Source organism: Aporhodopirellula aestuarii (assembly GCF_023701485.1).
Classification (GTDB): domain Bacteria; phylum Planctomycetota; class Planctomycetia; order Pirellulales; family Pirellulaceae; genus Rhodopirellula; species Rhodopirellula aestuarii.
Window position 1 is genome coordinate 1 of record NZ_JAMQBK010000021.1, and the last position, 115,343, is coordinate 115,343.

Genomic DNA, 115,343 nt, shown 5'->3' on the forward strand with positions numbered 1-115,343 from the left:
TGTGTAGATACCAATGCCCATGGGGAGGGTGAAATCTTGTGGATTTGATTTTAACGCATCTTACGAGCCGAACAAACGGCTTCTGAATTGGGGGCCTATCAACTCTGGTGCAGAACAGAGTTCGCAATGTTCTCGCGCGACGGGAAAGACCAATTCAACTTCACCCTCCCTCTGGGAGGGTCGAGCGAAGCGAGGGGAGGGGTCGGCTATCGCTTCCGATCCTCTTCGGTTTTCATTTCTTGTCTCGAATGCTTCGTGTACCGCTTCCTGTCTTCGATTTTCAACCGTCGAGAGCTTTTCGGATTTCCGACTGAAGTGCTGATCGGCTGGGGTACTTGCTCAAGATCTCTTCGGCCTTGGCCCGTGTGAAAACAGGTCCGAGTGCCTCTTGAAGAAGTTTTAAATCGTCAGCGGCTCGTTTGTACGAAACGCGTCGTTTCTCTTCGATCGCCTTGTCAATGCGGCGGAGAATCGGATTGGGGTCTCTCGCGATGGATTGAATTTGCCTTTCGTGCAACACGTGGGCTAATCGTTCGAGATTGGCTTCGTGCTGAGCCTGTTTTGCCTCGATTGCTTCGCTTCGTCGCCTTCTAACTTCATCGGCCTGTCGTCGCATTTCCAACAGACTCCTGCGGCTCTGCTGGGGAGCACTATGCGAGAACAATTCGGCCGCGATCTCTCGGAGCAGCCGTTGTGGTTCCTGACTCGGATTGCACAAAACTCGTTGGAGTGTTGACTTCATTTGCTCGCGATCTTGGCTTTGCAGCCATTCATCGATTCGTTTTGAATCGAGCGTTTGGTCCTGCGAGTCAGCCGAAGCCTCTGCAGCCACATCGAGTAGATCACTATCCACTTCGAGGTAGCCGCACAGTCGATCGAGGCCGGGATGGGATTGTTTTAGTCCAGCCGGAACGGGCGGCTCCAAATATTCATCTTCGTCAGCATCGGGATCAAACCAAATGCAGAGAGCCAAGTAGGCCACATACAACGGTCGCATGTCACCGCGATTGATCATTTCCCACAGTGGAACGAAATCGGACGCCAGCGTTTCAGGATTCCAAATCTCGTCGTACGTATCGCTTTCCCCTTCCGGTGAAATTATCAGGATGCCGCCGCTACCCTGCTCATCCGGTAGCCAGCAGATTTGCTCTTCGTAGCTGTACTGATCGACTAGGTCCGCATACTCAAACCCGTCACGAAACCGAAAATAGAGATTTCGGATGCCGAAGTTTGAATAGTGCACATGAAGGTCGTACCCTCGACGGAGCATCTCCTCGGGGTCGCCGCGAAAATTGCCAAAGGTGTATTCGTTGGTAAACCGCCACTCGTCAATCTCCGCTCGCGAAGACTGCGTGTGCATGAACCCGATGGCTTCTTGATCGAGCGGTGACTCGATCGCCCTGAATTCGATCCATTGATATTCTGACATCGGATGCCTGATCCTCCTTTTCTGTAATTTTCAGGTGGTGGTTTTCGGGGAGTGGACGAGGCAGCGATTCCCAACGCCACACCCTCCACGCAAGGACTCGTTCTCTGGTACACAACGGGCTAAAAGAGTATCACATTCGCGAAACAGCATTGTTTGATTTGGCTCCCCGGAGGTGAAGGGGCCAAGCAAAAATCTGACCGAGGTCTGGGATCAACCAATTATTTGATCCATGATGATGCGTCCGCGACATCCCCTTTGCCTCCCGACGCGCAAAAGCTCTTTTGGAGCCTTTGTCACAGGACACGTAGACCAGCAAAAATCTCCCATGCCCAAGCAAAAACGCAAACTGACGGCTGCAGAAAGGCGAGCCAAGAAAGAACGTCGAAAGAAATACGAACGGGTATTTATCAACGGCAAACAGGTCTATATCAAACGCCCCCCGACCATTGATGGTCTCTCCGTCGAGGAATATATTGCCCGCAACGCCGACCCCATCTGGTTGCACCAAAACGGAATGTGGGAATACATCGAGCCGGAACCGAACTTGTTTCCTGATGAGAACGATGTGAACGCGGCATTCGACGCTGCCTGGCAACAGGACAAGACCGAAGAGGGCTGAATGAAGCTAGGGGGAATCCCTCATGGAAAAGGTTCGTTGGGTTTGTGGTGGATCGCGGGGGACATTGATTGTTTCCGTGCTCATCTTAGCGGAACGGCGCAAGCCGCCCGGTCCCGTGTTACCGGACGGCTTGCGCCGTTCCGCTACTTTTAGAATCCCGCAGTCATTAAATCGACGCTCCCAGCGATCCCCCACATTCACAACCGCGATGTTGAGGTCCGCTCACCCGATCGAGTATGTCAGATGGTCCCAGACGTTTGGGTGGCGAACGGTTACCTTGTAATGCTTGATCGTTCCAAGCGTCAGCCAAATCTGCCCGTGAAAGCCGAACGCAAACGACAGGGATTCGTCGGCGAGAACTGGCATGCGAGTTGCGTTGTGCAAGCTGTGAATTGCCCGCAGACGGAGTGTTTTCTTCTTGATGGGTTACCTATCCCGACCGTTCACGACGGAGAGATGTTCGATGGACGCCGCTTTAATCGCATTGACCGACCGAGGGGCTCGCTTCACGTTCCTCGGCGAACCTTTTCGCAGTCGTCAGAAGATCCCGAACGAGGACATCGTGGATGTCAACTTCAACAACGTGGAGATAGCCGACGCTGACGTCGAAGCGTTGCTGGCGCTTCCGAATCTCGACGGGATCAGCTTTTGGAAGACCGGCGTTTCCGATCGCGCAATTGAGCTGATTGCAAAACTCCCTCAACTCACTCGACTCAATCTGTGTGGGACGCGGGTGACAGATGCATCGGTTTCCACCCTCGTCAACATGTCTCTGAACTACATCGACGTCGCGGATACACAGCTCACACCGCAGGGAGTCGAAACGCTTCGTGCGGGACTTCCCAGTGCAGAGATCCTCTCTTAGCAGCCGGTTGTCTGTCAGTGTTGCTTGCGATAATCCTTGAGGCATGTCCAATCTGCGGTAAATACATCGCTTTCGATCGCACTGTAGAAGTACGTACGCCGTTCTTCATGGCCCTGGGATATCTCAGCCGGCATGTGACACGGCAGTCTCTCCATTTGGCTGTGCCGACAATGACTTTCGTCGCCGCTCCGCGAGAGGTCTCTTGGGATCTCTAGGGTAGTATGCTATCCGATTGTGGCCGGAACGCTCCGCAGTCCGACTCTGGCCAAGAGAAGCTCGTGGCTCTGTAGGATGCTGATCTGAAGGTTGTGATCGTGTAGATTGCTTTCGGACGAATATGGTCGTCGGTTCCCGCGTCGCGTTCGAGCAGTCTTAAATGCGATAGGTGGTGCGAATCAGTCGTAGTGGCTTCTAGCCGCCATCGTTTGTGCATGGGCGGCTGGAAGCCACCACGACTCGATAAATGCAACAGCTATTGACGGGAACTTGCGATGCAAAACTGTTTTTATGGATTTCGTAAACCTCCACTGGTGTTTGTGATATCCAATCGGTAGTTCACCGCCGCCAACCTTTTCCGAGGTAAGACACCTTTGGGTAAAATCGAAATTGTGGAGGGCGACCTTCTCGATCAAGACGTCGACGCAATCGTTAACGCTTGGAACCGAAACATCATCCCGTGGTGGCTGTTGCTTCCACAGGGAGTCTCGGGCGCGATCAAGCGGCGAGGTGGATATGCTCCGTTTCGCGAGCTTGCCAAGCACGGAGCAATTCCGCTTGGCGGTGCGGTGATGACCAGTGCAGGCAATCTGCCATTCAAAGCCATCGTCCATGTGGCAGGCATCAACATGTGGTGGCGGGCAAGCGAGCGGTCGATTCGTGAATCGTGCCGCAACGCGTTGGCATTGGCTGAGGAGAAGGGATTTCAGTCGATTGCGTTGCCACTGATTGGTGCGGGCACCGGTGGCGGATCGACCGGCCGCGTTCTTGACATAATGAGGGATGAACTCGCGACGGTTAGCTTCGGAGGACGAATCGTCATCGTTCAATTCAAGAAAGGCTGAACGCACAGGTTTCATTTTGATGCAGATCAAGGTTCAAGTCGACGATGTACCAGAAGTGGCCGCTGATGTGTTGATCAACGCTACATGTCACGTATTTGGAACATTGAAAGTTTTAGTGCACTTGTTAGCGGAACGGCGCAAGCCGTCCGGTAACGCGGGACCGGACATCTTGCGCCGTTCCGCTATATTTGAAATCCCGCAGTAATCTAATCGACGTCCCTCGTGCGTTTTAAACTTGGTTTTCTAAAAAAACGAATGTCCTCTTTTCGGTTCGCGATCGTCTAAGCTTTCTTGATGAGGATGTTTGCGGTTTGTTCAAGCGGCACGCCGGTCCGCGTTGCGGTGGTTGCTGTACAAAGGATTGAAAATTGAGAATTGACAATTCGGAAATGCAAATTGCAATTCGGTTCACACGCTCTCAATTTTCAATTTTCATTTGTCATTTGTCAATTTAACTTTTTCAAGTCTCCTGACTTCAATAGCCTGCTATCTTCTCCGTCCCGGCCGGTTCAGCGTTTCGAGCTGTCCCCAGTATCCTCCGATGATGTGCGGATACTCGCCCGGCGTGACGTGATAGTGCGGTCCACGATCGGCGTCTTCGTGAAGATTGAAGTCGTTGAGTGGATTCTTGGTGTCGTCCTTGGCAAGCAGTCCCTTTGACTCGTAAGGCCCGTAGACAGGAAAGCCATCGAAGGCGAATCCGATGACGCTGGAATGTGCTTGGCCCTCGTCGCTCCACGGTGTTTTGACGCACACGGGGTACTTGTGATAGTGATATTGCTGTTGCGGACTTGGGTGTCCGCAACACCGATCTAATCGCCACACGGCATCAGTTTCAAAGATGTGGTCGAACGGGTTGAAGAAGATCACACCGTTGGTCGCCACCCCAATCGCGCCCATCGGCAGGGCTTGGTTGGAATTCTTTTCGTCCATCGCGATTGCGCCGGGATCACGTTTGGGCTCTAGCGGGATATACCACGTATTCGCCTGTTCCTTGATGTACGACGGATTGCTGTCGAGCATCCGCCAGCGATCGGGGAAGGTTGCGGTCGGGTGATTGGGTAAATTGCGACTCCGCATCACGAGATGTTTGTCGGTGAACGTGATGACGACGGCGTAGGGTTTGTACTGGTCTTTTTCGACGGAATTGCCATCGAAGTCCAGATAGCCAGCACGCAGCCATGAACTCATGTTGCCGGCAAACGGTGCTTCAAACCGATCCGTCTTGTAAAGCAATTGATCGGAGTTCGTATAGTCGAACTGTTTTGGAAGCGTTCGCAGGCCATCTTTCGGGTTGAAGTACCAGCGTCCACCGAGAGTAATCAGCTTCGATTCATCTGGTTGTGGGAAGTGTTGGATGGACGGTTTGGCTGGTTGGAAGTTAGCGGGTGCGTCGATGGGTTTGATGTCCATCGAATTGACCCAAAACTCCGATTTCGCTCCTTGGGCTTTCCCGTTGGCAAAACCGACACTCAGCTTCACGGTATCGACTTCCGCGAATGGCGTGCGAAAATCCATCGCGTAGGTTCGCCAAGTCGCGTGGCCGAGGCTCTCGTTGGTGTCTTGATCAAAGAAGTCTTTTCGCTCCTGAAGGACCTGTGAGTAAATTCGTTCTTTGATGAGGTCGAGTGAATCCGTGCCGCCCCTTTGAAAGAACTCAACTTTCAAATACAGATCGTCTTGATCGACGGCGAAGTTGTCTTGTGCGAGGCCGGAGATGTAGAACCGATACCATCGCTGTTGAGGGGAGACTGCGGTGCTAATGAGCGAAGCTTCGCCGGCGAACGTACCGTTGCTGTCGGCGTCTTCACCCGAAAGCAATCGCACACCGCGTCCGTTGGATTCAGTTCGCGGATCGCCGAGCACACCGTATTTCGCATCACCTCTGAGCGTGGCCATCGCAAGCGACTCACCCTCTTGCAAGTCAGCTTCCACGCTTTGGCGAGCGTAGCTACCGTCGCCAGACGGTGGGACGGGGCCATCGGTTTGGACGACGACTTGGTACTGCGCCAGTTTGGACCGCAACTGCGAGACGACATTGGCCTTCGAATCTGCCAGGTTTTTTTCCTCAGCGACATCCGACTGAAGGTTGTAGAGTTCCGTTTTTCCGTCGGCGAATTGGATCAATTTCCAATCGTCGCGAACGATGGCATGATCGTTCTCGGCAATCACGATGGTTCGCGGGGTTTCCTTGCCAGCTACCAACTGTGACCAGAGGCTCACTCCGTCGAGTGGCTTGGCCGATGAGATCGAAACTCCGGTGGCCTCCGCGAGCGTGGGGAACAGATCATGAATCGCACTGAGTTGTTGATTTTCGGTTCCGGCTTTTATCAAGCCAGGAGCGCGGATGACGCAGGGGACGTGAATGCCGCCCTCGTAGACCTCCCGCTTCTGCCCACGAAACGGTTCGTTGGTTCCGGTTCGCACTGCACCGTTATCTGAAGTAAACACAACGATGGTATCGTTTTGTAGTTTTTGTTGATCGATCTCGGTCAGAATGCGACCGATTCCTTGGTCCATCGAGTCGATCATCGCGGCATAAGTCGCTGCACGCTCATTCAATCGACCGCGGTATTTGGCGATCAGTGTCTCGGGTGCCTGGAACGGTGAGTGCGGCGCATTGAACGAAACGACCATGCAGAACGGTTTGCGTTTGTCGCGAGCATGGATCTGTCGTACGGCTTCGTTGGCTAACAAGTCCGTCGAATACCCATCTTCGTTGAGTGTTCGACCGTTGCGCTGCCAATCGACCTGGCCGCGTAGTCCGGTATGCTTGAAATAGTCCACCGAAGCATCCATGAACCCATAAAACTGATCGAAGCCGCGGCGGGTCGGGTGGGCTTCGGCATTGGTAATTTGTCCGAGATGCCATTTGCCAATCAGGCTGGTTTGATAGCCAGCCATTTGAAACGCTTCCGGAAGCAACTGTTCGCTGGTCGGCAAGCCTTCGTCGCGGGGGCGAACGGGACCAGCAATGCCGTAGCGCTGAGGAAAGCGACCGGTCAGCATGGCGGCACGCGCTGGACTGCAGGCGGGGTAGGCGTAGAAGCGATTCAGCCGGACGCCGTCGGCTGCCAGGCGGTCGATGTTTGGCGTTTGAGCACTTCCGCCGTGAAAGCCGATGTCGCCCCATCCAAGATCATCAGCAAGCAAGATGACAATGTTCTTGTGAGCATGAGCGTGTGCGATTGAGGGCACTATCAAAACGGTAGCAGCCAGCAGCACGAGCGAATAACAGACGAGTCGGCTAGGTCGATAGTTCGGTAGCGGCATGACGGGATTTCCGATGCGGGTGTGTGAGACAAAGCGGAGCGTGGTTTTGGAAACCCGGCGCACTTAAATGATCTACAGGGCGTTTCTCTAAAGCATCGATGTTTTTGCTGTGGCCAACGTCGTCAGGCGGTGGACCACGTTCTGGGGGACGTTGATTGTTTTAGTGCCTTCTTTAGCGGAACGGCGCAAGCCGTCCGGTTCCGAGTCACCGGACGGCTCGCGCCGTTCCGCTACTATTGAAATCCTTCAGTAATACAATCGACGTCGCGGCGAACGTAGATACCTTTCAAAACGATTTCGAAGCGAGACGTAGGCCGTTACTGAAAACGACGTGGACGGCCGCTCGCGGGGAGGGTGTGTTGCTCGATCGGTGGTCCGTTCTCGCGCACGGTCACTTCGCCTCCTCGTACCGGGCGGACCAGGTTGTAGATCCCGATCACATCGCCTTGCGGGCCACGACCATGCGGGAAGCGAGACGGATCGCCGGCCTTCAGATCGCTACGTTGTGCACCGGCACCGTGAACGTCCAACAGGCTCATTCCGCCACGTGGGTCCCGCATCCATCCTTGAGACCGGCCAAACGAAAGGTAAACCGCAGAATCGCCACGTCCCAATCGCTTGTGTGTCGTTCCGGTCCAGTATGAACCGAAGTCCGGATTCCCGGCAGGGTTTGCCTGAGGTGTGCAGATGAAGAGCTCCGCGATTGCGGCCGACTGAGTCGTGTCTGGCGAACGGGTGTAGTCGACGATGCTCTGCAACTCCTTGGCGTTGGGCAAACGCCAGTCGCTATGACCGGCGAATTCGAGGCTCTCAGCCCAAGCAAGAGCCTGCTGCCAATTCAGTTTTCCGTCATGATGATCGCCTGCCTTGAGCGTTCCGCTGTCGCCCTGTAGCCAAGTCAGCCCTGTCGCCTGATCGGTTACCGTGCCGTCGCCATTATCATGAAAGTCGTTGGTCCCGTAGTCCGGATTTCCGCGAACATAGAACACGACATAAGTCTTTTCACCGCGTCGTGGATTGGAGCCGATCGGATAGCCTTTGATGCGTCCATCGGCGAAGTTCACGCCGAACATGGTCGGGCTTCCATGCATTGTCGTGCTCACGTACTTGGTTGACGTCGCACACTGGCAATCAATGATTCGCTCACCTGTGGATGGATCGCCATAAGCAAAGTCGAAATAGTTGGTGTCGATGAACGGATGAAGGCCTGCGGCGGATCGGGCTTGCGGGTCGATATCTTCGCCGCTGAAGTCAATCAGCGAGTACAGTTCCTTGATGCTCGGCAAACGCCAATCATCGAAGCCGCCGACACGGCAAGCTGCGGCACCTGCGACCGCTTGGTTGAAAGTGACTTTCTTCCCGGGGGTCTTCTGCCACATCAGACCCGAGACGAGGTCAGAAATGGTGCCATCGCCGTTGTCTCGGTATGTCGGCTGATTGCCTTCGTAGTGTGCGTCTTGCCCAAACAGCGGTTGGCCTGTCTTGGGGAATATGATTTCGCGAGAGTTGCCGTAACATCGTCGCTGAGCGGTGTCCACGATCGAGTAAGTAGCGGAGGGGAAGGCTGCTTGGCCCTTGCGACTTGGCAAATCTTCCGCCACCACACCAGCTTTCAGTGTGAGGAAGACTGCGCAAAACATGGATGCGGAACAGAACGTAAGACTCGGTTTCATCGAGATCAGCCTTGGATACAATGGAGTTCGCAATCACCTCACGATTAGAAACCCCAGCGATTGCAGTCATCTACAAGCACAGCCAAACTTTTTTGTGAATACCGACATCGGAGAGATCGAGCGGCAGCTTAAACAGGGTGATTTATCGCTGTTTGCCCAGGCGTTTTCTCGCCATCTCCCCCGATTGTGGCAGATCGTCCATTTCCGGCTGAGTGATCAAATTCGAGCACGTGTTGATGCTGATGATGTATTGCAGGAAGTCTACTTGGATGCGGAAAAACGCCTGAGCCACTACGTCGAGGGGAATTTTCCGTCGCTGTTTCTCTGGCTAAGGCTGGTTACCGGGCAAACGCTTAGCCGGGTTCATCGGCGGCATCTGACCACTGAATCTCGTTCGACGTTGCGTGAATCTAGCCCGAATGGCGAAAATCCGTGGGGCAACACGTCGCTGTGTCTTTCGCAGCGTTTCATTGCTCATCTGACTTCGCCCAGCCAAGCAGCGGTAAAGACTGAGTTGATTGCGGAGGTGCGATCGGCACTGAGTGAGATGAGTGACATGGACCGCGAAGTGGTCGCGCTGCGTCACTTTGAAGAACTGACCAACCAGGAAGTCGCCATGGAACTTGGCATCACGCCAAAAGCCGCCAGCATTCGGTATGTGAGAGCGTTGGAGCGGTTGCGGTCGGTGCTGGAGAAACTGTGAGTGTTGGTTCCGCGGACGAAGGATGAGGCGGAAGATTGAGAAGGTTAAATTGACAATTGAAAAATGCAAATTGATCAGTGGCAAGATCGTTCGCAATCATTTTTCACTGTCCAGTTGTCAATTTACAAGTTTTAATCTGTGTCCATGTTTTTCATGAATCTTGCTGAGTTTCCGGTAGATGTTCCCTCACGGTGGGGTTTTAGGCAGTGAACCTTCCTCACTGAAACTTCCACGGGACTCATCATGAAGCGTCTGTCGTTGCTCACTGTATTTTGTGCGTTGGCTCTGTTACTAAGCGAATCAATTGTCAATGCGCAACCTCCGGGCGGTCGCCCCGGCCAAGGAGGCGGACGGCAAGGAGGCGGATCTGGCGGTGAACGAGGTCCTGGCGGTAGACAAGGGATGGGGGGCGCTGGCGTTCAACAAACACCCCCGCTGCTTCGCATCTTTGATGCAAACGGTGATGGGGAACTTTCGTCGAATGAAATCGACACTGCGGCAGTTGCATTGCGAAAGCTCGATCAAAACCGCGATGGAAAACTAACAGCCGAAGAATTGCGCCCCGCTGGTCCCGGGGGACAGCAGGGCCGGCAAGGTGGGGCCGGAATGCAAGGAGGCCCAGGTCAGCGTGGCGGGCGTCAAGGAACGGGCGGTCGACCTTCTGGTGGTGGAACCCAGGAAGGAGGACGCCCCGGTGGTGGTGGCGGTGGAGGGGGTGATCGAGGCGGCGATCCTGCCCAGGCCGATGCCGCCTTTGCGAAAGACATGATGTCGTTTGACGAAAACAGGGACGGGGCACTTGGTGAAGCCGAATTGCCCGAACACATGCACAAAGCATTTGCAATCGCCGACGCCAACAAAGACGGCTTGTTGGACGAAGAAGAGCGACTTGTGTTGGCGTCGCAGTTTCGGCGTAACAAATTGAATCCGACTGGCGACGCTCCCGTGAACACGCCAACTCAAGGCCGACGCCCGTGATCGAGAAGCTCGACTCCGCATTCGCAGACACGCAAAGACTCAACCTCACACAAACTACGAGATTATCGATGAAACTTTCCAACCTTCCAATCCTGTACCGCTTCGCGGCCTTGATAGTCATGGTGCTGATGAGCGGCACGTTGCAGGCACAATCTCCACGGGGCCAACGGCAAGACGGCCAAGGGTTCGGGCAAGGCCCACGCAGCGGTGGTCAGCGTGGTGCTGGGCAAGGTCGTCCGGGTCAGGGCCGTGCGGGGCAGGGGCGTGGACAAGGCGGGGGCCAGCGTGGTGGTCAAGCGTCACAGGGCGGCCGGCCTCGCGATCGCGTTCGTCCGCGTGACACTCAATTCAACGAGAGGTTTCCTCTCGGTGCCGAACTGCCTGAGGATCTTCAAGTCTACGATGTCGATCGGGAATTGGTGCCCGTGAACAGCATCTTCCAGTCGAAGTACACGGTCATCGTCGGTGGCTGTTTGACATGTCCCGAATTCCGAAATTCGTACCCTGAGATCGAGGCGGTTGCTCGCGACTTCAAGGATCGAGACGTTGACTTCTACTTCCTGTACCAATCGTTGACGCATCCTGAGAATTGGGGATTCGTGCAGCCGTCTTCGATCGAGGATCGATTTGCTCAGGTCGACCATGCGAAGGAGCTCTTGCAAACCCAAATTCCGTGGTTGACGGATCCGATTGACAACCAGTTAAAGACCTATTTCCTCCTGACTCCGAATTCTCAGTTCGTGTTTGATCAAGCGGGCAAAGTGGTTCATCGTAATTCATGGGGACACGGCGCAAACCTTCGCGAGTCGCTGGAGACTTTGGTCGGCAAGCCGGAAACACTGACCACGGTCGAAGACTTGAACCTTCCTCGTTTCGAACGTCACCTCACGCCCAAGAGTGAAATGCTCGTGGAACGAGTCAGCGTGGAAGGGAAAGCTGTCCCGTTGCGGGTCGAGTCAGGTGGAGAAAGCAATCCTGTGTCTGCCTTGCTGTCAAGCGATTTCAATCAGTCCAACCGTTATGTCAAGCTTCGGCCCGAGGCAGACCAACAATTGATCGAAACCGGAACGGGGACGCTGTACCTTGGCTTTCGCCAAGACCCGGTGTTGGGAGCCAGTTGGAATAACCTCGCCAGTCCACCGGAGTACAAGATCGTTGCCGAAGGTGCAACGGTCTCACCCGCAATGGGGCAATCAACGCGTTTGGAAGTCGAATCCGACAATGAGCCACGCGAGTTCTTAATCGAAGTGAAGAACTGGGACGCCGATAAACCGATTGCGGTAAAAATTCAGTACTTTGCGTGCAACAAGGAAAAGGGTTGGTGCAAGTCGGTACAACAGGAATTCACGGTCTGGTTAGACGAAGATAAATCGGCGGGGATGGTGAATGGACGCAGTCACTTTCCGGGTGGTGGGAGGAGGCGGAATTGAAGGGAAGGTATTGAAAAAGTTAAATTGACAACTGAAAAAGGTCAATTTGAACAAGTTCGTCTTCAACCCTTCCGTAGATTCGATTTCGCTGTGAGCACTGATTTGCCAATGATGTTGCATAGTTGATTCGCTTCGTCGAGCAGATCAGACATTCGTTTGTTTGGTAGCAATTCAGATTTAAGTATCATTTTGATCCATGTGCGGGACTCGCGAAGTTCTTTCAACGCAATTCCCAGTTTATGAATGAAATCCTTTTTGCTTTCAGCGGCACATGCCTCGGCGTAATTGGGAGCGGGCGATGTTCCGCTGCGCACAAGCTGACCAGCAATGTGTCTTCCGAGCCTAGAGTCAGGCAATGCGTCTACCACCTTTCCGACACGGCACGCAAAATCCAGCAGACGATCTTCCAATTCATCTCCACGTTTATCCACAGAATCACCTTTCCCTCAATTTCAAAGTGTCAATCGTCAATCTAACCTTTTCAATTGCCAGCGACATTAACTCCCTCGATCTGGACGACACGTCAAGCTCATCTCCACGCTTATCCACGACATTGCCTTTTCCCCAATTTCAAATTTCCAATTGTCAATTTAACTTTCTCAATCTCTATCCCGTATGAACTCTCTCGACATGGACGACATGTCAAGTTCATCTCCACGCTTATCCAAGACATTGCCTTTCACTCAATTTCAAATTTCCAATTGTCAATTTAGCTTTTTCAATTTTTGTCGCGTATGAACTCTCTCGACCTCGACGACACCTATTCAACGGTCGATATCCTCGCTAGCGATTTCGTGGCACGCTATCGCAATGGCGATCGACCAACGGTAGAGGAATACGCGAATCGCCATCCCGAATTGAGCGAGCCGATCCGTCGCGTCTTTCCGTTGGTACTTTCGGTGGAAAAGGTCAAGATCGACCAGCAATCCGAAAGCGATGGAAGTGCAACGCTTGCGGGGCGAGTATTGGAACGACTCGGTGATTTTCGACTCGTGCGAGAAATCGGGCGAGGTGGAATGGGAATCGTGTACGAAGCCGAACAGGAGTCGCTTGGACGACGTGTCGCGATCAAGGTTCTGCCAAAACAATCTTTGCTGAACGACGATGCGTTACAAAGTTTCAGACGCGAAGCCAGCACGGCGGCGGCGATGCATCATTCCAATATCGTGCCAATCTTCGGGACAGGCCAGTGCGAGGGAACGCATTTTCTGGTGATGCAACTCATTCGAGGCGAGTCGCTGGATAAACGCGTCACCACAGAGCAACCGTCGTTCGATTGTCGCACGGCAGCTGAAATCGCCGCCCAGATTTCAGACGGACTTGCTTATGCTCATGGTAACGGCGTACTTCATCGCGACGTGAAACCGGCCAATATCCTTATTGATGAAGATGGCGTCGCGCAACTAACCGACTTCGGACTTGCGCGGAACACGCGAGATGATCCGACCATGACGCAAGCTCTCAGCGGAAGTCCTCGCTATATGGCGCCGGAGCGTTTTCAAGGACAATCGGATGAGCGGTCAGACGTTTACGGGGTTGGTTTGACACTCTATGAAATGCTGGCAGGCACTCCTGCTTTTAAAGGCCTGACGCCGCATCAATTGCCGGAGGCCGTGAAGCTTCATCTCATCAAGCCACTGACCGAGTTTCGCAGCGACATTCCCACCGACTTGCAAACGATTGTTGCCAAAGCGATCAATCCTGAGCCGGCACATCGGTATCAATCCGCGACCGATCTGCGAGATGATCTGAATCGTTTCTTAAAAGACGAGCCGATCCTCGCTCGACGCACAACGACATTGCAGAGACTTGTTCGCTGGTGTCGTCGCAACCCGAAACTCGCTACCGTCACCGGCATTGCAATCGTGTCGATGCTGGCCGCGACCGTCGCGTCGTCGGTCGGGTTTGCGATGACATCGGCTGCCAACAAGCGGTCCAGTGAGGCACTCGCGCAATCCGAACAAACCGTCGATCTCGCACTTCATTCGCTCGATGGTGTCGTGGACGTCATTTCTATCCCCGCATCGGCGATGGGGGACATGGATATGGGAGAAATGGATTCGGGACAATTTCTGCTAAACCCATCCCCCCACGCGGCAAAGGTTCTTGAGAATATCCAACCACTGTACGAACGGCTTGCTAACCAGTCTCCCACTCGGCCTGACATTCTTCGGCAAATGATCGAAGCGAGCCTTCGGCTTTCCCTGATTCAACAACAACTCGGACAGATCGACGCTGCGATCGGCACGCTCAACCAAAGCGTTGAACTCTTGGAGACACGCGGTAACCTAGCCGGTTTGCCAATTAATGAGAAACGAATTCTCGATGCGCGTTTGCATAACGAGCTCGGAAAAGTTTACGCACTGAACTTGGACTATGCGAAATCGGATGAAGCTTTCGAAATGGCTATCCAGTCCGGTGAAGCTGTCACCGATCCCGACGATCGGCTGAAACTGCAGTTAGCGTATGCTTTGGTTGCACTCGGTGATCCGCCCGCCCAGCGGCGCAGGGACCAAGCCGAAATGCCGGGTGAATCCCGAACCGCTCGTGAGCGTCTATCGGCAGCCCGGGCGATTCTAAGCGAATTGAATCCCGCAGCGCATGATGCAAGTGAGGTGTCCGTGCTGCGAGCGCGGATTCATCTTGCCGATTCACGTCGAGCAAAGCGGCCAGCGGTTCGACAGTCTGAGTTTTTGTCAGCCATCGAAATCCTGCGTGAACGATTGACTCAAACACCGGACGATTCCCGTGTTCGATTTGCCTTGGTCGAAGTACTCGCCAGCGTGAATCTGCGAAGACAATTCGGGTCGGAACGATTGACCGACGAAGCGGAAAAACGCCTTCACGAAGCGCTCGCCGAATTGCAACCGCTCCGGTCGATCAATCCCAAGACACAACTGTTCGCAGTCTCCGAAGTTCATATCCTGCACAAACTATCGAACCTCGCTCGTTCGAACGGAGACTTCGCCCTGGCACTAGATCGCCTCGAAAAGGCAATTGCCATCCAGTCGTCTTTGGTCGATGCATCGCCCGACAGCATGCCCCACCGATGCTGGCGAGCGTTGCTATACCGAAGTCTCGCCGAAGTTCACCGACGCCAAGGCGACGACGACGCCGAGCGGGAAGCAATCACGGCTGCTGTTGCCGACTTAGACGCGATCTCCCCCGAGTCACGGGAACATCCGTTTGCAGTTCAGACTCAACAGATCATCCAAAAACTCGCCGCTGACGCAGCCTCTGAACCTGACGCTTTGTAGTGAAAGGATGATTGCAACGGCTCTGGATCTGCCAACGGTTTCGTCGATCTCGATGGCGCGACATTGGCCCGGTCGCGGTCGTCCGAATCGCGGCGCCGTCAAACTAGTATGTCGTCTAAGCTAAGATCTTGGATTACTCGAACCGAAGGTCTCGCGACCAATGCCATCTACTTTGTTAGCGGTGCGGCGCAATCCGTTCGGTTATACGCCAATTTTGAATGCTGACGAAGCATTAGAATCGCAGCGACGATTGGATGTATGTGAATTCACCGTTATTGCCACTCGCTCCGTTGGGGGCAATTCCAGCGGGGCCACCTTGGATGACGGGGCTGTCAAAGTAGTCGCCTGCCCACAGGTAGCTGTATCCGACCAGGAAGTGTGCGCGCGGCGAGATGCTCCAACGCAACTGCAAATCCAGCTCGTGGCCAATCTCGTTGCCCGCGGCCCCGGTGGGATCCTGGAACGACGCCGCTCCGCCGTTGGTGTACAGCGCGTCTCGGCTGTCGGCGAGCCAGAAGTTGTGGAAATGAATGCGGCATTCCAAGTCGTCACTAACCGCGAGCGACGTTTGCAAATTCAAGTCCTGAATATTTTGACGACCGGTCAGGTCGGCTAGCCCCAGGTAAAAGTGTCCTCGAGGCTCAAGTTGGTAGAACGTACCGTGAACATCGTCGGTCAAATCGCCGTCGCCTGATGCCCAGTCGTAGTACAGCCAAGTGGTCGGTTTGAATGGCAATTTTTCAAAGGTGTGCCCGAGTCCGACGGTTGCGAAGCCGGCCGATTGACGGGAAGTCGAAAAACTTCCGAATTGGTAGCCACCTTCGAGTTCAAACCGTATCTCGCCTTCGTTGCGAATAACGCGACCGCCGATGGTGTGGACATCGAAACCGCCTGGAACACCGGCAAAGGTTTGCACCAGATCATCATCTTCGGTCATCCCAAAGTAATAAAGGTCGTGTCTCGCCGCGTCGGTTTTGGCTGTACCGAAGACCCCGTAGAACTGTCGGCTTTGGTCCGGATTGTCAAAGTTGTGATCGTCGGGCCGATGCTGTCTCGGATCGATCGGCCGCACCCAGAAGGCGTCGACCTGTGCCGAATCGGACTTCCACCAACTCCGCACGCCGTCGTGGGTCAGTGGCGTGTTTCGCCACGGACGGCTGGCGACGAGACGTTGCGATCCATAGTACATTTCTTGGCGTCCGAAGCGCAGCCACCATTCTTGATCGTCGCCACGGCTCAACAGTAACGCATCAACGGCGAGCATCTGCATATCGAAACGATTGACTTCGCTGCCACGTGGGGGCAGATCTTCGCCGTCGCTGGTCGCATCAATCGCCTGCCCAAAAACACGCAGATTGTCACCGATATGGACGTCCGCGAACAAGAGTGTCTGCGAAAGCAAGAATTCATCGCTGGCGCCCGTTAATCGGCGACCGCCGCGGAGATTATTTTCGTTGTGATACCGAGAACGGAATCGACCGCCTAAGTCGATCGTGATGTCGCTGCAGGGACGAAGTCGCTTCAGTTGCTCGCCCAGGAAGTGTCCTTGGTACTCCGGATCGTCAAGGTAGCTGAAATCGTTATTGATGAAGCTTTGTTTGTAGGCGGCTCTGGCGACCGCGGCATCGTCGGCACGCGTTGGTGAGCTCACCAACGTTGTGATGGTGATCGCGAAGAACAACGCACGGAATTGGGGATATGGATTGGCACTCATATCGCCAGAGATCGGAGCGCCACCAGCCTTAACGACAAGGAAAACACGCGTTTGGGGGCCCTGACGATCCGTTCGACGAGGCGGTTGAATTACAATCGGAGTAATCAAAATCATTTAACGGCGGGATTTTCCTTAGGGTATACGACCATGCGTATCGTCCATCAATTGCTGATTGCAACGATTTTGCCGACGATTTTGATTTGGTTGGTGGGAATCTACGCGACCAGTGTCAGCGAAACCAACTTGCGCCGCGCCATCGAAGCCAACTCGGTCACCCGAGCTCAAGAGGTCATGGACGAGGTCGATTGGATCATTCAAACCCGCGCCACGACATGGCAGGCGTATTTGCAAACCGACTTGGTACGCGACGCGTTGCGGCAATCCAATCAAGAGATGGTGCAGATAGATGATCCGGCGAGTTTGATTGAGCAACGTGATCAGCAGTGGCGGTCCACGCCGGCCAACGAAACGATCCCGTTGATGCAGCAGGTCATGAGCAATGATCTGGCCCGCGATTTCAATGTTTGGCTGCGGCAATTGGAAAAATCAGCAGGGCATGCTGTTTTCGGCGAGGTGTTCATCACCAACCGCTTTGGTGCGAACGTTGCCCAAACCAACCGTACCTCGGACTACCGCCAAGACGACGAATCATGGTGGCAACAGGCGTTGGAGAACGGATTGCATATTGAAGACGTCAGTTTCGACGACAGCGCGGGCATCTATTCGATCGACATCTGTCTGAAGGCGGTCGACGAGGACGGAGAATTCCTGGGCGTGATGAAGGCCGTGTTGAATATTCAGGAACTGATTGACATTGTCGACAAGTACAAGCGAAACAGCCAAACCGACGGCTTTCTGTTGCTCTTCGATCGAGATCACAACGTGATTCGCGAAGCGGGGGAAGAATCAACAGGACTCCGAGACGGCAGTGAGTACTTTCGAGACGTTGACTTTGATAAAAACGAGAACGCGTTTGTTGCCAATCTCACCAATGTTCGAGATGGTGAAGAGTTGTTAGGCGCGTTCGCGGTGTCACGTGGACACGGTGACTTTGCGGGGATGGGGTGGATCGTTCTAGAAGCGAGAAAAACATCGGTGGTTTTCGCGCCGATCAATCGACTGCGCAACCAGATTATCTTGCTGGCGATTGTCGCGACACTGCTCGTCATCGCGGCTGGATGGCTGATTGCCCGTTCGGTAACCCGCCCCATCGATGTCTTACTCCGAGGCGCTCTTCGTATCGGTCAAGGAGAACTCGAATACCGAATTCCTGCTGCCGGTCAGAGTGAAGTCGCCAAGCTAAGCGACGGATTTAACCAGATGGCGTCAAACTTGCAATCGATGGTCGACGATCTGAAGACCAAAGAGGAAAAGCTGACTGAGCAAAACGAGCGATTGGAATCACAACGTTTGACGCTCGCGTCGCAAGAAGAAATGTTGAAGGCACAACACGAGCGGAATACGCTTTTTGAAGCGATCGCGGATACAGTCGGGCGTCTCAACTCAACCAGTGATGACATCCGATCGACGACTTCCAAACAGGCTCGCGGATCGCATGACCAAGCCGCTGCCGTTTCTCAAGTCGCAAGTACGATGAACGAGATAACCAGCATCGCTCATGACACCGCAGGACGAGCCAATGGAATGGTCGAAGAAGCTCAGCATGTCGAAGCGACCGCGGAAACAGGTCGCGAAGCCATGGGGAAATCGATCGAAGCGTTGGAGTCGGTCAGACGGCAAGTTGAAGAAACCGCCACTCATGTGATCTCGCTTGCCGAACGGGCACAGGCGATCGGCGAAATCACCTCGACGGTTGACGACATTGCCGAACAAACCAACGTCCTGGCACTCAACGCCGCTGTGGAAGCCGCACGAACTGGCGAACACGGAAAAGGATTTGCTGTCGTGGCGGCCGAGATCAAACGCCTGGCTCAACAATCGATGCAGTCGACACGCGAGGTGCGTGGCATTCTATCGGAGATTGTTCATGCCATCCGAAAAGCCGTGGAATCGTCTGAGCAAGAAACGGTGGTCGTGAACGAAGCCAGACAGATCGCTCACCAAACCAGCGATCTGGTTCAAACGTTGTTGGAGACGATCTCGGCGTCCGCATTAACCGCAAAGCAGATCGCTTCGGCAGCAACAAGGCAGGCAACCGGTACGGTCGAACTCGATAAAACCATGCAGGACATGGAACGGATGACGTCCGACCATGCAACGGCGCTGCAAGAAATCGAACAATCGGCAATGAACTTGACCGAATTGAGTACGGAACTTGCGGAGCTTACGTCCGAATCCGCCAACGGGAAAGCTTCAACAAACGACGGCGTTTCGCGTTCGCAGGGGTGGGACTAAGGAACTATTTAGCTGCACAGCGACGTTTTTTGGGCAGACGTATTGGAGTCTTCACTTTTTACGTAGCTGAGGCTCTCGGGATGTCGATTGAATTGCCGCGGGATTTTTAATTTAGCGGAACGGCGCGAACTGTCCGGTAACCTGGGACCCGACGACTTGCGCAGTTCCGCTAGAAAGTGCACTAAAACTTTCGACGTCCCGAGCGGCCGGGCTACGTGAAATGTGACGCTGTTCCCGTTAGAACGCCTTCTGAAGTGCTCTTCCTTCGCTCGACCTTTCTTGAGGGAGGATGGCTTCGATTGCAAGATTCAGTTTAAAGACAGTGAAACAATGAGGTGGGTAACCCCGTCAGGGCCAACCCCGTTTGTCAGCTCCAGGTCGAGCATGAACCGGAGGCGTTTTTACATTTCAGCTGCCTCCACTATTTTCACATGAGCGAGATCGTAGTCGCAGTCGTTAATTGCCGCCCCGCTGAAATCCAAGCAGACCGAGTGGTGACAAAATCGCGGCGATTGTGATGCCGAACGCCGCCCCGTAAAGTCCGCCTTTCCACATCCAGTCGATGCTTCCAGGCGGCAGTAACTCAGCCGTTGCGATGGCACCATAACACGCCACCGCCGCTCCTAACCCGCTGGCAAAGATCGAGACGGGCCAGTCGGATTTCCATCGCAACCACGATGCAACCAGTACGCCGACGAACATGCCGATCGCGATACCGGGAACTCCTTTTACCAACGACCAGGAAACCAGCCCGAGCAGTAGTGTCGTGCTCAAACCACAAATGGTCGCGAGAACCGGGCCAAGTGGAACTTGCCAATATGGATTCGTTGATTGGGTCATATGGCTATAGTGCCCAACACTGGCGGAATACTTCGAACATTTTTTTTCAACTATGCGAAAACTCATCGACACGTCCACCGTTGGGATATCACTCGACGAATCGATAGCCGTTTGACGCTAACGACGGTTCCTACATTCGACCAGGAATATCGTTGTACTGCTAATGATTTGTCATAGACAAGTCGGATGGCGCGGCGTTGGCGGTGTGCTTCCTCGCCTTAGACGGTACGGTGGGCTGCCTAACGCGGTAGATGAAAGATCGATTTTAAGTCGCTGACCGGACTTTCAAGCCAGTGAGTTAGCAGACCGCTTTCCGCGTTGGCGAGCATGACCGATGCCATTGCCACGCGCAGCGGCCATGCCGGACCGCCGACCAAAAGCGATGCCGCGGCGATCGCGACGAGCAACCATGCCGTCTTGGCCGATCGCGTGTGATAGCTGGGCAGTTTGCCGAACTTGGCGACCGCATAACACCCAGCGACGATGTAACTGAAAATCGCGAGCACGATCCAGATGACTTCATCGGCAAGTAGCTCGCCGCGCAAGAACACCAACGACAACGCGAGACAACCATACATGATAGCGTCGGAAAAACTGTCCAGTCGTGGTCCGATCTCGGTTCGCTGATCGAGCCATCTGGCCAGTTTGCCGTCGACAAAATCCGAAAGCGTCAACAACAGAAACAGAATCAATGTCTCTCGACCGTACCCGTTCCAAGCCAGCACGACGAGCAGTGGCGACAGCATGCCACGGGCGATGCAAATCATGTTGGGTATCGTCCACTTCATCTCGTCAGCTCCAGTATCAACAAAGTCACAGGGGCGGAAAATGTCAACGAATCAATGCGATCGAGAATGCCACCCTGGCCGGGCAATAATGCACCGCTGTCCTTGACGCCCGCCGCCCTTTTGATGGCAGACATGTTCAGATCGCCGAGAGTTCCCGCCAGAGCAATGGCGAAACCGATCGAGACGGAAGTCGTCATATTAAACGACGTCAACCATGGTCCGAGAAATGCGGCTGTGGCAACCGTTCCGACGACACCGCCGACAAAGCCTTCGACCGTCTTGTTGGGGGAGATCACGGGAGCCAGTTTGGTTTTGCCAATCACTCGCCCAACCCAAGCAGCGAGTATGTCATTCCACTCGGTCAATCCGATAACCATTAAAAACAGACCGGTAAATGTTGCGTCAACCGGGTCGCTAAGCAGCAAACTGCACGCGGGCAAGCTACATGTCAATAACACACCATAGACCACTTGGCTGGCCCGGTGCGTGAAATTTGCCAGTTCGGTTTTTTCAGCAAACAGCACGCACGAGAACAGCACGACGGCGAGAGGTATCGAGGCCAACCAAAGTCCTCCCAAACCTATCGCGAGTCCCGCGTATGAGGCGGTAATGGCGAGGTAGCCGACGGTTTGCAGCAATCCGAAGCCACAGGCAGCACCAGTGCTTCCTCCGGTGTAGCCTTGTGTTTCATCAGATCCTCGACGAAGCCCGTTTTCCTTCAAAGACGCCAACGAAGCGTATTCTCGAAACGCCAGACTACTGACAATCGCAAATAGGACGGACGCGATGACACGACCTCCCATCGCTGCCAATAACACCCAAGCTGCAACGATCCACCACGACAGCAGGCTGGCGATCCGCTTTCGCGAGACCGGCGAGGTACGGTCTTGAAGTGTGCTGAGGCGAACGATGGTTCCGGCGATCAGCAATCCGATCACCGAGTACGCGACTCCGGCGGTAGGCGAAGTCGGACTCATGAGACGCCGCCCTGTTCGCAGTTCTCCTTAGCCGAGTTATCACCAATTAACCGTTTGACCACCAAGGGAATCGCGATGGCTAAGGTGCTGCCGAGAAGCAGTTGCCAACTAACGATGTCCCATAGTTTAATTTCATCGAACCGTTCGAGGCTGGGCAATCGAGAGCCGGCGAGCACGAAAACCATGTTGCTGGGCAACATTCCGAGCAACGTCGTCCAAGCAAACGTGGAGACTCGTACTCGCGTCGCACCGGCCGAATAGTTGATCCCGGTGTAGGGTGCGTGCACCAACCTCAACGTCATCAGGCAAGTCGCTTCGCCGCCGCGTCGCAAGGCCCTGTCAATATTCTCGACGATTCTTGGTGCCCGACGAACGGCCCAGTCTCGAAAGAATCGCCGCACCGTTAACATTGCGAGAACGGCCGCAGTAGCCAGTGAAAAACTCACGATGGCAAGTCCGATCCAAAATCCAAACAGCCATCCAAACACAATCGACTTGCCCGTTGTTCCAGGAATCAACGAAGTCAGTACATAGATAATGACTCCGACGCCAACGCTGACTACCGGGTGGTCCGCAACGACGCTCCGTAGCCATCGCTCGTTTTCGGCGGCGGCGGTGAATTGCATGGACGCCCCGGCGAAGTACCACACGGCGACGACGATCAACACGCCAATCAAGAGGGCTATCCACCGTTTCATGCCGCCAACAACCTTCCACTCTCAAGCGTTTCTTGACACCTGATGCAACGGGCGGCGTGGGGGATCGCACGTAATCGGTTCACGGGAATTGGCTTGCCGCAATCGAGGCAGTCCCCAAAGTGGCCGTCGTGTAATCGCTGCAACGCATCCTCAATCTCGGCCAATTCGCGACTTTCGGATTCGGCTAATTTGCCAACCAATTCGCTGGCGTGAGCTTCGATTCCGCGATCGCCGAAGTCTCCGACGGATTGATCGTGAAGACTTTGTAGTTCGTCCATTTCGACGCGGAGCGATCCGCGGGTCTGCTCACCTCGGCGTTCGAGTTGGCTTGTTAGGGATTGAATAAATTGCACTCTTGTCATCGTATCACCTCGTGAATTTGTGGTGCGATAGAACTGAGCAACCGCTGCGCCAAACCACAACGTCGCGGTAAGACTTGATCCCCCGCCTCGCCAACGTAATTCTTGACGTGTTTTGTCACGTGACAGCATGACGCTTTCGAGACTTCCAGACGCCGGTCGCCTGAGGATGACAGGTCACGTTGACAGCGGCGGGGCGAATGGCGAATTCGGCATGTTCGCTTTGCTGCGACTCACCATCGAGGCTATAGGGTAGACGTGGTGTCGCGGTCACATGCACCGATCGTGTTTTGAATGTTACGATGCGTCTCGGTTCGCTGTTTCGATTAAGCGTGAAATCCACTCCCGCTGCCAACAACTCGCCGACAGGCATGACTGGAATCACGGTCACATTCAACAATCCATCGTTCACGATCGCGTCCGGCGATACGGGAAACCCACCGCCGACGTATCGGCCAGACGTGATCGCCAATCCGAACACATCAAAATTTCCGCCTCGGCCGTCGTCTAGGTTCAATTCGATGGAGTACTGAGGTAGCGACGTCAGGTGCGTGAATGCGGCGACCCAATACGCCATCGCTCCCCAACGCCGTTTGTCTGCCTCGGTCACATCGCCCGAAACCAAACCACCAAATCCAGCGGTGGCCGCGTTGACGATCAGCCGCGATGTTCCATTGAGGACGTCAATCAAATCAACGGGTACGGCATCGGCACTGGTTGCGTACCGGTAGGCTTCGGCCAACGACAAACCATGCAGACCGATCGAGCGAGCAAAATCGTTTCCGGTTCCCCCCGGAATTAACCCCAACTCGAACCTCCCGAGCAGATCCTCCCGTTCGAGTTGAGCGATAACGCTCGACAGGGTCCCGTCGCCGCCATAGATGCACAGGCGAGGTGTATCGAGCGATGAAAGTCGCATGAGCCAGCGACCTTCTGAATCCAGTTTGATCAACTGGTCACCGCTCGCTCTCGCAAGTCGTTCCAGATCGGTACGCTGCATCCCCCACCCAGAGGCGTTCGGATTTGCGAGAATGGCGACAGGGGCGTTCATGGTATGAGGCTTGCAGTTGATTCGTATTGGGCGGCAGGCTGAAGTCGACACAATTCAATTTGTTTCGCCGACATCTGCACTCCGCCGTTGAATGACCTATAAGAGCAAACGGTGTTCCATGAAAATTCTCCACGTATCCGACCTGCATTTCGGACCGCCCTTCCTGCCCCAAGTTGGTGATGCGGTTGTTGAGTCGGCGCAAGCCATTGAACCGGACGTGGTCGTCGTCAGCGGCGATCTGACACAGCGGGCGAAGCCGGAACAATTCGAGGCGGCAGCAGGTTTTATTGAGCGTTTACCGGACGTCCCACGGGTGATCGTTCCCGGCAACCATGACGTGCCCCTTTACCGGATCGTCGAGCGGTTGGCTGATCCGCATCGTTACTATCAACAGTTCATTAGCAAAGAGTTGAACACGGTGCTACGAACGCCCGAGTCGATCATCGTCGGCCTCGATTCCACGGCACCGCGATCAGCCATTAGCAACGGTCGTATTCATCCATCCAAACTTGATTATTGCCGCCGCGTGTTCGATACACCGTCCACTGATCTGGCACGGATCATCGTCGCGCACCATCACTTCGCACCGGCCCCTGATTACTTGCGTGATCAGACCATGCCGCGGGCAAAGCGGGCGATTAAATTATTCGTGGAGCTGGGCGTCGAGTTAATCCTTGGCGGGCATTTACATCGAGCGTTCATTGGCAACACGCTCGATTTCTATCCGGCGGCAGGACGCGAGCACGGCATCGTAATCGTCCAGTGTGGCACGACGACCTCACGACGAGGCCGCGGACGCGAGCGAGAGAAAAATTCCTTCAACGAAATCGACCTGACCGAAAAGTCGATCGTTGTCACGCATCACATTTTCGACGATCAAACCGGTGAGTTTGCACCACTGAGCCGCCACGAATTCGCGCGGGGCGGGCGACGTCTCAACATCAGCCCCGTCGGTAACAGGGGCGATCAAAAGGTTGGAGCATCGGGCGAGCGTTCCTCCAACCTTTTGACGAATTCAACGACAAGTCGTTCTCACTGACTCGTGAGTTTCGACGCCGTGTAAGTTTCGCCTCGATTCTTCGTCGTGATCGCGACGGCAGTCGTTCATCTCAGACGCCCGTCCGGGTTCGACCTCGCTCCCTCTCGCCTCGCCACTCCCGGAGGCTGAGTGACTTCATTTCAAAGACACGTTCTCAGAGCGATGCGCGATTGGTACAGCCGTTGCAATTTTGTGGGAACGGACGGACAGAACTGCCAAAAAGGCAGAGTCAGTCGATCAAACCAAACAACCAACTTGAAACCACCATTCTTTTGAATCCGTTTGAAAGGAGGGTACACACATGTTAGCGACTCGATGGGAACCTTGGACTGAGCTCAATCGACTCAGCCGTGAGATGGATCGCCTGTTTTGCCGTGGCGGCATCGGGGGTGCGTTAAGCGTCGGTAGCTTCCCAGCACTCAACGTCTGGGGCGATGACGACAACGTGTACGCCGAAGCCGAATTGCCTGGCTTCTGCATGGACGACGTCGAAATCTACGTCACCGGAAATCAGTTGACTATCAAAGGCGAACGCAAGCCGCCTCAACGCGAAGGCGGGACGTGGCATCGCCAAGAACGTGGCTATGGCAAATTCAGCCGCATGGTCGAATTGCCGGGCGACATCGACAGCGACAGCGTATCGGCCGAGTTCAAGGACGGCGTGCTGCATGTCACGCTTCCAAAGAGCGAAGCCGTCAAGCCGCGACGTATCGAAGTCAAGGCAAGCTGATGCATTTCGTTTGATGTTCAGAAACAAACTACCCATTGAATTGGAGGTGAATGATGAGAACCACAATGACTGCACATAATCAACAGGAACGTACAGGTCAAAGCAACGAAAATCGACTTAGCCAATACCAACATGGAAACGGTCAACCAACTCAATCGACCTATCAACCTCGGTTTGACATTTGGGAAGGCGACGAAGAATTGATCCTGTACGGAGATCTGCCTGGCGTCAGTAGCGACGATCTGGAAATCCATTTCGAGAACCGACAACTGACAATTCACGGCAAAGTCTCCCGCTGCCATGACGGCGAAGGCTGTCTTTACAGCGAATACGGTGTAGGCGACTTCCAACGGACGTTCACGATCGGTGAAGCGATCAATGGTGACGCCATCTCGGCTGAACTACACGATGGCGTGCTGACGCTGCACCTTCCGAAGTCCGACCATGCGAAGCCGCGACGCATCGAAGTGAAAGCCAACTGATCCGTTGGCCCGATGTTCTCCCGCCGCGTGATCGCGGTGGGATGTTTCGAAAACCACCTTATTTTCGAAAGGAGGCATTCCCATGTTTGACAAATTGATCCCCTGGAAACGAAAATCTCATGACGGTGGACATTCACTGAGTGTCCAGCACGACGACGATCCGATCACCACCCTGCGGCGAAACTTCGATAACTTGCTGACGCGATTCTGGGACGAAGGCAATTTCTCGCCTTCGTTGGCCCGTTTCGATGAAAACGAGAACGAGTATTGGGTGTCAGCGGAAATGCCCGGCTTTGAACCTGACGAGATCGATGTCAAAGTCAGCGGCAACGTGTTGACCGTGAAGGCGGAACATAAGGAAGAGTCGAAAAACAATAACGAACGCTCGTATCGGTACGGCAGCTATCAGCAATCCTTCATGCTGCCAGCAGGTGTGAAGGACGACCAGATTGATGCCAACTACCATAGCGGCGTTCTCAAAATTCGTCTGCCAAAAGACGAGTCGACTCCGTCGAAGCGGATCGAAGTCAAAGCGGCGTGATCGTCTTAACCGCAGAACAGGTCCGGAAGAGTCTTGCCGGGTATCAACCGATTTGTTTTAGCCCCGGTTCCCCAACGCAACTGGGGCTAACGACCTGCGTGTAGAAAATCGACGGACGGCCAACCGACGGCGATGATGCACCATCGCCGACGCCTTCGGCTGGCCGTTTGACGATCTGGTTTGTGGGGCTCAATTCCTTCTGAAGAATGCGACATAGCCCACGAGCGAGACCAGTCCCGCGACAGTTAACAAGCCAAGGACACAAAACAGATACACCAGGATGCTGCTCGGATTGTCGATCACCGCGGCTCGGCCTCCCTCGTCAGGAAAATCCAAAACATTCAAAGTCGATTTGCATGACTAGTTTTCAGAGCAATCGCAGTGCCAACCGCACGTCAGCCGATTCGGAATATCTGGACATCATCACTTGCTGACAGACGTATCGGAGCTTTTCGGAGGCTCCGAAAACGCCTGCAATTTTCGGTCTCGGGGGACGTCGATTTAATTACTGCGGGATTCCATAATTAGCGGAATGGCGTGAGCCGTCCGGTCCCACGCCGCGTCACATCCGCTTGATTCGCGTCTTCGCAGGACCGTCGACGTCGGCAATCTCCATTCGGCACGTTCGCTAAGGTGGGCTCGTCATGGCGTGCCCGATGGCGTTTTGATTCATGACGCTGGCCGTTTTGCGTCTTACCGTTCCGAGGTTTTTGAACGAGTATCAGGCATGCTTCCGTCTGTGTGACTCTCACGGGACCGGTTGCTGGATCATGCGAGCCATTGCCTCGGCAAATCCGTTACCGATTTGTGCCATGATGCCTGCAGAACCCATGTAATGGAACTCAAAGTTGGAGGTGCTCGTTCGGAGGATTTGAAGTTCGCGTTCATCAAACGCACCCGCGTAGATCATTTCGATTTTTGCCTCCCCTTCGTCACGCCTAATTAGATTCTGTTTCATAGCGGCTTTGACCTTGTCGACGTTTGGTTTGATCGACTTTTCGCGACGGCGTAAGTCAGCCGCTTCGGCGTCCCAGTACTCCTCTGTCAGGACAGCAACAACGCTGCCTGCTGGCTTGGCCGTTTTCACGGGTGCTGCCATCGCATCGCGAAAATTCTGGTGAACGGCTTTGTAACGCTGCTGTTCGGGTCCGTATTGCGACGTGGCGCCATTGACACCCATCACGCCAATCACAAACGGAAGCTCGGGGGCATCGAAATCACTTCGGACATCGCGGATAAACTGCGACAGCAAATGGCTATACTCGTCGTACCCACCTGGCCGATTCCGATCGGGATACGCACCACCATCAACCATGTCGTTCCATCCTTGAAACCAAACGAAGCCGGCGAGTTCGTATCCGCGTTCCGCGTCGTAGTCTGGATGCACACGCGAGATGTTCGCCAGAACCGATTTCACATGGTCTCGCATCAGACGGTAGTAGTAACCGGTGGCGGAAGCTTTCTCTGTCTTGATCTGTTCAATGTCCTTGCCTTGCTTTTTGATCGTTGCAAGCTGTGCGTCGTTAAACTCATACGCACCAGCACTCGGTGGTCGAAAATCGGTATGCAAGCTCTTGCCACCCCAGGCGGTTTTGATGATCAAGATGGGTTCGTCGAGCATCGATTCCATCGCCAGCCCAAACATGAATTCGGGGCCGATTTTGGGACCATTGGCACTCGCCCCAAAGCCCACCGTGAGGCGTCCCGTTTTTTCCTCATTGGACGATCCGATGGACGAGATCCAAGTCTTCTCGCAAGTTCGGTACCTACCGTCGGCGTTGAGCATCCTATCGAGCAGCGGGGCCGCTTTCGCGTTCAAACGCATGGCCTCAATTGTCCGGACGTGTGCGTGCCCCTGCATGTTCGACTGCCCCGCGAGAATGAACACCTTCAAAGGTTTGTTGTCTGAATCACGCGGCTCTTGTGCAGTGCAGTTCATTGCGGCGAACGAGATGACCAGCAGCAGCGTGGCAAACCAACATGGCAATCCGCGGTAAGTCAAAACAGTCATTGTCTGGCCTTCAATAGTTGATTCGATTAAACAGCGTTTCAGTCTCATCCACGCGGAGTCACTGTCCCGCTACCTGGGTTTCTTTCCGACACAACGAACGGACACCGGTTACTTGTCGTCTGCTGGTCGCGCAATCCGCATTCATCAGAAAGCTGCGACGCGCATCTGGGCAGAGAGCTGAAAAGAAACACGCGTCTCCAATTATCAGCGCCGGGAACAAGTATAGCAGCCTCACGCGGTGATACCCGTTCGATGTTTTGTCGAAGAATCGTATCGAGGGGGCGTGTTGCCATCGAAAACTCAAGCGAGGGAAAGGGCTACACACCAAAAGGAGGACCATTCACGCTTCACTTCATCCATTTTGCTCGATCTTCCCGCGGCAATTTCTCGATCGAGTAGCGGAGCATTGTTCGCGGCATTGACTTCGAGTTCCGCTTCAAGAATTTCTCCAATTGGCATGAATCGCGTTTACCCATCTCGCGAAGCATCCATCCGATCGCCTTGTGCATCAGGTCGTGTCCGTCACTCAACAGACGTTCGGCAAGTCCCATGATCTCATCGAACTCGTCGTTTCTGATGAGCGAATAAGTTGCCACAATCGCCACGCGTCGATCCCAAAGCACATCGCTTGCGGCAAGCCGATCGAGAACACTTCGCTCATCAGGGTGTTCGACCAGCCACGGACCGAGGATTTTTGGAGCGGTCGAATCAACAATGTCCCAATTGTTCGCGGCATTCAGATTCGCCAAGTAGAACTCAACGATCTCGCGACATTCAAAATCGCGGTGAGGATTCTTCGGCTTTGCTGCTAACTCAAACTGGCCGACCAAAATCAACATTCCGGTCAGCCGACACTCATGCCATGGCGAAGCGAACAGTTTGACCAATTCCTCACGCGACAGATCACGAAACTGCTGGGCCACCTTGCGTTGGTCCGGGACCACGCAACCGAGGAATTGATCACCTTCACCATACCCACCAGGAATCGCTTGAAAGAATTTAGGCAAGAACAACGCCTTGTCCTCGCGAGCGACCTTGCGAAGTGCTAACAGAACCTGCTTTGCCGTCATGCTTCACTCTTTGAATGGAACTCAAGACGCAAGTGATTCTATCCTCGCTACCAAGGTGACGCAGCAGTCGAGGCGATCAGGGTAATCGCATTTGGCGAACCGAGCAGACGACGGGGTCTGAGGGTGGGAATCGCGAAATTATCATCGAGGTCTTTCCAAATTCGGCTTCGCTGGATTTTTGCGACCGAGAAAACCGCCAATCGTAAGCTGATACTCAATCAACTGTTCCACTTTTCGATCACGCGCATGTTTTCATGATCGGCTTGGCTAGTCAGCACGCTTAGCGAAGCTGTGCTGAGAATCAGATGCTGCCCGAGTTGAACCGGTGCTCCAATCCATCGTGCGCCCAGCACGCGACCGAAATGGCTGTGGGAGAACAACGCGACGTTTCCTTCGAGGGAATTCAATCGCTCGATCAGGCCGTCGGCTCGACGGGCAATTTGATCAGGCATTTCGCCACCTGGACTCCCGTCGACAAAGAGATTCCAACCGGGGCGCTCGTTGAATACTTCCGCGTGCGTTCGACCTTCGTATTCACCGTTATCCCACTCGATCAGATCTGGCTCGATTATCGCGTGCGCGCCGCAGCCAGCGAGTTCGCATGTTTTTCGAGCACGTTGCAACGGGCTGACTAGGACGTGGTCAAACCGAATCGCACGAAGGCGTTCGCCGAGCTTCGTCCTCGCCATGGGACGTCAGAGGGAGATCGACACGGCCGGTATGCTGACCCGATCTTGACCACTCGGTCTCGCCGTGTCGCATCAGATACAGTCGGACGGTCATGAAACGCTCCGTTGCCGCGCACGTGTTCTGTCATTGTCTTGGAATGGTTTGGCGGGGCGTTGCGCGAACTCGCTCCGGTTGTCAGTGACGGTGAAATTTCGTCGGAGCCCAATTCGAGCACATCGGCTTGCTTCCAGAAACAGTGGCAGACGGATCACCGTTGCCACCGAATCAAATCAAGTTCCAACGGCACGGCGACTTTGTCTTGCTTAGGAACGATTCGTGGAGTGAAGTCGCTCGCCGGTCGTGTCGCGGCAACGGACGCAAAATAGGTCGCCCAATTCTCACCGGGGCTTAAGTCGCTAGGAATGTCTTTTTGCGACATGGGGAGTTGGATGCTAGGTTCGTCATCCGATGCTTCAGCATACAATTCGACGCTGACGTAGTGAGGATCGAGTCCATCCAAGTACACATCGGTTTCAAAAGAGTGCTGATCCTCTCGAGTTTCCACTCGCACTTCGCCAAATTCTAACGAAGGCCACTTTTCGCGAAGTGAGTGTTCCCAATTAACGATGCTGGTACCGCGTGCCCCATTGTAGGCGACACGTTCTCGGTAAGCGGTCGCGGCTGGCAGATAGTACTGTTCGGTGTACTGGCGGACCGAGCGGATCGCCGAAAACTGCGGTGTCAACTGAGACATGCTGGCTCGCATTCGAGCCAACCAGCGTGTCGGCAATCCTCGTTCGTTGCGTTCATAGAACTCGGGAACGACTTCATTTTCCAACACGTGATAAAGTTGCTCCGCTTCGATTGCGTCCCAACCGGGATCGTAGCGGTGTTCTTGTCCGTCGCCGATCGCCCAACCGACCTCGGGAGTGTATGCCTCCGCCCACCAACCGTCCAATTCCGAGAGATTGATGCCACCGTTGACGAGTACTTTCATCCCACTCGTTCCGCTTGCTTCCCACGGTCGCTGGGGTGTGTTCACCCAAACGTCGACGCCTTGAACCAACTGCTCGGCCAGCAGCATGTCGTAGTCGCTGAGGAAGATCACATGTTGTCGGGCCAAGGGATCGCGGATGAATTCGATCCACCTGCGGATTAAGTCTTGTCCCGCCTGATCAGCCGGGTGTGCCTTGCCTGCGATCACGAGTTGCACCGGGCGTTCCGAATCGGCCAACAATCGCAGCAGTCGATCGGGATCATGAAGCAATAGGTTCGGCCGTTTGTAGGTGGCAAATCGGCGGGCAAATCCGAGCGTCAATGTGTTCGGGTCAAACAAGTGCTTGGCGGCTTCGACGTCTTCGGGCGAAACTCCCGACGCTGCCAATTCGCGAGACAGTCGACGGCGAGAATATTCGACCAGCGAGTGTGTTGCATCGACACGAAACTGCCACAATTCCTCATCCGAGACACGGCAGATATCGCAGGGCAGCGAGTCACTCGTTCCGAGCCACCGGTCTTTGCCGCACGAACGAGTCCACAATTTGTCGGCCGCCTCCGAATCCCAGCTCGGCATATGGACTCCATTTGTCACGTGTCCGATCGGAACATCGTCTTCGGGCCAATGCCGAAACAGTGGCTCGAACATTCGACGGCTGACTTGGCCGTGCAGACGACTGACTCCATTGACCGCCCCGCTGCCGCGAATCGCCAAGTACGCCATATTGAAGGGCTCTGAGTGGTCATGGGGATTTTGGCGACCGAGCGCCAACAGATCGTCAGTTGAAATCCCGAGCCGCACTTGTGCATATCGACCAAGATACTGTTCGATTAAGTCTGGAGAAAACCGATCGAAACCTGCCGGTACCGCGGTGTGCGTTGTGAACAAGTTTCCGGCACGTGTCACCGCCAATGCCACTTCGAATGGCTGCCCCGATTGTTCCATGAAAACGCGTGCCCGCTCTAAGACTGCGAATGCGGCATGCCCTTCGTTGAGATGGCATACCTCTGGCGTGAGGCCGAGTTCGCACAGTAGTCGCCAACCGCCGATACCGAGAACCAGTTCTTGCTTCAATCGCAGGTCATGATCGCCGCCATACAGTTCGCTTGTAATACCTCGGTGCACGGGGAAATTCGCCGCGTCGTTGCTGTCTAGCAAATAGAGCTTCACTCGCCCCACTTGGACCTCCCATGCGCGAAGCCATACCGCATAGCCGGGCAGGTCAATCCGCAGTCGCAACCACTCCCCGTTAGAATGCCGGAGCGGCGTGATCGGCAATTGGCCAGGATCGTTGTAAGGATACAACGCCTGTTGCCCGCCATCGGTATCGATCGATTGACGAAAATACCCTTGTTGGTACAGCAGTCCCACCGCGACGACTGGCACGCCGAGATCACTCGCCGCTTTGAGCTGATCTCCCGCCACGTTACCAAGACCACCGGAATAGATCGGCAACGCTTCGCTCAGCATAAATTCCATGCTGAAATACGCAGCACACGTCAGCGGGCAGTCACCTTCGGTCTCATTCGCCACCGCGGCTCGGCGCGTGTCAATCTTTGGATCACTCGCACTGCGATCCGACGCACTGAATGTTTGCTGGAACCAAGCCGGTTGCTCCGCCGTCCGCCTGCGATTCGAAACGAGTCGATCCAGATCTTTCCGGAAGCCCGCATCGCTGAGAACATCGATGATCCGCTGCCGCGACACCGTTTGCAAAACCACCCAAGGATTGTGCGTGATGTCCCACAGTTCGGCATCCAATCGCCCCCACACTTCATCCGTCGCGTGGTTCCAGGACGAGCGAAGATCGAGAGCCAACTCGGCGAGGGCATCAAAGCCTTCGATGTCGAACGGTCGCAGGCAATTGGTGAGATAAACTTCGGGGGAATTTTCGCTCATTGCAATATTGACCGATCGACAGACATTGTCCGTTCCTTCCGTCCTGTTGTTTTTCATTTGATCGCGTTCGGTTGAACGGACGTCGCCAACCTTCCGCAAGTGTAATGCCAAAGGCTCGCGGGGGCCGTTGACGACCGGATGCCATTGGATTTCGAAGCGTTTTGATGCCTACAGTGAGGTCGCCCTGTTACCAGTGAGTCATTGCACGCACAGTACTGCGCACCTATCGCACACCCACTGCGCGCCGGATGCTAATCGGAAGAATCGATACCCCAGAGGGGCCGGCCACGTCCGCTCGCACGACCTCAAACGCTTGGCCCAGCAACACACTCGCCGTGTGGACGGTACGGCACACATCATAAATAGCATTCAAGTTGTCGATTGTTCTCGGCTCGAAAGCCGGCGGTCGAGAGAATCGTCGCCACCCCAGGTGATGGACTTGCGGGCTCAATCCGTCGTGGTTCTCGCCGCATCAGCAGGCTATTGAACATTCATCGGCGATCAGTGAGATTGGTCACGCCAAAGGCGTTTCTGCTGAACGGCTCGCCTCTTCCAAACTGCCATCACCTGCGAATGACGTCACTCATGAGCGACTATCCCTACAACTTTGAGGCCACAATTGACGGGACGCTTGTCTATCTCCCCAAGAACATCGTGTTGCAATTGGGCCTTGGGAAATCGAAGCGAATACGGATTGACGGCGAGATCAATGGGATTCGTATCGAGTGCGGATTAATGCCCGAAAAGGGTAAGTGGTTCTTCATGTTTTCCAAGAAGCTTCAAAAGCTCTGCGGCGTCTCGGTGGGTGATACGGTTTCGGTGAGCTTCGACATCGCGGACTCTGAAGCAGTGGTCGTGCCAACGGAATTGCAGTTCGCACTTGATGCAAACGATGACGCGATGGCGGTTTGGCGGAAATGGACGGCGGGCAAACGTCGCGCTCAATGTCTACGCGTGGCATCGGCAAAGATGGCCGAAACTCGCGAACGCCGCACCGAAGAGGTGATCGTGTTGCTGATGGCGGAACTCCAACTGCAAACCGGTGTCACGACATGGCACGATTTTGAAAAGGTGGACATGCGTGCGGGAACGATCACGGCGGTCGAAGACTTCCCAAAGGCACGCAAACCGGCCTACAAAATCACGGTCGACTTCGGGCCGAAATTGGGCACGAAACGAACCAGTGCTCAGATCACGGTGAATTACACCAAAGAAGAATTGGTCGGCCGGCAGATCATCGGTGTCGTAAGCTTTGCTCCCAAACAGATCGGCCCATTCCTATCCGAGTTTTTGATCCTCGGATTCTATCGTGAAGACGGGTCGGTGATCTTGGCGGTTCCGGATCGGTCCGTACCCAACGGCGCCAAACTGGCGTAGGTCGTGGCGGTGATCCAGGTCGCAGGCATCCGCTCGCATGGTCGGTCAGACCGGATCAGCCTCGTCCACCTTCGAGGCGTGATCTGGCACGCCGAATGCATCGCTGGACATAATCACAGCCGTTTCGCAATGGTTTCTGCGGTACGCCCACGACGCCCGCTTTCACCGCATCAGGGCCACCATGATGGCGAAGGTGATCGTTCCAGCGAGGCGGCGATACGCATCACGACTGACTGGCGGGCGACCGCGACTGCTCGATCAGCAACCAGTGTTTGCGGTTCCAAAGAATGTTGCGTGGATGGCTAGAATCTGAATTTACGCTTCGAACCACAATGGTGAGATGATGCGATCGTTGGCCTTCGATGTCCTCAACCATGTTCGCATTGCCGACTTGATCGATATTGGCATCGTCTCGGTATTGCTGTACCTGACCTTCGTTTGGCTTCGTGACCGCGCATCGCGATCGCTTGGGATCGTCGCGGTCGCGATGGGGGTGATCTTTTTGCTCGCCCGCTGGCTCGATCTTTACCTGACGACGATGGCGTTTCAGTACGGTTCGATCGGGATCCTCATCGCGATGGTGGTCGTGTTTCAAAACGACATTCGCCACGGATTTGAACGGCTGGCAACGTCACGGTGGTTTCGCCACAGTTCGGCTGGGCAACCGGGCAACCGCATCGTCGACACGATCACGTTTGCGGTCGCGGAAATGTCCGAGCAAAGGATTGGAGCCCTCTTCGTGTTCCCCGGACGCGAACCCCTCGATCGACATCTGCGAGGTGGAGTGGAAGTGGATGGCCGGATCAGCGAACAGTTAATACTGAGTATCTTCCATCCGAAATCACCGGGGCACGATGGCGCCGTTTTGATCCACCACGACCGGATTGTGCAGCTCGGTCTCCACTTGCCGCTGACCACTCAGGTATCCAAGGTTCACGATGGAGGAACACGTCACGCGGCGGCGTTGGGACTCGCCGAATGCTGTGACGCGATGGCATTGGTCGTGTCGGAGGAGCGGGGCACCATCACGCTGGCCCGGGACGGCAACTTGACCGAAATCGAACCCACCGAAGTTGCCGAAGAACTCCGTCGTTACTTTGCTGATCAAACCAGCACCGGTCAGCGAAAGCTGAAATCTCGCTGGATCGGCTGGACCACGAAGGTTGCCGCGGTCGCGGCCGCGGTGACGCTATGGTTTTTGTTTGCGTATAACACCGACACGATCCAGCGGACTTTTGTCGTGCCGATCGAATACCGCAACTTGCCATCTCACCTGGAGATCGAGGATCCCAAACCAACCTATGCGGAGGTGACGCTATCAGGAACCTCGCCCACGTTTGCGTTACTCAAACCGGCCGAGCTTGCGGTCTCGCTTAATGTGAAGGACGTTGGCGGGCGGCGTGTATTGAGCTGGAAGACGGAACCCAACATCGCGAACGTCCCGAAAGATCTCCGCGTTCAGAAGACGGTTCCCGACACGGTGTTCGTGACCCTACGAGAGAATGCGAATCAATAAGAGTTACCTGAACGACGTTGTTGGTGTGCAGCACCAACGCGATCAAACGATGCACTGGGCGACCGCGTTTCGCAGTCCGGTTAATGGATCGCCGACGGCAATGAATTCGTGTGCGAAGTATCCATCGAAACCGGTGTCTGCGATGGCACGCGCGATCGGTGGGTAGAACAACTCCTGGGTGTCGTCGAGTTCGTGACGCCCCGGGTTACCCGCGGTGTGATAGTGACCGTAGTACGCGTGATTCTTTTCGATCGTGCGAATGATGTCACCCTCCATGATTTGCATGTGGTAGATGTCATAGAGCAATTTGAAATTATCACTGCCGACCTGTTTGACGAGTTCAACGCCCCACTCACTGTTGTCGCACATGTAGTCGGCATGGTTGACTTTGCTGTTGAGCAATTCCATCTGCAACGTCACACCGGCGGCCTCGGCAGCGGGCACTACTTTCTTCAACGCGTCGACGCAATTTTTCATGCCGACTTTGCGATCGATACCACGTGCGTTGCCGCTGAAACAGATCACGTTCTTCCATCCTTCGGCGGCCGTCGCTTCAATCGCGGAGTTAATTTTCTCGAGAGACTCAGCGTGAAATTGGGGGTCGCACAATCCGTTGGCGAGCGAGTGCGAGCCGACCATCGTGCATACCAAGCCGTGCTTTTTCAATGTGGGGAAATCGCCCGGGCTGAGCAAATCGATACCGACCAGGCCGATCGATGCGGCTTCGACACAGAGTTCTTCAAGACTGAGACTCTTGTAACACCATTTACAAACCGATTGGTTCAATCGCCCCTGTTTGGCATCCACAGGCTGAGCCGCCGGTGCGGCAACTTCCGCATCCTGCGCCAACGCGGTCCGCGTTGATGCGAGCGTCGTGGCGCCTGCGGCCGTTGCCAGCGTACGTGAAATGAGATTGCGGCGAGATACCAATTCGTCGGGGCGAGTCATTGTGAGCACTTCGAGATCGGAGGGGAGGAAAGGGGCAGCGAGCGGGCACGATTCGAAAATCGGATAGGCACCATTGTACACAAACGCTGACATGCATCAGCGACCCGGTGTGTGCCGTTCTCGCCTGGATGCGTCACCTCGTCGAGGTGGAATCGACCGAATTGAGAAACGCTCCCGCGGGGAGCAAGACGGGTCAAGAACGTTTGGACTGCAATCGAAACACGGTCCAACCGGAACGGACCGCTTCGCGGAAATCCAGTTTGCTGTCGCCGACGGTACGCTCGGTGAACGTGATGGGGACTTCCTTGAAGGTTGCCCCATGTTGGTGGAGCTTGAGCAAGACTTCTTGCAAGAACGAGTAGCCTTCGGACGGTTGGTTGTCGAGGTCGAGTTCAGCGAGCTTACTAACCCGATAGCAGCGAAACGAACCACTGGCGTCTTTGACGGGCAACCCGAGCCGTCGCCGGGCGATGAGATTGATCCACCGGCTCATCCATTTCCGACGGAGAGGCCAGCCAACGATTTCTCCGTCAGCCACATACCTTGAACCGACCGCCACGTCGCACCCATGCTCGACCGCCGCGACGAGGCGTGGCAAGTCCGCGGGATCATGAGAAAGGTCCGCGTCGAGATTGCAAAACAGGTCATAACGTCCGTCGATGGCCGCCATCATCGCGGCCCGGATCGCACCACCGAGTCCACGTTGCTCACGGATGAGGCACCTGATCGAGTCTGCACGCCCCTTCGCTTGTGCGAATTGGTCTACCTGATTGGCTGTGCCGTCGGGGGAATTGTCGTCGACGACGAGAATGTCGGCGGTCGGAAGGGCATCCGAAATGCGAGTCAGCAAGGACTCGATGTTGCCCGCTTCGTTATACGTGCAGACACCGACGAGAATGCGGGGATTCGGTGGCATGGAATTCGTCGTGTCTTTTTGTCGAGAGTCGAGTCCGTTCTGCCGCGGTGCGGGAGCGGGCTAAATCTCATTGAAGGCATATCGGAACCGTTCTTCCGATTACGAGCGGGCATTCCCTTGGCGGTCACGCATGACACGCCACAAAGAACGCCCGGCTCCATTTGCCAACGTTTTGATTCAACCGACCGCGAAGTCGGCGGATTACAAAATCCTCAGAGCGCGAGTAACAGACGACTCGGTGCTTGCAGGTAGCTGATCACGTCGTTGAGGAACCTCGCAGCCGTTCCGCCGTCTACAAGACGGTGGTCGTACGACAGGCTCAGAGGCATCATCAAACGCGGTTGGATGGAGTCGTCGGGCATCACGACCGGCAACTTCCGGCTGCGTCCAACGAGCAGGATCGCCACCTCGGGAATGTTTACGATCGGGGTGCTGTATTGGCCGCCGATGGCACCAAGATTACTGATCGTAAACGAACCGCCCTTCAGATCGCTGACGGCAAATTGCCCACCACGAACCTTGCCCGCGGTTTCCGCGAGCGCCCGGGCGATATCGGGGATTCCCATGCGATCGACATCGGGGAGAACCGGAACGACGAGACCACGTTCGGTGTCCACGGCGATGCCGATGTTGACGTAATCCTTGTAGATGATCTGCTCATTAGCCGAATCGATCACCGCGTTGATGGCGGGATGATGACGAAGTGCCGTGGCGACAGCCTTGATCAAGAACGGCATCGTGGTGAGCTTCAGTCCTTGGGCGGCGTAGTCGTCTTTGCTCGACTTACGCAGACGCTCGAGGTCAGTGATGTCGGCGTCATCGAAATTGGTCACGCGGGGAACGTTGGACCACGATGCGTGCATTTGAGCGGCGATCGTTTTCCGGATCTTGCTCATCCGCTCGACGCGAACCGGACCGAATTCGTCCTGTCCGACCGTGCCCGGCAAATCGCTGCCGCCGGGAGTGGCGGGGCGAGCAGGTCGTGCTGCGGCAGCAGGTGCAGCGGCTTTGGTTTGCGAAGCCGAGCGAACGGCGGCGAGAACGTCGTCACGCGTAATCCGTCCGCCGGGGCCGGTCCCCTTCACGTTGGCAAGATCGACGCTGGTCTCGCGGGCGAGTCGGCGAATCGCAGGTCCAGCGGGAATCGCACCGGCATCCACAGCAGGCTGGGACATGGCCGGTTCGATCGTCGCGGGAGCAACGGGTGCCGCCGGCTGTGCGACTGGCGCCGCGGGTTGAGGGGTTGGCGGAGCAGGTGCGGGGGCGGCAGGAGCCGCTTCCGCTTTGGGCTGTGGTGCGGGTTCGGGTTTCGCTTCCGCCTGCGGTTCGGGCTTGGCGGCTTCCGGTTTGGCGGGCTCGGGTTTGGCTGGTTCCGCGGCAGCACCTTCGGCGGCTTCGACTTCGATCAGATCGCCACCGATGGGAACGGTGTCCCCTTCACTGACAGAAATTTTGGTCACCTTGCCACCGATGCTCGACGGCACGGGTACGGTGGCTTTGTCGGTTTCCATCTCGACGATGTCGTCACCGGCGCTGATTACATCGCCGACAGAAACGAAGATTTCGAGGACGTCGCCGGATTCGATACCGTCGCCGAGTTCAGGAAGTTTGACTGAGGGCATGGGAAAAAGAGGTTAAGGGTGAAAAATCAGCGGGTAACAAGCGATAGCATAAGGTAACAGACAAGCGTTTCAGGTCAGTTGATGACCTTGACGTTGGCTCCGTTCGCCTGATTAGGCGAAGTAAGGATCCACTTTGTCGGCGTCGTAATCGAGATCCTTGATCGCCTGGGCGACGTCGGTCATTTCGAATTCACCGGCCTTGGCCAATCGGTACAACGTGGCAATGACGATCGATTCGGCATCGACTTCGAAGTGGCGACGGAGGGCTTCGCGGGTTTCGCTGCGTCCCATTCCGTCGGTTCCCAGGACGTAGTAGTCGCCTGGGATCCAAGGCGACAATTGTTCTCCGAGGGCCCGCACGTAGTCGCTGGCCGAAATGAACGGACCTTCGACGCCTTCGAGCGTTTCCTCGAGGTAACTCTTGCGTGGTGTTTCGGTGGGGTGCAAGCGGTTCCAGCGTTCGCAAGCGCCGGCTTCGCGGCGAAGCTGCGTGTAGCTGGTGACGCTCCAAACATCCGAGGCAACTGAGTATTTCTCGGCGAGGATTTCCTGAGCCTTCAAGACGGAGTTGAGGATCGCACCGCTGCCGAACAGTTGGACGCGTTTCTTCGAACCGTCGACTTCAACGCTCTTGTATTTGTACATCCCCTTCACGATGCCCTCTTCGCATCCTTCGGGCATCACCGGGTGCATGTACTCTTCGTTCTCGGCGGTGATGTAGTAGATACATTGTTCACCGTCGGCGAACATGCGTTGCAATCCTTCTTGGATGATCACAACGACTTCGTATGCGAATGCCGGGTCGTAGGCACGTACGGTTGGGTATGCGATCGCGTTGAGCAGGCTGTGCCCGTCTTGGTGTTGCAAACCTTCGCCGTTGAGCGTGGTGCGTCCTGCCGTACCGCCGACGAGGAAACCTTTGGCACGCATGTCAGCGGCTGCCCAGATCGAATCACCGATCCGTTGGAAGCCGAACATGCTGTAGTAGATATAGAACGGAATCATGTTCACGCCGTGGCAGCTATACGCTGTGCCGGCGGCGTTGAAGCTGCTCATCGAGCCGCATTCGGTGATGCCTTCTTCCAAGATTTGACCGTCTTGGGCTTCTTTGTAGAACGCGATTTGGTCCGAGTCAGCGGGCTCGTAAAGCTGTCCGGCGTGGGCGTAGATCCCGAACTGGCGGAACATCCCTTCCATCCCGAAGGTGCGTGATTCGTCAGGCACGATCGGCACGACGTTCTTGCCGATTTTCTTATCGCGGCACATGGCGATCAGGGTTTGAACGACAGCAAACGTGGTGCTGATGCTCTTGTTCTCGAGCTTGCTGATGAGTTTGGCGAAGTCCTGCATGGAAGGGACTTCCATCGTAGGGTGCGTCACCGGACGACTCGGAACAGGGCCACCCAATTGTTTGCGGCGATCCTGCAGATACTTCATTTCCGCACTGCTGGCCGGTGGCTTGTAGAACGGTGCGCTGCCGACTTCTTCGTCGCTGATCGGAATCCCGAACCGGGTGCGGAACTCGAGCAGTTCCGTCTCATTCATTTTCTTTTGGTTGTGGGCGACGTTACGTCCTTCGCCCGCTTCCCCGAGGCCGTAACCCTTGACCGTCTTGGCAAGGATGACGGTCGGTTTGCCGTTGTTCATTTCCGTGGCTTGTTTGTAAGCCGCGTAAACTTTCTCCGGATCGTGACCGCCGCGGCGGATTTTCTCGATTTTTTCGTCGGAGAGGTGTTTGACCAAATCGAGCAATTCGGGGTATTTGCCGAAGAAGTGCTCGCGAATGTAGCTGCCCGGCATCGACGTGTATTTTTGATATTGGCCGTCGACGACTTCGTTCATGCGTTTGGCGAGCAGGCCGGTCTTATCACGGGCGAGCAACTCGTCCCATTCGCTGCCCCAGATAACTTTGATGACATTCCATCCGGCACCGTGGAAGATCGATTCGAGCTCTTGAATGATCTTGCCGTTACCGCGAACAGGTCCGTCGAGACGTTGCAAGTTGCAGTTGATGACGAAAATCAGATTGTCGAGTTTTTCACGCGACGCCAACCCGATCGCACCGAGCGTTTCCGGTTCATCGCATTCGCCGTCGCCGAGGAACGCCCAGACTTTTTGGCCCTTGGTGTTTTTGAGGCCGCGGTCGTTGAGGTATTCGTTAAAGCGGGCCTGGTAGATCGCCATGATCGGGCCGAGGCCCATCGAGACGGTGGGATATTCCCAAAATTCGGGCATCAACCAAGGGTGCGGATAACTGCTCAGGCCGCCGCCTTCGGCGAGTTCGCGACGGAAGTTTTCCAGCTTGGCTTCGTCGAGCCGTCCTTCGACGAAAGCCCGCGAATACATTCCCGGCGAAGCGTGACCTTGGAAATAAACGGAGTCGCCCGAGTAACCGTCGGCCCCGCGGCCTTTGAAGAAGTGGTTGAAGGCGACCTCGTACAGGGTCGCGCTGCTGGCGAAGGTGCTGATGTGGCCGCCGACTCCGCCGCCTCGTTTGTTAGCCCGCACGACCATCGCCATCGCGTTCCAGCGAATGATCGACTTGATGCGGCGTTCGAGTTCACGATTGCCGGGGTAGGCGGGCTGTTTGTGCGGCGGGATCGTGTTGACGTAGGGCGTCGATGTGTCCGCTGTCAAAGGCACACCGTGTTCGGCGGCACGATCGCGAAGTTGATCGATCAGGAATTTGACGCGTTCGGGCCCTTGGCTATCGAGCACGTATTCGAGTGAGCTGAGCCACTCCTGTGTTTCGTAAGTATTGATGTCAATATCGGCTGATTTCTGCAATTCACCGAGGTTATTGGCGAGTTCGTTTTGGGCAACTTCGACTTCGGCTACGTTATTGGAATCGGTCATCAAAAACGGGAAAAATCCCGGCCTCACGGAACGTGTTCAAAACAGCGGGCGGTGCAAAAACTCTTTGGAGCCCTACACTTTAGTCAGACAACCGGCAATCCAACAAGGTATGCTTCGATGCCGGATTTTTGTCGACGCGTACGACTTCCGGCCGAATCCGCTGGCTTATTGAGCGAAGTCGACGTCGATGATGATTTGGTTCTCAGTCGGTTCCACTTCCAGCGTGATCCCGGAGGTGTCGAAACTGCGGTAGCGGGGATGCAGTTCGCTTTCGGGGATCATTCCGGGGCGTTCGGCACCGGTGCCGATCGTGTATCGATGGATCACGGCGACCCGGTGTTTTCCCGCAAGCGCCCCATCGTCAGCGGCAAACGTGCCGAGCGTAAATGTACCATCGGGCCGGATCTGCCCGGTGGCTGTGACCGCTGGTTGACGGCCGATGATCTCAAATTCGACCGACCCGTCCCGCAAGACGGTCCCGTCAGCGAATTTCACGAGCCCCGAAACCGGATAGGTGTCTCGGCCGGGATCGGAACAGCCGGCGACAGCCAGCACCAGCAGAACCAGAATCGACGGGCGCCATCTGGACTGCCGAGCGTGAAGCGTTGTCATGAAAGGGTTCTTCAAAAAGTACGACCAGCCACGTGAAATCAGCGAGCGCAACTGTTCGCGACCGCAAGCAATGACGTCAAGAGGATTGGTTGACCGACTGCAAGGCGATTTCTCGCAAAACGCTTGTCGCATCCGCCGGCGATCCGTAGAGAATCGTCATCCCGTCGGCACCGATCGCGATATCAAACGCTTGCTCAACCTCTTCGTCGGTAAGTAGTCCGACGTGGCCCAGGTAGCGGATCTCGGCGAGTTTGCGCAGGATCGACAGCGACGAATCCGCTAGTAAACCGGTGACGCGTTTGCGGGCGATCTCGGCCGTCAGCTTCGGAAACTCGGTGACGTTTATTTTGCTATCCAAAACGCTCCAGAACTTATCGAGGCCTTCCGCGATATGGCTTTCGGCGGTCCCGCGATTGGCCTGCACGATCCGCTGGACTTCGCGGCTGTCCATGGCGCCGGAGAGAACGACCGTCTTACCGCTCTTGCAATCGACCACTTTGACTCGCGTGAGGTTTTGTGGCGGGCCACCACGAAATTCTTTCAACGCGACGTCGAAATGCAGCAGCAATTCGATGTTCTCTTTGGCCGCAGTTTTCGTCATTTCCAGGACGCCGCCTTCGCCTAGGTAGACGATCCCCGGAACCCACATGCGAGGCTGGCCGGGTGTGACCACTTCTCCGCCGACCAGATGTCCCTGATCGGTTGCCTCCGGGGCGACGTCAATGAGGGCCGGGCCGAACTGCCCGTTTTTGAACCGCGTTTCCAAGCCTTCGGCGACCGTCGTGGCCACCGAACCCATCAACTCGTCGAACCGCTCGCTGATTTGCGGATCGGTCATTTCGGGATCGGGGATCGCGATCTCGAGTGTTTCGCGGCCGTCACCGGGTCGGTCGAAATCATCCATTTCCTCATAGAACTCTTCCATGTCGTCTTCCGGTGGCCGACCGCCGCGAGAACGGCCTCGGTCGCCGAAGTCGTCGAAATCGTTAGGGCCGCCGAAATCATCCATTCCACCCCCGTCATCTCCAGAGCGGCCATCGGCCCGAATCGGCGAGTAGTCCGTAACATCCGTATCCCCGTGCAACCCCAGCGACACGGCCCAGCGGAGAGTCCAAACGGGACGTCGGAAGTACGGACTAAACTTCAGTTTTTCCAAATCCGGGATCGCCGCTTTCCCCGCTCCTGTGAGGTGAGCGAAGAACAACTCGTGTGCGAGCCTCAGGTTCCCATACCGAAACGCAATGTGAGCCTCGTTGCGTAGTGCCGGACCCACGATGAGCGGTGGTTTGGGCATTTTCGAAAACTCAGCGAGCTGTTCGACCTCTCGCCGAAGTGGTTGGAAGTCTGGCTCAGCCAATTGCCAAATCGCGATCGGTGTTGGCCCGGTGGTCAGGTTTGCCGGCGGAAGGCGGTCTTCGGCGGGCGCCGACTGACCGTCTTCGCCCGAAAGATCGCCGTCGTCATAGAAATCATCGGGGGCTTGCGCGGACGCGAGCAAGGTCATCAGGCACAGAAATAGCCCTGCGCATAGTGTGGCGATGATTTGGGGCGTGATGCTCTGGGACGCGACGGTCAGAGTCGCGAAGGTCTGGCGCGGCAAGAGGTCGGGAATCGGCTTGGATTTCATCTCAGGAATGATTTTCAACGGGGGGGATGGGATTTCTTGCCAGCACGCAGATTGGTGGCGGAAAAAAAATGGCTTCGATTCAGAAAGAATGATCCTAAGAAGAATTGGGCGAATTCCGTTAGGTTTTGCAGTGACTCATCGCACGTAGCAGAGTTTATAATAAGCCAAACCGATCTGCGGCGGCGACGATTTTCGATTCCGATTTTTTTACCCGAGATGGGGAACTTCTACCCCTTCTCGAGCGTCGCACTCAGCAGCAAAGTGTGTTCGTCGCTAGACCGATGCGGGCCGGCCCCCACCGATGACGCGTAATGAGTTGGCAAAAGACGGCTCATTTCGAATATTTCCCCCAGAAACCTATCCCCATGCCACGTCACTCGCGACGCACCCACCGCAGGCTGTCACTTCAGGTGCTTGACGACCGCCGAGTGCTAGCGGCGATCGTCGGGAGTGTTTTCCACGATGCCAACGATTCGATTCGAAGAGATCACGACGAGCTGGGGCTGAGCGGGCGGTTGGTTTACGTCGACCAGAACGACAATGCACGCCTGGACCAGGGCGAACGTTATGCCCTGTCGGATTCCGAGGGCGAGTTCTCGATCGACGATATGCCCAACGGTGAATATGCCGTGCGGCTGTTCAACGCGACTAAGAGCCAGGTCCAAACGTCTCCGCATTCGGCGGTGCCTCTGCACGAGGCAATTTTGCGAGACGATCTCACGGCCGCTCTCGCCGCTGTCAAAGTCGATGCCGGCACACCGACCGAATATATCGCGTCGGGGGTCCTCGCCAGTGGCAGCGAATTGCAAACGATTGCTGCCGACGGAACCCGCGGAGCACCGGTCAGTTTCGACGGTGACATCACTCAAATCTCACGGCTGGCCGACGGCGCCATTCTGGTCGTGAGCGAAGACGTCGATGGCACTTCATTGACAATCATCGACGACTCGCTGTCTCAAACCGACTCATTTAACGTTCCTGATGTTGGCGTCACGCTTGACTCGGTTGGCAGTGACGATGTCGGACGTGGTGTTGCCGTCGCGGCACCCGCTGGCGATGGTGAATTGAGCGAATTGTGGATGGTCGACCGTACCGACCTTTCACTTTCGCCGACCGGGGTTATGGTCCAGCCGGGGACCGTGGTGACCTCCGACACGACCCAACGCGTCAACGACGGTCCTACCCGCAGCGTGCTCAGCCATTTGTCGCTCGCCGACGACGGTAACGGCGGAACGACCCAATCACTGGCGATTAGTTTCTGGAGCAACACCGACGGATCGACGTTGACCGACCCGATCATCGTTAGCGGCGCCAGCGAAGTGGTGGCGTTCCACGATGAAGCGGGCCTGCTGGTTCTGCGTTCGGGCGACCACCTTTCAGTTCACGACGTGGATTCAGGAAGCCTCGCCACGCTGTACACGATCGACGACACGCCGCCCGTCGCCGGAATTGACGCCGCCCGCGGCCTGATCGTGACGCTCTCGCCGCGTTCGCTCGGCAGCGAAGCATCGCCCAGCGAATCAGGGTTGCGGTTGCTCGACAGTGAAACCGGCTCGGTCGTGGCTGACCTAGCCATTGACCTTTCCGCCCTCGGCGACATCGCCGCGATTTCCTTGGACACGAACCTGCACAGCGTCGCGTTGGCAGGCGCTGCGGGCATGACGCAGGTTTCATTGCGCCGGCCTGCGGCCGCACGCGCATCGATCGCAGACGCAGATGCGGCCCCGCTGTCGTTCGGAGTCCGGCTGATCGGTGACAATTCGGCTCCTGATTTTGCGACACCACCGGTAATATCGGTTACCGAAGACGAGCCATACGTTTCGCCAGCACCGGGGCTGCTTGCCAGCGTGACGGACAAAGAGGGCGATGAAGGCTATGTCATTTTGCCTTCGGAATCACCCAGCTCCGGAATCGCGTCGCTGGGGCTCAACGGCCAGTTCGCGTACACGCCTTTTGATGATTTCGAGGGCATCGATACTTTTACCGTGATCCTGCACGATGGGCGTGACGCGACCGAAGCGGTCGTGACGATCAACGTAATTTCCGTGCCCGATGCCCCGGTAAGCGTCGAAGCGATCATCGCGCCGGTACCCGAAAACATTCTGCCAGCAGACCTTGGTGGCGAGTTCGACCCGATCGGCGTCATCACCATCATCGACCCTGACCAAGTCAACCAGTTCGACATCCACATTTTGGATGAAAATCGGGTCCCTGACCCACGATTCCAAGTGTTCGACGGAGAAATCGTCTTCATCGGTCCGGGCCGACTCGATTTCGAGAACGAGTGGGCGATCCCATTGATCTTCACGGTGACCGACCCTGACTCTGAAACGACGATTGAGTACGCCACCACGATCTCGGTCACCGATGCCGATGATCCGATCTCCGACATCATTCCTGACAACGCTAGGGTGCGAGAAAACACCCCCGGCGAGATCATCAAGTCGATCACGGTCATCGACGAAGACTTCGACCAAATCCATTCGCTCGATGTCGATGATGATCGGTTTGAAGTCGTTAATGGCGAGCTCAAACTCAAAGACGACAGATCGCTCGACCGCGAAGCTGATTTGATTGTCACGATCAACATCACCGCTTCGTTCGGCGATGACTCCTTTACGAAGCCGTTTCAGTTAACTGTTCTCGATGTCCCTGAAGTTCCCGAGAACTTTGTGTTGAGCGACGACACGGTGCTCGAACTCGAACCCGGTGATGTTGTCGGCGACCTCACGATCGCGGGGAACCCCGCCGCGAACGGGCACTCCCTGACGGTCAACGACCCGCGGTTTATTTTCGAAGGTTCGACGCTCCGACTCGCCGACGACAAATTCATCGAACGCACTCCCAACATTGACGACGAAATTATCTTGGAAGTGACGGCAACGCCGGACTCCGGTGGAGTGGAATCCGTGACAACGCCTTTCACGATTTTAGTCGTCGAGAACGACAAGCCGTTCCACAACGATGAGCTGCCAGAAGACGTCAACGGGAACGGCGAAGTGAGCGCGCGTGACGCATTGGCGATCATCAACTACCTCAACACCTATGGACCGGGGCCTGTCGGCGAAGGTGATCCTGCCTACGGATATGACGTCAATAATGACGGCATCGTCACGTCCCTCGATGCGTTGCTCGTCATCAACTTGCTCAACGTGACATCCACCAGCGGTGGCGGAACGGTTGGTAATGAGCCTGGCGGAGAACCGATCGACGAAAACGACGGCTCCGGCGCAGAGGATGGTATCGCTTCAGCATCTGACGCTGATGAAGTCGTGCCCGCGGCTCCGTTGAATCGCTCCGCCAGTCCACGCAGCGGGCGCGTGTCGTCACGCGACATCGCCATTTCAGAAGAGACGGCTCCCGAACCACTCAAGACGGTTGGGGAAGCGGACTCGGCAACGATGGAGCAAATGCTCGAGATGCTTTCGGCCGATGAGCCGGTTGACCCGAGCGATGAATCGCCGACCGATCAAGTCTTCGGCGAACCAGAAATCGACCTGCTCGGCTGAGCCCAGCCCAGGTATCCGATCTGCGACATGGGTGCGCGTCGCCGTCTTTTTTTGCCGACCTAGCAGCTTCTTGGGCAGGCCGCCAACAAATAGCTCAAGCCAAAGCTTGACCACGACGCGCGGAATCTGTACTTTTTGGTGTATGTTTTCGGGTTGGGCGATTAACCGCGTTGCTGCCGCGTTTGCGTTCGGCCAAACGGAACCATTTGAGCGAGAACGCATCCGCCTTCTATATCAACTTGCAGGGTTGCCATGAACGTCACACGTCAATCCAACAACAGGTGGCCCTTGCTCGTCATCGCGGGATGGCTGATCTGCGGAACCGTGGCATCAGGCCAATACAGCGTGGACATCAACCTCGAAGAGGCGCCGTTTGACTACATCGAAACTCAAGATGACAACCGAGTGACGCGGTTGGTCAAACGAATCGAATCGAAAGAGATCACCCTCGAGTTTACCTCGGAACGCGGGCATCTCGAGTCGCTGCTCGCCGCGCTCGAGATCCCTGCCTCGTCCCAAACACTCGTGTTTTCCAAAACCAGCATGCAGGTTCGTTACATCTCGCGTCGCAACCCGCGGGCGATCTACTTCAACGACGACACCTATGTCGGCTGGGTCAACGGCAGTTCCCTGGTGGAGATCTCGACGTTTGATCCGTTACTCGGCGCAGCGTTCTACACAGTGGAGATGAAACCTTGGAGCCCCAATATCGAACGGGCCGGTTACGATTGCCTGGGGTGTCACGCAACTTCGATGACCGGCGGCGTTCCCGGACACACGATACGGAGCGTCTTGCCGCAATTTGATGGCAGCGTTGATTCGCAAAAGCCGTCATATATCTCGAGCGACACGAGCCCGTTTTCGCAGCGGTGGGGCGGATGGTACGTCACGGGGCTGCATGGCGAGATGAGGCATATGGGCAACGCGATCTTGCGTGGCGGCGTCCTCGACACGTCAAACAGTTCCAACCGAATGAGCGTTCGCGACGAACTCGACTCCGCCAGTTACCTTTCGTCGCAAAGTGATATCGTCGCATTGATGGTGCTCGAACACCAAACTCAGATGCAAAACGAGATGGTCAAAGCGGACTTTTTCACCCGCAAGTTGATCCACGACGATGCGGACGTTGTGCTCACCGAAGAGCGGGCTGCCGAGCGAACCGAAATCTTGCGTCAGATCGCGCACGAGGTCGTGAAGCGAATGCTGTTCTGCGACGAAGCGACGCTAACCGATCCGGTGAAAGGTTCGGTGGTGTTCGCATACGAATTCAAAAAACGCGGGCCGAAAGATGCGCAAGGACGCTCGCTACGTGATTTTGACCTGAAGAAACGTTTGTTTCGTTATCCGTGTAGCTACCTGATCCACTCGGCATGCTTCGACGCATTGACTCCCTGTCTCAAAACAGAGATCTGTCGCCAGTTAATGGATGTTCTCAGTGGCAATGACACATCGGAAACGTTTGATCACCTGGATGCGGACGCGAAATCGGCCACCCTCTCGATCTTGCGAGAAACGAACCCGGAATTCCGCTCGTAAGTCGACTTCGGCACAACCAGCGTCACGCCGCAGACGGACGTGTCTCTATCTCTGTCCTTTGTCGTTTCTCTTAATTTCGCTATCGGCTTAGCCTGCCGCACGGCACAACTCTGCGGCTTGACGCAACCCCTCGTCGGGATCGCCAACCGGCCAATATTCCAAGCCGACAAAACCTTGATACTTCGTGCGCCGGATCGCGGCAAAGATCTCGGCGTAATTCAGTTCACCGACGGTGAGTTCATGTCGTCCTGGATTTCCCGCCGCATGGAAGTGGGCGATGTTGTCGATGTTACGTGTCAATCGATCGATCACGTGGCCTTCGCTGATCTGTTGATGATAAATATCGAATACGACTTTGACATAATCGCTGGCAACTTGATCGACAATCTCAAACGCTTCGTCGCTGCGTACCAAATAGTATCCAACATGGTCGACGAGTTCATTGAGCGGTTCGATTACCAAAGTGACGCCAGCTTGTTCTAGCATCGGCGCCGCTTGGCGCAGCCCGTCAACGAGCGACTGGTGCTGGTCCTGGCGAGGCACGCCGGGGAGAAAATCGCCGACTTGGGAAATCAGCGTTTTGCAATCGAGTCGCTCGGCCGCCTCGATCGACTCGGCGAGTCCCTGCAAATATTGCTCACGCAGACTCGGGTCGACCAACGAAATGAACTTGGTGCAACAGGACGCGATGGTCATGCCGTGCTTGTCACGATCCCGAATGATCTGGTCGAGATCCTTTTCCCACCAGCACCAGAATTCGAACGCATCAATCCCGGCGTCCGCAACGCGAGCGATCGCGTCTGATTCGTCAACGCCTTCGAAAACGGCATCAATGCAAACCGACAGTTTTGGATATTGAGACACGGGAGAGGTTCCGATTGTGGGAGTCACGGCGGGCAAGTGGCATGAGAGAAAATAGACGTCATGCCCATTGTTTTGAAGCCCTCGCGGGCGGTCGACACGCCCGCAGACGGTCTAAAACTCTCTCAAAACTCGAGTCCCGATCTGGCGGCGACCACTTCCCCGCGGACCAACGCACTGAGTTACAATTGCTCACCGGGCTGCCATTGCTCAGGGGTGCCATTGCTCTCCGATAAATAGCAATGAGCAAATAAGCCGCAACCCCTATCGACATTCGATACTTCCCACCAGCGATCCCCACCGAGAACACGAATGAAAGTCCCCCACCTATTATCGTTTTCCATCATTCTTGCCGGCCTTGGCTGTCTCGTCACTTGCGGACAATCTGTCGCTGCGGAAGCAACCGCAACGACGCCTGCACGGCCGAACATTTTATGGCTGACGAGCGAAGACAACGGTCCCGAGCTCGGCTGCTACGGCGACACCTACGCAGACACTCCCCATATCGACAACCTCGCCTCACGTTCGCTTCGATATCGAATGTGTTGGTCGAACGCACCGGTCTGTGCCCCCGCCCGCACCACGCTCATTAGCGGCATGTATGCGACGAGTCTTGGCGGGCAACACATGCGAAGCGCAGTTGCTCTTCCCGAGGGGATGAAGTTGTATCCCCACGTTCTGCGCGAGGCCGGATACTACTGCACCAATCACACTAAGACCGACTACAACTTCAGGCCGGCGGACAGTAAGGCGGGGTGGCACGACAGCGGAAAAACCGCGCACTGGAAAAATCGTCCCGATCCGTCCATGCCGTTTTTCAGTGTGTTCAACTACACGATCAGCCACGAGAGCAAGATCCGAAACAAACCCCACACGCTGGTTCATGATCCCGCCAAAGCGGTCTTGCCTGTTTACCATCCCGATACACCGGAGGTGCGCCGAGATTGGGCGCAGTATTACGACCGTTTGACCGAGATGGACAAAATGGTCGGTGCCGCGATCGCCGAACTCAATGACGCGGGACTCGCCGACTCGACGATCATTTTCTACTACGGTGACCACGGCAGTGGCATGCCCCGCAGCAAACGATGGCCGTTCAACTCGGGGCTGCAGGTTCCGTTGGTGGTCCACATTCCCGACGCCTATCGCGATCTCGCCCCGGCAGACTATTTGCCGGGTGGTGTCTCGGACCGATTGGTCAGCTTTGTTGACTTCGCACCCACCGCGATCAGTTTGGCCGGTGCCGAACCGCCGGCGAACATGCAAGGTGTCCCTTTCATGGGCAAGTACGCCGGCCAAGCGAAGAAGCATCTGTTCGGGTACCGTGGCCGGATGGACGAACGGATCGACATGGTTCGCAGTTGCACCGATGGGCGTTTCGTTTACATGCGTCACTTCTACCCCGACCGTCCGTACCTCAAGCACGTCGATTACATGTTCCAGACTCCGACCACTCGGATTTGGAAAGAACTTTACGAGGCGGGGCAACTCACCGATGCGCAGGCGAAATTTTGGCAGATCAAGCCAACTGAAGAATTATTCGACTTGCAGTCCGACCCGGACGAGGTTGATAACGTCGCGTCGCTGCCCGAGCACGAGGAAAAACTGGCGGAGCTGCGTGAGGCGACTCAGCAGTGGATGCGGTCGACCCGTGACTTGGGGCTGTTGACGGAGGCCGAGATGCACCGGCGGTCCGCCACCGTCGCACCGCGCACGCTCGGTTTGTCGGACCAATTCGATGTAGACGCATTAGTGGATGCCGCATGGGCAGCGGGAGATGCGTGGCAGGCCTGCGACGGGCAGACGATCGTGGCGATGCAAGAGCTTTGCCAAAGCGAGGACCCCGGCGTTCGCTATTGGGGATGCCGCGGGTTAGCGTTGGGGCTGGGGTCGCACGGGACCGTCCTGTCCGAAGACGAGATCTCGGCGGCAACGGGAACGCTGATGGAAAAACTCGAAGACGCCAATCCGAGCGTTCGTTTGGCGGCCTGCGACCTGCTGATTCGGCTCAACGACGAGGGGGCGCAAAGAGCGGCCGCTGAAGAATTGATGAATTTGGCGGATCTGCCTCGGGGCGGATACTACGTGGGAATCGCCGCGTTGAACGTGATCGATTACAACCGAAACGCGGTGCTGAGGCATTCGGGACGGGGATTTGATTCGATCCGGAAGGACCGCGAGGACGAACCGTCGCGGGGCAACGATTACATCGAACGCTTGCTCATCACGCTCGGACAACCGCAGAGCTGAGTCCATCGATTTGCGTTTGCGCCGCCTTACGCTCCCCAGCACTCTGCCCTCTTTCCCGATGGGGCTCGGGTGGCTAGGCTTTTGCGGGCCCGAAATCCAAGCCAAAACGCGTATTCGCCGCGTTTTCGGGCCCCTCTCAAGCTCAAATTTCCATCCTCTGACCCCTCGGCACGGTTCATGACAGCGACCACGACAGACCTACAAACACTGGCGATTGACACGATTCGCACGCTCAGCATGGATGCGGTCCAGACGGCCAATAGTGGTCACCCAGGAACGCCGATGGCGCTTGCGCCGATCGCGTATCAGTTGTTCCAAAACACCATGAACTATGATCCCGAACGGCCCCATTGGCCCGGACGCGATCGTTTCGTGTTGTCGTGTGGGCATGCATCGATGTTGCTATACAGCACCTTGCACCTGATCGGCACCAAAGCAACCGACAAGCACGGCAATCCGACCGGTGGCGAGTCGATCAAACTGGAAGACATCAAGAATTTCCGGCAACTCGGCTCCGTCTGCGCCGGCCACCCCGAATACGCGGAAGCGGCAGGAATCGAAACGACGACCGGTCCGTTGGGAGCGGGGGTCAGCAACAGCGTCGGGATGGCGATGGCCGAAAAATGGCTGGCTGAAAACTACAACACCGACGATTTGTCGCTGTTCAATTACAACATCTACGCGGTGTGCAGTGACGGCGACATGATGGAAGGTATCGCTTGTGAAGCAGCCTCGGTCGCCGGGCACCTGAAGCTCGACAACCTGTGCTGGATCTACGACGACAATCACATCACGATCGAAGGCGAAACGGATCTGGCGTTCAGCGAAGACGTCGGCAAGAAGTTTGAAGGTCTGGGTTGGAACGTGCTCCACGTCGACGATGCTAATGACATCGAGGCGCTCGGAAAGGCACTCGCGGCATTCGAAGCCTGCCATGACAAGCCAACCCTCATCGTTGTCAAGAGTATCATCGGCTACGGTGCACCGAACAAACAGAACACGCACGGAGCCCACGGCGCACCGCTGGGTTGGGACGAAATTGCACTCGCGAAAAAGAGCTATGGCTTCCCCGAAGACAAGAAGTTCTTCATCCCCGACGGCGTCAAAGAGCACTTCGCCGATGGCGTTGGGGCACGTGGCGCGGAGGCCTCCTCGGCTTGGGACGCCGCCTGGGAAAAGTACCAAACCGCTGAACCGAAAAAAGCTGCCGAACTGAAGGCAATTTTTGAAGGCAAGTTGCCCGAAGGTTGGGACAAAGACATCCCCGTCTTCGAGGCGAGCGAAAAGGGCGACGCGACCCGAAACAGCTCGGGCAAAGTTCTCAACGCGATCGCCGCGAATCTGCCATTCATGATCGGGGGTTCCGCCGACCTTGCGCCGAGCAACAAGTCGGACCTGACGTTTGCCGGTGCGGGTGAGTTTCTGCCTGGACAATACGGTGGTCGCAATCTGCACTTCGGCATCCGCGAACACGCGATGGCCGGGATCGTTAACGGATTGTGCCTCTCGGGGCTCCGCGGTTACGCAGCGACGTTCTTTGTGTTCACCGATTACATGCGTGGCGCGATGCGACTTAGCAGCATCATGCACCTGCCAACGCTGTATATCTTGACCCACGATTCGATCGGTGTTGGTGAGGACGGTCCGACCCACCAACCCGTCGAACACCTGACCGCGTGCCGTGCAATTCCTGGCCTGAACGTTTATCGCCCCGGCGATTCAAACGAGGTCGCTGAGTGTTACCGCACCGCGTTGCTCGACGCCAACCACCCTGCCGCGATGGTTCTGTCCCGTCAAAACATGCCGACACTTGATCGCACCGTCTATGCTCCCGCATCGGGATGCAGTCGCGGCGGCTACGTGCTAAGTGATTGCGAGGGGACTCCAGACGTGATCCTGATGTCCAGCGGTAGCGAGTTGTTCATGGCCGTTGACGCTGCCAAAACGCTCACCGAAGCGGGCAAGAAGGTTCGCGTCGTTAGCATGCCTTGCATGGACCTGTTCGCGCAACAGGATCAATCCTACATCGACGAAGTCCTTCCTCCCGCGGTTACCAACCGAGTGGCGATCGAAGCCGGCATTCGCATGTCATGGGATCGCTGGATCGGATCGGCGGGCAAGTTCATCGGTATGAGCGGCTTTGGAGCGAGTGCTCCTTACAACGTGGTCTACGAGCACTTCAACATCAACGCGGCCGCTGTCGTGGAAGCCGCGTCGGCGAGCTAGTCGACGAGGTCAACGCTTTGGGTCACAGGCCACCGCGTCTGTGATCCTTTTTCTGTTACGTCATATTTCATCCGAAGGAAGTTCTTTTGTCCGGTACATGTGTCATTGGTCTGCAGTGGGGAGACGAAGCGAAAGGCAAACTCGTCGATCTGTTAGCGCCTCGTTTTGATTGTGTGATCCGTTATCAAGGCGGTGCCAACGCCGGGCACACCGTCGTTGCCGGCGATGAGGTCTACAAACTGCACCACATCCCGTCGGGGATCCTTCACAGTGACGTGCAAAACTTCATCACCCCGGGTGTCGTGATTAACCCGACCACGATGCTTGAAGAGATCGACGGCTTGTCCGCTCGCGGCATCAATGTCGTCGAGAACCTCAAAGTGAGCGAGCGTGCTCACTTGGTTATGCCGTGGCACATGATCGAGGATGCGACCATCAACAAGGTCAGCGTTCGCGGTGAATCGATCGGTACCACCAACCGCGGGATCGGTCCCTGCTATCGCGACAAAGTGGGCCGGACGCACGCGATCCGTATGATCGATTTGATCGAAGCTTCGCGTGACGAGCGGATCGCAACGGTATCCGAGCAAAAAACCGTTTTGCTGCGGCAACTCGGGGCAACCGACGAAGAGCTCGCGTCGATCGCACCGGAAAAAATGGTCGCGCTTGCGGCGTCTTGGGCCGAGCGATTGGCACCGATGATCTCCGACACCACCGATTTGATTCTCGATGCGGCTGAAGCAAATCAAACTTTGCTTTTCGAAGGTGCTCAAGGGGCATTGCTCGATATCGATCACGGCACCTACCCCTTTGTGACCAGCAGCAACAGCAGTGGTGTCGGCGTTTGTGCCGGTGCCGGCGTCCCACCGAAATGGATCGACCACGTCCTCGGTGTCTGCAAAGCGTACAGCACACGAGTAGGTGGCGGTCCTTTCCCAAGCGAACTCAACGACGAAACCGGAGACAAAATTCGCAAGCTCGGTAACGAGTTCGGCACGACGACCGGACGCCCGCGGCGTTGTGGTTGGTTCGACGCGGTGGCGGTGCGGTACACCGCTCGGCTGTCAGGCGTGACCCGATTGGCCCTGATGATGATGGACGTCCTCGCTCACTTCGAGGAACTCAAAGTTTGCGTCGCGTATGAACTCGATGGCAAAGAGATCCATCACGTCCCCGCGCACGCGGATCAACTCCGACGCTGCAAGCCGATCCTGGAAACGATTCCTGGCTGGAACAGCCCCGTCGACGATGCCCGCAGCATGTCCGATTTCCCTGCCGGTGCGTTGGCATATGTCAAACGGATCGAAGAGCTCGTCGGCGTGCCCGTCGGGATTCTTTCGGTCGGTCCTGATCGCAGCCAAACCATTTTCACGGATAAAGCCGCCGCGATGGGCTTGGCATAGAACCGAGCGTTCGCGAAAACGCGTGATCCACGCATGGTTGGGGCGCTGCGCAGGTAGGCGGGAGTCTCTTTCGGTGTTTGCGACGGTTCCGACGCCCAACCAGGTGCAACGCTGGACGGTCAAAGCTTCGTCAAGACGTGACGGCACGCATTCGTCACGGACACGCGTCCGTGTTGCGGGAAAGAAAAGCGGAGCAAGTCGCAACGCGCCGACGAACAGAAGGATATCTCTTGCGCAGTCTGCCTTTCCACGTCGTAGCAAGGATTTGGCTGTCTAGCGCCTCGTCCAACCTGAACTTGGACGGGGCCTGAGCCGGATCGCTCGCTAAAAGACTTAGCGGAACGGCGGAAGCCCTTCGGTCTCACCCTCGTTCTCAATGCTGCGAAATCGCGAGGCTAACGTAGCGACAGATTGAAAGCCCACATCATTATAAAAAATGCACTAAACTGAGTTCCCAGTCGAAGCCGCCGAATCGCCCACGGCAGTTTTCAAATTCATTCGAGCATTGGTGGACGCACCCAGGCCGCGGCCGCAAGGAACTTCGAAGTGCTGTTCTTTCCGTATTCCACCGACGCGCCGGTCTATCACTACCCGATCGCAACGGGCACGATCATCGCGCTCAATGTGGCCGCCTTTGCGGTAACGGCGGTCCAGGTGGCAACAGGGAGTCTTGACCTCCAGGATCTCCGATGGCTGGCACTGACGTTCGATGGCATTCATCCGCTGCAATGGATCACGCATTCTTTCTTGCATATCCACCCGTTTCAATTGATCGTCAACATGTTGTTCCTCTGGAGCTTCGGGTTGGTGATCGAAGGCAAGGTGGGCGGACTGCTATTCAGTGCGATCTATTTCGGGATTCACATTTTTTGCGGCGCGCTGGCGCAGTGCATCCTTTTCTCCCTTTCCTTTGCTGTGCCAGCAATCGCTGACATGTTTGCCGTCGGGTCGGACAACGGCATCTATGTGATGATGGCGATGGCGCTGATCTGGGCCCCTGAGAATGAGATGAACTGTGTGTTCATGGTCTTGGTGCCGCGACTTGGAAAGATGGGTGGCGGCCTGATGACTGAGTTGAGGATCTCGACGTTGGCAACGGCGTATATCTTCATCGAAATGCTGATGTTCTTTTTCTTAGGCTTCGTGCTTTGGGAGGCCGGGTTCCATTTGCTATCGCTGCTGATTGGTGTGTTGATCGCGATGATCATGCTGAGGATGGAGTGGGTCGATTGCGAAGACTGGGATATCATCTCGCGCAACGAATGGTTGCACGGTTACCCGATACTCTGTAGTGAAGAACGTCGCGTGCGGCTCAATCAAAAAGTCGAAGTGCGGCACGATGCCGTTAGCATGGCCCTGGCCACCTCATCGACCGCTTCGACGAGCAACGCGTCGTACATGGGAGCGAGATCGGCAACGCTGGCGAGCTCCGCCTCGGGAGAGAAGACGGCAATCACGCCTCGTGCAACCAGCGGTTTGGTTCCGAACACCACATCGGCTCCGGTCGTCAACGACAAGAAAAAACGTCGCGGTCTGCTGGGCATGAAAGGAAAGAGTGCGGGGCCTCCGCCACCCACGCCTCAAGAAATCGCCCAGCAGCATCCGGACTTCAATCGCATCGCGATGCTGCTTCGGCAAGCGATCGCGAGCCGCAGTCTGATGATCGCCGAGCAACACTTTGACAAACTACAACAGCTCGGGCTGGTCAAGGGATTGGCGGACAAGACCCTATTCGATTTCGCTTCGCTGCTCTTTGCTCAAAAGAAATACCTACCCGCCCTGGCTCCCCTGCAGCTGATCGTTGCACACGGAGGGCCTTTGACATGGGACGCAATGATCCGGATCTCGCAGATTCAATTGAAAGTCATGCATCTCCCAAATGAGGCGGCCAAGACGCTACAAAAAATCCGTTTTCCGGGAGAGGTTTCCGAATCTCCCGCCGGGCTGAGCGAAGTCCAACAAAAGATCATCGTGCGGCGAAACACGTTACTCGAACAATGTGGCGTTCAGCCACCGCCACTTATCGCCAAACGCGATGGTCCGAAGTAGAATCGTGACTCATCCTCCCTCCCTCCACGTTGAGCGAACGACAATGAAAATCCCCGCCTTGCCTCGCCGCCGTTTCCTGCAAACTCTCGCCGCCACCGCAGCCGTGGGGGCGATCGCTCCCCGTTTCGCCGTCGCTCACGAAGGTGACCATGGAGAATCTGGGGAGTCCGTTCCGTTCAAAATTTCGTTGGCCGAGTGGTCACTGCACCGCACACTCCGTGACCCATCCAAGGGGATCACCAACCTCGATTTCCCACAAATCACCAAGGAAGAATTTGGAATCGACGGGGTCGAATACGTTAACCAGTTCTTCAAGGACAAAGCCCGCGACGAAGCGTATCTCACCGACCTGAAAAAACGGTGCGACGACCACGGCGTGAAGAGCCTCCTGATCATGGTCGATGGCGAGGGCAACCTCGGCGACCCCAATACGGACAAACGCAAGAAAGCGGTCGAGAACCATCACCAATGGGTCGAGGCGGCGAAGTTCTTGGGTTGCCATTCGATTCGAGTGAACGCGGCGAGCGGTGGCACGTACCTCGAACAGATCCAGTACGCGTCTGATGGGCTGCGTCAGCTTTGCGAATACGCGGCGCCTCACGACATCGATGTGATCGTTGAAAACCACGGCGGCTTGAGCAGCAACGCGGCATGGTTGGCTGTGGTGATGGAACGGGTGGGAATGGAGAACTGCGGGACGTTGCCCGACTTCGGTAATTTCTACATCCGTCGCGGCAAGGACCCGTTGCAGTTCGACCGCTACCTCGGCGTGCAAGCGTTAATGCCGTACGCGAAAGCGGTCAGCGCCAAAACGCACGATTTCAATGACGATGGCGATGAAACCAATACCGATTATTTCAAAATGATGCAAATCGTGATGGACTTCGGGTACCACGGCTACGTCGGAATCGAATACGAAGGTAGCGGCCTGGACGAATACGCCGGCATCCGCGCAACGAAGGCTCTGCTCGAGCGGGTGCGGGCAAAACTGGCATGATGAAAGCACCTAAGCGGATATTGTTAGGCGTTGCGGGCGGCATCGCCGCTTACAAAGCAGCCGATCTCTGCAGTAAACTTGCCCAGGCCGGTCATCACGTTCAAGTCGTCATGACGGCGGGGGCCTCCGAGTTCATTGGGGAGACGACCATGGCGGCTTTGTCGGGCCGGCCCGTGGCAACCCAATCGTTTGACTCGCGATATCCGCTCGGGGCCCACATCGAACTGGCGGTCGATTTGGATGCGATGGTGATCGCGCCGGCGACCGCGTCGGTTCTCGCTCGCCTGGCGCATGGTCAGGCTGACGATTTACTCAGTACATTGTATCTGCAAAATACCGCCCCGGTGCTGCTCGCCCCTGCGATGAGTGATCCGATGTGGAATCAACCGAGTGTCCAACGTAACATCGACATCCTCCGCGCCGATGGCTGCCAATTCGTCGGCCCGGAAAAAGGTTGGCTAAGTTGTCGGGTTCAGGGTGTTGGACGGATGAGCGAACCAACTAAGATTGTCGACGAAATCCATACACTTCTCTCTGCAACGACGAAACGCTCATGACCGTCCATGTTTTCGGACACCGCAATCCTGACACCGATGCCATCTGCAGCGCCCTGGCTTACGCAGATTTCCTGCGGCAGACGACACGCCCTGATGCCGTCGCCGCCTGCTGCGGGGCTCCCAATGAGCGGACCGAATTTGCCCTCCGCCAAGCGAAAGTCACGATGCCGCGGATCATCATGGATGTCCGTCCGGAGCTAGACGACATCTGCAACCGCGAAGTTATTTTCGCGAGACCCACGGACGTCTTCTACGACGTCTACAAATTGATGAACATGCACGGGCTCCGTTCGATTCCCATTCTCGATGACGACGATTGTCTCATCGGGTTGGCCACCTTGCTCGACCTGCTCGAGCTGGTCTTTCGTGGTGGGGTCGACGCGGGGCAGGCACGCGGGGTCCGGTCAACACTTCGCAGCATTGTCTCGGTGCTAGGAGGCCATTTTCAACACGCGATCAGTCCCGATGAGACCGAGGACATGATCGTGACGGTCGGTGCGATGAGCGCGAGCGGTTTTACCGAACGTCTCAGTCAATATCCTGCCGATCGTTTGCTCGTGGTCAGCGGTGACCGACCGACGATTCAGTTACCCGCACTCGAAATGGGGGTTCGGGCGCTCGTCGTCACGGGTGGCTTCGAATTGTCGAGCGGACTGCTCGAGCTGGCACGCAACCGGGGCGTCGCAGTCATCACCAGCGACCTCGACACCGCAACGACAACCATGCGGATCAAAGCGGCCCAAATCATCGAAGACGCGATCAACCGGGACTTCGAAGCCTTGCCCGCAAAGATGCCGGTCACGACGGCGAAACAGCAGATCTTTCGGTCTTCGCAGCCGGTGTTCCCTGTCACCGACGGGAAGAAACTGGTGGGTGTGTTGAGCAAGAGCGACCTTGTAACCCCGCCCCGCCCGCAACTCGTTCTCGTTGACCACAACGAAATGGGCCAAGCGGTGGAGGGTGCCGATGAAGCGGACATCATCGAGGTCCTCGACCACCACCGTCTTGGCGGCTCGCTGAAATCAACGGGGCCGATCAAGTTCACGATGGACCCGGTGGGATCGACGTGCACGCTCGTGGCACGACAATTCCGCCAGGCAGACCTCTCCCCGAGTTCCGGCATCGCATTGTGCATGGCCTCGGGAATCATCAGCGATACGCTGTACCTCCGATCGCCGACGACCACCGATGTTGACCGCGAGATGTTGGAGTGGCTGCAAACGTTCTGCAATGTTTCCCTCGAACAGTTCGCCAAAGACTTTTTTCAAGTCGGGTCGGCACTGCGGTCTTGCCCGCCGGACAAAGTCGTCCGCGAAGACTGCAAACAGTTCGAAGAGGGTGGCACACGATTCTCGATCTCTCAAATCGAAGAAATCGGTCTCGATCTGTTCTGGCAGCGGCAAAGCGAGCTCGCCAAGGCACTCAGTGGATTGGCGGCCGAGCACCAACTGGACTTTTCCGCTCTGCTGATTACCGACATTTCCAGCAACGGCAGTTTGTTGTTGATGAGCAGGGAACCCGACGGGTGGGACGAAATTAACTACCCACAACTCGAAGACAATCTGTACAAGCTCGACAACGTTGTCAGCCGGAAGAAACAGTTGTTGCCCCTGATCAGCAGCCTGCTCGAATCGGCGACGATCCCGTCCTGAGCGTGGACGGAATGCACCTCGCGGAAGTCACCGACGGAGTCGGGGGCTTCCTGGGTCGATATAGTTGTCATGCCCACCGGATGAAGACCATCCGAATCATCCCACCCCGATCTTGCTTACCGGTAATGAAACCATGAGAGCGTCCTATGACTGTGTGGTCGTCGGCGGAGGACCTGCCGGCGGCACCGCGGCCGCCATCGTTGCCTCCGCTGGCCACAGCACCCTACTGATCGAACGCGAGCCGGTCCCCCGATTCCACGTCGGTGAATCATTGATGCCGGAAGTTTACTGGCCGCTCGAACGTCTCGGCCTAATCGACCGGGTGAAACAATCGGGATGGCAGCAGAAAAAAAGCGTCCAATTCGTGACGCATACCGGTAAAGAGTCCCAGCCGTTCTTTTTCCGCGAGCACGATGAACGCGAGTGCAGCACGACGTGGCAAGTCGAACGCAGCGAATTCGATAAAATGCTGTTTGACCGCGCGGCGGAACTCGGCGCCGATTGCTATGACCGCACCCGACTCATCGATGTCAAATTTGACGCCCCGGATTCACCCGATGACACCCCGCGAGCGACCGGGGTCGTGATCCGTGACGCCGACGGCAACGAGCACTCCATCAACGCCCGCGTGGTCATCGATGCCACCGGGCAACAGAGCTTCATCGCCTGCAAGCTGGGCTTGAGGGAGGTTAATCCGGACCTCAAGAAAGCGGCGATCTGGACCTATTACAAAGACGCGGTGCGTGGGGAGGGAGACAACGAAGGGGCCACGATCATTCTCAACACCGAGGACCAAAATGCGTGGTTCTGGTTCATTCCCCAATCCCGCGGAATTACCAGTATCGGCTGCGTCGCCGATCATGAGTACTTACTCAAAGGCCGCGGCAAACCGGAAGAAATCTTCGCCGAAGAACTCGCCAACTGCCCTGGGCTGATTCCACGACTGAGCAACGCGACGCGAGTCGGTAAGTTCACAACGGCAAAAGAATTCTCATACATGACGCGCAAACACGCCGGTAAGGGTTGGGTCCTGATCGGTGACGCGTTCGGGTTTATCGACCCGGTGTATTCGTCCGGTGTCTACTTCGCCCTCGAGATGGGAGTTCGGGCGGGTGACGCCGTCATCGAAGGTCTCGCCAACGATGACCTGTCGGGGGAGCAACTCGGTAAGTGGGCAGGCGAATTTAAAGAGGGTGCCGACCGGATTCGCAAACTCGTCCATGCGTTCTACGATAGAGACTTCAGTATCGGGCGGTTCATGCGTGAATTCCCACAATACCGAGGCAACGTCACCGACTTATTAATCGGACGGGTTTTCACCGAAGATGCCGGACGCATGTTCCCGGACCTGCAACGCAGCATCGAGAACACTCGCCAAGAGAAACTCGCATCCATGAAAGAGATGAACGCTTGAACGAATTGAAAGAGCTGCGTTGGTGGCAAGACGATCTCTCCGAACGTTTTGACGGCCTGATCTTTGATTGCGACGGAACCCTGACGAACTCGATGCCGCTGCACTTTCGCGCCTGGCGCGAAGCGATGTCGGTCCGAGGTGTCGAATTCCCCGAACCGCGTTTCTATTCCATGGGCGGCATGCCGACGGAAAAGATCATCGCGGTGCTATCGCAGGAACAAAACGTTGACGTCGATGTCGACTCCGCGGCGCAAGCCAAGGAAGACGCTTTCGCAGCGTTGATGGATGAACTCGAACCACTCCAAATCGTCTGTGATTGCGCCGCAAGGTATCGCGGAATACTGCCCCTGGCGGTCGCCAGCGGCGGGAACCGGCCGATCATCGAGCGTCAGCTCAAACAAATTGAGCTGTTCGACTGGTTCGATGCGATCGTCACAAGCGAAGACACCGAACTGCACAAGCCCGAGCCGGATGCGTTCCTGCTAGCCGCTCGTCTGCTCGGTGTGGAACCGACACGGTGTCTTGTTTTTGAAGATTCACCGCTCGGATTCGATGCCGCGTGCCGAGCGGGCATGCAATATGTCGACGTCCGTCCGAACTTGGTACCGAGCGGCGCCTAACGCTGCCCAGATTTGGGGCCGGGGCCTACCGACCCAATCGAGGCCGTCCGGTGGGAAGTGAACCTACGCCGTTTGCAAAATCGCTCTAACGATTCTCTGTCGATACGCCGTCAGGCGACGCCGGCTTGCTCGCCGATCGGACAATAAAAAAAGCGAGGTGTAACCCTCGCTCGATTTGTCTTCGGTCTGACGCCGCCTCGCACTTCGAGGCGGGTGTCAATTTCGGTCGCCGTTAGGCTACGGCTCCAGGATCTGATTGGTGGTCTGAATCCCCGTATCATCCTGTTGGAAGATCGACGGAAGATTATTGGGCAACCGCCCGGGGGCGTCGGAAGGTTCTGGAGCAAAGTCGCTGCCCCGGACAGCCGAACCCAATGGTGTGGTCAACGAATCGTCGATCGTTCGCAGATAAGCCTGCAATTTCCACGCAGGGATGACCGTTACACCGAGTTCTTTCGCCATCGTCTTCGCTTGCCCCAACGCGATCACGTCCTGGGCATCGGCTTCGCCGTCCGCCTCCGGAGCTTCTCCGAGAACGAGGAAGCGAACACTACTATCGAACTTGCCTTCGGTGCTCAGGTCCGGCTGAATGATGGCAGCGACTTCTGCACCGGCGGCTCGCACCATCGCGGCAACCTGTTCGGTGTCGGGGCGTTGATCGTCGTCGAGATCAATATTCCATCCCAGTGCGATCTTGACTCGGCGTCCTGGGGACCAGAACGGCGAGTAGATTTTGTCGCCAGGGATGATCGGATAGCGGAACTCGGGGCGAGCCACAACGCGGGCCTCGGCACGGTGGGCGCCGAGAATCTTCGTGACTTGAATGGTCGCTTTGACCTTTGCATCCTGCAATCGGGTTTCATCACCATCGATCACACCAAACGTCACGCCGGGGCGGAGGTCTTCAGAGGAGCCCAAATCGATATTCACAACGTTACCGTCGCGAACAACATAGCTGATCAAGCCCTGTGTGCTTTCGAAGTTGTCGCTGCGAAGTTTGGTCAGTTCGATCAACTGCGTGTTGATCGTCGAGAGCAATTTGTCTTCACGTGTTTTGAAATTAGCCAGTTCGGTTTGCAACTTTTTGCTGAGTGCATTGAGTTTTTGCGACGTTTGCAGAAGCGTGTCTTTGTTCTTTTCGCCGGTCTCCTTCATCTTCTCACGGTCTTCGGCGTATTTTGACATTTCCTCTTCGAGCTTCTTGTTCGCCTTATCCTTATCGGATTCGGCTTGCTCTTGAGCCTTGCGGGCGAGGTCGACTTCCGATGCGGATTGAACGCGGATCTTGGTTGCCTCATCACGTGCTTGGCCGTATTGCACGTTTCGCGAGCGGATCGCGTTGACGAGGACTTCGGGAAGATTCGGGTAGTTGCGGTTTTGCGGATCGACCTCGGGACCGAAATACGACATGTCGCGGGCGAACTGTCGCTCGATCGTTTCCATGTCTGGATCGCCGCCGGTGCTCGCGGTCAATTGATCGAACTGAGCTTTGGTCAGCCCCCCCACGCCGAGCATCGCCTTCATCATCGTGGCTTGGCTCTGCAACGTCTGTAACTCCGACTGAGTCGACGTCAGCCGTTCTTTTGCGGCGGCGGTGGTTAGCGACTCGACGCTGCCCCAGCGATACAGGAAGAAGTTCAAGGCCAGGGAAAGAACCAAGAAAATCAGGCAAGCGATCAAGCTGCCACGGATGACGGAATCGTCGCGTGCGGCCATGATGGACGTTGTGTTTTGGGGAGAGAAAGATCTTTTGAGAGACGAGAAGAACCGCCAATTGTATTCGCTGTCATTCGAAATCACACGCTTTGAGGCGGATTTTCTTTACGATTGGCGCCCCCCTGCGGTTCGGACTCTACCGATTCGGCCGGTTTTGGCGTTCAACGCTCGTCATGTTGCTGCACCGCCCCACCCGCCCGCGGTGGCGTCCCCCCCCAAATCCTGCAAACGGCGCACAAACGTGCAGGAGGCTGGGACTTGGGGGGACCCGCAAGAAGGCTGACGCCGGATCCCGAATCAATCTTTGAGTTCGCGGCGAAGGTTCCGGACGCGATCCTGGATCAGGATCGGCAGTTTGCTGCGGAGCAGATTACGTCCATCGAACCAGTCGTACGGTTCGTGGATCACAAACCGGAGCTGGATGATCGATGCCGTTTCTTTGTCGGGCACCGGGGAGATCGCGACATATCCACCCATGCCGGCATAGGGTCGTGGGGGACCGAGCACTTTTTCGCCCACGCTATCTCGTTCGATCGCCCGCCATTGATTCGAGATGGATTCCGGGTCTGGCGAAGGCGATCCGAATCGCGAATCGAGCAACCAGGTCAATATGATCGGTGCATTCTCGTCATCGGTCGGCCAAACCGAGCGTCGCGCCCGCGCGACCCCACGCACGATCACCTTGCTCAGCAGCGGCATTTGTAGATACCCGAGGGCTTCGTAGTTGCCGTCGAGCGTGACACCGTACTGGGCAAGTTCCTGTTTCGTAAGCGAGCGGGTTTTGTTCTTTTCCAACTCATCCGGATTGTCTTGGTCGGTGTACTCGATCGTTTTTTCGGGAGCGTCAGGATCCGATTTGAAATCGTCGAGTGCTTCTGACTTGCGGATCTCCGCAATCGATTGATGGACGACAAACGCGACGTCAATGAAATGCCCGATCCGATCGCCGGCGTCATTCTTGATCGAATCGGTTTGTACCGAGATCGGGGCCACGACCGAATTTCGGGTGAACCCCGCGATGCCATAACGCCCGGAAATCTTTTCGAGAGCTTTCAATGCCGTCGCGCGATCAGCCGCTTCACCGTCGATCGAAACAAACGTTGGTTCAGGCAAAGTGAAAGACTTGTCGTCCGTCAGCTGGATGCCTGCGGTGGTCATCCGCCGCAGCAGATTGTCGTTGGAGGAACGTTCGTCAGCGGCCTCGGTGGTATCCGCGTCTGCGGTATTTGGTTGTTGCGCGTGTGCAGGGGCGTGCGATTGGGCGGAACACGCGACCGCAGCTAACAGGGTTGCACAGCGAGCGATTCGTGAAGCCAGATCGTGAAGAGTGCCAAAGCGAATGAGGTCCATCGTTGCCTATTTCATTGGGAGTATTCGGATCGCCCGTGTCGACCGATTGCCACCGGGAACTTCAGTGGTGCATACGTTTGCGCGCCCGTCAAGGGAAATGAGGTTTAAAATAATGCAGATTCTGAGGACGAGATCGTCGATCCGGGGCGACCGAGCGAAGCGTTGTGAGTGATACAGACTGCAGGGTCTTGAGCCATTCTGATCCGAATTCGCAAACTCGATAGCGCCTAATCACTCCGTCCGTCCGATACCTAATTGTGCAACGGTATCTTGCTTTCAATTTACCGAGAACGCAAATCACACCGAGTCGTCGTTGACCCTCCCAATCCGAAACGACAACCATCGTGTGGCGATCGAAACCTTCCTCTCAAAAAAAATCTACGGAGACCTGTACGATGCGTCGTATCCTTGTACCTGCTGTTTTGGCTGTTGCCCTGATCGCTGGAAGCGCTTCGAGCGCCAGCGCTTTCGGCCTGAAATCGCTGTTCGGCGGTTGCGGCTCAGCCTGTGACACCGCTTGTTGCGAACCAGTTTGTGAGCCCGTTTGTGGTTGTGAGCCAGTATGTTGCGAACCAGTTTGCGGTGCAGAGCCTTGCTGTGCACCTAAGATGGGCTTGCTCCAACGCCTCTTCCACAAGAACAGCTGCTGTGACACCGCTTGCTGCGAACCAGTTTGTGAGCCTGTTTGCGGTTGCGAGCCAATTTGCGAACCAGTTTGCGGTTGCGAGCCAATCTGCGAACCAGTCTGTGGCTGCGAGCCAGTTTGCTGTGACTCGGCACCTTGCCGTCCTTTCGGTGGCTTCTTCGCTCGTATGTTCAGCAAGAAGAGCTGCTGCGACGACGCTTGCTGCGCACCAGTTTGCGAGCCAGTTTGCGGTTGCGAGCCAGTTTGCGGTTGCGAGCCAGTTTGCGGTTGCGAACCAGTTTGCGGTTGCGAAGCTCCTTGCGGATGCCACTGAAAAATTCACGATCGCTAGAAGAATCTCACGAGACGCTGTCTCGCTGAGGCTCCCTTCCCAGCGATTTTGAATCAAAACACCTCAACCCCGCGTTCGGATTGAAATCCGGCCGCGGGGTTTTTTCGTTGAGATGGCGCAGTTGTTTAGCTAATGATCTTTCGCCGACCCCAAACATTTGATTGTGGCCACCATCCTCGCTTGGTAAGCTGGGCATGGCCGGAGACGCGTTTCGTCGTGTTATTTGGAACGCATCCCCCCTCTTTCAGGTATCGGCTTGCTTTCGAGATTCGACTTCCGAGACCTCCCACCTTCCTTCCCACCTAGCCTGTTTGCTTTAGGAAACCTCTCGCATGACCAACCGAACGAATCGTCGTCGATTTTTGGGCCAATCCGCAGCCGTCACTGCGGGTGTCGGATATTGGACCGGCACGTCGCTGGCCTCAGACGTTAAACCCGAATCCGCACTTAACGCACTGGCCGCCGGTTGTATCGGCGTAGGCGGCAAAGGCGGAAGTGACACCAGCCACATCGGAAACCAAGGCGTACGAGTTGCCGGATTGTGCGACGTTGATGGCGATACCCTCACGAAGAAGGGACGCGAATTCCCGGACGCCGAAAAATTCGATGACTTCCGCGAGATGCTCGACAAACTCGGTGACAAAATTGATATCGTCACCTGCAGCACGCCCGACCATACGCATGCCGCCGCCTGTGTCCGAGCGATGAACATGGGCAAACACGTCTATTGCCAAAAACCGCTGACATGGTCGATCCGCGAAGCCCGAATGATGCGGGAGACGGCTGAGAAAACCGGCGTCGTCACCCAAATGGGCAACCAAGGCACCAGCGACGATGGGTTGCGAGAAGCCGTCGAAATCATCCGCAGCGGCGCGATCGGTGACGTCGCCGAAGTTCACGTCTTCTCCAACCGACCGGTTTGGCCTCAGGGCGGCGGACGTCCGGCGAAAGAAGATCCTGTTCCTGACTCGTTGAACTGGGACGCGTGGATCGGCCCTGCACCGATGCGTCCGTTCGTGGCGGGGGCGTACCACTCATTCAATTGGCGTGGTTGGGTCGATTTCGGCACGGGAGCCCTGGGCGATATGGCATGCCATACCACCAACATGCCCGTGATGGCGTTGAAATTGTGGGATCCGATCGCGGTTACCGCCGTCAAGAACCCTGGAATCGTTGACGGTGAACAATTCCCGGCGAGCAGTGAACTTGTGTTCGAATTCCCAGAACGTGAAGGGCTGCCCGCCTGCAAGTTCTATTGGTACGACGGAGGAAACCTTCCCTCCGAGGACATCATTTCGAAATTGCCCCAATCGTTCCAAAAACGCGTCGCGCAGCAGCGTGAAGGCGGACGTAAAATGTCCGGCGCGGTCGTCGTCGGTAGCAAAGGCGTGTTGTTCTCACCCGACGATTATGGTGCCAAGTACTATCTGTTGCCCGAAGACAAGTACGTCGACTACAAGGCTCCCGAACCCACGTTGCCACGGATCCCGTTCAAGGCCAGCGCCGACGAGCGACAAAAGTGGGAATTTGTCAGCACCATCAAAGGTGAATACGAACCGGGCACGATGTCGAACTTCGGATACGCCGGTCGACTCACCGAAACGATCCTGGTCGGGAACCTCGCCATGCGAGCGGGCGAAGGTCAACGTATCCAATGGAACGCCAAAGACCTGACGAGCCCGAACGTCGAATCGGTTAACCAATTTGTCCAGCGTGAATATCGCTCGGGTTGGGAATTGAGCTAAGAAGGCCGCTCGCATCAACGCGAGCAAGCACCGAAATCGAGACACGGGGTTGGTTTGTAACGACAGACCAACCCCGTTTTCGTTTTCCTCCGCAATGCGGCGACACCGAGGAGGAAGACGAGCGGTCACCTCGGCCCCAGGAATCGAAGAGCGTTTTTTAGGACTTTCATTGGAAAAATCCCATTTTTGGCGCGCCACCGTCTCACTCCATTACCCTAATAGTGAGACGCCATGAATACCCAAACTCGCCATCCGCCGATTCCCTCATCACGTTCGTCCGTTCAGCCGCCGCCGGTGGTTAGCGCGCGCGAGTCGATGTTTGCTCAATTGAGCGACCGCGATCTTTTGGATGGCTGGAGAAAGGACCAGAGCCGGTTGGCGTTTGACGAACTCGTGTGCCGCTATCGCGTGATGGTGTTGAGCGTGTGTCGCCGTCACTGCCAAAACGAACAAGACGCCGACGATGCGTTTCAAACCACTTGGGTTTGCTTGGCGCAAACAGCAAACCAAATCCGTCATCCCGAGCGACTCGTCGGTTGGCTGCACCGCGTCGCAACCCGGGCCAGCCGGCTGACGGTGCAACAACGTCGGGGAAGCAGCCACGCAAAAACGCGGCGATGCTCAATGGATGCGATCGAACTCCATGAGATTCCCGATCAACAAACTGATACCTTCGCCGAGTTAACGCGTCGCCACGAAGCGGCCGTTGTCGACGAAGAGTTAGCGGAACTGCCGGAGCACTACCGGACGGCAATCGTGATGCATCTGATGGAAGGACACAGTTACCAAACCATCGCTCAGCGGATCGAATCGACGGTGGGTGCCGTCCGCGGACATGTCCAACGGGGCAAGCAAGTCTTGGCCGGACGTCTGCGACGTCGCGGAGTCGTTCCCGTAATGGCATTCGCCGCCGCGCAAACTCTCCGCGTTTCGGAATCGGTCGCCGCCAACGTCACGCAGCAATCGATTCCGGCAGACATTGAATTATCAACCGCTCAACCGGCCATTGATTCGGAAGATGGTAAATTACCGTTTGACCTCACTCCTCTTCTCTCGTCAGGAAATTCGATGTTGCGTCTCACGTCATGGACCGCCGCCGGTTGTCTTGCATCCGCAGCGGTCGTCAGCATCTGGTTAACGCAGGTCTCGGCGTTTGGTGAAAACGAAGCCAGGCCGCTCACGGTACGCGTCTCCGAAATCCCCAGCGGCAACGCGGATACGGGGGCACTGGTTGTTGGTCAGATCGCGGCTCCGGCCTCAACGAAATCACCCACCAAAAACGACTCGTCACCTTCGACGACGCCACTGGCGAAAGAGCCGGTACCCGAGACTGCACCGGAGCATCGCACCGAAGTTGCCCGAATCGTGGCAGAGAAGATGGATGATCTGGTGAGCATCAATCTCAAAAGTCCGGTTAGCAATCTCGATGAATCGTTATCCGATGCACTCGGGGTCGCCGTCCTGCTCGATCATCGAGCAGTCGCACTCACCGACATTTTGGATGATGGCACCGTCATCGAAATTTCGACGGAGAAACAACCGCTTCGCACGATCCTTCGAAAAACATTGGAACCGCATGGCCTGCGAGCGGAGGTGCAAGACGAGGGACTGGTGATCACGGCCGATTTCTCCGAGTTGACCCGACGTGGCATATCAACTGATAAATGGATCGGAATCTCCGATGAACTCGTCGAACAGGTCGACAACGTACTCGCGGAGAAAATCGCTGTGGATTTCGTGGAGACCCCTTTGATGGAAGCAGTCGCGATCATCGCGCGTGAAACGAAGTTTCCGATCCGAATCAATTTGGTCGCGTTGGAGGAAATCGGCCTAACCGAGGACACCCCCGTCGAATTCTATTCAGGTATCTCCTCAGCTCCCGAATCGACCAGCGTTTTTGGGCCGTCTAATGACCCATTTGGCCCGTCGAGCACTGAGCCATCAAAAACATCGCAGCCGCAGCCATCCATTCGGAGGCTCAAGGCGATCGAATCCAAACCACCCGTCGACGAAAGCCGAAGCACACCTGTTCGGGTGATCCTCAACTCAATCCTCCGGCCGCTCGAACTGACGTACACCGTGCGTGATGAGGCCATCATCATCACGACATTGGAAGCTGCACAAGCGGACCTGCGACCGAGAATCTATTTCCTTGAAGGCACCGGCTTGCCGCGTGGTGACTACAACGTGGCAATCAATCTTATTCAGGCGTCGTTGGCAACCGACCAGTGGGAATCCCTCGGTGGTACGAGCACGATCATGCCCATGGGCAGCGGCACGCAAGGCCGCCCAGCGTTGCTGATCAGCACCACGACCGCGGTCCATGACCAAATCGAATCGCTGATGCAATCGATGCGGGAGACGCACTTCGGGCCCGATCCGGTGTCGACCGAGCCGTCGCTTCCCCGTGTTGTTCCCCGCGCTGGATCGGGCGGTGGTGGATCGGGTGGTGGAATGTTCTAAAACGAACCGGTCATTGAAACGTTAAAGGCCCAAAAAGTTCTCTGCAGCCACCGCTGCCAGACGGTGGACCATCCAGCATACGCGTTTTGAATCCACCCTCCCGCTTTGCGAGAAAGATGGATGCGGTTGTAATCGGGGATTGGCCTGTCCAGGACGCTGAGATCGGCGTTCCCGGAGGAATAGGTGATACGAAAATCGCCTCGGCAACATCCGTGACGGCGGTGAGTCAAAGGCAATTTTCGGCACAGCACTTGGCCGTTTGCATGTTGTCGTGCGGTTACGCGAGGATGTCCTTGGCGACGTTACCGTGGACGTCGGTGAGGCGGAAGTCGCGGCCGGCGTAGCGGTAAGTCAGTTGCTCGTGGTCGAGCCCGAGTAGATGGAGGATCGTTGCGTGCCAGTCGTGGATGTGGCATTTGTTTTCGATCGCTTCGTACCCGTGCTCATCGGTGGCTCCGTAGCTGAAGCCGCCTTTGACGCCGCCTCCGGCCATCCAAGTCGTGTAGCCCTTGTTGTTGTGGTTGCGGCCGTCGCCACCTTGGGCGGCGGGGGTGCGTCCGAACTCGCCGCCCCAAATCACCAGCGTGTCTTTGAGCATGTCACGCTGTTTAAGGTCTTGGAGCAGGCCCGCGATGGGTTGGTCGCACGCTTCGGCACGAGCCTTGTGGTCGACGGAGAGGTTGACGTGTTGGTCCCAGTTGCCGTGCGTCACTTCGATAAACCGTACACCAGCTTCGGCAAAGCGTCGCGCGAGCAAGCACTGTTTCCCAAAGCTCTCAGTCGCATTGTTGTTGATGCCGTACAAATTGAGAGTTGCCTCGGTCTCGCCAGAGGTGTCCATCAATTCGGGCATCGCGTCTTGCATGCGGAAGGCGAGTTCATAGGATTCGATCATGCCTTCGATACCGGGTTGGTATTTTTCCCGTGCGAGCTTTTCTTCGTTAAGCCGTTGGATCAGATCGAGTTGCGTTCGTTGTTGCTTCTCAGACAGTTTTGGGTTGCGGATATCGGGAACGCTTTCGCCGCTGTTTCCGCGACCAAAGCGAGACGCTCGGCCGACCTTCGAGCCGCTATAAATCGCCGGCAAAAAGGAACTGCCGTAGTTTCGTGAACTACCCGACGGTGGGTTCAATGAAATGAACCCGGGCAAACTTTCGTTCTCGGTTCCGAGACCGTACAGCGTCCACGCACCGAGTGAGGGGCGGATGAATTGAGCGGTGCCGGTGTGCATCTGGGTCATCGCACCGGGGTGCACCGGTTGGTCACACTGCATCGAACGGATCAGAGTCAGATCATCAGCATGTTTGGCGACGTTAGGGAAAATGTCCGAGATCCACAATCCGCCGTCACCGTGTTGACGGAACGCCCAAGGCGATTTCAAGAGCGATCCGCCGTACTTGCCACGCTTTCCATGGTCCTTGGTGAGCTGCGGTTTGTAGTCGAATGTGTCGACGTGAGACGGACCTCCCTGCATGCAGAGAAAAATCACCCGTTTCGCGCGAGCGGGAAAATGAGGTGCTTTGGGGGCGAGCGGATTTGTCGAAGATGCGTCCGCAGCAACGCGTTGGCTGTGGAGTCCAGCGAATGCGAGGTACCCGAAACCGGCAGACGTGGTTTGCAAGAGTTGACGTCGTGAGATCATGGTGGTTTCCAGTTAATCGAGATAACGAAATTCGGCGGACGCGAATAAGCTTTGACAGAGTGCATCAATCGTTTCCTCGCCGCGAGATCGGTAACCGAGCGACGACGAAAACTCTTTGATGAACGATGCGGCGGCGGAACGTTCAGACGGTGTGGGCGGGCGACCGTAGGCCAAAATGAAGGCGTACTCGAGCCGGTCATTTGGCGAAGTACGTTCCCGGATCACACGATCTGCAAAGGCGGCGCTCTGTTGAATGACAAACTCATTGTTCATCATGTAGAGCGCTTGGTTGGCGGTATTGGATGATTCTCGCGTGCCGATGATGGCACTTGAGTCGGCAAAGTCGAATACCGACAGCGACCGGGGCTCTTCGTCGCGAACGATCGCCAGATAAACGCTGCGGTGTTTCGAGTCTTCTTGATCGAGCTGTCCGGTCACTTGCCGGGCAACCGTTTCCGCTATCCGGTTCCGCGCCCCGCGTTGCATGCCCCGGAAATTCCGCGTCGCAGATTCAATCGCTTTGCGGGCGATGTCGCGTGGGTTTCCCAGGACGCCGGCGGTGACGCGAGTGTATCCCGCCTCAGCGACGGCGGAGCCACGCGGGCGATTGAAATCGATCTCGCCGCTGATATTGAGCATCGCATCTCGGATCGCTTCAGCGTCTAAACGACGTGGGTTTGCACGCCACAGCAAGGCATTGTCGGGATCGAACTCGTGTGCGTGTTGGTCGTATGCGGTGTCCATGCGATAGATGCGCGAAGTCACAATGTCACGAATCAGCGATTTGGTGGACCAATTCGACTGCATGAAACGCACCGCCAAGTAATCGAGCAACTCCTCGTGACTCGGCGATTGACCCGTGATCCCGAAGTCGTCTGTTGAGGTGACGATGCCTTGGCCGATGAGGTGTTGCCAAATGCGGTTGACCATCACTCGTGCGGTCAACGGGTTCTCCTCGCTACCGATCCATCGGGCGAGTTGGAGTCGTCCGCTCTCACGCGATTTGATCGACGGTTGAGTCGAGCAAAGGACTTGGGGGAATCCCCGTTGGATGCTTTGGGCCGGTTGATCGATTTCGCCGCGTACAAGCAACCGTGCGTTGGACGGTTGTTCGCGTTCTTGCACGCCCATGCAGTAGCTCCGCGGCATGCCGTTTTCATCAACCACGGATAGCTTGTTCGAGATCGTAGACATTTCATTGGAGAGACGGATCCGCATCCTTTGCGCGTTGGCGACGTCGCCATCGTTGGCGGTGCGCCGCACGGATGAAAGTTCCTCCAGCTTCTCTTTCAGTTCGTCTTCAAGGTCTTTGAGTTCTTGTTTGGTGTACCGTTTGTCGAAGGGATTGGGATCTTTCACCGGCAAGAGCAACAGGCTGCTGCTGCGGTTTGTCTGAACGCTATTGAAGCTTCCGTATTCCGATGGCGGGTTACCGAAGTAAGTCGTCATGTTCCCGAACACGCCAGCCAATGCGTAATAATCGGTCTGCGGAATGGCATCAAATTTATGATCGTGACAGCGTGCGCAGGCAACGGAGGCTCCCAAGAAAACGCGAGTGGTTGCATCGATTTGTTCATCCACCAGATCGGCGGCAAACTGAACTCGGTTTTGTTCGTTGACGTTTTTGGGACCGATCGCCAAGAAGGTCGTCGCGATCAAGTTCTCAGCCCACTGTTGGTCCGTTTTGGCGGGCATCAGGTCGCCGGCGATCTGCTGTTGCACGAAGTGATCAAATGGTTTGTCATTGTTGAACGAGTCGATCACAAAGTCTCGGTAACGCCACGCGTGTGGGTACGTCATGTTGACTTCGCGTCCCGTCGATTCGGCGTATCGCACGACGTCGAGCCAGTGTCTGCCCCACCGTTCACCAAACTGGTCCATGTCCAGCAAGCGATTGACCACGTATTCGACGGCGCGATCAGGGTTCGACTGCCAAAGGTCTGTGAAAGCGTCAATTTGCTCTGGCGTGGGTGGTAAACCGACCAAGTCAAAGCAGATTCGTCGCAGGACTTTGTAGGGTTCCGCGTCGGCGGCGGGTGTCAGGTCAGCCTGTTCGAGTTTGGCGAGAACGAAACGATCGATGTCGGATCGCGGCCAGTCTGTGTTGGCCACCTCGGGCGGCGATTGCTTGACCGGTGGTTGGTATGACCAAAAGCTCTCTCGGGCAGTTTGGATATCCTCGTCGGTGATAGATGATCGGATCTCGACCGTGTTGGTCACGCGTGGATCGGGTGCTCCCATTTCGATCCACTGGCGAAAATCGTCGATCACGTTTTGGGGAAGCTTGCGTTTGGGCGGCATCACGAAGTCTTCGTGGATGATCGCGTTGTAGAGCAAACTTTCATCGAGGTCGCCGGGAACCACCGCGGGGCCGCTGCTGCCGCCAATGTGCGTCAGTTCTTGGGTGTCGAGGCGAAGCCCGCCTCGCACGTTGCCCGATTCGTTGGAGTGGCAACCGTAGCATTCGCGAATCAATACGGGACGGATCTTCGCTTCAAAGAACTTCAGTTGTTCGGGTGTGATCGTTTCCGCGTACGCGGAAACGGATACACACACGAGCATCAGGAACGCCGAGAATCGGGAAGCAGCCATGATAAGTTTTTGTGAGATGAGAGGTTGCTGTTTACGGTCGCCAATGTTGCCGGATCGTTATTCCGCTGCAGGTCGTTTGGGAAGGTCGCCACCCGCATCGGCATTGGTGTCGTTACCAAGGCGACGTCTGCGTTCTCCCATTTCGCGAAACTTCTGGCCGGCTTGTTCGCCGTCACGGGCGAACGGAGGACGGTTGCCTTCGCCTCCCATTTGGCCACGGCGTTCGCGCATCATGGTCAGCAACGCGGTCAGTTCTTTGGCGTCGAGTTTCTCGTCACCGTCCTTGTCGAATTGTTGAATCAAGCGGCCGACCATCTGTGCGGGATCCATATCGGTCATTCCACCGCGTGCTCGTCGCTCCGCACCATCCCGGTCTTGCCCCTTGGCATTTCCGTCTCGTTGGGCAAACGGACGGTTGGGCGTTTGGGCCTGAGTTGGGCAGGCGAATAAAAGGGCAAGCGAAACGGTCATTAGGGTGGCAAACGTCTTCATGATTATCTCCAACGCGAACGGGAAAGGATTGACTGCACTCTTTTGAAACTCCATGTCGATTGCGATGTTTCGCAGATCTCATTTGATTTTGTTCCGCCACTAATCGTCTCGAAGTCATTAACGATTTCTCCGTGTTGATAAGGCCTGGTATGCCTCTCAGGTGAATGGGGCATCGTCTTTCTTATAGAAAAGGCGAGCTCCGTCGGGGACTTTTGTGATCGGTCGCGTCAGCCAACATCCGTCACAGGCCGGTGTCGCGTTCCGCCGGCAAGACGGGCACTGCTCAATTTGATCGGGCGGAAATCATTGAGACGAAACCAGTTGGGCGGGAGGCGGTTTCGATGCCGATCGCATGTTGCACCAGCGGTGAGTTTGTCAGTCCGCGGTATGGAGCCGTTTAGGTAGGAGTGGCGACCTCCCAAATCCAGTGCCTCGATAGCGTGAGACGAACCCTGAGGATCAGTACACTGGGCGGATCCGTTCGCGAATCGGTTACACTCTGGGCAAGCCAATCGACCACTTTTAGATCTGGATACCATGACCAAATACGATGCCCGTTTGCGAGATCTCCTCGTCTTGTTTTTATTCTGCGTGACACCGCTCGCCAACGACGCGTGGGCGGATTGGCCGAGTTGGCGAGGTATCGATGACCACGGCAGTCGGTCGGATGGGAATTATCCCGCCGTGCTCGATGAGTCGACAATGCGTTGGAGTGCGCCGCTGCCAGGCAAAGGATGTTCGACCCCGATCCTATTCGGTCAGAACCTTTACTTGACCGCGCCTGTGGACGGCAAAGATTCCATTTTGTCGATCGACACGTCGGGGGCTCAGCGCTGGAGCACTTCGTTTGCGACGGAAGTTTCGGGCAAGCATCGAAACGGCTCCGGTTGCAACGCCTCGCCCGTGACGGATGGCCAGGGGGTGTTCGCTTATTTCAAAAGCGGAACGTTAGCCGCCGTTGAGCTGGATGGGACGGAGCGTTGGACGATGAATCTTGTTGAGCGGTTTGGACCGGATCAACGGTTCTGGGACCACGGGACTTCGCCGGTCCTCACCCAAAATCATGTCGTGATCGCGCGGATGCATGCCGGTGATTCCTGGGTGGCGGCGTTTGACAAAGTGAGCGGCGAATTGGCGTGGAAGGTTGCGCGAAATTACAAGGTGCCAAAAGAATGTGACCAGTGTTACACGACTCCGCTGGTGATCCGACATTCTGACCGCGAAGCGATTCTCGTTTGGGGAGCCGAACATGTCACGATTCATGACGTTTCAGACGGCAAAGAGCTTTGGTCGTGTGGCCGCTTTAATCCTGATGCCAACATGCTTTGGCCCGCGATCGCGACGCCGGTGATTGTCGACGACGTCGCGGTGGTTTGTTTTGGACGAAATGACCGCGGGACGCCGCAGTTACATGGCATACGGCTGGACGGCAGTGGTGACGTCACCGAAACGAATCATGTTTGGTTCCGCGACGACATCAGTTCCTTTGTGCCCTCGCCCGCGGTGTACGAAGGACGTGTGTATCTTTTGCGTGACAAAGGTGAGGTCGAATGTCTCGATCCGGCGACGGGTGAAACGATTTGGAGCGACCGCCTACCCAAAAATCGGGCGGACTATTACGCCTCACCGCTGATCGCGGGCGGTAAACTCTACGCGGCTCGCGAAGACGGTGTCGTGTTTGTGGTGGATATCTCGAACGACCGATTGGAAATGCTCTCCGAGAAGGACTTCGGCGAACCTGTGATCGGATCTCCCATCCCCGGTGACGATTGCTTGTATATCCGCGGCGAAGACCATCTGTTCTGCTTCGCAACCGCAGGCAAGGCCAACTGACTTCGCCGCGGAAGCAAAATTAATTGAACCCGTCGACCGGTAACGATACCGGCGATCGCACGTTCAGCGTCTTGGCGGCGAGTGTGCTTGCCGCTTCATCAATGAAGGCTGTGCGACGTGTCGTGAGGCAGCGTCGGGATGCTTGTTCAGCAAATCGAATAGCGGTCGATGATATCGGCGAGAAAATCATGCTGGTCTCGTGCCCAGTGCTCATCGGAAAATATCTCGACCTCGTTCCAGCCGGAGAAGCCGGCGGCTTCCACCATTTTGCGGATGCCTTTGATGTCGATACAGCCATCGCCCATGAGAGCTCTGTCGTTGAGAAAGTCGCGGGTGGGGACTCGCCAATCGCAGAGGTGGAATCCAAAGATCGCATCGAGTTTACCGAGGAGTTCAATCTCACGTTCGAGATCGGGATCCCACCAAGTATGGTAGACATCCAACGCGACACCGAGCATTCGATTACGAATCGATTCGCACATCATGCGGGCATCGGCGAGTCGATTGATGCAGCTTTTGTCTGCCGCGTACATTGGGTGCAGCGGTTCGATAGCGATCTGCACGTTGTGTGACTCGGCGTCTGGCATCAATTGCTCGATGCCGTCTTGCACCCAACCGCGTTGGCGATCGAGCGGTTCGCCCGGTGTCGCGCCGACGACGAGGACTAACATGTCCGCCGAAATCTCGGCTGCCGTTTCGATCAATTTGCGATTGTGATCGATCCGCCGGGCTCGTTCGCTGGCTTCGGAATCACAAAAGAACCCGCCGCGAACGAGTGCGGGAACTTTGAGCCCCGCTGCTTGCACAGCTTGGTTGACTTCGGCGTTTGACATGCCTTCAATCGCTTCGACCCAGATGCTGATCCCGCCGACGCCCGCCGCCGCGTAATTTTCCAACGCGACAGGCAAGGTCCAGGGTTTGGTCGTGATCGTATGGATGGCCAAACGATCGAGCGTCGTGGCATCGTTAACGTTAGTGTGCATGTGCTACCGCATCTTCCATCGATACCCACGTCTGGTCGCCAGCGGATCGTGCGCCGGCTTCGGCGAGACGAACACCGCCTGCGGCGGAGGCGAGTGACCATGGGAACTCGGCGTCATCGGCACAGTGCCGTATGAATAATTCCCACTGAATCTTGAACGCGTTATCGTATTCGGTGGTGTTGGGCAGTTGTTGCCAATTGTCATAGAAATTGATCGGCTGCGGGACGTCCGGGTTCCACGTCGGTTTGGGCGTGGAGGCGGCGCTTTGAATCCAGCACTCGCGCAGTCCGGCAACGGCGGAACCTTTTGTCCCGTCGACTTGTATCGTCAGCAGATCGTCGCGTCGGACACGCGTCGTCCACGAGCTGTTGAATTGACAGGTCAATCCGTTTTCCAAGACGAAGATCGCGTAGGCGGCGTCATCGGCGGTGCAGCGATACGGTTTCCCCGATTCATCAATCCGTTCGGGCACTTCCGTTGCCGCGTGAGCGAGCACACGATCAACCGGTCCGAACAAATCGTTGATCAGGTACTCCCAGTGACAAAACATGTCGATCATCATGCCGCCGCCGTCTTCGCTACGGTAGTTCCACGATGGTCGTTGTGCCGGTTGGTCCGCGGTGTGTCCGGTAAAGACCCAATAGCCGAACTCGGCACGCACGCTGAGCAAATCGCCAAAGAAACCTTGGTCCCTCAGCATGCGCAGCTTGCGGATTCCAGGTAGCCACAATTTATCTTGAACGGCACCATTCTTGACGCCGGTTCGTTCGGCAATTTCCGCTAGCTCCAAAGCCGATTCGAGTTCGGTCGCGATCGGTTTTTCGCAGTACACGGACTTGCCCCGTTCCATTGCGGTACGCAATAGACCGGGACGCATCTGCGTGCTCGCGGCATCGAAAAAGATTTCAACGCTGTCGTCGGCGAGTACCGATTCGAGGTCGGTCGTCCAAGCGATCGGGTGTCCGGTTTCCTGAGTCGCAACGGTCTCGGCAAGATGTTTCAACTTGGCGGGGCTGCGTCCTACCAAGATCGGTTCGATCGTTTGGATCTCACCCGTGGATAGTCGAACACCGCCTTGTTTCATGATCGCCAAGATGGATCGGATCAGGTGTTGGTTGGTGCCCATTCGCCCGGTCACACCGTGCATGGCGATCTTCATGGGTGGTCTGTTCATCTTGTAACCTTTCAAGGATTTCTTCGAGGAGGGCGACGTCGGAATCGGGGCGAGTGGGGCTGCCGGGGAACGTGAGCGATGTTTCAATCCATCCCCGAGCTTTTAAGAATTGGGCGGCGTTGTGTTTGTAAGCGGGAACCGGTGATCGGAAGGTGAGGAACCCGAGATACTGCAGCAGGTCATTGAGTTGATAGAACCCATTGTCACCGCTCTCCCACATCGCATCACGCTTGGCGAATTCTGCCGGAGCAAACGTGCTCAGGCCGAGCAAATAATCGCTCCCATACATGACCATGTCGATCGCCAAGTCGTTACCCGTCAACACCATGAATTCAGGTCGCACGGCATCGCGAATGGCCAAACGTTGCCATTCCAATTGCCGGTTCAGAGACGAGTGTTTGGCACCGAGGCATTCGGGGATTTGGATCAGCTTTTCGTAGACGTCGAGGTCATAGATCGCGCCGAACGGTGCGAACATCTTGCCCAATTCGAACGCGTAGAATCCTCCCGAGTGTGCACCGATTTGCGTGTAAGCTTCGAGCACGCCGTCAGCGGATTGTTCCGTCAGTCCGAAACTTTGAAAGATAACCGGTTTGCCTTCGTGCGAAAGGATCTCGTCCATTCGTGATTTGTAGGCGTCGAAGTCAAACGCCGAACCGCTTTGGTCGCCGACGAATGCACCGGCGATGAACGGGCGTCCCGCGCAGACGTCTTGCGTTTCTTTCAGAACGGCGAGTCGTAGTGATTGGTCAATCAGGTTCCCGTACCCGGTGTCCATGTTGACAGCGGGGACGAGCCCGGCGTCGGCAGTTCTCGCGACGTGATCGCGGAATCCGGGCCAGTCAATTTCGGTGGTGGAAAGCATGGGCAGCAGGATCGCCGACATGCCGGTGATCTTCCGCTGGTAACGGATGGGAGGTGTGTTTTTCATCATGTCGCCAAGGATAGGTGCGTTGATTCCGTTTGGCTTGGCGATTCGAGCACCAACTATTGGCGTTTTGGGCAAGTCGGGTCACAATGGCTTCCTCCCGGCTGCATTCACCCTTTCGAAACGGGCCACCCGCTGATGACGAAATCGCTTTCAACGACAACCGCGATCCCAGTTCGCTCATCGCCGGTTCCACCGAATATGCGGGAAAACGGGCTGTGGGTGTTTGAGAGTCGCCACGCGGAAACGTTTGCGATGTCGGTCACACAGCATTCGTTTTTAAAACTTTTGTGGATCCGCGAAGGTCGGGCGGCGATCGAGGTCGGCACCGAAACGCATGATTGCGAAATGGGCGATTTGGTTGTGGTGCCGCCCCGGACACGCCACCGGATTGTCGATTCTCCCAACTCGCCCGTGTCGCTGTGCGGACTCGGCGTGAACGAGAAACAGCTCAAATGCGTCGGTCCGGTGATGCCCCTGTTTCGACTCGGAGTTTACGCGGGGCCGAGAATAAGCACGCTGCGGATCGAACATCAGTTCCGCAAGTTGCTGTACTTGGTCGACCAAGACGATGTCGCCAGTCAGTTGTCGTCCGTTGCGGTGGCGATGGAACTGCTCGCTGATTTGGCTTTGCGATTGACACCGTCGGTGCGCGGCAAGGCGAACGGGATATCAAACCGTGGGTTGCCCAAAGAAGAGCCTAGCGACCCGATGTTGGAAGCCTATCTGGATTGGTTGCAGCGAAACTTTTATGAACCGCTGACGCTCGACGGTGCCGCGAAAGCATCGGGAATGTCACGTCGAACCTTTACGAGCCGGTTCAAACAACGTACGGGAATGACGTGGCTTGAATACGTCAACATGCTACGCGTGCGACGGGCGGAGGAATTGTTGCAAGAGGCTGACCGAAAGGTGACCTCGATTGCTTTTCAATGCGGCTTTGATGACCTGTCGACGTTCTACCGGGCCTTCAAGCGGATTACCGGTAGGACGCCGAGTCGTTGATTTAAGAGTTGGGAGTTGGGAGTTGGTTGGGGTGTGGTCTGGGAAAATTCGTTGCCGCCAACGGTTTCGGGTGAGGAGTTCTGGTGAAATCCGATGCGTCGTTTCGGTTTGACCCGCAACGAAAAAACCGCTCGGCTTTCTAAGAAAACCGAACGGTTCGTGCCGTGTCGTTACTCGTCAGACCGCTTCGTAGGTACTACCGAGTTGCTTCGATCAATTCGACGTCTGCGGCGAGCGTATCTGCGGAGTGATTGCTCAGCGAGATCCAGCCATCTGCCTCTGGTTTCGCGTTGTTGATCGCATCAAACACGGCGACCGAGACGTCGGGATAACGTTTGGCAAACGCTTCAGCCTCTGCGGTGAAGCCGGGATCGTTCGCTTCATTCAGGTTGGGCACTTTCACTTCGGCACAGCACGATTCCGTGCTAATTTCACACGGGTAGCCTACCGAGTCGCAGCAACCGCTGTTGCATCCGTTGCCACAGCAGCCACGGAGTTTGCTGCGGCAGGATGGGCAGCAATGGATGGCACTCCAGTCATAGACGCAGATGGTCTCTTTGCCTTTTACGCTGCCGAGGGTTTTGACGCATCTTACTTTGCCACATTTTTTGAGTGGTCCGCATTCCCAAGGGAAACGCAGTGGTGGGATGCAGATCGCTTCGCACTCGCAAACGAATTCTTTCGTTTCGACTTCTTCTCTTTCGACGGTGACTTGGCAACGTCCTTCTTGGCAGAAGCAGCAGCATGGGCCGAAGGCGCTGGCGGAGCCCGCCAACGACATGATGGCGGCGGCAGCCAACAGCCCCAATGGAATGATTCGGTTCATCGGAAAGTCCTTTTTTGATGTATTTCGTGTTTGGTGTCGGCCGCGTCCTTCCCGGTCGCGGCTCGCCTGTTTCATCAGGTCAGGTGTTGAGGCTGACCGAAAATGGCTCGGCGCCGACCTCCCGGGGGCGACGCTATTTCAGGCATCGACTTAGAAGTCGACCATGAAACGAGCACCATAGATGTCGTAATCGCCAGATTGAACATCAGGCGTCGCGTTGATTGCTGTTTGGGTGTTATCACCGTTGTCGGCATCTCGGTCCTTGATCTTGCCGCTGATGTAGTTGAACTGCATCCGGGCGTTCGTGTTCCAGTGCCAGTTCAAGCCGATCGTAATTGATTCGCCGCGACCACCGAAAATGTCGGCGTCGTTGAAGTCGGCTTGCGAGTAGCGAGCGGCGACTTGCCATGCACCCCAACCTGCCGACCGTCCACCGCCCGCGGTGTCAACCAACCAGAAGTTCTCGAATGGGATAACCCGGTCGATCGTTCCTGATTCACGATCCCAAGGCATGTGTTCGCCGGTCAGGAAATAGCTGGCGTAGATATATCCACCATTGAGATGGACGTTTTCAAAACCGTCGCGTTCGACCCAATTGCTCTGGTACTCGCCAACGATCTGAAGTGCTCCAAGGTTAATCACACTTTCGAAGCCGAGCAGATTGTAATAGTCGGCGCCCGGGATCAGCCCGGTATCGAGCCAACGGTCGCTGGAGGTGCGGCCTTCAGGACGGGTACGAAAACGCGATTCCGATTGACCGTCGCTGCCATCATCGGCCGTGCTCACGTCGGCGTGAGATCCCGAGATCGCCCAGTGGGCGTATCCACGTCCGTTGCTGGTTTCATCGTACCAAATCGTGTTGGCCATACGTCCGGCAAGTTGCAGTTGCAGGTGGTCGCCGGTGTAGTTTCCGTCATCTTGGATGTTTCGGCCGTTGAAGACACCGTAGCGCCAGTTCCATGCCATGTCATCCGACACGCCGTAAGCTTGCAAGCCGAGACGACGAGCGTCTTCGTTGAACGCTTCGATCACGAACGGGCGTTCGATGAAAACGTTGTAGCGCGAGCTGTTCAGGTGATCCAAACCATAGGGGCGTTTTTGGTTTCCGAGCAACACTTCTTGGAAGAAGGGCAGGTCGATCCAGCCCAGGAACACGTCACGGAATTCGGAATCATTTCCGCCGGCGAATTCCATTTCGATCTTGTAGATCATGTTGTCTTTGATCTTGCCCGAAACGCCGAATCGAATGCGGCGGAATCCCAGTCGGTTTGCCGGATCGGAGCCGCCATTAAAGTCGTTGATGGCCGGGTCTTCATCGGTATCGAATCCCCACCCATCGAGGTGAACACGCCCGCTGACCTTCATTGTGGATTTGCTCGATCCGCTAACGACGATGCTCTTGTTCCCGGCGAGTTCTTCGACTTTCTCGAGCGACTTTCCGATGTCGGCTACATCGTCGCCGATGGTGGCAATTTTCTCGGATAGTTTTGTGATGTCGCCAGCGCCGTCCTCTTCGTCGCTCGTCCCGCTCGTCTCGAGAGGCTCAGCGAACGCATCTCCCGTCGGTCCGTCCACCGCATAGGAGTAGGTCGAATCAAGGAAGTTGCCAAATTGGTCCGCGTTTGCCGTGTGGCTGACCAAGGCGATTGCCGACGTGCATAAGAGTTTAAAGAGAGTCCGCTTGCGGACTGTTAAAAAGCCGGAGTCCATATGAGTGACGCCCTTTTTGGATTGTTATGGACTGGTGATGCACACCAGCGGGCCGACTGTATCCGCGTTTTGCGTCGTAGAAAGAGTGCTACGAATTGGCTACGCGGGATGATCTCGGAAGCTCACTTTGCGAGAGCTCGGAAGAATCCGTCCTTCCCCTGATACACATTTTCGGGTGAACGTGCGTAAATGCGGCTGAGTAAGCAGCCAACATTGCCGTTTCTTCACTAAACGCGGCGATCGATTTGGAACAATCGGTACAACCAAACCGCTGCACAGGTGAAGTGACGCAGAATTATTAATTTTGAATTTGCTTTCTTCAAAATTACTCGGTCGTCCGCGGGGGAATTCACCCCCAAGCGTCGCCGGTTCAATCAAGAAGCGTTGAAAGATGCTCGTTGAATTGGCCTCGCGTCAGCACGGTCGGGATGCCATTTTGGCGTGCTAATCGAAGACGGTCGACCTGGACGTGCGGGGCGTACGCGACCACGCGTGCATACGGAAAACGCTCGTGGCAGGTCTGCATCAGGCCGTCGACGAATTTCGAACGCGTCGAGAGGTCGACTATGACAAATCGGACCGGATGTGCGGATTGTTCCGGCAAGTTCCCCGCCAATTGGAACTCCAACCCTGCAGCCATGGCGGCCGCCCGGACACGCGACGCAAAAATCAAATCGCCCGACAGGAACAGGACCAGGCCGGGAGGAGAACCCGCGTTAAAGGCGGCGGGAGGATGGGAATCAGAGTCGTGAGAGTCGGGATCGATCGGCGTGGCCATGCGAAGGCTGCTGGTTGTGAGAGTAGGCTGACGTTTGCCGATCGTAGCGAATCTCTGGTCGGCATGCACCGCGGGGTGACGTCTCGCGATCCGTTCGTGAGCTCCAAAAATGTCTCGGTTTACAGATTCTGGCCGGCAAAAAGTGTTATGGAACGGTGGGTGGAAATGCGTACGGCAAACTGGCAACCGCTAACTGCAACCGTTCTGGTGCAGTCTGCCAATAGGCGGTGCGACAAACCGCCCAGTGTACTCAGCGGCAGGCGAAGTGGTTAGGATACACCGCAGTTCGGCTGGCAGGCTTTCGCTGAACCGAGCTGGATAAGTTTACTTGCAACCCATCACCCACCTGAAGCACGGTCGACCCCTGATGTCTCCCGATTTCGATCACATGCCTGAGATGCCAAACCTTCGAAACGAACGGGGAGGTTCTGGTTCTAACTCCTCCGCGGGATCTTCGGATACCGAAAACTCAATGGGGAACACGACGACGCACGGCGGATTGGTCGCTGATAACTTGTCACTCGAAAACCAAGCCACGCAGGTCGTTACCGACGCGGTCGTGGCTGCCGCGGGGCACGGGACCGTTGAGGATCTCGAAGTCAAAGATGCCCACGTGATTTTCAACACCGTGTGGAATGATCTCGAAGAAGAGATCGGGCACGAAAATTTACGCTTTACCAAAGAACTCATCCTGTTGGGCGGTGCCCCGGGTAGCGGTAAAGGAACCAACAGCGAATTCATCGCAAAGGTTCGTGGACTCACCTGTCCTCCGATCATCGTTAGCGATCTGCTCAACACGCCTGAAGCCGAACGGATCAAAGAAGCTGGCGGGATGGTCGGCGATACCGAAGTGGTCGGGATCCTGTTTCGCAAGTTGCTCGAGGAAGAGTATCGCGACGGATGCATCCTCGATGGTTTTCCACGGACGCGTGTCCAGGTGGAGTGTTTGCACCTGCTCGTTCAGAAAATGAACCAGCTTTATCGTGAGTATCACACGACGCCTTTGGCAATCAATTTCCGCAAACCGACCGTGCACGCGGTTGTGCTGTTTATCGACGAGAAGACGAGCATTGAACGTCAATTGTTGCGTGGCCGTCAAATTGCCGAACACAACGAGCGGGTGGCGCTCGAAGGCGACGGCAAGATTATCGAACTGCGACCGACCGACCTCGACCCGATCGCGGCCAAACGACGGTATCGAGTTTTCAAAGAGAAAACGTGGGACGCGTTGCAATCGCTCAAGCAAATTTATCACTACCACTTCATTGACGCCGATGGTTCCATCGCCGAGGTGGAACGAAAAATCCGCACCGAGCTGGATTATCAGTCATCGCTGGAACTCGACCCGGAAACCTACGACGCCGTTCGTGGATTACCGCTGGCGACCGAAATCGGTGTTCATGCTCGCCAAGAACTGGTCCGTCGCCTCGACGGTTACGAACTCGAACACCGCGAACTGTTCCATAAAGTCATCGCGGTCATCGAGCAACGATTTGTGCCGATCATCCAACGTCACGCGATCGCGGGCTTGTCGATCATCAACAGCGAAGATCACTTGTTCGACGACCCGTTGGCACTCGCCATGGTGATCGATGTGTTTGCCGAACGCGGCTTCCGAGCGGTCGCTAACATCAACCTCGCCGAGACGCCCGATCACTTTGATTTGCAAACGGGAAAGATCACTTGCAAAACCAAGAAGATCTTCCGGTTCCAAGTTCGGTTTGAAGGTAGCGAGATCCGCCGAGGCGGACGATAGCAAACGTGAACACGTTGCTCTTGGTCCCCACCGCGATGGAGCGAGATCGGTTGCTCGCCGCGATCAAAAAATCAGGCGGGCCGAGCGGGGGACTCCCTGAGACGACGAACGTGGAATTGTGTGGCTTTGGCGTTGCTGCTGCTGCGGCGATGACGATGCGGCATTTGCTCGTTCATCAGCCCGATCGAGTTATCCTCGCGGGCATCGCCGGAGCGCTCGCTCCGAATTCGGGGACGCCATCGGTTTGCCAGATCGGTGCGGCGTACTGGTTTAGCGAAGTCATCTGTGACGGCATCGGGGTCGGCGAAATGACCTCGTTTCGATCCGCCGGTGTTTTGGGTTGGCCTCATGTCCAACCTGAAGACGGTACCGATCCGATCGGGGATCACATCCGCTTATGCGTGCCTGGCGTTGGCCGCGACCGGCAGGATGAACTGTGTTTGGTCACCGGATGTGCCGGAGCGGCCGATGATGCGATGGCAAAGTCACGCCTCGTACGGACGCGGGCAACTCTGCGAACGGAAAACGAGGCCTCGTGTGCCGTGGTGGCCGCCGAAGACATGGAGGGGTTTGCGGTGGCCCTCGCATGCCGGGTTGCCGGGGTGCCGGTGTCGATTCTACGCGGAATCTCCAATCGGGCGGGTGATCGCGATCATGCCAATTGGCAAATCGCTCCCGCGATGGATGCGGTCGCCAAAAAACTCGCCGAGCAATGGGTTTGAAAGGTGCTGTGGTGTAAAGGGATCAACGGTTAGGCGATCTTTTCGCGTGCCGTGAAACACGATTGATATGGAGTCTCTGCGGTGAAATCGTGTATCGAACATGCCGCAGTCTGTCTATCGGACGCGATTCGCCCCCTTTTCGCACGCCCCTCTTTCAGGCTCGTGGTCAATGATGACCCCATTCATTCGCTGGTCCCGCAATCGCGACGCTTGTCCCAACCGAGGTTTTTCGTGGTTTGGGGTCTCGCGAATGTTGAGTTTGATGACGCTGGTTCTGTTCGGTCCCGCGACATGGTGTTCGGCCCAACAGGGGGCCTATTTTTCGTCTACGCCGCACAACGTTTATCCGGACCGATCTGCGCCACCACCCGGATATCCCACGCGCAATTATGCCGCAAACTCAAATTCGGCCAATTCCAATTTCTCGATGAACTCGCGTCCGGCCAACGCGCCCACGCTCGTCACGCCGCCGTCGCTGGTTACGCCGCCTTCGCTCGTGGATCCGCCGGCGTCAAGCACTGAGCCGCGGTACTACAACGATCCGACGTTCGTTTCGCGGGTGGCATCCAACACGAACGTGCCGTATCAATCGACGGGATTTGAGTCGGCTCAACAAATCGCCGACCGGTTTCGCCGTCTCGGTGAATCCGCCGACCCGCCGATTTCTGACGTCGCCAACAATAACGCGGAGTATGTCGAGCAATGGATCGAGTTGGCGGAATTGCACGCGGATCTTTCCGGCCGGGTGAGTGATGCGAATGCAAAGCTCAGCCGGACGACGAGCGACCTGAACGACATCACGGCCAAGTTGAATCATTATGGCTTGACCCCGACGATCGGGATGCTGCTCCGAAGCCGCCGCGAACAGCTTGACCAGTGGCAGGTGGATGGATCGTCGAATTTGTTTGCCAGTCAAGAACTGTCGCGTTCGCGGGCGAAGCAGCTTGAGATCGAGATGTTGCGTCATGACGGTTCGGATCCGGTTGCCCAAGCGAGAGAGCTGCTCGATGCCGCCGGGATCAATGAAGACGTTACGCAGTATTCTGCCATCAACTCGCAGCTCCAATCGCTCCTTCGCGAGCGACACCAATGGCTCGCTTCGCTGCGGCAAGGTTACCAGGACTACCAACAAAAGCTCGGCGAACTGGATTCGACGACCACCGCTGCCGCTGCCCTCGTCCAGAGATATCGGTCGCTAATTGACCGCCACATCACATGGATTCGCAGTGGTAATCCGCTTGGCGTGAGCGACCTGCGGCGACTGGGGCAAGGGATGTCGACGTTGTTCGATTCGTCCCGCAGTGCCGCGTTCGGGTACTCGATCGAACGCAAATGGGCGTCGAGTCCGGTCGAAGCGATCGGCTTAATCGCGTCGATCGTGCTAATCTCATTGCTGCGATGGCGTGCCAAGGCCGCGATCACTGGCGTCGGCGAACGCAAGCTGATGAAGGATGCGACGCCCGACATGCGAAAGGTTGTCGCGAGTCTGTTGACGGTGTTGGTCGCCGTCGCATTCCCCGGAATCTTATTCCTTATCGGCCGCTGGCTTCGCAGCGGATACGTCTCCGAATCGACGCTGAATGCATCGAGCGGATTCTATGCCGCGGCGTTGGTTGCGTTGATGGTGGAATTGCCGCGTCAGTTGCTACGCGGCTCAGGCTTTGTCGACAAACACATCAACGTCGATTTACCTCGACGTGAGCGTGCCTCGACGTATCTCAAAGTGATCGGTCTGGGATTGGTCTTAGCGGCCTACGTGGTCACGCTGATCGGTCAGATGGATCACGGTGCGTGGCAGGATTCGACGGCCAGATTTGGATTCATTTTGGCGCTGGCGTTGGTGACGTGGACCATGCATCTTTCGTTGCTGCCGGTGGGCGGGTTTCTCGAGCCGCTGATCGCGAAGTTTGGCGGCAGTGTGATCCATCGCATCCGCTTCGTAATCTACTTCGCCGGGATCGGTTTCCCATTGGCGATGATCGTGTTGTCATCGCTCGGCTATTCGTTTACCTCGCATGAGTTGATCCAAAAAGCGATCTTCACGATTTCCAGTTTGCTGATTGCAGCAACCCTTTGGCCGGCGGCAAAGATTTTGTCTTCGCGAGCGTGGGGAATGCTGACGGGAGCCGCCCCCGCCGAGCCCAAGCGTGACGCGTACGGTGAAGTGCCTGGTTCGGCCGAATCATCCGTCAGTGGTGTATTGGGGGAACATTTCCTGGAACTCAAACATCATCTCGCGTTCCTCTGCCAGTGTGCGTTGGTGTTCGGCGTGATCGTGGGCATCGGATGGATGTGGATCGATGTTTTTCCCACCGTGCGGATGGGGAACCCGGTCGTATGGAACGTGCAGGACACCGTGATGGTCTCCAGCGTCGATGCCAGCGGCCAAACGATCACGAGCAGCGTGGTGGAAACCAAACCGGTTACCGTCGTCCACCTGTTGCTCGCCGCGGTGACGTTGTTTGTCGCTTTTCAGTTAGCCAAATTGTTGCCCGCGTTGTTCGATGCGTTGGTATTGCAGCGGGTTTCGTTTGACGAAGCGATGGAGCACTTCTCGTTGGTGTTGGGACGTTTCCTGCTGTTCGGCGTCGGCTGCTTTATCGCCTGCAAGTGGATCGGCATCCGCTGGGCGACGATTCAGTGGTTGGCCGTGGGGCTGACCATCGGTTTGGGCTTTGGGCTGCAAGACATGGTGCGAAATCTATTCGGCGGCTTGATCGTGCTATTCGAAAAACCAGCGAGATTGGGCGATTTCATTTCTGTCGGTAACGTTCGCGGCCGTGTGGCGGCGCAGCGGCTCCGCACAACCGTGTTGTCCGATGATGACGGACGCGAAGTGATCATTCCGAACCAGAACTTTGTCGGTTCCGAGGTCGTCAATTGGCGAGGTGCGGGGCGATTGAGCGTGATCCCGCTCGAGGTCGCGGTAAGTCGCGATGTCCGACCCGCCGATCTGTGTCGAACATTGACCGAACTGGTGATCGAGCAAGACGACGTGCTGCTCACGCCGACGCCTCAGGCCACGTTGGTGTGTGTCGGTAAACGATCGCAACGGATCGAAGTGCGAGCGTGGATTGAGGAAGGTCAGAACGCGGAGTCCTATCGCGATTCGCTGCTGCGAGTTGTCCGCCGATATCTTTCCGAGCAAAACCTGCTCGCGAAGACGCAGCCAACCCAACCGCCGATGCTCGATCAATTTGATGCCCTGACCGCGGAGCCCGGACGCGGACGCAGTCGACGCAATCGTGTGGCTTGAGATTGAAACATAGGTTCGTGGATTGGGGGTAAACTGGTGTGACTTGAAACGGTTCGCTGGCCCGATCGCATGACGAAATACCTGTTGCTGCATCCCTCGACGATCGTCCTGATCATCCATTGGTTGATCGTGTTGCTGCTCGGAGTGCGGGTGATCATGAATCGGCCTGCGACCGGTGTCGCGCTGGCATGGCTGTTGATGATCGCCGCGTTCCCGTTTGGCGGGGCAGTAGCCTATTTGCTAGTTGGTGAGCGGCGGATCGGTCGCAGTCGCGCGGCGGGCATGCAAACGCTCAACCAAGATTTCCAAAAGCTCGCCCAAGCAACGATGCGGGAAGGCTTGACTGAGATCGACTGGTCGCGACATGCTCCGGCGGCCGAGGGCATGAACCGTTTAGGCATCGCGATGGCGGGAAGTCATGCGGTGCGCGGCAGTCGGTTTGAAATGTTTTCGGACACGCTCGCGATTCTTAATGCGATCGCCCGAGATGTGGACTCCGCCGAGAAGAGCGTGTTGATGGAGTTTTACATCTGGAATGAAGGCGGGTTGGCCGACGAAGTGTTGGAGGCGGTCATTCGTGCCTCCCAACGCGGTGTTCACTGTTGTTTGCTGATCGATGCGTTGGGAGCCCGGCCGTGGTGGAAAAGCAGCCAACCACGCCTGCTACGCGAGGCCGGTGTTGAGCTAAAATCAGCGCTGCCTGTCGGTCTTTTTCGAACGTTGATCGGACGCACGGATTTACGGTTGCACCGCAAAATTGTCGTGATCGACGGAGATATCGCGTGGACCGGTAGTATGAATTTGGTCGACCCGCGGTTCTTCAAACAGGATTCCGGCGTGGGCCAGTGGGTCGACGCGATGGTCCGCTTGCAGGGCGCGGTGGTCGTACCGCTCGCCGTCACGATGATCGGCGATTGGATGCTTGAGTCGCAAACGCCCATCGCGGAAATGGTCAAGCGAGCCGAACTCCAAATGGTATCGCCCGACGGGCCCGCCGATATTCAAGTCATCCCTTCGGGGCCGGGACAGTCCGGTGACGGCCTGCTGCAGATGATCCTGTCGCTAATCAACGCGTCGCACCAGGAGTTGGTGATGACGACCCCTTACCTCGTTCCGGACGACTCGTTGTTGCGTGCGATTCGCGGCGCCGCGGGGCGCGGGGTGACAGTGCGGTTGATCGTTCCCGAGAAAGTTGATTCGATGCTCACTCGGTTCGCCAGTCGCTCATATTACGATGACTTGTTAGACGTCGGCGTCGAGATTTATCTCTTTCGCGGCGGTCTCTTGCACACCAAGTCGATCCTGGTTGACGGGACGATGTCGATGTTTGGGACCGTTAACTTGGACATGCGCAGTTTGTGGCTCAACGACGAAGTGGCGTTATTCGTTTACGAGCCCGAGTTTGCCACACAGCTTCGGCAACTACAGCAATGCTACCTTGACGATTCTGATCGACTGGATCCAGATGAATGGAATCGCCGTTCTTTCAGCCATCGGTTTTTGGAGAATGCGCTGCGCCTCGTCAGTCCGCTACTATGAGCGAAACGGAGATGCCGTTGGTTAGCGCGGAGGTGCTCAGTGCCGGATGGGGACAACCGAATTCCAGGACGTTCCAATACGGATTTCGTCGAACGCCGCGATCGCGGTCGCATCGGACCACAGTCGTATTTGATCCAGTTGCCCGTCTTGATGAAACGGCTTGCCCACCACCTCCCAGACCTCCGGTTCACACGCGGCGGGAGGTGCTGAGGTGGGGTACGCGACGACCGAGAGCCGATCTGGTTCTTCGCTGCGGAGTTCCAATTTGACGACCAGGAAATAGGTTGTGTCCGTGTCTAAGGTGGTGCCGCCGACATGTTCGGTGCCGGTAAACACGGTCAGGTGTTCTCGCATATCGATTGACACACCAAATCGTTTGGCGTCGAAGCCAGACTGCAGGGCGATTCCGGCTCCGCAGCGTTCATCCCGCGGAGAAGTGATCACGCGTTTTCGCATCAGTAAGCTGATGAAAATGTCTTGATCGACGGAGAGATCGATCGGTTCGGCGAAGGTTCTCGCGGACACCGAGGCGAGCGAGACGACGGTGTATTTGGGCGAACTTGGTATCAACCATGCGGGGTCAATCAGATAGCCGCCCTCGCGGATCACGCCGCTGGGCGGGAGTTCCGGTCCGCTGTGTTTGAACCAGGGAGCCTTCCATCCTTTCCCACCCTCATCCTTGCGCATCACTCCGATTGGGTATTCAAACGATTCGTGCATCAACGGCTGCTCTTCATTTTCGCGGCTATTGATGCGTGCTGCGAATTCTCGTAGCTTTTTCAGGTGATTGTCTTGTCCGACCAAGGGGACACCTACGTTGTCTGCGGAGGACCGAAAACGAACCGACTTGCCTGCCGCGAGCATCGAACGGCCATGGTTCGCAGCGCGTTCGATGGGCAACCACGTTACCGCCCCGTCAAGCACCGACACTTCGCTCTGTCCATCCGTGTCCACCGAAACGGCAAACTCGGTTCCGATATCAACCACGTTGGTCGTCGGGGTCCGTAATGCAAATCCGAGTGCCTGATCATACGCCTTGGCGAAGACCGTTCCTTGGTGAACCGTCAGCGACCGATCTGGTTCGATTTCAACGCACACGGGATGCTCTCTCGCGTCCAAAATCAAGACGGCGCCGTAGACGGTATTCAGACGAGCGACGCCTTTTCGCAGGCAAAGTTGGCCGACATCGATTTGGTCACCAATGTTGATCGGATCGTCCCATACCGTGTCGTCCTCGTAGGTCACCGTCATCACGTTTTCGAAGGTCCGAAAGGAATCAGCGCTACTCAGCCGCAGAACCGGCTTGGTGCTATTGTTGGCTAGCTGCACGGATGCCTGGTTGTTGTTGTAGAGCAGCGTGGAATACACGATGGCAATTCCGACAAGACTCGCCGCGAACATGAGCATCCAGGGGCCGAAGAAGGATGTGCTTTTTGATATCGAAGCACGCGGTTGAGGGTCGTTGTTCGAGGGGTGTGGTTTGTGTTGCGATGAGTGGTCAAAACGGAGTGCGGTTTCGCGGAGTTGGAACTCTTCCTGCAACATCGAGTCCAACTGCATTGATCGAATCGCTAGGAATCGCAGGTCCTCATCGTTTCGCAATAGATCGTTGAGTTCGTCTAGCTGTTCGTCCGTCGCATCGCCCCCTTGGGAAAGCTGGAGCAGTTCCTCAACGCGTTGGTGCTGTGCAGAAGGTTTCATCGAAAACCTCAATAGAGGGTTGGGCGGATTGCTGTTGCCACGATTGTGGCGTCACGCCGATTCAGTCGCGGCGAGTCGAAGGTCGATACATTTACGAAGTGATTTGCGGCTTCTCATCATGAGGCTTTTGATCGCATCGATCGTTTTGTTTGTCTTGTCCGCAATTTGCTGGAGGGATTGATTGTCGGCGTATCTCAGCGCGAACACGAATCTGGTTTCATCGTCGAGCGATTCCAAACATCGATGAAGCGCCTGTTGCCGGTCCGGCCACAATTCCATGTCCGTGTGGGCGATTTCACATAACATGTCAACGACATCGGTGTGAAAGACGACTCGGTCGCGTTCACGATTTCGATCTCTGAGAAACCCGAGTACTTCGAAACGTGCGACCCCCAACGCCCACGGAAGAAACGGGGCGTCGTCTTGGTACTGGCTCGCCTTCTTCCAAAGTGTGAGATTGGTTTTTTGCAACACATCTTGCGCGTCGTCGCGATTGCCTAATGCGGAGTATACAAATCCTTTGAGCTGGCTTTGATGCATGGTGAGAAGGCTTACAAACTTGTCACTCGTCTCGGTGGGTTCCGGCATCTCGCCCTCAAACAGATCGCGTACAAAAAGGGATCGTCGCCGCCATGAAGTCTATAGGTGTCAGGTCTATAGGGCGACGAGCTCTTTGCTAGCGACACTAGGTATTGCCACTAACAAATGAAAGGTGTCAATCAATCTACGAAAAATAACAGATGGATTGCTGGGGTGGCATCTTTTTGAAACTTTTGCGTTTTTTCTTGCCACATGTGGATGGTATCTGGAGACAAACGTTACAGGCTCGCAATGGTAGCAAGATTGAACTTAACGATCCGTTGATCTGGTTCAGCCTCAGGTCTTTTTCATTGAGATCGAGGAGAAGCCGTGGCAATGTCTATAGGCGTTGCCGTTCGATCCAATTTGCTTTTCACACTTCACTTTTCTTAAAGGATTTAATTTATGCGAAAGACCTACTCACCCCGGTCGGGGTTCACCTTGGTCGAGTTGCTGGTGGTGATTGCCATCATCGGTGTTCTCGTTGGCTTGTTGTTGCCAGCCGTTCAAGCGGCACGTGAAGCGGCTCGTCGAATGAGCTGCAGCAACAACTTCAAACAGATCGGATTAGGCATTCACAACTATCACAGTGCCTACAACAATTTGCCTGGCCACGGCATCGGAACGATGGACCCTTCCATCAATTCATGGTGGGCCGGGTCCAATAAATCCAACGCGATGCGTTTGAGCTTCTTGGTTGGTATCACCCCATTCATCGAGCAACAATCGGTTTGGGAAATCATTGCTAACCCCAACGACTGGAACAACGACAACGTTGTCGATTTCCCACCGATGGGGCCGATCCCGTCCAATATCGATTACGTTCCTTGGGTGACCGAGGTTGGAACGTTCCGCTGCCCGAGCGACCCAGGTACTGGTTTGCCGGCCCTCGGTCGTACTAACTACGCCGCTTGCATGGGCGATGTTGGCCGTTGGATTCAGACTGGACCTTGGGATGACTCCAAGACGCTCCCGAATAACGATCGTGCGACCCAAGTCCGCGCATGTCACCGCGGTGTCTTCAAATTCCGTTCGCCTCCAACTCGATTCCGTGACGTGCTTGATGGTTTGTCAAACACCATCATGGCCGGTGAAATCACGACCGACTTGGGTGACCATGACACCCGCACCGTTGGGGTCGACCGGGCGACCTATGTGAACATGCAAAGCCAATCTCCAAACTCGTGCGACACGATGGTTGACCCCACGCGTCCGCAGTTCTGGGATTCGTCGTTGGCGTTTGACGAGCCAATCAACGTGCGTGGTTATCGCTGGGCCGATGCGTTGGCAGTGTTCTCCGGTTTCATTACCGCGAGCCCACCAAATAAGCCCCTTTGCACGTCGGACAAGGGCAGCGGCGAAGGCTACTTCACCGCGTCGAGCCGTCACCAAGGTGGATGTCACGTGTTGATGGGTGACGGAGCGGTCAAGTTCATCACCGACTCGATCGAATCGGGCAACCAAAGCGATAAACCTGTTGTCGAGTGGGCAACCAGTGGTCCTCGTGCTCCTGGTTCCCAAAGCCCATACGGCCTCTGGGGAGCGCTCGGTACCCGAGCCAACAAAGAAGTGATCGGCACAGAGTTTTAGAGACTTCGCAGCTTGCTCATCGGAACATGCGTGCTGTTGGGCTTCTACGATCGAACGCAACCTTCTTTTCACGGCGAGTGATTTTGTTCGCTACCGAGAACAGAAGGTTGTTTTGCAAATCGCCGCAATCGGCGGTGCCCGTTCCTACCCATACCCCCGCAGAATTTTAGGAAACTCGTCATGATGAAAATGCTCACCCTTTTCGCGCTGCTGTTCGTCGGCTTTGTCGCCGTCGGTTGCGACTCGGCTTCGAATAGCAATGTCGCTGAGAGTGCTTCCGAAGATGCCAAAGAAGAATACCGCCGTCTCCTGAAGGAGTCCGAGCAGGGAATGGCAGACTTGGATGAAGAAGCGAAAGCCGCCGGCAACAAGCCCGACTGAGCTCGCGATCTCTCAACCTGACCACCGAATCACCCGCGTTGTTTTACCGACGCGGGTATTTTCATTGCGGGCAGTCGGATCGATGGTTGCTCGATGTCATTGACGCAGAGCCGCGAGACTCGCGAGAGTCGGGGAGATGCAGAGCTCCAGACTGAATTCAGCGCAGCGTTTTCTTTCTCTCATTCTCTGTGTCCTTGCGTCTCCCCGTCTCTGCGTCGACTTCTCAGAAGCCATCACTCTTGTCCAGTTCTCAAGCTAACACGCAGGTGTTGACGCAGAGCCGCAAGAGACGGGGAGACGCAGAGTTTCAGGTTCGGCTTAGCGCAGAGTTTTTCTTTTCTCATCCTCTGCGTCCTTGCGTCTCTCCGTCTCTGCGTCCGATTTTACAAACCATCCCCCGTCCAATTCTCAAACCACCGCGTTCGGTGAGACTCAATGGATGCATTCAGGTTTTGACGCAGAGTCGCGAGAGTCGGGGAGACGCAGAGGTTCAGGCTGAATTCAGCGCAGAGTTTTCTTTCTCTTATTCTTTGCGTCCCCGCCTCTCACCGTCGCTGCGTCGACTTTTCACAATCCATTGACAACACGGTGAAACCCATCCTTGACCATGCGTTCGCCAAAGTTCACGACAAGACCCAGTTTGAGATTCATCAATCGCAGATAGGTCAGGCACTGAACGGCGAAGATGTCGTTGTACTTCGAGGTCGCTTTGCATTCGACGACCACCAAGTCGTTAACGATCAAATCGAGTTTGAGTGGAGTTGCGAGTGTGCTGCCTTTGTAGCGAATGGGCACCAACTGTTGTCGTTTAACGCGTAGCCCTGCCTGATCCAATTCCCAGGCCAGTGCCTCTTCATAAACGCTTTCCAGCAATCCAGGTCCACCCAGCGTTCGATGCACTTCAATGCAAGCGTTCAAGACAATGTTGCTGATGTCATTCTCGTGCATGTTTGGGTCCTTCAACGTTCTTAGGCAGAGTTGCGAGAAACGGCGAGACGCGGAGAAACCGTCTCAATTCATCGCAGAGTTTAACGCGTGTGCCCCTCATCACAAATTATTGACAACACGGTGCACCATCCAATTCCCAAGCCAACTCGTTCGGTGAGACTCAATGGATGCGCTATGACCTTGACGCAGAGCCGCGAGAGTCGGGGAGACGCAGAGATTCAGACCGGATTCAGCGCAGAGTATTGCTTCCCTCGTTCTCTGCGTCCTTGCGTCTCCCCGTCGCCGCGTCGACTTTTCACAAAACATCGCCCCATCCGATTCCTAGATCACCTCGTTCGGTGAGACTCAATGGATGCGTTATGATTTCGACGCAGAGTCGCGAGAGGCGGGGAGACGCAGAGATTCAGACCGGATTCAGCGCAGAGCATTGCTTTCTTCGTTCTCTGCGTCCTAGCGTCTCCCCGTCTCTGCGTCAACTTTTTGCAAAACAATCGCCACGGTCCGGTACGGTGGGTTGGAAGCAAACAGGTGATCACAAACAGTCACGCTGTGCGCCGGGAGTGGGATCGTTCGCGGGAAGTCATCCGTTGCAACGGATGCACCGGGTGTAGATTCTTGACGGCCGAGGCCGATGGAGAAATGTCGGGCCAAACACCGAAACTTGAAAAACGGCCGAGACACAGCGTTGATCGGCCGTCCCGAGGAGACTCTCACGGTGCGAACTGGCCGGGAGGGCCAATTCCGCAGATCGTGAAGAGTACACCCGGCGGGATTCGAACCCACAACCTTCGGCTTCGGAGGCCGACGCGCTATCCAATTGTGCCACGGGTGCGGCTGGACGAATCGCTAACGTCGATTCGTTTTGAAATTGCTGGGTCTTGCGGCGGTGGGGCAGCCCCACTTTGGCTCTCAGCGAGGGGCAGTTTGACCGAAAATCTCTCTCTCCGCCAGATGCGTTCTGCGTCGGCTTGCGTCCATCGACGACGAAATCCACAATCTGTGCCGCACGATTGATTCTGCCCCCTCCTTTTTCAACGATCCGATCCGCTGTGGCTGACTCTCCTTCCCAAAACTCCGCATCCGAAACCCTCAGTTTGACCGATCCGCACGCGGCCCGTCGGCACAAACTCGCCGAACTGGTCCGACGTGGCATCGATCCGTGGGGGCAGCGGTTCGACAATCGCAACCTCAACGGCGAATGTCGGGATCGGATCGGCGAAATCCAATTCGTCACCAAGGACGGCAAAAGTCTCGAGTTGCCCGACGTCGAGAGTCCCGACGTCGATTACCGCCAGTGGAAGACGGACAACGGTCCCGGGGAAGAAGTCGGCCCGACCGTCCGCGTCGCTGGCCGGATCATGCTGAACCGGACGGCTGGCAAGTTGATCTTTCTCAATCTGCGAGATTGGACCGGCGATATCCAGATCTTTATCGGCAAAAAACAAGTCGGTGAAGAAAACTTTGAACTCGCCAAGCTGTTTGACCTTGGTGACCTCGTCGGCGTCGAAGGCCGGCTGGGGCGAACCAACACCGGTGAGCTGACCGTTTTCGCCGAGCAGTTATTTTTGTTGACCAAAATGCTCGAGGTGCCGCCCGAGAAGCACGCCGGGATGACCAACGTCGAACTGCGGCAGCGGATGCGGTACGCCGACCTCGCGTTCAACGATGGCGTGATGCAGACGTTCCTCGACCGGACAAAAATCATCAAAAGCGTCCGCTCGACGCTCGATGATCGCGGCTTCTGCGAAGTCGAAGGGCCGACGTTGCACACCATCCCTGGTGGTGCCGCGGCACGTCCTTTCGAAACACATCACAACGCGCTGGACATGAAGTTGACGATGCGGATCGCCTTGGAACTGCACCTCAAGCGATTGATGGTCGGTGGCATGGAACGCGTCTACGAGCTTGGACGGGTTTACCGCAACGAAGGATTGTCACCGCGACACAATCCTGAGTTCACCATGATCGAAATTTATCAGGCATACGGTGACTATGAGTCGATGATGGAGCTGACCGAGCGAATCATTTGTGACGCGCTCGATAAGATCGGTGGCGGCTACAAGCGTGAATACAACGGACAGGAAATCGATTTCACGCCACCGTTCCAACGTGCCACTTATGCCGAGTTGTTTGAGAAAGCGACCGGCGTGAACCCGGCGGATGATGACGCCGTCCTCAAGCTCGCTGGCGAACTGCGTATCGAGACCAAGGACAAGCATCCCGATGTGGTCCGCAACGAAATCTTCGAAGAGAAAGTGGAAGACTCCTTGCAAGGGCCGATCTTCGTGATCGATTATCCCGCGAGCATCTGTCCGCTGACCAAACGCAAGCGAGACAATCCTGAAATCGCCGAACGATTCGAGTTGTTCATCTGCGGCATGGAGCTTGCCAACGCGTACACCGAACTCAACGATCCCGACCTGCAAGAAGAGTTGTTCAAGACGCAGCTCGCGGGGCTCGAAGAAGAAGATTCGATGGCGAAGATGGACCACGACTTCGTGCGGGCGTTACGTTACGGAATGCCGCCCGCGGGTGGCCTCGGAATCGGAATCGACCGTCTCGTGATGGTGCTCACCAACAGCAAGTCGATTCGAGACGTGATCCTGTTCCCCGTGCTACGCCCCGAGTGAACAGTCCTACCGTAGCGAAACGGTCGAGGGTTTCGCCGACGCAACCCGATCGCCGAAAGCACCCACCACCAGGGTGCTCGAGCAAGACGCACTTCAGTCCCTCGTCTTCGGCCTTACCGAATCGCAATTGCGGTTTGCAACGGACGCAGGACCGATTCGATCAGGTATTCGTCGACGAGATCTCGGCAGAGGCCGGCGAGGCGTTTGAATTCGCTCGCATAACTTTCGTCGGCGGCGAGCGAGTCGTAGCGTCGTACCATCAGGTACACGCTTAACGGTTCTTCGCTGAACTCACCCGAGCGAACTTGGAACGCGGTCGTGCGGGTTTCGAAACTGATCCGGCACTGCGTTCGGCATTCATCATCGAGTGAGAACTGGATTGCCGGTTCGTTCGAAAGGATCTTGCCGTAAGGCAAGTTGGTGAACTTATCGAGGCCCGGTGCGATGCCGATTGCTTCGTGCAGGATCTCGTTGTGGTTGCCTTTGCATGCGAAATCAAAACCCAACATCACGCTCAACGATTCGCAGTCCAGCGGACTGACCGAGAGTTCGTAGGGCACCATTTCGAGAATCGCATGGTGTTGCTCGCACGCATCGGAATAGTTCTCCGGATTCACCATCCCGCTGTTGATGCGCTTGGGTTCGGTGGAGACCCAGCGATAAGTGCCGCCGTCCTTTTCCTCTTCGAGCACAAACTCGTCTTTCTCCCGGCAGTAGAAGTTCGACATGGTCGGATATCGTTTCCGAACTTGTTCGAAGTAGTGCAACACTGATTCGCGTCCTTGCGGCAGTTCCATTTCGGTGGACAAATTCATGTTGACATAATATTCGTCACCGAAGATGCCGTAATCGCTCATGCAGTTGATTTTCCGGTAAGGGGGGAGAAGGAAAAGGAGAGTTACACTTTTACGCCAGGGCTACCCCGCTGGCAATCACACAGACGTGGGGGAGGGAATCCAGGGCAGAGTGTTTGGTGCGGAAATGTTTCGAGAGCTTGTCGGAGGAACGCTCAGTTCATTGCGGCGATCGAGTTGGTCGGCGTCAGTTGTCCGGCGATCGGCGAGTCGTCGTAGTCTTGCTCGCCGAGCCTATAGGGCAGCGTAACCCAAAACGTGCTGCCGCGTCCCAATTCGCTTTGGAAGTCGATTTCCCCGCCCAGCAAAATCGCGAGTTCCTTGACGATCGAGAGCCCCAGCCCTGTGCCGGCGAATTCACGAGTGAGGCCGTCTCCGTCGAGCACTTTTTTGCTCTGGCGGAATTTTTGGAAAATGATGGGCTGGTCTTCTTCGGCGATCCCGACTCCGGTGTCGGTGACCGACATGCGGAAATACCCGTCTTCCCAGTCGACAACTTTGACCGTGATCATGCCGCCTTCGGGGGTGAACTTGATCGCGTTGCTGAGCAGGTTGTTGATGATTTGGCCGAACTTGTTCGGGTCTTGATATGCCACAGGCAAGTCTTCGGGCACGTCGACCGACAGCGAGATGTTTTTATCTTCGGACAGCGACTGGATCATGTCGCACTGCGCGCTGATCAGCCGCGAGAGTTTGAATTCGCTGCGGCGGACTTCCATCTTGCCCGCTTCGACTTTCGCCAAGTCGAGAATGTCGTTGATCATCTCGAGCAGCAACCGGCCGCTCTTTTGAATGTTGGTGGCGTAGCGGCGTTGTTTGTCTTCGAGCGAATCGATGCCTTGCAGCACTTCCGAAAAACCGATGATGCTATTGAGCGGCGTGCGAAGCTCGTGGCTCATGTTTGCCAAAAAGTCTGTTTTCAAACGGTTGGCTTCGTAGAGTTGCAGGTTCAATTGAGCGAACTGATCGACCCGGGCGTCGAGTTCCCGGTTCACGCTCTGCAACTGCGTTTGCGTTTCGGTGAGGTGACGCAGCATCCGGTTAAACGCGTCGGCGAGTTCGCGGAACTCATCCTCGGTATCGATCACGGCGCGTTGGTTGGTGTCACCGTGAGTGATCGCATCGCTGACGTCACGAAGGTGCAACAGCGGCTGCAGCACGAGATAGCGGACGATCGCGTGCAGCACGAACAGCGTCACGGCCACGATCAGCATCGCCATCGCGACCACGGTGGCCCGGATTTGCGTGGTATCGTTGAGGATTTTTTCGTCCGGCATGCTGACGCGTTTGACACGAAACGGCAATTGTGCTGCCCGAGTCTCGGGGTCAACATCGGGCGAAAGCGTGATCGACGCCCCCGTGGGTGTGTGGCAGGCGATGCAATCTTGGGTGATGAAAACCGGTTCGTAATAAACGTACCGTCCTTGGACCGGGCCGATCGATTTGAACAGCGGCCGATTGCCGGGGCCGATTCGGCTCATCGCGGCGTCATCGGCCAGATTCACCGCTTGGGCGAGTCCCGCCTGATCTCCGGCGAGGCGGCTGGCCATGCGGGCGCGGAAGAGCGGTTCGAGTTCTTCAAGCAATTGTCGCTCGGCTTCCGACGCCGGGGGCTTGGGCGGCACCAAGTTGTCGAACGGGTGTGGATCTTCGAGGCCGAGGATGTCGAACTCGATGTCTTCGCTGAGCAGCTGCGACCGAAGGGCCTCGACTTGTTGGCGACGCAGGTCTTGATCTTCCGAGGAGACGTTCTCGTTATAGATCGCGTTGGTGTGCAGCAGCATCATCTCGGTTGCGGCGACGTCACGGGCTTGCTGCTGCGTCGTCATGCTCACGAAACGATCGGCGAGCAGGAGCACGACACAAAACGAGCCACACATCAGCACGACGAGAGCTGAGCCGAAGAACAGCAAGCACTTGCGTTCCAGACTCATCGACGAAAACAGGCCTTGGAGGAACCTCAGCATCGGCAAATTCGGTGGAGGGGGGGCGGATTGGCCAGGAACCTCATATACGCAGGCCAGCTCTAGTTTGACTGAAAGCGGCCCTGGTGACGAGACGAATCCTCCCAATCAACGCTTTTCATATCACCTGAATATCTGTTCCAGTTCCTTTATTTTCCCTGGATCATGTCCGTACGGCCCGTATTTGATGCTTGTTTGCTCGCACTTGGATAATTAGGATGCTTGAGTATTGTCACGGAAGACAGAGAGTACACATGCCGAATTTGCCCTGTTTTTGACCTTTGCAACTCCTCCCGAGACAATGATGAAGCGTTCAATTCGCCGAGCCATGCGCTGGACCCTTGTGGTCACGTTGGCCACTTTCCTTAGCGCTGGACCCGTTTCGGCTGGCTGGCTGCTCAAACGCATGCGAGGCTGCGATCCCGCGCCCGAATGCTGCCCCGAGCCCTGCTGCCCGGCACCGACATGCTGCCCCGAACCGGTTTGCTGCCCTGCACCCGTGGTCTGTGCTCCTGAGCCCGTGTGCTGCCCTGAGCCGGTCTGCTGCCCTGAACCGGAAGTGATCGAGTCGCTTCCGATGACCGGAGCCGGCTGCTGCGGTGATTCCGTGTCGTCGGTACCAGAAACGTTTGTTCCGATCGAGTCGGTCCCGTATCACGAAGACGCTCAGGTCTTCGAATCGCCATCGCTCGATTCCGAGGCTGGCAAAACTTCGGCTGCGAAGCCTCCAGCCGACGAGCCCAGCCCTTTCGACGCACCGCCTGCTCCAGCACCTGAACCGACTCCAGACCCCGTCGTCGACGTGGCACCGATGGAGCCGGCCGCTGAGCCTGCACCAGAGGCACCACCTGCTCCTGTCGCCGAGCCAGAACCAGCTCCCGAGCCGACTCCTGAACCCGAACCAGCCCCTGAGCCGGAACCGGCTCCAGAGCCGGAACCGGCTCCAGAGCCTGAGCCAGCACCCGAACCCGCTCCTGAGCCAGAGCCCGCGCCCGAGCCAGAACCAGCTCCCGAGCCCGCACCAGTGGAAGAGCCTTCTGTCGACGACCTGTTCGGTGGCAGCGACGAGCCTGAAATGTCACAGCCTGCGTTTGATTTGCCGGCCGAACCCGAAATGCCCGCCCTCCCAGAAGAACCTGCGACGGAATCGGTCGACGATCTGTTTGGCGGTGGAGACGCGATGCCCGAATCGGATCCGGCTCCAGCCGATGCCGGCGGAATCGATGATCTCTTCGGTGGCGATATGCCAGCCGAGCCTGAAATGCCAGCCGAGCCTGAAATGCCCGCCGAAGACGCTGGCGGAATTGACGACTTGTTCGGCCCACCCGCCGAGAGCGAGCCGGCACCGGCTGACGAACCTGACAATTCGATTGATGACCTGTTCGGACCGTCCTCCGACGAGGAAATGACTCCGGACGCGGACGCCCCTAGCGCAATCGACGATCTGTTTGGCGATCCCGTGGCGCCCGAAGCTACCGAGCCGTCGATGCCAGAAAATCCGTCCGAAGGAATCGATGACCTGTTCGGTGATCCGCCAGCAGACGATTCCACGGACAGCGCCATCGATGACTTGTTCGGTCAAGCTCCGAACCAGATCGAATCGATCCCAACGCCGCCTTCGATTTCGGTGAAGCCCGCCTCGACCGAGAAGGTGGTTTCGAAGCCACAATCGTCGCGTACTTTGACCGCCTTTGATCAAACCGAAACGCGAACCTGGGTCGACAACACCGGCACGTTCCGCACCGAAGGTCGCCTGATCAAGATCGGTGATGATCATGTCAAGTTGCTCAAGACCAATGGCAAGACCTGCACGGTCCCCATGAGTCGATTGAGTGATGAGGACAGCAACTACGTTCGCAAGGTTGCCGATCGTATGGACCTCTTCGTGATCGCGATGGCATCAAAATAGGCCTCGTTGAAATCACCATCGCTCTGATCGAACCTTAGCAATACGAAACGCGTCAGTGAGGACACTCTTCTCACTGACGCGTTTTTTCGTTTCCGAGCAGCCTGCCGAAGCAAGCATCGTCACGTAGCTCGCTCTCGCCGAGAGCGAGTGCGGCAAGCGTTACCCGCTCTCAAAGCCTCTGGAATAGTGATGACTACCGAAGTGCTGGTCTACGCCAGAGGCGTTTCAGGAATTAGCCGGCAGTCGAGCGGAGCGAACACTGCCGGATCGATGTAACGACGACAGGATCGACCCCGAAGGTGGTCGCAGCGATATCGCCGCTGGTTTCTGCGACCCCATTCGGGGTCGAGGAGATGTGGTTTGGCCACGTTATCCGTAGGTGCGCTACGCGACCTACGGCTATTGTCTTTGATCCCTTGGGACGTCGATTGTTTTAGTGTTCTTTTTAGCGGAACGGCGCGAGCCGTCCGGTCCCGCGTTACCGGACGGCTCGCGCCGTTCCGCTATTTTTGAAATCCTTCAGTAATAAAATCGACGTCCCTTCGGGATACTTGCGTGAGTTAACGGTAAGCGATCGCTTTGAAGAAGCTCAGCGACGTGAGAGGCAAGAACTCCAAAGCATCTGCCAGAAAATGGTGTCAGCCCGTCAGCTCTCGGGCTGCAGCTCAATCCGCTGGCGAAGTCCTTGGTCGCCCCGCGCCGAGTTTCCACGCTCCGGATTCCCATGACTCTGATGCGTGGCACCCTTTGAGTCTGCTGGCGACGATCGTTCACCGCAGAGATGATCGGCAATCTTCGCGGGATGATCGTGGCAATTCTCGAGGAAGATTTGGTACTTGCTGCTCTGCGTACCTCCCACCGCCGTCCCCGCGACATAAATGCCTTCGCGGGGCGTTTGCATCGTCTCCGGATCGTACAGCGGGGCGCCCGATGGCAATTCCGAAACGATTTCGAGTTGTCGGAACAGCGACGAATCCTGCTGATACCCGATCAACGCGAGCACGTCATCGAACGGAAGCGAATGGGTTTGAGGTTTCTGGTCAGGGCCGCCCGTTTCGAGAGTCACGGTTTGTTCGGTGATCTCCGTCACTCGTGATTGAAAGAACGATTGCACCGATCCGCTGCGAATCAGCCCCTCGATCTCTGGACGCAGCCAGTATTTGATCCCGTCCTCGGGCAGCTGCTCGCGGTGATAGCACAACGAGACCTTCGCTCCTCCGCGGTGTAGCCGGATGGCGGCTTCGACGGCGCTGTTGCGTCCACCAATGATCAGAACGCGACGGCCATGGTATCGATGCACCTCGCGGAGATAACCGTCCACATGCGGCAGGTCTTCGCCAGGGACGCCGAGACGGTTGGGGAAGTCGGTGCCGCCGATCGCAAGCACGACGGCGTTAGCGTCGAGAAAGTAGTCGGGTGTTTGTTTGGCAGCGTTTTGGCCGCGGCTGCGAGAGAATCCCAATCGCCAACGCCGCAGCGATTCCGATGCAGCAGCGTGACCATTTTGGTTGGACTCGATCGGGGTGATCGATACGACGCGGTGGAATGTCGAGATCGGGACTTGGAATTGGTCCACCACGGTGCGCAGATAGTTTAGGTATTCTTCGCGACTCGCTTTGGCTTGATCGATCGTGTGCAGCGGCACGCCCGCGATCGCGATTCGATCGTTGCTGCTGAACCAGCGTGTCTGAGGGGCCCACCACGAAATCGTGTGTCCCACCGGACCGGCGTCGAAGACACGGGTTTCGATACCGCGATGTTGAAATTCGATCGCCGTCTCGATACCGATTGGACCGGCACCGATGACAACCGTTTCGACAAACTCGTTCACTGAGAGTGTTTCTGCAAATGGCGTAGGTTTTGATGGTAGCTACGTTCGCCAGAACGTGAGCCACCGTCAAGCGACGGTGGCTGAGGCGAATAGGGAAACGCTCTAGTAGCCGATGTAGCCAACAGGAGCGACGCCGAAGTTGACGCTCACGCCATAGCCACGGTATCCGGAGCTGTAGCTGCCGTATCCGGCGCTGTAGCTTGGGTAGCTGCGATATCGTGCGGCGTAAGGGGAAACGACAACGGGCGCGACAGGGGCCACGACCACCGGGCGATAGGCACGGCGGACGGGTGCGACGAAGCGGGGAGCGACGTAGGAGGGGCGGTAAACCGCGACCGGTACGACGGCGGGGCGATACGCGTATCCGTATCGATATCCCCAGGCCGCGTCAGCGGAAGAGGACGCGAAGGCGGCGGCGGTAAACGCGACGGCACCGGCCAGCAACAACGAACGCCATTTGAGACCAAGCATGGGTTTTCTCCCCCAGAAGGGAATTGTGTAAACGAATTGAGACTGCACGGCAATTGTAACAGCCGGCAAACCAGATCAACCGTCTAATGCCGGTTTTGTGGCATCAGCGGACAGAATGGCCCCATCGTTTTACAAAAAAATCCCAAATCGTTTGAAATCAAGCTGATTTCGGGCGTTGCGTCGTTCTGACGCGGTTTTATTTCGGAGCGATCATGCAGATCATGCGGCGACCATGCTGCTGTGGCTTGGTTTCGACTTTGCCGTGTTCGCTGAGGATCTCGATGACCTGTTCCATGACCTTGCGACCCTCTTCGATGTGGGCCATTTCGCGGCCACGGAAGAGAACGCTGACCTGGACTTTGTCTTTGTGCTCGAGGAATTTCTCTGCTTGGCGAACCTTGGTGCGAATGTCTTCGTCACCCGTTTTGGGACGCAGTCGAATTTCTTTCGTCTTGGTGTGAGACGAACCGCTGTTCTTCTTTTTGTTCTTATCGTATTTGAACTTGCCGTAATCCATGATTCGGCAGACCGGTGGCCGTTCTCCGGGAGCGACCTCAACCAGATCGAGTCCCGCGTCGCGGGCCCTTTCGAGGGCTTGTTCGGTCGGAATGATCCCGAGCTGCTCGCCCGTTTCACTCACTACTCGAATAGGAGAAATGCGAATTTGTTGGTTGATTCGCGTCGCATCGCGAGTTTCCGGTTGGGCGTTTCGTCGTGCCAATGCCACTAAAGCAATCTTCTCCGGCCGGGGGCGTTCCGGCACAAAAGGTAAGAAATGAAAGAAGGTACCCCGACAATGGCGTCGGAATTCCCCTTTTCGAGGATAGTACGTAAACAGGTGTCACGCTGCGAGAGAGCGTCATCGGCGAGCCATTTTGGGGAAAACCCTGAAAGAGCACCGCGAATCCGCTGCCTGAGGCCAACGTCAACCCCAATTTACCCAAAGTATCCGGTCGAGCGAGGGTGGACGTCAACAGCGATTCGACAGATTTTAACGGTTTTGTGAGTGTTTCGGGGCCTCTTGACGAGCCCGCACTTCCAACGCAAACTACGCACCCGTCAAACAAATGGCTTCGTTGGACCGGCCCCTCGCCGCCGTCCGAAGACCATGTTTACCCGACGATCAATCGGGTCCTACCCGCGAAAAATCGGGCGATTAGCTCAGTTGGTTAGAGCGCCACGTTGACATCGTGGAGGTCACAGATTCGAGTTCTGTATCGCCCATTTTCAGTTATACTGAAATCTCACCTGTTTTACCGGTCGAAACGCTCCTGAGCGTTACCGCCATCGTGGCGTGCGACCCGTCAAAATTCCGAGTTTCTGATATTTGATATCAGAAACTCCCAATTTGATGGAGTTCGCAACGAAATGTCACGTCCAAAGAAGGTTGCCCCGGATTATCGCTACCACGTGAGTGGCCAAGCGGTCGTCACTTTCAACGGCACCAATTTCTATCTCGGTCCGCACAATTCGCCGGAATCAAAGGCGAAGTATCGCCGCCTCGTCGCGGAGTATGTCGCGTCGGATTTCCAAACGCCCGATGCGGGCCCCCGCCAGGCCGAAGTGCCGATCTTGGTTGCCGATGTCACCGCGGAAGCCCGTGATTGGATCAATTCCAAATACGCCAACTGCCAATCGCATCGAGCCCGGTTTCTAAACCTTTGCAATACATTGGATGATGAATACGGGGACACAACCGCTAACGAATTCGGTCCGCGAAAACTCTCAGAAATTCGAGACTTGTTTGTCGCGTCTGGGAACAGTCGGCGGTACGTCAACTCGCAAATCCGCAGCATCGTACGAATCTTCCGCTACGCGCTCAGCCGCGAGCTGATTGACGCCAATGTGATTGTGCGTCTGGATTCGCTGGAGTCGCTTCGCTACGGACAAACTTCTGCAAAAGAACCAAAACCGGTCACACCCGTCAATCTTGCTGACGTTCGTGCGACAGCAGAACACCTTTCGCCGGTCCTCAAAGTAATGATTCGCGTGCAGGTCGCTACCGGCATGCGTCCTGGTGAAATGTGCCGCATCCGACCTGCGGATATAGAGGTTCGCCCCGGCGATGTGTGGGTCTACTGTCCGGCGAATCACAAGACTGCTCGGCTGGGCAAAAAGAAAGCGGTGCCGATCGTGGGCGACGCAAGGGAAGCCCTCGAACCTTTCATGAACCGTGATCCGGACAAGTACTGTTTTTCACCCAAAGAGTCCACTGCGTGGTACCGCCAACAACGAACGCTTAAACGCAAGACACCTGCGAACTGCGGAGACCGAGTCGGGCACAAACGTGGGAAGACACTCAAGGGGGCTTCTGCCAAGCGAACTCCGGGCGACTTTTACGACAAAGACAGCTACCGCCACGCGATCCAGCGGGCCGCAGAGAAGGCAGGTGTCCCGCATTGGTTTCCGTATCAATTGCGGCACACGGCAGGTACGGCAGTCCGCGAAGCCCTTGGTGTGGAGGCAGCTCAGGCGTTACTCGGACACTCACGCGCTGCCATGACCGAGCACTACGCAAAAGTCTCGGAGTCGAAGGCGATTGAAGCCGCCAAATCGATCTCTGGCCTCGGCTTGTGCGAATCTACGACCTCCAAGCGATCAGCAGGGTAGTTGCCTGCTGTTACCGGACTGATGTGTCGCGACCAGCTGTCGCTATAGGGTAGCTGGTCGTCGGGACGCGTTTCACAGACTGGAAAACCCTCGTGTTTCCGGTCAGTGGTCGAGTATCGGTTGCTCCACTTTCACGGAAGCTGTTGTGCAGATTTCGTGAGAGATTCACATGTCACAACAAAGTCTGCGAAAATTCCCAGAAAGCGGCAAACACGTTTTGGAGTAATGAGGATTTTTTGTTCTGTTGCGAAGCGAACATCTCACTCTTATCGAGGAAATCTAAATGGATCGCTCGAACAAAAACGATCACGTAAAACTAGAGCCGAGCAACCCGATGCATCTGCTCACCGAAGATTTACTTGGGATGACCCAAGTACCGCCAGTTTTGCAGGAACGGGTAAATGTCTCGACGGTTTGGCGATGGGCAAATCGCGGAATCAAGGGAATCAAGCTGGAGACGATCAAGCTCGGAGGTAAAACGCTCACAAGCCAACAGGCCCTAACTCGTTTCATCGAAAAGACTTCGTCGAAATAGTGGTGGCGTGGTAGCAATAAACGTTCGTTCGCCGCGTGTTTGGTATTTTCGTGGGTGAGTTTGATACGCTGAGTTCGACCGTAACTCTTCTGTGTACGATTTCGTCGATGGCTTTGGCCGTCGTCATCGTAGACTTGAGGATACGACTTCACGTCAAGAACTTCGGCTAGTCGGTGATGCGGGATTAACCATTTTCAATGCCACTGCTGCCGACATGCTTTTTATGCGAGAAGCCTCCCCCTACGACGCGATGATAGGTCAGCGAACTGTAAGTGCTTGTCTGGTTCGCTGACCCAGGAATAGATGCGAATATTTGCGGTCAGAACTGCAGGGAAGTGTGGCGATCAATCGAACATAGGTTGTCGAAAGATGTCTCGCCGTCCCGGGGGATCCGGGCGACGCAGTGTATCGAAGAGTTCCCTTGGCCGAGTTCACCTCCAATTTAGCGAGCTTGAGCTGCCCCAAACGTTCACAATCGTAACAACGACCGGCTCTCACCCAGACACGCGATCTTTGAAATGAATCCGTTGTTGCCAGCATCAGACATGTAGCGAGCAAGCAATCCGCGGACATCCCTCAGGTCGATGCTGAATGCGATCGCGAGGTGACGCTCAAAATCGGCTGGATTCCTCGTGCAAGCAAATCAAACCCATCTGCTATTCGATCTTTTCCACCGAAAAGACAAGTGGACTCTCCGATGAGAAGCCGATCGCACCCCTGTGATCAGCATCGAGACCGTCATGAATCCGAAAAACGAGGATCGATCCTCGCGCAACTCCGTTACGGACTCGTAAATGGATTGCGTCCAGTTCGTGAATGTCTCCATTTGGCACAAAGATGCAGCAGGCTGTGCTGATATCGTTGTACTTGCGAAACGTGGATTCGATAATCCTTCAATGTAGTGACCAGGGCTAAGAATATAGACAACACGTTACCCGAACCGATGCCCGCAGCACGGAGGACTCGCATCGCGGAAGCGATACAAACGCAAGATGAAGATGACATCTCTTTAAGTCCTCTTGGTGCCCACCTCGGCAAGTGACTCCCTCAATTCGTGGCTACCGCCGTCGTTCGAATTGCGTCGTTCCAAATCGCTTGCCACGGCATCCGCTCACCTAGCAGGCTGCTTGCTCGGATCCCGTCTTCGCATCAAAAACTTCTATTTGGCGAACGTCGTGACTGTGTCACGCTTTCCGAGAGTTCACGCCCACGATCACTAGGCATTGTTGCGAAGCGAACGAAGTAGGCAACCTCCCCTGCCCCAATTGCCCTGTTCCAGGACATCGATCTGGGAACGGCATCATACGGCATGGTTAAGGCTTCTCGACAGTGCCCGGGGCCAACACTGGCCCTTCACGTCCGATCGTGGGACGAGCTATTTGGCGAATCAGTAACGATCCTGTCCTGGAGACCCTAATGTCCGACGCTGTCAACAACAACGCTCCCAAATCCACCATCCCATCCCTTGACGCGTGCCTCGCGGAGTTGAAGGCTCTAATCACGGGCGCCCACGAAGCATGTTTGTCGGTTCCCGAAATGGGGGCCGAGGATTTCGGCAACCTAATCGAGTCGATTAAGGAGTACGGTCTACTGATCCCGATACTCGTCGATCGCGAGCGAAGGTTGCTTGACGGTCGGCGTCGCATCCTTGCCTGTCACGCTGCTGGCGTTCGTCTCGAAGAGGCGATGATTGACGAGACCGATGAAACTCCCGAAGCCATCGCTGAGACCAACTTTGCTCGGCGGCATCTGACCCAAGACCAGCGAGCCATGAACGCCACCGAGCTACTTCCGTCATTTCGAGATGCCGCCAAAAAGCGGAAGATGGCAGGTGGAGAAAAAGGGGCGTAGATCCAAATACGAACCCCACAGCGAAGGCATCGACATCCGACACTCCAGAGAAACAGTCACGCCGCCCCCGTGCGATTGAAGAAGCAGCCAAGCATGCCGATGTTCCACGCCGATTACTCGAGAACGCAGACAAACTCAAAAAGGCGAGTCCTCCAATCGCGGAGTTGGTCATAGGGGCGGACGTATCACTCGAAGAGGGGCTCACCTACCTCGGTGGTCCAGTCGATTGCGAGCATTGGCTGCGACACCTGAGTTTCCTGGGGCAAGAGCATGACCTGAACACGCCGGAAGGACGAGAGCGTGAGGCTCTTGAGTTGCAGGTGCTGAGTCGGCGGCTACACAGTAACGGGACCGCGATGTCTCCGGAGAAGCTGCTCAGGTGCCTGCCGGATATGCGGGTATATCCAGTTCACCTCCTGTTTCAGAGCTTCTATCGCAGCAGCTAGGGCAAACTCTCGGTTCGCCTGTAGGGCCCCGGTAGGCTCGCGAGCAAGCCGCCACGGACTGTCCATCCGTGCCCGAATCACTGGCTTCGTTCGCGACTTCTCGCAATTCGTCAAAATGTTGCACAATGCCAACATGATTATCGAGCAGCGACTACATCAATATTTTGTCTATCGGGCTGAGCGGGTTGGCAAATCGATTCGCAAGACCTACGTCGGGCCAATGTCCGATCCGTTGATCGAGATGCTTTTCCGGAAGGAACGCCTCGATAACGCCAGCGAGGCGGCAACACAACTTCGCCTCGATAAAGAGATCATCGCGTCAGAGAAGATTGACGATACGATCACTCACCTTCTTGATCACGCCTCCAACTGGCGTGTTATTGCCGCTCTCCTGGCCCGAACCACAAATCACGAAACCGATCAAGAGAAGCTTGTGCGAAAAGCGAGACTACCCGGAATCAGGGAATTTCGGCAGACCTGCCGTCTCTCCGATAAAGGCGATGTTGAAGCGATGGAGCAGTTGGAGGCGTGGAGGAATACCTGCCCCGAGCAACTGAAAGCCGTGACCAACCTCGTCGAGCTCGGTCTCGCACAATTACTCGACGCTCTGGGCGACACCGATCCTGCGGTTCGCGTGTTAGTGAAAAATCAGTATGAGGAGAACGCGTCCAATCTACGGACGAGCCTCGTTGGACTCGAAGATCACCCAATCGCAGAGCTTTCAGCCGATCTGGTCGCCCTCGCCCATCTCAACGCAATGCGCTGCGGACTGGCCGCGAACCGGGTAATCGAGCTAACCCAGACGGATAAGTATTGGCAAAAGGCATTTGACAGAGCGTCGAAGTGTTTCGACAATGCAAAGAGCCGATTTCGAGAACTCGAACGTGACTTGGTAAAAGCCAAGGCGGATACTTCCTCATAGTCAATCCATATGGCTAGCGTTGCCTCACGCCACGTCGAACTGACGACCCTGACTGTCATGGTCTTAGCTGCCCCAGGAGTCGTATCCGTGTTAGGTTGGTCAGTGTCAGCAACAGGTACGCGACACACGTTTGCACAGTCCGACGCCCCGTAGACGCAAGGGGCCAGATTAGGCACTTGGTCACCATTTTGGTGACAAGCAAGCGGTCGAGATTGCCTGCTGGGGAAGCACCTTCGAGTTTCCAGCGGCACTCCACGACGTAAGAGAATGCAAACGAGGATCGATCCTCGCGCGACTCAGGGTTGATTTTGCGTCGAAGAAGACTCTTGTCTGGTGACATCAGCGAAACCGAATTCAATCGTCGCCGCTGTGTAGACCCGCCAGAAGCTGCACACGCAACCTAGCCACGCCCAATGTCGTCGGCAAAGCCGAAGACCACAATGCCCTGTTAGCAACACGCCGTGACCATCGTTTAGGTCTCGGGTTAACCGTTAAGATTAGTGTCTCTGTCACCCGCAGGAGTCACTCATCCGCACGCCCTCTGCACCAAAACGCGAGAGACAAATGTCGAGATACTT

General features: G+C 56.2%; 83 protein-coding genes, 2 tRNA genes and 1 pseudogene. 43 read left to right on the forward strand and 43 right to left on the reverse strand.

Features of this window, described 5'->3' with window-relative positions; genetic code table 11:
* Positions 1–280: 280 nt before the first annotated feature.
* A complete protein-coding gene (locus tag NB063_RS06590; protein ID WP_250927965.1) occupies positions 281–1,429 on the reverse strand; it encodes a hypothetical protein in 1,149 nt (382 codons plus the stop codon).
* 229 nt (positions 1,430–1,658) lie between these two features.
* On the opposite strand from NB063_RS06590, the gene NB063_RS06595 reads away from it, so the two are divergent.
* Positions 1,659–2,048: a hypothetical protein gene (locus NB063_RS06595; protein ID WP_250927966.1), complete on the forward strand. Its 390-nt coding sequence runs from the start codon at positions 1,659–1,661 to the stop codon at positions 2,046–2,048.
* A 222-nt stretch (positions 2,049–2,270) separates the two neighbouring features.
* On the opposite strand, the gene NB063_RS06600 is transcribed toward NB063_RS06595, so the two are convergent.
* Entirely contained in the window at positions 2,271–2,414 is a 144-nt protein-coding gene (locus tag NB063_RS06600; RefSeq protein ID WP_250927967.1) for a hypothetical protein, read from the reverse strand.
* 97 nt (positions 2,415–2,511) lie between these two features.
* Here NB063_RS06600 and NB063_RS06605 point away from each other — a divergent pair, with 97 nt between their 5' ends.
* Together NB063_RS06605 and NB063_RS06610 are read left to right on the forward strand one after the other, a co-directional pair.
* On the forward strand, positions 2,512–2,913 hold the full coding sequence (locus NB063_RS06605; RefSeq protein WP_250927968.1) for a hypothetical protein: 402 nt from the start codon (positions 2,512–2,514) through the stop codon (positions 2,911–2,913).
* Positions 2,914–3,503: 590 nt separating this feature from the next.
* Positions 3,504–3,974 carry a macro domain-containing protein gene (locus NB063_RS06610; protein WP_250927969.1) on the forward strand — a complete coding sequence of 157 codons (471 nt, stop codon included), beginning with the start codon at positions 3,504–3,506 and terminating at the stop codon, positions 3,972–3,974.
* 486 nt (positions 3,975–4,460) lie between these two features.
* On the opposite strand, the gene NB063_RS06615 is transcribed toward NB063_RS06610, so the two are convergent.
* Together NB063_RS06615 and NB063_RS06620 are read right to left on the reverse strand one after the other, a co-directional pair.
* Positions 4,461–7,247: a sulfatase-like hydrolase/transferase gene (locus tag NB063_RS06615; protein ID WP_250927970.1), complete on the reverse strand. Its 2,787-nt coding sequence runs from the start codon at positions 7,245–7,247 to the stop codon at positions 4,461–4,463.
* Positions 7,248–7,564: 317 nt separating this feature from the next.
* Positions 7,565–8,920, reverse strand: a complete 1,356-nt coding sequence (locus NB063_RS06620; protein ID WP_250927971.1) for an Lcl C-terminal domain-containing protein — start codon at positions 8,918–8,920, stop codon at positions 7,565–7,567.
* Positions 8,921–9,014: 94 nt separating this feature from the next.
* On the opposite strand from NB063_RS06620, the gene NB063_RS06625 reads away from it, so the two are divergent.
* The 3 genes from NB063_RS06625 (at position 9,015) to NB063_RS06640 (ending at position 12,031) form a co-directional block, all read left to right on the forward strand.
* Positions 9,015–9,623 carry a sigma-70 family RNA polymerase sigma factor gene (locus NB063_RS06625; RefSeq protein ID WP_250927972.1) on the forward strand — a complete coding sequence of 203 codons (609 nt, stop codon included), beginning with the start codon at positions 9,015–9,017 and terminating at the stop codon, positions 9,621–9,623.
* 243 nt (positions 9,624–9,866) lie between these two features.
* On the forward strand, positions 9,867–10,601 hold the full coding sequence (locus NB063_RS32210; protein ID WP_261367249.1) for an EF-hand domain-containing protein: 735 nt from the start codon (positions 9,867–9,869) through the stop codon (positions 10,599–10,601).
* Between the two features lie 68 nt (positions 10,602–10,669).
* Entirely contained in the window at positions 10,670–12,031 is a 1,362-nt protein-coding gene (locus tag NB063_RS06640; protein ID WP_250927973.1) for a thioredoxin domain-containing protein, read from the forward strand.
* Between the two features lie 62 nt (positions 12,032–12,093).
* Here NB063_RS06640 and NB063_RS06645 read toward each other — a convergent pair whose 3' ends face one another.
* Positions 12,094–12,441, reverse strand: coding sequence for a four helix bundle protein (locus NB063_RS06645; protein WP_250927974.1), 348 nt, complete (start codon positions 12,439–12,441; stop codon positions 12,094–12,096).
* Between the two features lie 324 nt (positions 12,442–12,765).
* Between NB063_RS06645 and NB063_RS06650 the strand changes: the two genes are divergently transcribed.
* A complete protein-coding gene (locus NB063_RS06650) occupies positions 12,766–15,288 on the forward strand; it encodes a serine/threonine-protein kinase (RefSeq protein ID WP_250927975.1) in 2,523 nt (840 codons plus the stop codon).
* 232 nt (positions 15,289–15,520) lie between these two features.
* Here the strand turns inward: NB063_RS06650 and NB063_RS06655 are convergent, their stop codons facing one another.
* The gene (locus NB063_RS06655) at positions 15,521–17,002 is read right to left on the reverse strand and encodes an alginate export family protein (protein WP_250927976.1); all 1,482 of its coding nucleotides are present in this window, start codon (positions 17,000–17,002) and stop codon (positions 15,521–15,523) included.
* A 147-nt stretch (positions 17,003–17,149) separates the two neighbouring features.
* Here NB063_RS06655 and NB063_RS06660 point away from each other — a divergent pair, with 147 nt between their 5' ends.
* On the forward strand, positions 17,150–19,357 hold the full coding sequence (locus tag NB063_RS06660) for a methyl-accepting chemotaxis protein (protein ID WP_250927977.1): 2,208 nt from the start codon (positions 17,150–17,152) through the stop codon (positions 19,355–19,357).
* Positions 19,358–19,813: 456 nt separating this feature from the next.
* Here the strand turns inward: NB063_RS06660 and NB063_RS06665 are convergent, their stop codons facing one another.
* The 6 genes from NB063_RS06665 to NB063_RS06690 form a co-directional block, all read right to left on the reverse strand.
* A complete protein-coding gene (locus tag NB063_RS06665) occupies positions 19,814–20,197 on the reverse strand; it encodes a hypothetical protein (RefSeq protein ID WP_250927978.1) in 384 nt (127 codons plus the stop codon).
* A gap of 239 nt (positions 20,198–20,436) precedes the next feature.
* Positions 20,437–20,985 (reverse strand): CDP-alcohol phosphatidyltransferase family protein, encoded by a 549-nt coding sequence (locus tag NB063_RS06670; RefSeq protein ID WP_250927979.1) that lies wholly within the window; start codon positions 20,983–20,985, stop codon positions 20,437–20,439.
* Complete coding sequence (locus NB063_RS06675; protein WP_250927980.1) at positions 20,982–21,962, reverse strand: phosphatidate cytidylyltransferase; 981 nt, start codon at positions 21,960–21,962, stop codon at positions 20,982–20,984. Before NB063_RS06675 ends, NB063_RS06670 begins: the two co-directional genes overlap by 4 nt.
* A complete protein-coding gene (locus NB063_RS06680) occupies positions 21,959–22,660 on the reverse strand; it encodes a TVP38/TMEM64 family protein (RefSeq protein ID WP_250927981.1) in 702 nt (233 codons plus the stop codon). Before NB063_RS06680 ends, NB063_RS06675 begins: the two co-directional genes overlap by 4 nt.
* A complete protein-coding gene (locus NB063_RS06685; protein ID WP_250927982.1) occupies positions 22,657–23,022 on the reverse strand; it encodes a TraR/DksA family transcriptional regulator in 366 nt (121 codons plus the stop codon). The genes NB063_RS06680 and NB063_RS06685 overlap by 4 nt, the downstream gene beginning before the upstream one ends.
* A 115-nt stretch (positions 23,023–23,137) precedes the next feature.
* Positions 23,138–24,070 (reverse strand): diacylglycerol/lipid kinase family protein, encoded by a 933-nt coding sequence (locus NB063_RS06690; protein WP_250927983.1) that lies wholly within the window; start codon positions 24,068–24,070, stop codon positions 23,138–23,140.
* A 118-nt stretch (positions 24,071–24,188) separates the two neighbouring features.
* Between NB063_RS06690 and NB063_RS06695 the strand changes: the two genes are divergently transcribed.
* From NB063_RS06695 to NB063_RS06710, 4 genes are all read left to right on the forward strand, one after another.
* On the forward strand, positions 24,189–25,109 hold the full coding sequence (locus NB063_RS06695) for a metallophosphoesterase family protein (protein WP_250927984.1): 921 nt from the start codon (positions 24,189–24,191) through the stop codon (positions 25,107–25,109).
* Positions 25,110–25,410: 301 nt separating this feature from the next.
* On the forward strand, positions 25,411–25,839 hold the full coding sequence (locus NB063_RS06700) for an Hsp20/alpha crystallin family protein (RefSeq protein ID WP_250927985.1): 429 nt from the start codon (positions 25,411–25,413) through the stop codon (positions 25,837–25,839).
* 65 nt (positions 25,840–25,904) lie between these two features.
* Positions 25,905–26,321 (forward strand): Hsp20/alpha crystallin family protein, encoded by a 417-nt coding sequence (locus NB063_RS06705; RefSeq protein WP_250927986.1) that lies wholly within the window; start codon positions 25,905–25,907, stop codon positions 26,319–26,321.
* Positions 26,322–26,403: 82 nt separating this feature from the next.
* A complete protein-coding gene (locus tag NB063_RS06710; protein WP_250927987.1) occupies positions 26,404–26,862 on the forward strand; it encodes an Hsp20/alpha crystallin family protein in 459 nt (152 codons plus the stop codon).
* Positions 26,863–27,610: 748 nt separating this feature from the next.
* On the opposite strand, the gene NB063_RS06715 is transcribed toward NB063_RS06710, so the two are convergent.
* From NB063_RS06715 to glgP, 4 genes and pseudogenes are all read right to left on the reverse strand, one after another.
* Entirely contained in the window at positions 27,611–28,873 is a 1,263-nt protein-coding gene (locus NB063_RS06715; RefSeq protein ID WP_250927988.1) for a sialate O-acetylesterase, read from the reverse strand.
* 347 nt (positions 28,874–29,220) lie between these two features.
* Positions 29,221–29,943 (reverse strand): DNA alkylation repair protein, encoded by a 723-nt coding sequence (locus tag NB063_RS06720; protein ID WP_250927989.1) that lies wholly within the window; start codon positions 29,941–29,943, stop codon positions 29,221–29,223.
* A gap of 218 nt (positions 29,944–30,161) precedes the next feature.
* A pseudogene (locus NB063_RS06725) lies at positions 30,162–30,726 on the reverse strand (histidine phosphatase family protein).
* A gap of 154 nt (positions 30,727–30,880) precedes the next feature.
* Positions 30,881–33,508 carry an alpha-glucan family phosphorylase gene (gene glgP / locus NB063_RS06735; RefSeq protein WP_250927991.1) on the reverse strand — a complete coding sequence of 876 codons (2,628 nt, stop codon included), beginning with the start codon at positions 33,506–33,508 and terminating at the stop codon, positions 30,881–30,883.
* Between the two features lie 585 nt (positions 33,509–34,093).
* Here glgP and NB063_RS06740 point away from each other — a divergent pair.
* Positions 34,094–34,885 carry a tRNA-binding protein gene (locus tag NB063_RS06740; protein WP_250927992.1) on the forward strand — a complete coding sequence of 264 codons (792 nt, stop codon included), beginning with the start codon at positions 34,094–34,096 and terminating at the stop codon, positions 34,883–34,885.
* 340 nt (positions 34,886–35,225) lie between these two features.
* On the forward strand, positions 35,226–36,401 hold the full coding sequence (locus tag NB063_RS06745) for a diadenylate cyclase (RefSeq protein ID WP_250927993.1): 1,176 nt from the start codon (positions 35,226–35,228) through the stop codon (positions 36,399–36,401).
* A gap of 42 nt (positions 36,402–36,443) precedes the next feature.
* On the opposite strand, the gene NB063_RS06750 is transcribed toward NB063_RS06745, so the two are convergent.
* The 6 genes from NB063_RS06750 to NB063_RS06775 form a co-directional block, all read right to left on the reverse strand.
* Positions 36,444–37,349, reverse strand: a complete 906-nt coding sequence (locus NB063_RS06750) for a hydroxypyruvate isomerase family protein (protein ID WP_250927994.1) — start codon at positions 37,347–37,349, stop codon at positions 36,444–36,446.
* Between the two features lie 193 nt (positions 37,350–37,542).
* Positions 37,543–38,265, reverse strand: a complete 723-nt coding sequence (locus NB063_RS06755) for a polyprenol monophosphomannose synthase (RefSeq protein ID WP_250927995.1) — start codon at positions 38,263–38,265, stop codon at positions 37,543–37,545.
* A 212-nt stretch (positions 38,266–38,477) separates the two neighbouring features.
* Positions 38,478–39,887 (reverse strand): 2-oxo acid dehydrogenase subunit E2, encoded by a 1,410-nt coding sequence (locus tag NB063_RS06760; protein ID WP_250927996.1) that lies wholly within the window; start codon positions 39,885–39,887, stop codon positions 38,478–38,480.
* A gap of 111 nt (positions 39,888–39,998) precedes the next feature.
* Positions 39,999–42,743, reverse strand: coding sequence for a pyruvate dehydrogenase (acetyl-transferring), homodimeric type (gene aceE, locus NB063_RS06765; RefSeq protein ID WP_407652561.1), 2,745 nt, complete (start codon positions 42,741–42,743; stop codon positions 39,999–40,001).
* A gap of 165 nt (positions 42,744–42,908) precedes the next feature.
* Entirely contained in the window at positions 42,909–43,355 is a 447-nt protein-coding gene (locus NB063_RS06770; protein WP_250927997.1) for a hypothetical protein, read from the reverse strand.
* A 76-nt stretch (positions 43,356–43,431) separates the two neighbouring features.
* Complete coding sequence (locus tag NB063_RS06775; RefSeq protein WP_250927998.1) at positions 43,432–45,000, reverse strand: hypothetical protein; 1,569 nt, start codon at positions 44,998–45,000, stop codon at positions 43,432–43,434.
* Positions 45,001–45,347: 347 nt separating this feature from the next.
* Between NB063_RS06775 and NB063_RS06780 the strand changes: the two genes are divergently transcribed.
* Positions 45,348–48,491 (forward strand): dockerin type I domain-containing protein, encoded by a 3,144-nt coding sequence (locus NB063_RS06780; protein ID WP_250927999.1) that lies wholly within the window; start codon positions 45,348–45,350, stop codon positions 48,489–48,491.
* Positions 48,492–48,743: 252 nt separating this feature from the next.
* Positions 48,744–50,027, forward strand: a complete 1,284-nt coding sequence (locus NB063_RS06785; RefSeq protein WP_250928000.1) for a hypothetical protein — start codon at positions 48,744–48,746, stop codon at positions 50,025–50,027.
* Positions 50,028–50,114: 87 nt separating this feature from the next.
* On the opposite strand, the gene NB063_RS06790 is transcribed toward NB063_RS06785, so the two are convergent.
* On the reverse strand, positions 50,115–50,891 hold the full coding sequence (locus tag NB063_RS06790) for a hydroxypyruvate isomerase family protein (RefSeq protein ID WP_250928001.1): 777 nt from the start codon (positions 50,889–50,891) through the stop codon (positions 50,115–50,117).
* 309 nt (positions 50,892–51,200) lie between these two features.
* On the opposite strand from NB063_RS06790, the gene NB063_RS06795 reads away from it, so the two are divergent.
* The 9 genes from NB063_RS06795 (at position 51,201) to NB063_RS06835 (ending at position 64,056) form a co-directional block, all read left to right on the forward strand.
* The gene (locus NB063_RS06795) at positions 51,201–53,138 is read left to right on the forward strand and encodes a sulfatase-like hydrolase/transferase (protein WP_250928002.1); all 1,938 of its coding nucleotides are present in this window, start codon (positions 51,201–51,203) and stop codon (positions 53,136–53,138) included.
* Positions 53,139–53,315: 177 nt separating this feature from the next.
* Complete coding sequence (gene tkt / locus NB063_RS06800) at positions 53,316–55,364, forward strand: transketolase (RefSeq protein WP_250928003.1); 2,049 nt, start codon at positions 53,316–53,318, stop codon at positions 55,362–55,364.
* Positions 55,365–55,450: 86 nt separating this feature from the next.
* A complete protein-coding gene (locus tag NB063_RS06805; protein WP_250928004.1) occupies positions 55,451–56,767 on the forward strand; it encodes an adenylosuccinate synthase in 1,317 nt (438 codons plus the stop codon).
* Between the two features lie 546 nt (positions 56,768–57,313).
* Positions 57,314–58,816, forward strand: a complete 1,503-nt coding sequence (locus tag NB063_RS06810; protein ID WP_250928005.1) for a rhomboid family intramembrane serine protease — start codon at positions 57,314–57,316, stop codon at positions 58,814–58,816.
* Positions 58,817–58,859: 43 nt separating this feature from the next.
* The gene (locus tag NB063_RS06815; protein ID WP_250928006.1) at positions 58,860–59,813 is read left to right on the forward strand and encodes a sugar phosphate isomerase/epimerase family protein; all 954 of its coding nucleotides are present in this window, start codon (positions 58,860–58,862) and stop codon (positions 59,811–59,813) included.
* Positions 59,810–60,370 carry a flavoprotein gene (locus tag NB063_RS06820; RefSeq protein ID WP_250928007.1) on the forward strand — a complete coding sequence of 187 codons (561 nt, stop codon included), beginning with the start codon at positions 59,810–59,812 and terminating at the stop codon, positions 60,368–60,370. Before NB063_RS06815 ends, NB063_RS06820 begins: the two co-directional genes overlap by 4 nt.
* Entirely contained in the window at positions 60,367–62,022 is a 1,656-nt protein-coding gene (locus NB063_RS06825; RefSeq protein WP_250928008.1) for a putative manganese-dependent inorganic diphosphatase, read from the forward strand. The genes NB063_RS06820 and NB063_RS06825 overlap by 4 nt, the downstream gene beginning before the upstream one ends.
* A 133-nt stretch (positions 62,023–62,155) precedes the next feature.
* On the forward strand, positions 62,156–63,436 hold the full coding sequence (locus NB063_RS06830; RefSeq protein WP_250928009.1) for an NAD(P)/FAD-dependent oxidoreductase: 1,281 nt from the start codon (positions 62,156–62,158) through the stop codon (positions 63,434–63,436).
* Entirely contained in the window at positions 63,433–64,056 is a 624-nt protein-coding gene (locus NB063_RS06835; RefSeq protein WP_250928010.1) for an HAD family hydrolase, read from the forward strand. The genes NB063_RS06830 and NB063_RS06835 overlap by 4 nt, the downstream gene beginning before the upstream one ends.
* 237 nt (positions 64,057–64,293) lie before the next feature.
* On the opposite strand, the gene NB063_RS06840 is transcribed toward NB063_RS06835, so the two are convergent.
* Both NB063_RS06840 and NB063_RS06845 read right to left on the reverse strand, forming a co-directional pair.
* Complete coding sequence (locus NB063_RS06840; RefSeq protein WP_250928011.1) at positions 64,294–65,772, reverse strand: hypothetical protein; 1,479 nt, start codon at positions 65,770–65,772, stop codon at positions 64,294–64,296.
* A gap of 297 nt (positions 65,773–66,069) precedes the next feature.
* Positions 66,070–67,122 carry a hypothetical protein gene (locus NB063_RS06845; RefSeq protein ID WP_250928012.1) on the reverse strand — a complete coding sequence of 351 codons (1,053 nt, stop codon included), beginning with the start codon at positions 67,120–67,122 and terminating at the stop codon, positions 66,070–66,072.
* 1,309 nt (positions 67,123–68,431) lie between these two features.
* Here NB063_RS06845 and NB063_RS06850 point away from each other — a divergent pair.
* Entirely contained in the window at positions 68,432–69,844 is a 1,413-nt protein-coding gene (locus NB063_RS06850; protein ID WP_250928013.1) for a Gfo/Idh/MocA family protein, read from the forward strand.
* A 231-nt stretch (positions 69,845–70,075) separates the two neighbouring features.
* Positions 70,076–72,307 (forward strand): RNA polymerase sigma factor, encoded by a 2,232-nt coding sequence (locus NB063_RS06855; RefSeq protein WP_250928014.1) that lies wholly within the window; start codon positions 70,076–70,078, stop codon positions 72,305–72,307.
* 277 nt (positions 72,308–72,584) lie between these two features.
* Here NB063_RS06855 and NB063_RS06860 read toward each other — a convergent pair whose 3' ends face one another.
* The 3 genes from NB063_RS06860 to NB063_RS06870 are packed head-to-tail and all read right to left on the reverse strand — an operon-like array spanning position 72,585 to position 77,033.
* Positions 72,585–73,949, reverse strand: a complete 1,365-nt coding sequence (locus tag NB063_RS06860; protein WP_250928015.1) for a DUF1501 domain-containing protein — start codon at positions 73,947–73,949, stop codon at positions 72,585–72,587.
* A 12-nt stretch (positions 73,950–73,961) separates the two neighbouring features.
* On the reverse strand, positions 73,962–76,541 hold the full coding sequence (locus tag NB063_RS06865) for a PSD1 and planctomycete cytochrome C domain-containing protein (protein WP_250928016.1): 2,580 nt from the start codon (positions 76,539–76,541) through the stop codon (positions 73,962–73,964).
* 57 nt (positions 76,542–76,598) lie between these two features.
* Complete coding sequence (locus NB063_RS06870; RefSeq protein ID WP_250928017.1) at positions 76,599–77,033, reverse strand: hypothetical protein; 435 nt, start codon at positions 77,031–77,033, stop codon at positions 76,599–76,601.
* Between the two features lie 537 nt (positions 77,034–77,570).
* Here NB063_RS06870 and NB063_RS06875 point away from each other — a divergent pair.
* On the forward strand, positions 77,571–78,866 hold the full coding sequence (locus NB063_RS06875; RefSeq protein WP_250928018.1) for an outer membrane protein assembly factor BamB family protein: 1,296 nt from the start codon (positions 77,571–77,573) through the stop codon (positions 78,864–78,866).
* Positions 78,867–79,012: 146 nt separating this feature from the next.
* On the opposite strand, the gene NB063_RS06880 is transcribed toward NB063_RS06875, so the two are convergent.
* The 3 genes from NB063_RS06880 to NB063_RS06890 are packed head-to-tail and all read right to left on the reverse strand — an operon-like array spanning position 79,013 to position 82,029.
* Positions 79,013–79,849 (reverse strand): sugar phosphate isomerase/epimerase family protein, encoded by an 837-nt coding sequence (locus NB063_RS06880; protein WP_250928019.1) that lies wholly within the window; start codon positions 79,847–79,849, stop codon positions 79,013–79,015.
* Positions 79,839–81,008 carry a Gfo/Idh/MocA family protein gene (locus tag NB063_RS06885; RefSeq protein ID WP_250928062.1) on the reverse strand — a complete coding sequence of 390 codons (1,170 nt, stop codon included), beginning with the start codon at positions 81,006–81,008 and terminating at the stop codon, positions 79,839–79,841. Before NB063_RS06885 ends, NB063_RS06880 begins: the two co-directional genes overlap by 11 nt.
* Positions 80,899–82,029 (reverse strand): dihydrodipicolinate synthase family protein, encoded by a 1,131-nt coding sequence (locus tag NB063_RS06890; RefSeq protein WP_250928020.1) that lies wholly within the window; start codon positions 82,027–82,029, stop codon positions 80,899–80,901. The genes NB063_RS06885 and NB063_RS06890 overlap by 110 nt, the downstream gene beginning before the upstream one ends.
* Before the next feature lie 60 nt (positions 82,030–82,089).
* Between NB063_RS06890 and NB063_RS06895 the strand changes: the two genes are divergently transcribed.
* Positions 82,090–82,956, forward strand: coding sequence for an AraC family transcriptional regulator (locus tag NB063_RS06895; RefSeq protein WP_250928021.1), 867 nt, complete (start codon positions 82,090–82,092; stop codon positions 82,954–82,956).
* Positions 82,957–83,152: 196 nt separating this feature from the next.
* Here the strand turns inward: NB063_RS06895 and NB063_RS06900 are convergent, their stop codons facing one another.
* From NB063_RS06900 to NB063_RS06910, 3 genes are all read right to left on the reverse strand, one after another.
* The gene (locus tag NB063_RS06900) at positions 83,153–83,782 is read right to left on the reverse strand and encodes a hypothetical protein (RefSeq protein ID WP_250928022.1); all 630 of its coding nucleotides are present in this window, start codon (positions 83,780–83,782) and stop codon (positions 83,153–83,155) included.
* A 150-nt stretch (positions 83,783–83,932) separates the two neighbouring features.
* The gene (locus NB063_RS06905) at positions 83,933–85,492 is read right to left on the reverse strand and encodes an OprO/OprP family phosphate-selective porin (protein ID WP_250928023.1); all 1,560 of its coding nucleotides are present in this window, start codon (positions 85,490–85,492) and stop codon (positions 83,933–83,935) included.
* Between the two features lie 370 nt (positions 85,493–85,862).
* Positions 85,863–86,270 carry a histidine kinase gene (locus NB063_RS06910; RefSeq protein WP_250928024.1) on the reverse strand — a complete coding sequence of 136 codons (408 nt, stop codon included), beginning with the start codon at positions 86,268–86,270 and terminating at the stop codon, positions 85,863–85,865.
* A 472-nt stretch (positions 86,271–86,742) separates the two neighbouring features.
* Between NB063_RS06910 and NB063_RS06915 the strand changes: the two genes are divergently transcribed.
* The 4 genes from NB063_RS06915 to cls all read left to right on the forward strand — a co-directional run bounded on the left by NB063_RS06915 (position 86,743) and on the right by cls (position 93,543).
* Positions 86,743–88,026 carry a nucleoside monophosphate kinase gene (locus NB063_RS06915; RefSeq protein WP_322975082.1) on the forward strand — a complete coding sequence of 428 codons (1,284 nt, stop codon included), beginning with the start codon at positions 86,743–86,745 and terminating at the stop codon, positions 88,024–88,026.
* A gap of 5 nt (positions 88,027–88,031) precedes the next feature.
* On the forward strand, positions 88,032–88,748 hold the full coding sequence (gene mqnB / locus NB063_RS06920) for a futalosine hydrolase (protein ID WP_250928026.1): 717 nt from the start codon (positions 88,032–88,034) through the stop codon (positions 88,746–88,748).
* A gap of 427 nt (positions 88,749–89,175) precedes the next feature.
* Positions 89,176–92,004, forward strand: a complete 2,829-nt coding sequence (locus tag NB063_RS06925; protein ID WP_250928027.1) for a mechanosensitive ion channel domain-containing protein — start codon at positions 89,176–89,178, stop codon at positions 92,002–92,004.
* Between the two features lie 69 nt (positions 92,005–92,073).
* Positions 92,074–93,543 (forward strand): cardiolipin synthase, encoded by a 1,470-nt coding sequence (gene cls, locus NB063_RS06930; RefSeq protein WP_250928028.1) that lies wholly within the window; start codon positions 92,074–92,076, stop codon positions 93,541–93,543.
* 36 nt (positions 93,544–93,579) lie between these two features.
* Here cls and NB063_RS06935 read toward each other — a convergent pair whose 3' ends face one another.
* Positions 93,580–95,244, reverse strand: a complete 1,665-nt coding sequence (locus NB063_RS06935) for a FecR family protein (protein ID WP_250928029.1) — start codon at positions 95,242–95,244, stop codon at positions 93,580–93,582.
* Between the two features lie 51 nt (positions 95,245–95,295).
* On the reverse strand, positions 95,296–95,832 hold the full coding sequence (locus NB063_RS06940; protein ID WP_250928030.1) for a sigma-70 family RNA polymerase sigma factor: 537 nt from the start codon (positions 95,830–95,832) through the stop codon (positions 95,296–95,298).
* Between the two features lie 396 nt (positions 95,833–96,228).
* On the opposite strand from NB063_RS06940, the gene NB063_RS06945 reads away from it, so the two are divergent.
* Positions 96,229–97,413 carry a DUF1559 domain-containing protein gene (locus NB063_RS06945; RefSeq protein ID WP_250928031.1) on the forward strand — a complete coding sequence of 395 codons (1,185 nt, stop codon included), beginning with the start codon at positions 96,229–96,231 and terminating at the stop codon, positions 97,411–97,413.
* Between the two features lie 180 nt (positions 97,414–97,593).
* Positions 97,594–97,794 (forward strand): hypothetical protein, encoded by a 201-nt coding sequence (locus tag NB063_RS06950; protein WP_250928032.1) that lies wholly within the window; start codon positions 97,594–97,596, stop codon positions 97,792–97,794.
* 567 nt (positions 97,795–98,361) lie between these two features.
* Here the strand turns inward: NB063_RS06950 and NB063_RS06955 are convergent.
* Together NB063_RS06955 and NB063_RS06960 are read right to left on the reverse strand one after the other, a co-directional pair.
* Positions 98,362–98,742: a GxxExxY protein gene (locus tag NB063_RS06955; RefSeq protein ID WP_250928033.1), complete on the reverse strand. Its 381-nt coding sequence runs from the start codon at positions 98,740–98,742 to the stop codon at positions 98,362–98,364.
* Positions 98,743–99,500: 758 nt separating this feature from the next.
* Positions 99,501–99,574 (reverse strand) — tRNA-Arg (locus NB063_RS06960).
* 217 nt (positions 99,575–99,791) lie between these two features.
* Between NB063_RS06960 and lysS the strand changes: the two genes are divergently transcribed.
* Positions 99,792–101,372 carry a lysine--tRNA ligase gene (lysS, locus tag NB063_RS06965; protein WP_322975080.1) on the forward strand — a complete coding sequence of 527 codons (1,581 nt, stop codon included), beginning with the start codon at positions 99,792–99,794 and terminating at the stop codon, positions 101,370–101,372.
* A gap of 113 nt (positions 101,373–101,485) precedes the next feature.
* Here the strand turns inward: lysS and NB063_RS06970 are convergent, their stop codons facing one another.
* Both NB063_RS06970 and NB063_RS06975 read right to left on the reverse strand, forming a co-directional pair.
* Entirely contained in the window at positions 101,486–102,229 is a 744-nt protein-coding gene (locus tag NB063_RS06970; protein ID WP_250928034.1) for a hypothetical protein, read from the reverse strand.
* A 152-nt stretch (positions 102,230–102,381) separates the two neighbouring features.
* Positions 102,382–104,193, reverse strand: coding sequence for a sensor histidine kinase (locus NB063_RS06975; RefSeq protein WP_250928035.1), 1,812 nt, complete (start codon positions 104,191–104,193; stop codon positions 102,382–102,384).
* Between the two features lie 301 nt (positions 104,194–104,494).
* On the opposite strand from NB063_RS06975, the gene NB063_RS06980 reads away from it, so the two are divergent.
* Positions 104,495–106,099: an SHD1 domain-containing protein gene (locus tag NB063_RS06980; RefSeq protein ID WP_250928036.1), complete on the forward strand. Its 1,605-nt coding sequence runs from the start codon at positions 104,495–104,497 to the stop codon at positions 106,097–106,099.
* A gap of 646 nt (positions 106,100–106,745) precedes the next feature.
* On the opposite strand, the gene NB063_RS06985 is transcribed toward NB063_RS06980, so the two are convergent.
* The 3 genes from NB063_RS06985 to infC all read right to left on the reverse strand — a co-directional run bounded on the left by NB063_RS06985 (position 106,746) and on the right by infC (position 109,128).
* Positions 106,746–107,930 carry an NAD(P)-binding domain-containing protein gene (locus NB063_RS06985; protein WP_250928037.1) on the reverse strand — a complete coding sequence of 395 codons (1,185 nt, stop codon included), beginning with the start codon at positions 107,928–107,930 and terminating at the stop codon, positions 106,746–106,748.
* 102 nt (positions 107,931–108,032) lie between these two features.
* Positions 108,033–108,401 (reverse strand): hypothetical protein, encoded by a 369-nt coding sequence (locus NB063_RS06990; protein WP_250928038.1) that lies wholly within the window; start codon positions 108,399–108,401, stop codon positions 108,033–108,035.
* Between the two features lie 196 nt (positions 108,402–108,597).
* Positions 108,598–109,128, reverse strand: a complete 531-nt coding sequence (gene infC, locus NB063_RS06995) for a translation initiation factor IF-3 (RefSeq protein ID WP_250928039.1) — start codon at positions 109,126–109,128, stop codon at positions 108,598–108,600.
* A gap of 423 nt (positions 109,129–109,551) precedes the next feature.
* Here infC and NB063_RS07000 point away from each other — a divergent pair.
* The 6 genes from NB063_RS07000 to NB063_RS07025 all read left to right on the forward strand — a co-directional run bounded on the left by NB063_RS07000 (position 109,552) and on the right by NB063_RS07025 (position 114,765).
* Positions 109,552–109,625, forward strand: a tRNA-Val gene (locus tag NB063_RS07000).
* A 144-nt stretch (positions 109,626–109,769) separates the two neighbouring features.
* Entirely contained in the window at positions 109,770–111,011 is a 1,242-nt protein-coding gene (locus NB063_RS07005; RefSeq protein WP_250928040.1) for a tyrosine-type recombinase/integrase, read from the forward strand.
* Between the two features lie 283 nt (positions 111,012–111,294).
* Positions 111,295–111,546 (forward strand): DUF1580 domain-containing protein, encoded by a 252-nt coding sequence (locus tag NB063_RS07010; RefSeq protein ID WP_250928041.1) that lies wholly within the window; start codon positions 111,295–111,297, stop codon positions 111,544–111,546.
* Positions 111,547–112,962: 1,416 nt separating this feature from the next.
* On the forward strand, positions 112,963–113,397 hold the full coding sequence (locus tag NB063_RS07015) for a ParB N-terminal domain-containing protein (protein ID WP_250928042.1): 435 nt from the start codon (positions 112,963–112,965) through the stop codon (positions 113,395–113,397).
* A gap of 164 nt (positions 113,398–113,561) precedes the next feature.
* Entirely contained in the window at positions 113,562–113,843 is a 282-nt protein-coding gene (locus NB063_RS07020; RefSeq protein ID WP_250928043.1) for a hypothetical protein, read from the forward strand.
* A gap of 115 nt (positions 113,844–113,958) precedes the next feature.
* The gene (locus NB063_RS07025; RefSeq protein ID WP_250928044.1) at positions 113,959–114,765 is read left to right on the forward strand and encodes a putative integrase; all 807 of its coding nucleotides are present in this window, start codon (positions 113,959–113,961) and stop codon (positions 114,763–114,765) included.
* Positions 114,766–115,343: the final 578 nt, after the last annotated feature.

Excerpts from the sequence above, each read along its gene's own strand:
- NB063_RS06935 (WP_250928029.1), bottom strand. The coding sequence starts at position 95,244 with ATGAAACCTTCTGCACAGCACCAACGCGTTGAGGAACTGCTCCAGCTT.
- NB063_RS06815 (WP_250928006.1), top strand. The coding sequence starts at position 58,860 with ATGAAAATCCCCGCCTTGCCTCGCCGCCGTTTCCTGCAAACTCTCGCC.
- NB063_RS06675 (WP_250927980.1), bottom strand. The coding sequence starts at position 21,962 with ATGAGTCCGACTTCGCCTACCGCCGGAGTCGCGTACTCGGTGATCGGA.
- NB063_RS06975 (WP_250928035.1), bottom strand. The coding sequence starts at position 104,193 with ATGCTGAGGTTCCTCCAAGGCCTGTTTTCGTCGATGAGTCTGGAACGC.
- NB063_RS06680 (WP_250927981.1), bottom strand. The coding sequence starts at position 22,660 with ATGAAACGGTGGATAGCCCTCTTGATTGGCGTGTTGATCGTCGTCGCC.
- NB063_RS06695 (WP_250927984.1), top strand. The coding sequence starts at position 24,189 with ATGAAAATTCTCCACGTATCCGACCTGCATTTCGGACCGCCCTTCCTG.
- NB063_RS07015 (WP_250928042.1), top strand. The coding sequence starts at position 112,963 with ATGTCCGACGCTGTCAACAACAACGCTCCCAAATCCACCATCCCATCC.
- NB063_RS06905 (WP_250928023.1), bottom strand. The coding sequence starts at position 85,492 with ATGGACTCCGGCTTTTTAACAGTCCGCAAGCGGACTCTCTTTAAACTC.
- NB063_RS07010 (WP_250928041.1), top strand. The coding sequence starts at position 111,295 with ATGGATCGCTCGAACAAAAACGATCACGTAAAACTAGAGCCGAGCAAC.
- NB063_RS06710 (WP_250927987.1), top strand. The coding sequence starts at position 26,404 with ATGTTTGACAAATTGATCCCCTGGAAACGAAAATCTCATGACGGTGGA.
- NB063_RS06820 (WP_250928007.1), top strand. The coding sequence starts at position 59,810 with ATGATGAAAGCACCTAAGCGGATATTGTTAGGCGTTGCGGGCGGCATC.
- NB063_RS06945 (WP_250928031.1), top strand. The coding sequence starts at position 96,229 with ATGCGAAAGACCTACTCACCCCGGTCGGGGTTCACCTTGGTCGAGTTG.
- NB063_RS06845 (WP_250928012.1), bottom strand. The coding sequence starts at position 67,122 with ATGGACCTCATTCGCTTTGGCACTCTTCACGATCTGGCTTCACGAATC.
- NB063_RS06650 (WP_250927975.1), top strand. The coding sequence starts at position 12,766 with ATGAACTCTCTCGACCTCGACGACACCTATTCAACGGTCGATATCCTC.
- NB063_RS06860 (WP_250928015.1), bottom strand. The coding sequence starts at position 73,949 with ATGATCTCACGACGTCAACTCTTGCAAACCACGTCTGCCGGTTTCGGG.
- NB063_RS06705 (WP_250927986.1), top strand. The coding sequence starts at position 25,905 with ATGACTGCACATAATCAACAGGAACGTACAGGTCAAAGCAACGAAAAT.
- NB063_RS06745 (WP_250927993.1), top strand. The coding sequence starts at position 35,226 with ATGATGCGATCGTTGGCCTTCGATGTCCTCAACCATGTTCGCATTGCC.
- NB063_RS06690 (WP_250927983.1), bottom strand. The coding sequence starts at position 24,070 with ATGAACGCCCCTGTCGCCATTCTCGCAAATCCGAACGCCTCTGGGTGG.
- NB063_RS06840 (WP_250928011.1), bottom strand. The coding sequence starts at position 65,772 with ATGGCCGCACGCGACGATTCCGTCATCCGTGGCAGCTTGATCGCTTGC.
- NB063_RS06950 (WP_250928032.1), top strand. The coding sequence starts at position 97,594 with ATGATGAAAATGCTCACCCTTTTCGCGCTGCTGTTCGTCGGCTTTGTC.
- NB063_RS06640 (WP_250927973.1), top strand. The coding sequence starts at position 10,670 with ATGAAACTTTCCAACCTTCCAATCCTGTACCGCTTCGCGGCCTTGATA.
- NB063_RS06825 (WP_250928008.1), top strand. The coding sequence starts at position 60,367 with ATGACCGTCCATGTTTTCGGACACCGCAATCCTGACACCGATGCCATC.
- NB063_RS06850 (WP_250928013.1), top strand. The coding sequence starts at position 68,432 with ATGACCAACCGAACGAATCGTCGTCGATTTTTGGGCCAATCCGCAGCC.
- NB063_RS06615 (WP_250927970.1), bottom strand. The coding sequence starts at position 7,247 with ATGCCGCTACCGAACTATCGACCTAGCCGACTCGTCTGTTATTCGCTC.
- NB063_RS06940 (WP_250928030.1), bottom strand. The coding sequence starts at position 95,832 with ATGCCGGAACCCACCGAGACGAGTGACAAGTTTGTAAGCCTTCTCACC.
- NB063_RS06900 (WP_250928022.1), bottom strand. The coding sequence starts at position 83,782 with ATGAACCGAATCATTCCATTGGGGCTGTTGGCTGCCGCCGCCATCATG.
- NB063_RS06880 (WP_250928019.1), bottom strand. The coding sequence starts at position 79,849 with ATGCACACTAACGTTAACGATGCCACGACGCTCGATCGTTTGGCCATC.
- NB063_RS06780 (WP_250927999.1), top strand. The coding sequence starts at position 45,348 with ATGCCACGTCACTCGCGACGCACCCACCGCAGGCTGTCACTTCAGGTG.
- NB063_RS06870 (WP_250928017.1), bottom strand. The coding sequence starts at position 77,033 with ATGAAGACGTTTGCCACCCTAATGACCGTTTCGCTTGCCCTTTTATTC.
- NB063_RS06740 (WP_250927992.1), top strand. The coding sequence starts at position 34,094 with ATGAGCGACTATCCCTACAACTTTGAGGCCACAATTGACGGGACGCTT.
- NB063_RS06830 (WP_250928009.1), top strand. The coding sequence starts at position 62,156 with ATGAGAGCGTCCTATGACTGTGTGGTCGTCGGCGGAGGACCTGCCGGC.
- NB063_RS06600 (WP_250927967.1), bottom strand. The coding sequence starts at position 2,414 with ATGCCAGTTCTCGCCGACGAATCCCTGTCGTTTGCGTTCGGCTTTCAC.
- NB063_RS32210 (WP_261367249.1), top strand. The coding sequence starts at position 9,867 with ATGAAGCGTCTGTCGTTGCTCACTGTATTTTGTGCGTTGGCTCTGTTA.
- NB063_RS06955 (WP_250928033.1), bottom strand. The coding sequence starts at position 98,742 with ATGCACGAGAATGACATCAGCAACATTGTCTTGAACGCTTGCATTGAA.
- NB063_RS06750 (WP_250927994.1), bottom strand. The coding sequence starts at position 37,349 with ATGACTCGCCCCGACGAATTGGTATCTCGCCGCAATCTCATTTCACGT.
- NB063_RS06915 (WP_322975082.1), top strand. The coding sequence starts at position 86,743 with ATGGGGAACACGACGACGCACGGCGGATTGGTCGCTGATAACTTGTCA.
- NB063_RS06895 (WP_250928021.1), top strand. The coding sequence starts at position 82,090 with ATGACGAAATCGCTTTCAACGACAACCGCGATCCCAGTTCGCTCATCG.
- NB063_RS06910 (WP_250928024.1), bottom strand. The coding sequence starts at position 86,270 with ATGGCCACGCCGATCGATCCCGACTCTCACGACTCTGATTCCCATCCT.
- NB063_RS06760 (WP_250927996.1), bottom strand. The coding sequence starts at position 39,887 with ATGCCCTCAGTCAAACTTCCTGAACTCGGCGACGGTATCGAATCCGGC.
- NB063_RS06885 (WP_250928062.1), bottom strand. The coding sequence starts at position 81,008 with ATGAAGATCGCCATGCACGGTGTGACCGGGCGAATGGGCACCAACCAA.
- tkt (WP_250928003.1), top strand. The coding sequence starts at position 53,316 with ATGACAGCGACCACGACAGACCTACAAACACTGGCGATTGACACGATT.
- NB063_RS06655 (WP_250927976.1), bottom strand. The coding sequence starts at position 17,002 with ATGAGTGCCAATCCATATCCCCAATTCCGTGCGTTGTTCTTCGCGATC.
- NB063_RS06875 (WP_250928018.1), top strand. The coding sequence starts at position 77,571 with ATGACCAAATACGATGCCCGTTTGCGAGATCTCCTCGTCTTGTTTTTA.
- NB063_RS06785 (WP_250928000.1), top strand. The coding sequence starts at position 48,744 with ATGAACGTCACACGTCAATCCAACAACAGGTGGCCCTTGCTCGTCATC.
- NB063_RS06970 (WP_250928034.1), bottom strand. The coding sequence starts at position 102,229 with ATGAGCGATTACGGCATCTTCGGTGACGAATATTATGTCAACATGAAT.
- aceE (WP_407652561.1), bottom strand. The coding sequence starts at position 42,743 with ATGACCGATTCCAATAACGTAGCCGAAGTCGAAGTTGCCCAAAACGAA.
- NB063_RS06980 (WP_250928036.1), top strand. The coding sequence starts at position 104,495 with ATGAAGCGTTCAATTCGCCGAGCCATGCGCTGGACCCTTGTGGTCACG.
- NB063_RS06665 (WP_250927978.1), bottom strand. The coding sequence starts at position 20,197 with ATGACCCAATCAACGAATCCATATTGGCAAGTTCCACTTGGCCCGGTT.
- NB063_RS06620 (WP_250927971.1), bottom strand. The coding sequence starts at position 8,920 with ATGAAACCGAGTCTTACGTTCTGTTCCGCATCCATGTTTTGCGCAGTC.
- NB063_RS07005 (WP_250928040.1), top strand. The coding sequence starts at position 109,770 with ATGTCACGTCCAAAGAAGGTTGCCCCGGATTATCGCTACCACGTGAGT.
- NB063_RS06990 (WP_250928038.1), bottom strand. The coding sequence starts at position 108,401 with ATGCTTGGTCTCAAATGGCGTTCGTTGTTGCTGGCCGGTGCCGTCGCG.
- NB063_RS06715 (WP_250927988.1), bottom strand. The coding sequence starts at position 28,873 with ATGACTGTTTTGACTTACCGCGGATTGCCATGTTGGTTTGCCACGCTG.
- cls (WP_250928028.1), top strand. The coding sequence starts at position 92,074 with ATGACGAAATACCTGTTGCTGCATCCCTCGACGATCGTCCTGATCATC.
- NB063_RS06685 (WP_250927982.1), bottom strand. The coding sequence starts at position 23,022 with ATGACAAGAGTGCAATTTATTCAATCCCTAACAAGCCAACTCGAACGC.
- NB063_RS06595 (WP_250927966.1), top strand. The coding sequence starts at position 1,659 with ATGATGATGCGTCCGCGACATCCCCTTTGCCTCCCGACGCGCAAAAGC.
- NB063_RS06855 (WP_250928014.1), top strand. The coding sequence starts at position 70,076 with ATGAATACCCAAACTCGCCATCCGCCGATTCCCTCATCACGTTCGTCC.
- NB063_RS06925 (WP_250928027.1), top strand. The coding sequence starts at position 89,176 with ATGAACTCGCGTCCGGCCAACGCGCCCACGCTCGTCACGCCGCCGTCG.
- NB063_RS06795 (WP_250928002.1), top strand. The coding sequence starts at position 51,201 with ATGAAAGTCCCCCACCTATTATCGTTTTCCATCATTCTTGCCGGCCTT.
- NB063_RS06865 (WP_250928016.1), bottom strand. The coding sequence starts at position 76,541 with ATGGCTGCTTCCCGATTCTCGGCGTTCCTGATGCTCGTGTGTGTATCC.
- NB063_RS06605 (WP_250927968.1), top strand. The coding sequence starts at position 2,512 with ATGGACGCCGCTTTAATCGCATTGACCGACCGAGGGGCTCGCTTCACG.
- NB063_RS06755 (WP_250927995.1), bottom strand. The coding sequence starts at position 38,265 with ATGCCACCGAATCCCCGCATTCTCGTCGGTGTCTGCACGTATAACGAA.
- NB063_RS06770 (WP_250927997.1), bottom strand. The coding sequence starts at position 43,355 with ATGACAACGCTTCACGCTCGGCAGTCCAGATGGCGCCCGTCGATTCTG.
- NB063_RS07025 (WP_250928044.1), top strand. The coding sequence starts at position 113,959 with ATGTTGCACAATGCCAACATGATTATCGAGCAGCGACTACATCAATAT.
- NB063_RS06720 (WP_250927989.1), bottom strand. The coding sequence starts at position 29,943 with ATGACGGCAAAGCAGGTTCTGTTAGCACTTCGCAAGGTCGCTCGCGAG.
- NB063_RS06590 (WP_250927965.1), bottom strand. The coding sequence starts at position 1,429 with ATGTCAGAATATCAATGGATCGAATTCAGGGCGATCGAGTCACCGCTC.
- glgP (WP_250927991.1), bottom strand. The coding sequence starts at position 33,508 with ATGAGCGAAAATTCCCCCGAAGTTTATCTCACCAATTGCCTGCGACCG.
- NB063_RS06670 (WP_250927979.1), bottom strand. The coding sequence starts at position 20,985 with ATGAAGTGGACGATACCCAACATGATTTGCATCGCCCGTGGCATGCTG.
- NB063_RS06700 (WP_250927985.1), top strand. The coding sequence starts at position 25,411 with ATGTTAGCGACTCGATGGGAACCTTGGACTGAGCTCAATCGACTCAGC.
- NB063_RS06660 (WP_250927977.1), top strand. The coding sequence starts at position 17,150 with ATGCGTATCGTCCATCAATTGCTGATTGCAACGATTTTGCCGACGATT.